The sequence below is a fragment of the Streptacidiphilus sp. BW17 genome, from assembly GCF_041262485.1.
GTDB lineage: Bacteria > Actinomycetota > Actinomycetes > Streptomycetales > Streptomycetaceae > Streptacidiphilus.
In genome coordinates, this window is sequence record NZ_JBGCCR010000016.1 from 57,672 (window position 1) to 168,873 (window position 111,202).

A 111,202-nucleotide genomic window follows, 5' to 3' on the forward strand; every position below is an offset into this window, starting at 1 on the left:
CCCGTTCCCGCGCGACCTGGCCCTGCTGCGCCTCGCGGAGGCGCACGCGGCGGACGGCGAGAAGGCGGCGGCAAGCGCGGTCGCCCGCGAGTCCGCGGCGCTGGCGCGCCGCCACGGCGACCAGCTGATGCAGCGCGAGCTGCGCAGCCTCGCGGAGCGGGCGCGGCTCAGCCTCTCGGAGGGTGACGCCGCCGCGCCGGACGACGGAGCGGACGAGACGTTCCAGGACGCGTTCCACCTGACTCCGCGCGAGCGTGACGTCCTGAAGCTGCTCGCCCTGGGACGGACGAACCGTCAGATCGCGGAGGAGCTGTTCATCTCACCGAAGACGGCGAGTGTGCACGTCTCGAACATTCTCGCCAAGCTGGAGGTCACGGGCCGAGGAGAGGCCGCGGCGGTCGCACACCGGCTTCGCCTGGTTTCGGCGGGATGAGTGCGGTTCCCTGAGCAGACTCATTTGCAAGGCGAGGTAGTTGCACCCTCAGGGGCGCGGGGCTCTGCTCATGTGCGGCTCCGCCGCGCGGGCGCGAGACACCACCCTGTGCAGATGGCCCTGCGCATCGAGGACCATCCGCATGTCGGCGGCTTGTCGCGCCCGTGCGGCGGAGCCGCACATGAGCAGAGCCCGCGCCCCTGGACAGTGCCAACGTCCCCGCCGGTCCGGAAGCGCTCCGCCGTCCCGCGTTAGGGTCACTGCATGAGCGCCCGCTACCTGCTTCCGTACGCCCCCGATGATCTCGGTCCGCTCCCGGACCGCCTCGCAGCGGACGTGCTGGTCTGGGACGGGGACAGCCCCGCGCCCGCCCCCGCGGAGCTGGAAGGCATCGAGTTCTTCTGCCTCCCGTACATGCGCCACCCCGTCGCCCTCCGGCTGTTCCCGAACCTCCCCGCGCTGCGGGTCGTCCAGACGCTCACCGCCGGGATGGACGACGTGCTGCCGCACGTGCCCGCCGGGGTCACCGCGTGCAACGCACGCGGGCTGCACGACGCGAGCACCGCCGAGCTCGCGGTGACGCTGATCCTCGCCTCGCTGCGCGGGATCCCGCGCTTCTCCCGGCTCCAGGCCGAAGGCCAGTGGCGGCAGGAGTTCCACCAGTCGCTCGCCGACAAGACCGTGCTGATCCTCGGGCACGGTTCCATCGGCCACGCCCTCGCCGCGCGCCTCGCGCCGTTCGAGTGCGAGGTCGTTCCCGTCGCCCGGACCGCCCGTCCGGACGAGGGCGTCCACTCCGTCTCCGAGTTGCCGACGCTCCTGCCGACCGCCGACGTCGTGGTGCTGCTGACGCCGCTCACGCCCGAGACGCGACACCTCGTCGACGCCTCGTTCCTGGCCCGGATGAAGGACGGCGCGTTGCTCGTCAACGTCGCGCGCGGTCCCGTCGTGGACACCGACGCACTGCTCAAGGAGCTGACCGCCAAGCGGCTGCGTGCCGCGCTGGACGTGACCGATCCCGAGCCGCTGCCCGCCGACCATCCGCTGTGGCACGCGCCGGGAACACTGATCACCCCTCATGTCGGCGGTCCCAGCTCGGCGTTCCTGCCGCGGGCGAAGCGCCTGCTCCGGGCGCAGGTGCTGCGCTACGAGGGCGGGGAGACCATGGCCAACGTCATTCCTATGGTCTGAACCACCTGAACGATCCCCTCGCGCAACCGTGCGCCCCCGGCGTGCGCCCACGACTTCTCCTTCTTTTGCGCACGCAGCGCCCGATTTCGTCCGAATCGGGTACAGCTACCCTGACACTCGCCATTACTCTGAGTTGAGTGTGCATGTCTCTGAGTGACGACTGTGGTGTAGGTTCCCGACCGGGAGATCCGGTAGGGAGTTGTCCGCCCCGCTGGTCCGAACGCACCCGGGGCCGGAGGGGGATTGCCCATGCTGAGCACTGACACGTTGCCGCCCGGCTCCTGGGCCGAGGAGCGCTGGACGACCGCCGGACGCTCCGGGTTCCCGGGGCCGCCGGGAGGGGAGGGCACGGCGACGGCCGCGCTCTCCCCGTTCGCCTACGGAGACCCCGCGCACCTGGAGTTCGACGACGTCCTGGCCGATCCCGCCACGGCGCACCCGCACGTCCAGGAGCCGCTGCGACTGTCCCAGGCCGCGGCGCGGCTGCCGCGGATACTCATCATGGTGGTCTGCCTGCTGTATCTGGCGGGTGCAGCCTACGGCTGGGGGTCCCAGGGCCTGGCCGACTTCATGGGCGACTTCGGCCTGGCCGGGGCCGCACTGGCCGCGTCGGTCTCCTGCTTCGCGTACGGGTCGGCCTCCGGCGGGCGGAGTCGGCCCGCCTGGTTCTGCTTCGGCCTCAGTTCGCTGATGGTCAGCCTCGGAAACGGCATCTGGGGGTGGTACGAGTGCGTCCTCGGGCAGACGCTGCCGTCGCCCTCGATCGCCGACGTCGTGTTCCTCTTCTTCGCCCCGCCGGCCATCGTCGGTCTGGTGAAGCTGTCCAACCGGCCCCGCAACGCCGCCGGTTGGCTCTGCCTCGCGCTGGACGGGTGGCTGATCGCCGGTTCGCTGCTGACCCTCAGCTGGAGCCTGGCACTCGGCCGCACCGCCGCGGGCGACCAGAGCAGTCCGCTGCGGCTGGCGATGGGCCTGGCCTATCCGCTGCTGGACATCCTGCTCATCAGCATGGTCCTCGGGCTGCGGTTCCGCCGTCCGGACAGCAACCGCGCGGCGGTGCACACGGCCATAGTGGCCCTCGCGCTGACCGTCCTCTGCGATGCCGTCTTCACCAGCCAGTCCTTCAAGGACGCCTACCACTCCGGCGAACTGCTCGACGCCGGCTGGTTCTGCGGCTCGATGCTGCTCGCCTGGGCGCCGTGGGCCAGCAGCAGCCGGTCGGCCCGGCAGATCGCCGGGGTCCCGCGCCGCCCCCGGGTGGCGTCCACCTTCAGCGCGCTCACCCCGTATGCGGCGACCGGCGTCTGCACCGTCGGCCTGCTCTACAACGCGCTCGACCGGCACCACCTGGACCGGTTCGTGCTCATCGTCAGCTGCACCGTGGTGATCGCGCTGATCCTGCGGCAGGGCGTCATGCTGCTCGACAACCTGTCCCTGGCGCAGAAGTTGAGCCACCAGGAGAACCACTTCCGCTCCCTGGTGCAGGGCTCCAGCGACGTCATCATGATCGCCGACCCGGACGGCGTGCTCCGCTACGTCAGCCCGGCCGCCACCGGCGTCTACGGGCGGCCCGCCGAGGAGTTGGTCGGCACCCGACTGCCGGAGATGGTCCATCCCGACGACCTCGGCCACGTGCTCTGGGAGGTGCAGCGCTACCTGGCCAAGTCCCCGGCCGAGCCCACCGCCCGGATCGAGTGCCGGGTGCGCTCGGGCGCGGGCGACTGGCTCGACGTCGAGTCGACCGTCAACCGCTACCGTGACGGGCTGATCTTCAACTGCCGCGACGTCTCCGAACGCGTCCGGCTCCAGGCGCAGTTGGAGCACAACGCGTTCCATGACGCGCTCACCGACCTGCCCAACCGCGCGCTGTTCCTGCAGCGCAGCCGCAGCGCGCTGGCGGGAACGCAGGAGCAGCGCCCCGAGGTGGCGGTGCTCTTCGTCGATCTGGACGGCTTCAAGGCGGTCAACGACACGGCCGGACACCAGGTCGGCGACGAGCTGCTGATCCAGGCCGCGCGCCGACTCGAGGAGTCGGTCCGCTCCGGCGACACGGTGGCCCGGCTCGGCGGTGACGAGTTCGCGGTGCTGCTGGTCGGCGAGGTCGACCGGGACCAGGCCTTCGCCGTCGCCGAACGGCTGCGCGTCGCCGTCTCCGCGCCGTACCAGGTCGGCAACGAGGAGCACGCGGTCGCCGCCAGCATCGGCATCGCCTTCGCCGACGCTGAGGCCACCCCGGAGGGCGCGGCCGACCTGCTGCGCAGCGCGGACCTGGCCATGTACCAGGCCAAGCGCCGTGGCAAGGACCGCGTCAGCGAGTACTCGCCGGAGCTCCGCACCGAGCTGCGCCGCCGCACCGAGCTGGACCAGCGGCTGCGGGTCGCGGTCCGCGAGGGCGAGTTCACCCTGCTCCACCAGCCCGTCGTCGACCTGGCCAGCGGCGCGGTCACCGGCCTCGCCGCGCAGGCGCGCTGGCGTTCGACGCAGGGGCTGGTGCTCACGCCCGCCGAGTTCCTGCACGCCTCCGGAGGGGGTGAGCGCGCGTCGCGGTTCGCCCACTGGACGGTCGACCACGCGCTGCGGCAGGCCGCGGAGCGCGAGGTCGACCTGCCGGTCTCGGTACGGCTGCCCACGCGTGTGGTCGCCGCGCCGGGGCTCTGCGAGGCCGTCGAGACGGCGCTGCACCGGACCGGCCTGCCGCCCGCCCGGCTGCTCGTCGAGCTGGCCGACGGCGGCGGGGGAGTGGCGGACGGGCGGTCGCACGGGTTCGACGACCTGGTGCAGCGGCTGGCCCAGCTCAAGCGCCTCGGCGTGGGTGTGGTGCTGGACGGGTTCGGTGGCGGCACCACGCCGCTCAGCGGGCTGCGCAGGCTGCCCGTGGACGCGCTCAAGCTGGAACGCGGCGTGGTCGACGGGCTGCTCGACTCGTCGTTCCAGCGCACCCTCGCCGCGTCCGTGCTGCGGGTCGGCCGGGAGCTCGGTCTGGACACGGTGGCCGAGGGCGTGGACACCTCCGCCCAGGCGCAGTTGCTCCGCGAGCTGGGCTGCGCACGCGGCCAGGGCCGGTGGTTCGCCGAGCCGCTGGACGAGTCCGACCTGGCGAAACTGCTCGCCGCTGAGCCGTTCGGGGGTGTTCCGGGCGCACGGGTGTCCGACGGAGGTTTCGCATGATGAGACACGATCCCGATCGGCTTGACACCCCACGGGCCGTCGGAGGAAGGTCGTCAGCATGCGCACCCGAATTCTCGTACTTGGCGGGCGCGTCGGCTGATTCGGGAGTGAATTCCCGAGCACGAAGAGCCGACGCGCTACCCCTCGCATGCCCACACTGGGCACGAGGGGTTTTTTGTTGCCGCAAGGCAGCGCGTGCAGCGCACCGCCGGCTAAATCCCTCCGAGAACTCCGAGCAGTCCCGATAGGAATCAGCAGATGACTGAGCAGGCAGCAACGCCCGTCCCGCCGCACGCGGGCCCAGAACCGATGACCGGTGCCCAGTCGCTCATCCGCTCCCTGGAAGCGGTCGGCGCGGAGACGGTGTTCGGGATCCCGGGTGGCGCGATCCTCCCGGCCTACGACCCGTTGATGGACTCGGTGAAGGTCCGCCACATCCTGGTCCGCCACGAGCAGGGCGCGGGACACGCGGCGACGGGTTACGCGCAGGCGACCGGCAAGGTCGGCGTCTGCATGGCGACGTCCGGTCCGGGCGCGACCAACCTGGTGACGCCGCTGGCGGACGCGTACATGGACTCCGTCCCGGTGGTCGCGATCACCGGTCAGGTGGCGTCGAAGGCGATCGGCACGGACGCCTTCCAGGAGGCGGACATCTGCGGCATCACGATGCCGATCACCAAGCACAACTTCCTGGTGACCGACCCCTCGGAGATCCCGCGCGTGATCGCGGAGGCCTTCCACATCGCCTCGACCGGGCGGCCGGGGCCGGTGCTGGTGGACATCTCCAAGGACGCGCTGCAGGCCCGGACGATCTTCCGCTGGCCGGTCGAGCAGCAGCTGCCGGGCTACCGTCCGGTGACCAAGCCGCACGCCAAGCAGATCCGCGAGGCGGCCCGGATGCTGGCCACCTCCAAGCGCCCGGTCCTCTACATCGGCGGCGGCGTGCTCAAGGCCCAGGCCACGGCGGAGCTGCGGATCCTGGCCGAGCTGACCGGCGCCCCGGTCGTCACCACGCTGATGGCGCTGGGCGCGTTCCCCGACAGCCACGACCAGCACCTGGGCATGCCGGGCATGCACGGCTCGGTCGCCGCGGTCACCGCGCTGCAGAAGGCGGACCTGCTCTTCGCGCTGGGCACCCGCTTCGACGACCGGGTCACCGGTCGCCTGGACACCTTCGCCCCGTTCGCCAAGATCGTCCACGCGGACATCGACCCGGCGGAGATCGGCAAGAACCGCACCGCAGACGTGCCGATCGTGGGCGACGCCCGCGAGATCATCGCCGACCTGATCGTCGCGGTCCAGCAGGAGCAGGCCGCGGCGAAGGAGGGCGAGGCCCGCTTCGAGTACGACGCCTGGTGGGAGCAGTTGAACACCTGGCGCAAGACCTACCCCGTCGGCTACGACCCGGCCCCCGAGGGCATGCTCAGCCCGCAGCAGGTGATCGAGCGGATCGGCCAGAAGGTCGGCTCCGACGCCATCTACGCGGCGGGCGTGGGCCAGCACCAGATGTGGGCCAGCCAGTTCATCACCTTCGAGAAGCCGGGCACCTGGCTCAACTCCGGCGGCGCGGGCACGATGGGCTACGCGGTCCCGGCGGCGATGGGCGCGAAGGCGGGCTGTCCGGAGTCGGCGGTCTGGGCGATCGACGGCGACGGCTGCTTCCAGATGACCAATCAGGAGCTGGTCACCTGCGCGCTGAACAACCTGCCGATCAAGGTCGCGATCATCAACAACGGCTCGCTGGGCATGGTCCGCCAGTGGCAGACGCTGTTCTACAACGAGCGCTACTCCAACACGGTCCTGCACGCGGGCCCGGAGCACGACGGCAAGGGCCCGTCGGCGGGCACCCGGCTGCCGGACTTCGTCAAGCTGTCCGAGGCGATGGGCTGCCACGCGCTGCGCTGCGAGCGCCCGGAGGACCTGGACGCGGTGATCGAGAAGGCGATGGAGCTGAACGACGCACCGGTCGTCATCGACTTCATCGTCCACCAGGACGCGATGGTCTGGCCGATGGTCGCCGCGGGCACCAGCAATGACGAGATCCTGGCCGCGCGCGACGTCCGTCCGGACTTCGGCGACGAGAACGACTGAGACGAAGACGAAGGGGCCACGAAAGCCATGTCCAAGCACACCCTCTCCGTCCTGGTCGAGAACAAGCCGGGCGTCCTCGCCCGGATCGCGGCACTGTTCTCCCGCCGCGGGTTCAACATCGACTCCCTGGCGGTCGGACCGACCGAGCACCCGGACGTCTCCCGGATGACCATCGTGGTCAACGTGGAGGACCTTCCGCTGGAGCAGGTCACCAAGCAGCTGAACAAGCTGATCAACGTGATAAAGATCGTCGAGCTGGACCCGACTGCGTCGGTGCGCCGCGAACTGATGCTGGTCAAGGTCCGCGCGGACGCGGAGACGCGCTCGCAGGTGACGGAGATCGTCCAGCTCTTCCGCGCCAAGACGGTCGACGTCTCCCCGGACGCCGTCACCATCGAGGCGACCGGCAGCGGCGACAAGCTCGAGGCGATGCTCAAGATGCTGGAGCCGTACGGGGTCAAGGAACTCGTGCAGTCCGGCATGGTCGCCATAGGTCGCGGCGCCAGGTCGATTACCGACCGTTCCCTGCGTTCGGTCGAGCGATCGGCGTAGCCGATAGGGGCGCGGGGAACTGCGCGACAAGCCACCGTGTGTGGTGAGTCGCCGAACGCGCAGGGCCGTCCTCACAGGGTGGTTGCTCGCGCAGTTCCCCGCGCCCCTGGACAGTGCAGCCGCGCCCCCGACCTGCATCTACGTGTGAGACGCTAATCTCACCCTCTGAGACTCCACCGTCCCGAAAATTCCTTCGGCGTACGGTGTTCCCAAGGAATCCATCCCGCAAGGAGAAGCCAGCGATGGCCGAGCTGTTCTACGACGACGACGCCGATCTGTCCATCATCCAGGGCCGCAAGGTCGCCATCCTGGGCTACGGCAGTCAGGGCCACGCGCACGCGCTCTCCCTGCGTGACTCCGGGGTCGACGTCCGCGTCGGGCTGCTGCCGGAGTCCAAGTCCCGTGCCAAGGCCGAGGAGCAGGGTCTGCGCGTGGTCACGCCGGCGGAGGCTGCGGCCGAGGCCGACGTGATCATGATCCTGGTGCCGGACCCGATCCAGGCCGACGTTTACAAGGAGGTCGTGGAGCCGAACCTGAAGGCGGGCGACGCCCTCTTCTTCGGCCACGGCCTGAACATCCGCTACGGCTTCATCGAGCCGCCGGCGAACGTCGACGTCTGCATGGTCGCCCCGAAGGGCCCGGGCCACCTGGTCCGTCGCCAGTACGAGGAGGGTCGCGGCGTCCCCTGCATCGTGGCTGTCGAGCAGGACGCCACGGGCAAGGCCCTGGAGCTCGCGCTCTCCTATGCGAAGGGCATCGGCGGCACCCGTGCCGGCGTCATCAAGACGACCTTCACCGAGGAGACCGAGACCGACCTCTTCGGCGAGCAGGCCGTCCTGTGCGGTGGCACCGCCGCGCTGGTCAAGGCCGGTTTCGAGACCCTGGTCGAGGCGGGCTACCAGCCCGAGATCGCCTACTTCGAGTGCCTCCACGAGCTGAAGCTCATCGTCGACCTCATGTACGAGGGCGGCCTGGAGAAGATGCGCTGGTCCGTCTCCGAGACGGCCGAGTGGGGCGACTACGTCACCGGCCCGCGCATCATCACGGACCAGACCAAGGCCGAGATGAAGAAGGTCCTCGGCGACATCCAGGACGGCACCTTCGCCAACACCTGGATCGCCGAGTACAAGGCCGGTCTGCCGAAGTACAACGAGTACAAGAAGGCCGACAGCGAGCACCTGCTGGAGACCACCGGCAAGAAGCTCCGCAAGCTCATGAGCTGGGTCGACGACGAGGCGTAAGTCGCCTCTTCCGCGGGGGCGGTCTTCGGACCGCCCCCGCGGCTTTGTACGGAACGTACGGTCCCGTGCGGGTGATTCTTCCGCTCGGGCGATCGGCGGATGCGCCTCCGCCGATAGACTCAATTCTGCGCGTCAGGCTCACAGCGTCGTGCGTCTCCAACGCGGCATGCCACCCTCCCCCTCCATGCCGTCACCGCAACGCGGGTGCCACCCCCATCGCACGGCTTCGGGGACACCGGACAGTAAGGACCACTGTCGTGAGCAGCAAGCCTGTAGTTCTCATCGCCGAAGAGCTCTCCCCCGCCACCGTCGACGCGCTCGGCCCGGACTTCGAGATCCGCCACTGTGACGGTGCCAACCGCTCCGAGCTGCTCCCCGCGATCGCGGACGCGGACGCGATCCTGATCCGCTCGGCCACCAAGGTGGACGCCGAGGCCATCGCCGCCGCCCGCAAGCTCAAGGTCGTCGCCCGCGCCGGTGTCGGCCTCGACAACGTGGACGTCCCGTCGGCCACCAAGGCCGGCGTCATGGTCGTCAACGCGCCGACGTCCAACATCGTCACCGCCGCCGAGCTGGCCTGTGGCCTGCTGATCTCGACGGCACGTCACATCCCGTCCGCCAACGCCGCGTTGAAGAACGGCGAGTGGAAGCGCAGCAAGTACACCGGCGTCGAGCTGGCCGAGAAGACCCTCGGCGTCGTCGGCCTCGGCCGGATCGGTGTGCTCGTCGCCCAGCGGATGTCCGCCTTCGGCATGAAGGTCGTCGCCTACGACCCCTACATCCAGGCCGCGCGCGCCGCGCAGATGGGCGTCAAGCTGCTCCCGCTGGACGAGCTGCTCGAGGTCGCCGACTTCATCACCGTGCACCTGCCCAAGACGCCGGAGACCATCGGTCTGATCGGTGACGAGGCGCTGCACAAGGTCAAGCCGAGCGTCCGCATCGTCAACGCCGCCCGTGGTGGCATCGTCGACGAGGAGGCGCTGGCCGCCGCGCTCAAGGAGGGCCGGGTCGCCGGCGCGGGCCTGGACGTCTTCGTGAAGGAGCCCTGCACCGACTCGCCGCTCTTCGGCTTCGACAACGTCGTGGCCACCCCGCACCTCGGCGCCTCCACCGACGAGGCGCAGGAGAAGGCGGGCATCTCGGTCGCGCGCAGCGTGCGGCTCGCCCTCGCGGGTGAGCTGGTACCGGACGCGGTCAACGTCCAGGGCGGCGTCATCGCCGAGGACGTCCGTCCGGGCCTGCCGCTGGCCGAGAAGCTCGGCCGTATCTTCACCGCGCTCGCGGGCGAGGTCGCGGTCCGTCTGGACGTCGAGGTGCGCGGCGAGATCACCCAGCACGACGTGAAGGTGCTGGAGCTGTCCGCCCTCAAGGGCGTGTTCGAGGATGTCGTCGCCGAGACGGTCTCCTATGTCAACGCCCCGCTGTTCGCGCAGGAGCGCGGCCTCGAGGTACGGCTGACGACCACCAGCGAGAGCCCCGAGTACCGCAACGTCATCACCGTCCGCGGCACGCTCACCGACGGCCGCGAGGTCTCGGTCGCGGGCACGCTGACCGGCCCGAAGCGCCAGCAGAAGATCGTCGGCGTCAACGACTTCGACGTGGACGTCGCCCTGACCGACTACATGGGCTTCTTCCGCTACGAGGACCGCCCGGGCGTCGTCGGCACGCTGGGCCGCCTGCTGGGTGACGCGGGCATCAACATCGCCGGCATGCAGGTCTCCCGCGAGGCGGAGGGCGGCGACGCGCTGGTCTCCCTGACGGTCGACAGCGAGATCCCGCAGGGGCTGCTCGGCGAGATCGCCGCCGAGATCGGCGCGCAGTTCGCGCGCAGCGTGAACCTGTCCGCGTAAGCGGAACCTTCGCTCCGCAGGTAGTTGCACTTTCAGGGGCGCGGGGAACTGCGCGACAAGCCACCGTGTGTGGTGAGTCGCCGAGCGCGCAGGGCCATCCACACAGGGTGGTTCTCGCGCAGTTCCCCGCGCCCCTGATGCGCTGCATGGTTCCTCGTCGCCGCAAAGGTCAGGCCGGCTCCCCGCCGACGTTGGCGTCCAGCCAGTCGTTCAGCGGCCTCGTCGCCTTGAGGAACTGCACCAGGCGCTTCTTCGCCTCCGCCGTGCCCAGCCACGGTTCGACCGGCCACTGGCGCCACGCAGCAACGCTCTTGTTGCGCAGCAGTTCGATGCGTGGGTGGTCCTTCGGGTAACCGCGCGGCGCACTCTTCAGGCGGTCGCGGGACATGAGCTCGATCTCGCCACCGCGCGTCAGCTTCGCGAGGACCGCCTCCAGCGCAGCGCCCCGCCGGTCGTCCGATACCGCCGCGCGGTAGCGCGCCAGCTGGTCGGGGGACATCACATAGCGGCCGCTCCCCGCGCCCAGGCCGTCGGCCGAGAGTTGGACGTAGCCGCCTCCCTCCAACACCGCGCCGATGTGGGTCTTGTACGGCGACTTGTCGGCCGAGAAGCGGACGTCGCGGTAGGGGCGGAAGATCTTGCCCTCGCCGTACGCGGGCGCCAGCTCCTCCAGGAGCTGTTCCAGCGGCTCGCGCACGCAGCGCTCGTACGCGTCCTTGTGGGACGTCCAGTAGGTCTTGGAGTTGTCGGCCTCCAAGCCCTCGAAGAACTCGAGGGCCTCCGCCGGCCAGCCTTGGAAGCTCATGATCACCCGTCCAGGGGACGCGCTGTCTCGGATAGTAGGAAATCCAAGTATCTCTGGAGACAGTTCGACGAGCTTGTCGTACCGTGAAATGCATGCAGTCGGACTGTCTGCCGTATCCACGGCCGGTTCCGACTCGGCCCCAGTACAGGTGACCCCTGTCCGGCCCGCTTTCCCCAGAACGGACCGCACACACCACAGGAGTCTCCCCATGAACGCTCCGAAGCCGCGTACCCGACGCACCCCGCACACCACCGCCGAGCGCGCCCAGGCAGCCGCTGCCCTGCAGCGGGCGCTGGACCGCCGGGACAACGGCGGCGTCACCGGACACCAGGACGGTTCCGCCCACTAGATCCGACGGGCCGTCCAGAGCCGATGCATCGTCAGTCGTCCGGATGGCGGACAGTACGGTGTCAGCCAATGGACCCGGGAGTATGGTCTCCGCATGTCTCGCACTCTCCGCCTTGCAGTGATCCCTGGTGACGGAATCGGCCAGGAGGTCGTTGCTGAAGGACTGAAGGTCCTCTCCTCGGCCCTCCCCGCCGACGTCAAGGTGGAGAGCGTCGAGTACGACCTCGGCGCCCGCCGCTACCACGCCACCGGTGAGACCCTGCCGGACAGCGTGCTCGACGAGCTCAAGGGCGCGGACGCCATCCTGCTGGGCGCCATCGGCGACCCGTCGGTGCCGTCCGGCGTGCTGGAGCGCGGGCTGCTGCTGAAGCTGCGCTTCGCCTTCGACCACCACGTCAACCTCCGTCCGGGCAAGCTCTTCCCGGGCGTGCAGTCGCCGCTCGCGGGCGACCACGACATCGACTTCGTCGTGATCCGCGAGGGCACCGAGGGCCCGTACGTGGGCAACGGCGGCTCGCTGCGTACCGGCACCGAGCAGGAGGTGGCCACCGAGGTCAGCCTCAACACGGCGTTCGGCATCGAGCGCGTCGTCCGCGACGCGTTCGCCCGGGCGCAGGCGCGTCCGCGCAAGAAGCTGACCCTGGTGCACAAGAACAACGTCCTGGTCCACGCCGGCCACCTGTGGAAGCGGATCTTCGACCGGGTCGGGACCGAGTTCCCCGAGGTCACCACCGACTACCTGCACGTCGACGCGGCGACGATCTTCTTCGTCACCCAGCCCGAGCGCTTCGACGTCATCGTCACCGACAACCTCTTCGGCGACATCATCACCGACCTGGCCGCGGCCGTCACCGGCGGCATCGGCCTGGCCGCCTCGGGCAACATCAACCCCTCCGGCGCGTTCCCGTCCATGTTCGAGCCGGTCCACGGCTCCGCCCCGGACATCGCCGGCCAGGGCAAGGCCGACCCGACCGCCACCGTGCTGTCGGTCGCCATGATGCTGAGCCACCTCGGCTACGCGGAGCAGGCCGCGGCGATCGAGTCCGCCGTCGCCGACGACCTGGCCGACCGCGCCTCGCTCACCGCTCCGCGCACCACCTCGGAGATCGGCGACGCGCTCGCCGCCCGAGTAGCCGGCTGACCCGCCGGCCCCTCACGTAGTACCCAGCACCGGGCCGGCGACGGCCCGGTGCTGCGCGTTTGTGCGTGTCATCCGATACACCGGCTGTCGCTGCCGCCCCCATTAGTGCGACCATCGACCGTGGGAACCGCCCTGGTCGAGGTTTCCGCAATGACGACACGGTGAAGGACAAACGTCGATGACCTCCCTCTCAATCGAGCTCAAGCCCTCGGCTCACCCGCTCTCCGCCGCCGAGCGCGAGGCCCGCCTGGCCTCTCCCGGCTTCGGTCGCTTCTTCACCGACAACATGGTGACCATCCGTTGGACCGAGGGCCGGGGTTGGCACGACGCGCAGCTGGTGCCCTACGGCCCGCTGGAGATCGACCCGGCCAACATGACGCTGCACTACGGCCAGTCGATCTTCGAGGGCCTCAAGGCCTACCGCACCGCGGACGGCCGGATCCAGACCTTCCGCCCGGAGGCCAACGCCCGCCGCTTCCAGGCCTCCGCCGCGCGTCTGGCCATGCCGGAGCTGCCCGAGGAGCTCTTCGTCGCCGCCGTCGAGGCGCTGGTCCAGCAGGACCAGGCGTGGGTGCCGGACCAGGACGAGGCCAGCCTCTACCTGCGTCCGTTCATGTTCGCGACCGAGGTCGGGCTGGGCGTCCGCCCGGCCAACGAGTACCTGTTCATGGTCATCGCCTCGCCGGCCGGCGCCTACTTCCCGGGCGGCATCAAGCCGGTCTCGGTCTGGATCTCCGAGGAGTACGTCCGCGCCGCGCCCGGCGGCACGGGCGCGGCCAAGTGCGCGGGCAACTACGCCGCCTCGCTGGTCGCCCAGGCCCAGGCCGCCGAGAAGGGCTGCGACCAGGTCGTCTGGCTGGACGCCGTGGAGCGCCGCTGGATCGAGGAGATGGGCGGCATGAACCTCTACTTCGTCTTCGGCGAGGGAGAGAACGCGAAGATCGTCACCCCGGAGCTGTCCGGTTCGCTGCTGCCGGGCATCACCCGCGACTCGCTGCTGAGCATCGCCGCCGACCTCGGCTACGCCACCGAGGAGCGGAAGATCTCCACCGACGAGTGGCGCGCCGGCAACGCCGACGGCACCCTGACTGAGGTCTTCGCCTGCGGCACCGCCGCCGTGATCACCCCGGTCGGCTCGGTCAAGTCCGCCAGCGGCGACTGGACGGTCGGCGACGGCAACCCGGGCCCGATCACCACCAAGCTGCGTGAGACCCTGCTGGCGCTGCAGACCGGCCGCCGTGAGGACACCCACGGCTGGATGCACCCGATCGTCTGACACCCCGGTCACCAGGGAAATCACCAGGTGAATCACCGGAGGTGACACCACTCGTCCGGGTGGCGGGCCGCGCATCTTGCCATGCGAGATGCGCGGCGCCTTTCGTTCCGCGCTGTGTCAGACTGCGATCGTGCCAACATTCGCACTGATTACCAGCTGCAGCGCGCCGGTCTGAGTTCGCAGGAACAGACCAGCGTGCAGACCTCTCGCATCCGCGGGGGGTCTTTTTCGTTGAACGGGCAGCCCCCGACAGGAGACCACCGGCCATGACCCCCCTCAGCGACGACTTCCACGTCTTCGACACCACGCTGCGCGACGGAGCCCAGCGCGAGGGCATCAACCTCACCGTCGCCGACAAGCTCGCCATCGCCCGGTACCTCGACGACTTCGGTGTGGGTTTCATCGAGGGCGGCTGGCCCGGGGCAAACCCGCGCGACACCGAGTTCTTCGCCCGTGCCGCGAACGAACTCCAGCTCGGCAACGCCCAGCTGGTCGCCTTCGGTGCCACCCGCCGGGCGGGCGGCAAGGCCGCCGAGGACCCGCAGTTGGCGGCCCTGGTCAACTCCGGTGCGCCCGTCGTCACCCTCGTCGCCAAGTCCCACGACCGCCACGTGGAACTGGCGCTGCGCACCACGCTGGAGGAGAACCTGGAGATGGTCCGCGACAGCGTCGCGTACCTGCGCGCCCAGGGACGCCGGGTCTTCATCGACTGCGAGCACTTCTTCGACGGCTACAAGGCCAACCGGGACTACGCGCTCTCCGTCGTCTCAGCCGCCCACGAGGCGGGCGCGGACGTGGTGGTGCTCTGCGACACCAACGGCGGCATGCTGCCGGGCGGCGTCCGCGAGATCGTCGCCGACGTGCTGGCCGCCACCGGCGCGCGTCTCGGCATCCACGCCCAGGACGACACCGGCTGCGCCGTCGCCAACACCCTTGCCGCGGTGGACGCGGGCGCGACCCACGTCCAGTGCACCGCCAACGGCTACGGCGAGCGGGTCGGCAACGCGAACCTCTTCCCGGTCGTCGGCGCGCTGGAGCTCAAGCACGACCTCCGGGTGCTGCCGGAGGGCCGCCTGGCCGAGATGACGCGCATCTCGCACGCCATCGCCGAGGTGGTCAACCTCGCGCCCTCCACCCACCAGCCGTACGTCGGCGTCTCCGCCTTCGCCCACAAGGCCGGCCTGCACGCCTCGGCGATCAAGGTCGACCCCGACCTCTACCAGCACACCGACCCGGCGCTGGTCGGCAACAGCATGCGGATGCTCGTCTCCGACATGGCCGGACGCGCCAGCGTCGAGCTCAAGGGCAAGGAGCTCGGCTACGACCTGTCCGCCGACCGCGAGTTGGTCGGCCGCATCGTCGACCGGGTCAAGGAGAAGGAGCTGGAGGGCTACACGTTCGAGGCCGCCGACGCCTCCTTCGAACTCCTGCTCCGCGCCGAGGCGCACGGCGGTGCGGACCGCTTCTTCACCCTCGAGTCCTGGCGGGCCATCGCCGAGCAGCGGACGGACGGCACCGTCGCGAACGAGGCCACGGTGAAGCTCTGGGCGAAGGGAGAGCGCATCGTCGCCACGGGGGAGGGCAACGGCCCCGTCGACGCGCTGGACGGGGCTCTGCGGGCCGCGGTGGGCCGCTTCTACCCGCAGCTCGCCAAGCTGGAACTGACGGACTACAAGGTCCGCATCCTGGAGGGCCAGCACGGCACCGGGTCGCAGACCCGCGTCCTGATCGAGACGACGGACGGCGAGGCGACGTGGTCCACGGTCGGTGTCGCGGAGAACGTCATCGTCGCCTCCTGGCAGGCCCTCGACGACGCCTACACCTTCGGCCTGCTCCGGTCCGGTCTGACGCCGTGAGGTAGCGAAGGGGCGCGGGGCAGAGCCCCGCGCCCCTGAAGAACGTGCAACTACCAGCGGCAGCGCGGCGGTTACCGCAGGCGCGCCAGCAGCGCGTGCTCGACGAGCGTGATCAGCGCGGACTTCGCGCTGTCGCGGCGGCGCGCGTCCGTCGAGATGATCGGCGTCTCGTGGTCGAGCTGCAGCGCCTCCCGCACCTCCTCGGGACTGTGCGTCTGGCTCCCGTCGAAGGTGTTGACCGCGACGATGAACGGCAGGCCGCTGTTCTCGAAGTAGTCGATCGCGGGGAAGCAGTCGGCCAGGCGGCGGGTGTCCACCAGGACGACGGCGCCGATGGCGCCGCGGACCAGGTCGTCCCACATGAACCAGAAGCGGTCCTGGCCCGGTGTGCCGAACAGGTAGAGGATCAGGTCCTCGTCCAGCGTGATGCGGCCGAAGTCCATGGCGACCGTGGTCGTCGTCTTGCCGCTCACGTGGCTGAGATCGTCGATCCCGGCGGAGGCCGAGGTCATCACGGCCTCGGTGCGGAGCGGGTTGATCTCGGACACCGCGCCGACGAGGGTCGTCTTGCCCACGCCGAAGCCGCCCGCCACCACGATCTTCGCGGAGGTCGTACTACGGCCCCCTGTCGCAGCGGGGGCAGTCGGCCTAGAGCTTGCGTAGTCCACTGAGCACCCTTTCGAGCAGTGTCACATCAGGCGTTCCGCCGGATTCGCCCCCGGCGGCGGGCTGGTGGATCGCGACCAGGCCGGACTCGGCCAGGTCGGCGACAAGGATTCGGGCCACCCCGAGCGGGATGGACAGCAGCGCCGAGATCTCGGCCACCGACTTGATCTCCGTGCACAGCCCGCAGATCCGCTGGTGTTCCGGCAGCAGCGTGCCGATCCGCTCCGGCGCGGCCGTCGTCGAGACCAGGGCCTCGATGGCGAGCTGGTAGCGCGGACGGGTCCGGCCGCCGGTCATGGCGTAGGGCCGGATCAGCGGCTCCTCGTCCTGGGGCTCCGGCTCGGGCGTCGGAACGCGCCCCATGCCGCGGTGCATCGAGCTCTGCTGCTGAGACGGCCAGTCCTGCTGCTGGTCCTGCCAGTAGCCGGACTGACCTCCGTGGCCGACGGGCTGGTCGTAGCCGGGATACCCAGGGGCGGCGCCGTAGCCGCCGACGGGACCGCCGAACGCGTCATGGCCTGTACCGGGGTAGGCAGCGCCGTACTGGCCGTTCTGGTCCTCTGGCGGTGTCACGGTTCCTCCTCACACTTAACGACGTGGCATTGCGGCTAACTGAGCAGCTGCGCCAGTGGAGTTGACGCCGCTTCACTGCGGATGCGGTGCTGTTCGAGTGCTGCGGTCGTGCGGGTGGTGCGGGGTGGTGCTGGCTCGTGCGCTCGTACGAGTCCTACGAGGCTTGTGTGATTGTTGCGCGTCTGTGCGGGTACTGCGAAGTAGTTCGGGAGATCAGTGCAGCAGGCTGCCCTGGAGTTCGGCGCGGAGCGCCGGCGTCAGCACCGTCCCCGCGCGGTCGACGAGGAGGGCCATCTCGTAGCCGACCAGGCCGATGTCGCTGTCGGGGGAGGAGAGGACGGCGAGGGAGGAGCCGTCGGAGACGGCCATGATGAAGAGGAAGCCGCGTTCCATCTCGACCACGGTCTGGGTGACCTTGCCGCCTTCGAAGATCCGGGAGGCGCCCTGGGTCAGCGAGGTGAGGCCGGAGGCGACGGCGGCGAGCTGGTCGGCGCGGTCACGCGGGAAGCCCTCGGACATGGCGAGCAGGAGGCCGTCGGCGGAGACCACCACGGTGTGCGACACCCCGGGGGTGTTGTCCACGAAGTTGGTGATCAACCAGTTGAGGTTCTGGGCCGCTTGGCTCATCTGGCTCATCTTTGATCAACGCTCCTGGGAGTTGGTGCCGTACGGGCCAGAGCCCGGTTGGGGGGTGTCGCCCGCATTGTGGCCCTGCTGGATGCCGCGGCGCAGGTTCGTCAGGCGACCGCGGACCTCCTCAGGGGATCGGGACAGCTGGGACGGCGGCTGGGGCGTCTCCTGCGCGCCCGCTCCGGCCGGGTCCTGGATCTGTCCGGGGAGCAGGTTCTGGCGCGGCACACGGCGCGGCAGACCCGCTCCGGTGGTGCCGCCGGTCCGCGTCTCGCGCGTCGGGAGACCAGGCGTCGGGGTGGCGGGCAGCGCCGGGGTCTCGCCCCGGTCGCCCGCGGAGACGGTCGAGCCGGTCGGGTGGGCCGACGGCATGACCGGCATGGATGCGGTCGACTGGCCGCTGACCTTGGCGCCGGTGAACCAGTTGGGACGCTCGTCGCCGCCCTGGCTGCTGGTCGGACCGCCCAGGGCCGCGCCCGGACGCCTGACCGGCAGTCCGGCGGAGCCGGGCAGGTCCAGGCCTCCGGCCCCGTGCATCGGCTCCGGCTCGAAGCCGCGGTCGCCTCGGCCGGTGCCGAAGCCGGCGTTCGCGTCGGCGCCCGCCGAGCCGCTCGCACCGTAGTGCTGCATGCCCGGAGTGCTGCCCGGGGTCAGGTAGCTGTCGTCGGCGGAGTCCGCGCCGTAGGGGCGGCGCTCGGCGGCGCCGGACTCGAAGCTCTGCGCCGTGTAGCGCCCGGCCTCGAAGCCGGAGTCAGGCGTCGGGTAGGACGGCCCGCCGGAGCGGTCGCCACCGAAGTCGCTGCCGCCGAAGTCGGAACCACCGAAGGCGTTGCCACCGAAGTCGGACTGGCCGCGGGCTGCGGCGCCGAAGTCGTTGCCGCCACCGAAGTTCGAGCCGCTGCCCGAACCGGAGGCGGAGCCGAACCGCGCGTCGAAGTCCCGGCCGTAGTCGTCGCGCTGATCAGCGCCGAACTCGTTGCCGTACTCGCTGCCGCCGTACTCCTGCTGGTAGCCGTTGTTCTGCGGGTACCCGCCGGAGTAGCCCGGGGCCGCGAACTCCTGCGTCTGCTGGTAGCCCTGGTCGCCGAAGCCCTGACCGGGCTGCGCCGGCTGACCGGGCTGACCGTTGAAGCCCTGGCCGCCCTGACCCTGACCGGGGAAGCCCTGCGGCGCAGGGGCCGGAGTGGGCGCCGCAGGAGGCACGGAAGCCGACGAGGGCGCGATCCCGGTCTCGGGACCGGACTCCAGAGCGGCCTGCTCACGGCGGTGGCCGAGCCGCAGCGACCGCTGCACCGGGTCCAGCGCCAGCGTCTGCTCGGCAGGCTGCTCGGCAGCCGGCGCGGCGCGGTTGTAGCGGCTGTCGTCGAAGCCGAGGTCGCTCGCGGTCCGCATCGGGTTGCCGTCGGGGGCGCCGAACGCGGCGTGCTGGCGGTCCTGCGGGCTCTCCGGGTAGATCCGGGAGACGGTGAACTGCTCCTCGGGCTGCAGCACGGGGCGCGCCACCTGGGTCAGCGCCTCGGTGAGCATCACCAGCGAGGTGGTCCCGGCCGACTCGCCCGAGGGGCGCAGCTGGACGCGGATGCTGTGGCGCTCGGCCAGGCGGCCCACCACGAAGAGGCCCATCTGCCGGGAGACCGAGGCGTCCACGGTCGGCGGCTCGGCCAGCTTGGCGTTGATCTCGGCGAAGTCGTCGGCCGTCAGGCCGATGCCCTTGTCGTGGATCTCCACCAGCACACGCTGATCGGGAAGTCGGGTCGCGGTGACCCGGACCCGGGTCTGCGGGCTGGAGAAGGTGGTGGCGTTCTCCAGCAGCTCGGCCAGCAGGTGCACGAGGTCGGTGACGGCGGGACCGACGACGTCGGTCTCGGGTATGCCGGCCAGCTCGATGCGCTCGTACTGCTCCACTTCGGACGCGGCGGCGCGGAGCACGTCGACCAGCGGGATCGGCTCACCCCAGGTGCGCCCGGCGTCCTCGCCCGCCAGAACGAGCAGGTTCTCGCCGTTGCGGCGCATGCGGGTGGCCAGGTGGTCCAGCTTGAAGAGGTTCTCCAGCTGGTCCGGGTCGGCCTCGTTGTTCTCCAGGTCCGTGATCAGGTCGAGCTGACGCTCGATCAGGCCGTGCGAGCGGCGGGACAGGTTGGTGAAGATCGCGTTGACGTTGCCCCGGAGCAGCGCCTGCTCGGCGGCGAGTCGGATCGCTTCGCGGTGGACGTCGTCGAAGGCGCGGGCGACCTCGGCGATCTCGTCCTTGCCGGAGACCGGGATCGGCTCCACGGAGAGGTCCACGCGGCCGGGATCGGTCTTCGACAGCTGGCGGACCAGCTCGGGCAGGCGCTCGCTGGCGATCGTCTGGGCACTGTCACGCAGGCGGCGCATGTTGCGGGTCATCGACCGGGAGACCAGCGTGGTCACGATGCTCGCCAGGATCAGCGCGGCCAGCGCGGCCGCACCGTTGATGATCATGTCGCTCTTGGCCTGGCCGGCCGCGGCCGTGGCCTGCTCGACGGAGGTCGAGGTGAGCTGCTTCTCGACGCCGCGGAAGGCGTTGAAGGAGAGCGTCATCACGGCGTCCCAGTTCTGGACCGTGACACCCTTCGCCGCCAGCTCGTGGTTGTCCAGCGAGCCGCTGGAGATGTAGTTCACCATCGTCTGGATGTCAGCCGGTGGCGGAACGTAGCTCTGGTGGGACTGTGCGGCCTGCTGGGCGGCCTGCGCGGCCATGGCCTTGGCCTGCTGGGCAGCCTGGGCCTCGTCCTGGGCGAGCAGCTGCTTGAACTGCGGGTCGGCCGCGTTGTCGAACTCGTTCTCGGCGACCTGCTCGAGGAACAGGAAGCTCCACAGGTGGATCATCTGGTTCTGGCGACCGGCGACGTCCTTGCTGCTGGACGGTGTCGGCTCCAGCAGCATGTGCAGGCCGATGGCGCGGTCGACCGAGATCGCGTCCTTGGTGAGCGTGATCGCGTAGATGGAGCGGGCGTCGGAGTTGATGGAGCTTCCGTTGCCGACGACGAGCTCGTTGTCGAGAGCCTGCAGAGCGGACAGAAGGTGGGAGTACCCCTCCTCCGTCGCGGTGTCGTAGGCCTGGTAACGACCCGCGCGGAGCTGCGCGAGGCCCTTCAGCTCGTCGTTCGCCGTCTTGACGCGCTCCTGGAGGTGGCCGACGTTCGGGGCGTTCGCGGCCAAGCCCTGGAAGTAGGCGATCGCGGAGTCGCTGGTCGCGCGCGCGTTGACGACCACCGGATTCTTGTCGTCGCCCTTGATCAGGTAAGGGAGTGAGCTGTCGCGTTCCTCGTCCAGGTCCTGTGCGACCTCGGTCGCCGCCTCGACGATCTGCGCGGTCTTCACCGCGTCCTGGGCCGCCCTCCACGTGGTGTACGAGCTCTGCACCCGCAGTCCCGCGAAGGTCAGTGCGGCGAGCACCGGGATCAGCAGGATCGTCACCAGCTTGAAGGATAGACGCCTGTTGCTCAGCGAGAGCCGACCCGCAGGCCGGACCTGGGGCGCGCTGCCGGCGCCTGGAGCTGCCTCGTTCTGGCTCACTCGACTCAACCTCTCGGCCGGGGCGGCCTTGTCGTGCATCCGGGGGTCAACCCGCAGTGGCAGGCATTCCAGCACGGGCCCGTGGCCTTGGCCAAACACCCGTGCCGGAATGGGTTCCTGGTGGTAAATCGGACATAAGGGGCCACTGGCGGCGAATGCCTACGCTCCATTCGGCGGAGCGTAGGCGTCCGCTCACCGGCGGTGAGATCTGGGGGGGAAATGCGTGTCGAACCGTTATGGAAAGTTCAACGCCCGCTCTTACCCCGGTTACCGCAGCCGAGCGAGCAGCGCGTGCTCGACGAGCGTGATCAGCGCGGACTTCGCGCTGTCGCGCCGACGGGCGTCGGTGCTGATGATCGGCGTGTCCGGACCCAACTGCAGTGCCTCGCGCACCTCTTCGGGATTGTGGGCCTGAAAGCCGTCGAAGTTGTTGAGTGCCACGACGAACGGCAGGCCGCTGTTCTCGAAGTAGTCGATCGCGGGGAAGCAGTCGGCCAGGCGGCGGGTGTCGACCAGGACGACGGCGCCGATGGCGCCGCGGACCAGGTCGTCCCACATGAACCAGAAGCGGTCCTGGCCCGGCGTACCGAACAGGTAGAGGATCAGGTCCTCGTCCAGCGTGATGCGGCCGAAGTCCATGGCGACCGTGGTCGTGGTCTTCCCGCTCACATGGGTCAGGTCGTCGATCCCCGCGGAGGCCGAGGTCATCACGGCCTCGGTGCGGAGCGGGTTGATCTCGGACACTGCTCCGACGAGGGTCGTCTTGCCCACGCCGAAGCCGCCCGCCACCACGATCTTCGCGGAGGTCGTGGCTCGGGACGCCATGGGCGGGCTAGAGCTTGCGTAGTCCACTGAGCACCCTTTCGAGCAGTGTGACGTCAGGCGCGCCGCCGCTGTCGGTTGCGGCGGCGGGCTGGTGGATGGCGACCAGGCCGGCTTCGGCCAGGTCGGCCACGAGGATGCGGGCGACGCCCAACGGCATCGGGACGAGGGCGGAGACCTCGGCGACCGACTTCACCTCACGGCACAGGTCCACGATCCGGGCGTGCTCGGGGAGCAGCACACCGGCCCGGTAGGCCTGTGGGGTTGCGGAGACCAGGGCCTCGATGGCGAGCTGGTAGCGCGGGCGGGTCCGGCCGCCGGTCATGGCGTACGGACGCACCAACGGCCGGCCGCCCTGGCCTCCGTGTGGTGAAGTCATCTGTCCTCCTTGGTGCTGCAGCGGCCGTCGTGCCTCTCCGCGGCGAGGTGGATCATGCTGGTCCTGACGGTCTTTGATCTGCCAGTGCTCGGTGGCGCAATCGGGACGGAGTGTACGGGGCCCCGGTGAGCGAATCCCCGGCGACCCCGGGGATTCGCTCACCGAGTGGCGCATCTCTCACCATGGGTGATGTCTCGTCAAGCTTCGTTACCACTGGTGGATCAGAGTCCGGCTCAGTGCAGCAGGCTGCCCTGGAGTTCGGCGCGGAGCGCCGGGGTCAGCACGTCGCCGGCGCGGTCGACGAGGAGGGCCATCTCGTAGCCGACCAGGCCGATGTCGCTGTCGGGGGAGGACAGGACGGCGAGGGAGGAGCCGTCGGAGACGGCCATGATGAAGAGGAAGCCGCGTTCCATCTCGACCACGGTCTGGGTGACCTTGCCGCCTTCGAAGATCCGGGAGGCGCCCTGGGTCAGCGAGGTGAGGCCGGAGGCGACGGCGGCGAGCTGGTCGGCGCGGTCACGCGGGAAGCCCTCGGACATGGCGAGCAGGAGGCCGTCGGCGGAGACCACCACGGTGTGCGACACCCCGGGGGTGTTGTCCACGAAGTTGGTGATCAACCAGTTCAAGTTGTGAGCTGCCTGGCTCATCTGAGTCATCTTGATCAACGCTCCTGGGGGTTGCTGCCGTACGCACCGTTGCCCTGGTCAGGACCGGCCGCCCCCGCGGCACGACCCTGCTGGATACCACGACGCAGGTTGGTGAGACGACCGCGGACCTCATCGGGGGACCGGGAGACCTGCGGGCCGGGAAGGGAGGACGCCTCGGCGGTGCCGGGGACCAGGTTGGCCTTCGGCACGCGGCGCGGCAGACCGGACGGCATCATGCCGCCCGCACTCGGCTCGCGGACCTGCTCGGCCCGCCGCCACGTCTCGTCGTTCGCGGAACTGCGCCACGGCGCCTGACTGTCGCCCATGCCGGACATGGCGCTGGCGCCGGCCGGCTGCCCCGGGTGTCCGGGCTGCTGCCCGTGACGCGGGTCCGGCTGCGGTGCCTGACGCGGATCCGGCTGCTGCGCGGTCAGTTCGTCGGCGGAGACCTGCACGCCGCGCATCCGCTCGGCGCGACCGGCGCGGAACCAGGTCGTCTCCATCTGCTCGAAGATCGGGGACGAGCTGCCCGCCCCGGCCTCGACGGCCGGAAGCGCACGGGTCAGCGGGTCCGAGCCGTGGTCCGGCTGCGGGCGCTGCGGGAAGGGCTGCGGCTCGGCCGGGGCCGGACGCGCGGGCGCCTCCTCCTCGAAGCGTGACCGGGCGAACTGCCCGGTGCTGTCGCCGCCCGACGGCTGTCCGGCGGCCGAACCGTGCTGCGGCTGCTCGGACCAGAGGCCGCCCTCGTAGGGCTGCGGCGGCTGCGGGACCGGCGGCAACGGAGCCTGCGGCTGCGCCGGTGCCGGGAAGCCCGAGTCGATCGGCAGGCCAAGGCCGTTGGTGTGGCTCGGGTCGAAACCGCCCGCTCCGGAGCCGGAGTCGGCGCCCTGGCCGGTGCCGGGGAGCGGAATGCCACGGCCGTCGGTACGGCTGGGGTCGAATCCGCCCGGCTGCTGGCCGGGTTGCTGACCGGACGGCTGACCGCCGCGCTGCGGCAGGCCGGAGCCGGTGCCGAAGTCGGCGTGGCCGTCCTGGCCCGCGCCCGGGATCGACAGGCCGCGGCCGTCGGTCTGGCCGGGGTTCCAGCCACCCTGCTGCTGGCCCGACAGGCCCGGCTGGCCGAACTGCCCCTGCTGACCGAACTGCCCCTGCTGGCCGGGCTGTCCGGACGGGCCGGACTGTCCCTGCGAGCCCGGCTGACCGCCGCGCTGCGGCAGGCCGGACTGCGCGGACGCAGCGGACGGCATGCCACGGCCGTCGGTCTGACCGCCGTCGAATCCGCCCGCCTGGCCGCCGCCCTGCGGCTGACCGCCGCGGCGCGGAAGGCCGGTCTGGGAGGAGCCGGAGGGCGCGCCGGCACCGGTGCCACCGGGACCCGCGGGCAGACCCGGCTGCGACTGCTGCGACTGCTGCGACTGCTGCGACTGCTGCGGCAGCGACGGGCGCGAACCCGGGCCGCCGAGACCGCCCAGGCCGCCGGAACCGCCTGGACCACCGGGGGAGGTCTGCGGGCCGGAGCCCAACGGGGTGCGCTGCGGACCGCTCGGCGCGGCCGGACGCTGCGTGGCGGCACCCGCCGCCGGAGCACCCGAACCGGCGCGACGCTCGGCCACGTTGGTGACGTCCACCGGCAGCATGACCAGCGCGGTGGTGCCGCCCGAGTCGCTCGGGCGCAGCTGGATCCGGATGCCGTGACGCAGCGAGAGTCGACCGACCACGAAGAGACCCATGCGGCGGGAGACGGAGACGTCCACCACCGGCGGGTTGGCCAGACGCTCGTTGATCTCCGCCAGGTCGTCGGGGGAGAGGCCGATGCCGGTGTCGTGGATCTCGACCAGCACCCGGCCGTCCGGCAGCGCGTGACCGGTGACCTTGACGCGCGTCTGCGGGCTGGAGAACGAGGTCGCGTTCTCCAGCAGCTCGGCCAGCAGGTGGACGAGGTCGTTGACGACGCGGCCGGCGACCTCGGCCGTCGGCACCGAGGCCAGCTCGATGCGCTCGTACTGCTCCACCTCGGACGCGGCGGCGCGGAGCACGTCCACCAGCGGCACCGGGCGGGTCCAACGACGACCCGGGTCCTCACCCGCGAGTACGAGGAGGTTCTCACCGTTACGACGCATACGCGTCGCCAGGTGGTCGAGCTTGAACAGCTGGGCCAGCTGGTCCGGGTCGGCCTCGCGCGACTCCAGCTCGGAGATCATCGACAGCTGGCGCTGGATCAGACCCTGCGAGCGGCGCGAGAGGTTGGTGAACATCGCGTTGATGTTGCCTCGGAGCAGGGCCTGCTCGGCGGCCAGTCGGACCGCCTGGCTGTGGACCTTGTCGAACGCGCGGGCCACGTGCCCGATCTCGTCCGTGGTGTCGATGCCGATCGGCTCGATCGTGACGTCCACGTCCTGCGGATCAGCCTCGGAGAGCTTGCGGACCATCTCCGGCAGCGTGTGCTCGGCGACGTCCTCGGCGGTCTCCTGCAGCTTGGCCAGCGTGCGGACCATCGAGCGGGCCACCAGACCGGCGCCGAGGATGGCGAAGAGGAGGACCAGGACGATCAGACCGGCGTTGACGTAGGCGTCCGTCGCGGCGTTGGAGCGCAGCGTGGCCGCGGTGTTGTCGAGCTCCTGGACCAGGAAGCTCTCGTCCAGGCCCATCTGCTGCATGATCGTGCCGGACTTGGAGAACCAGTCCTGGCCGTTCAGCAGGTTCGGCTGCGCGGAGAGCGGCTCGCCGCTGCTCAGCACCCGCTGCGCGAACTGCATGCTCTCCGTGTAGACGGAGTTGTTCTGCCAGGGGCCGATCAGCGAGTTGGACTGGTCGGCGCCGTAGAGCGCGGAGAACTCGTGCTGCTGGATGCCGGCGTCCTGGAACGCGCCCAGCGCGTAGATGCGGTCGCTCGCCTGCAGGGCGTTGGCGACCGGCACGCCGTTGGAGTCGGTGTTGACCAGTGCCGCGGTCAGCGTGGACCGGACGATGGCCATGTCCTCGTGCCACGCGGTGAACGCCTGGAGCGAACGGGTCGCCTGGACCAGCTGCAGGTTGGACGAGGCGAGGGCCAGGTCCTGGGTGATCTGGGTCAGCGGGGTGATCAGGCTGTCGAACCCGGCGACTGTCTTCTGCAGGTCGCCGCCCTGGCTCGCCTGGAACGCGGACTGCTCGATCGAGTGCAGCCCGTTCAGCCGGGTGAGGACGTTGGTGATGTCGACACCACCGCCGGGGAGCGTCGACTTGTCCAGCGAGTCGACCAGGCTCTCCAGCTTGGTCAGCTTGGTGCCGGTCTGCTTCATGTCGAACACGACCTGGTCGGCGGTCAGGGGATTGTTCCCCGGACTGCTGGAGAGGGCCATGTCGTCGCGCTCGGTCTCGAGCGAGATCGCGAGCAGCGTCGCCGCCTGGGCGACGTCACCGAGCTTCGACACGTTGTCCAGCTGCTGCTGGGTCTGGAGCGAGCCCTGGATACGCAGACCACCGAGGACGATGGCCGCGATCACCGGGAGGATCAGCAGCGCGGTCAGCCTGGTGCGGATCTTCCAGTTGTTGAGCGCGTAGCGGCGCATGCCGCTGACCTTCGGCGGCGTGATTCTGCCTATTCGGCTCGCGCTCGAACCGTCGCCACCGGAGCCGGTGGCCTTGCCGGAAGCCTTGCCGGATGTCTTACCGGCGGGCTTGGCAGTTGGCTTGGAACCCTTGGGATCGCCCTCGGGCCGGCTCTGCGTGGGCCCGGGGCGGGAGCCCTCGGCGGCATGGGGGGCATTCGGCGACGACTGCTGGCCTGCGGCTCCGCGGTCCGCCGGGTTGCCCGCGCCGCCACCCCTCTTGATACGTCCCTGCACTAGCGTCGCAACCTCTGGACCAGGCGCCCCTCGCGCGAAGCGGTCGGGACGGTGTCGAGTTCTCGGTGGGCGTGGGCCCCGGTCGGGCCCGAGTGGACGCCCGTATGCCTCCGTCGGATCGGCCCCGGCCGGTTCAGCGTGTGGAGGGGCGGACTCCGACGGTCCGAGGCATTCCAGCACAGTGCCCGATCTCCAACAAGGGGCGACGCTACGTGACGGTAGGAGTGACCCCATGTGGGGTCGAAGTGACGCTGCGTGCGGCTGGGCGCAGGGAAACCGTACCTTTCGGACACGCGGGTGGCCAGCAATACCGCGAAGGTCGTGACGCCGCGTCATGATTTTGTCCGATATGACTTTTATGGCCGGTTTATTGGGGTGGCCACAATCGCGTAACTGTGCTGCCTACCCATATGCAAAGTGAGCAAACTCACAGCTGATTCGGTAGTGCTCGGTGACCACGGTGTGGAATGAGATCCTGGATGTGCCACTGAACGATTCCGAGGTGAGGTTCCGCGTGACCTTCAAGACCACCATGAGCTTCCGGCCGACGGCCAACCCCCGCCGCACGAAGCTCGACGCCCTCCCCGCGGACGGCGGCCCCGCGCTGCGCGCCTCCGCCGCCGCTCCTGCGGAGCTCCCGCAGCACACGGCCAACCCGCGCCGCACCAACCTCATGATCGCCCCGGAACCGCGAACGGTCCAGTAGTCGTTCACCCGCGCGTCCCCCGAAGGCCCCGCCACGGTGGGGCCTTCGGCATGCCCGGGATCGGGGGCCTAGGCTGAAGTCGGTTCGATCACCGTCCAGCAAGAGTCCAGTAAGAGGAGACGTCCCCACCGTGCGTATCGCCAGGTTTTCCTTCGAGGGGGCGGTCACTTTCGGCGTGGTGGACGCCGAGGCCGAGACCGTCGCCGTGCTCGCCGGTCACCCGTTCGGCGAGCCGCAGCCGACCGGCCAGGTGCTGCCGTTGGCCGACGTCCGGCTGCTGCCGCCGATGCTGCCCAGCAAGATCGTCGCGGTGGGCCGCAACTACGCCGCCCACGCGGCCGAGCTGGGCAACGAGGTGCCCGAGGCGCCGCTCACCTTCTTCAAGCCGTCGACCTCGGTCGTCGGTCCGACCGAGAACATCGCCTACCCGCCGTTCTCCTCGGACGTGCAGTACGAGGCCGAACTCGCCGTCGTGATCGGGCGGATGTGCCGCGAGGTGCCCCACGCCCGCGTCAACGACGTGATCCTCGGCTACACCTGCGCCAACGACGTGACGGCGCGTGACATCCAGCAGCGCGAGGGCCAGTGGGCCCGGGCCAAGGGCTTCGACACGGCCTGCCCGCTCGGCCCGTGGATCGAGACCGATCTGGACCCGAACGACCTCGCCGTCACCTGCACCGTCAACGGCGAACTCCGCCAGGCCGGGCGCACCTCGCAGATGGTCCGCTCCATCGCCGACCTGATCGTGCACATCTCCGACGCGATGACCCTGCTGCCCGGCGACGTCATCCTCACCGGCACCCCGGCGGGCGTCGGGCCGCTGCAGATCGGCGACGAGGTCTCGGTCAACGTCGAGGGCATCGGCACGCTGACCAACCGCGTCGTCAAGCGTGGCTGAGATACGGACGACTGAGGTCGGCCAGGGCGTCCTCGGTGTCCTGTGGGACATCGACGACACCCTGGTCGACCACTCGGGGGCCGAACGCGCCGCGATCCTGGAGCATCTGGACGCGCAGGGCGTCCTCGACTCCTTCCCCTCTCCGGAGCGGGCCGCCGACTGGTGGAAGGACGAGGTGGAGCGGACCTACCCGCGCTACCTCTCCGGGGAGCTGACCTTTCCCGAGCAGCGGCGGCTGCGCGTGCACGACTTCCTCGGCCGCGCGGGCCTCTCGGTGGCGGACGCCGACGCCTGGTTCGCGGGCTACCGCGTGCGGCACATCGCCCACCGCCGCGTCTTCGACGACGCCCTGCCGGCCCTGGACGCGCTCTCCGGCTACCGGCACGGGCTGCTCTCCAACTCCTCGGTCGCCTACCAGCACGAGAAGTTGGCGGTGTTGGGCTTGCGGGACCGCTTTGCTTCACTGGTCTGCTCCGAGGAGCTCGGCCACGCCAAGCCGGCGCCGGAGGCGTTCCTGGCCGGCTGCAGCGCTCTCGGCCTCCCGCCCGACCGCGTCGTCTACGTGGGAGACCGGTTGACCACCGACGCGTTGGGGGCCCGGGCCGCCGGTCTGCACGCCGTCTGGCTGGACCGCTCCGGTGCCGGCGACGGCCTCCCCGAGGCCGCCGATATGCCCCGCGTCCACACCCTCGCTGACCTGCCGGAGCTGCTGCGGGTTATCGATTTTGGAGCGCCGCCCACCATCCGGTAGTGTTCTTCTTGTTGCGCCGCCCGGTAGGGACGGGGGAGGGCCGAGAGGCACTCACCAAGATCACCTGGACAGTGCGATGGGGTATGGTGTAATTGGCAGCACGACTGATTCTGGTTCAGTTAGTCTAGGTTCGAGTCCTGGTACCCCAGCCACAAATTCCATAGTTCTTGCCCCCGTTGTGTAGCGGCCTAGCACGCTGCCCTCTCACGGCAGTAGCGCCGGTTCGAATCCGGTCGGGGGTACTCGGTCCGCAAGGACCAACGCCCCCGTTGTGTAGCGGCCTAGCACGCTGCCCTCTCACGGCAGTAGCGCCGGTTCGAATCCGGTCGGGGGTACTCGGCTCGCAAGAGCCAACGCCCCCGTTGTGTAGCGGCCTAGCACGCTGCCCTCTCACGGCAGTAGCGCCGGTTCGAATCCGGTCGGGGGTACTTTTGGGGTATGGTGTAATTGGCAGCACGAGTGATTCTGGTTCATTTAGTCTAGGTTCGAGTCCTGGTACCCCAGCTCTGATTGCGTCACTGAAAAGCAGTGCAAAGACCCGCGAGGGTCTTTTTTGTTTTCCGGAACGAATACGAAAGGGCGGACCGCCGTGGCGGTCCGCCCTTTTTGCGAGCGGTTGTGAGGTGTTGCGAGGGGTCAGGCGCGACGGAGCGCCTCGCTGAGGCGTGCCGCCGCCTCGACGATGGCCTGGGCGTGCAGGCGGCCGGGGTGGCGGGTCAGCCGCTCGATCGGGCCGGAGACGGAGACCGCCGCCACCACGCGGTTGGACGGCCCGCGGACCGGAGCCGAGACGGACGCCACGCCGGGCTCGCGCTCGCCGATCGACTGCGCCCAGCCGCGACGGCGGACGCCGGAGAGCGCGGTCGCGGTGAACCGCGCGCCCTGCAGGCCGCGGTGCAGCCGCTCCGGCTCCTCCCAGGCGAGCAGCACCTGGGCCGCCGAACCCGCTTTCATCGGGAGCGTGCTGCCCACCGGGACGGTGTCTCGCAGGCCGGAGAGCCGCTCCGCCGCTGCCACACAGATGCGCAGATCGCCCTGTCTCCGGTACAGCTGCGCGCTCTCGCCCGTCACGTCGCGGAGGTGGGTGAGCACCGGGCCGGCCGTGGCCAGCAGCCGGTCCTCGCCCGCCGCGGCGGAGAGCTCGGAGAGGCGGGGCCCCAGGATGAAGCGGCCCTGCATGTCACGGGTGACCAGGCGGTGATGCTCCAGAGCGACCGCCAGCCGGTGCGCCGTGGGGCGCGCCAATCCGGTTGCCGAGACGAGCCCGGCCAGGGTCGCGGGGCCTGCCTCTAGCGCGCTCAGCACCAGAGCAGCCTTGTCGAGAACGCCGACGCCACTAGAGTTGTCCATGCCCTGATATTGCAGTCTCGGATCGCGAGACGCAAGTTCAATCTTCTGGGATCTGCGCCACTCTGGAAAACAGAGAGCAATCGACGGCTGTACCGGCGACGTCGCCGGTCGGAGGGATGGCGATGGGACGCACACTCGCGGAGAAGGTCTGGGACGACCACGTCGTTCGGCGCGCCGAGGGCGAGCCCGACCTCCTCTTCATCGATCTGCACCTCCTCCACGAGGTGACCAGCCCGCAGGCCTTCGACGGGCTGCGTCTCGCCGGGCGGAAGGTGCGTCGTACCGATCTCACGATCGCGACCGAGGACCACAACACGCCGACCCTGGACATCGACAAGCCCATCGCGGACCCGGTTTCCAAGGTGCAGCTGGAGACGCTGCGCAGCAACTGCGCGGAGTTCGGCGTACGCCTGCACTCGCTGGGCGACGTCGAGCAGGGCGTCGTCCACGTGGTGGGACCGCAGCTGGGACTGACCCAGCCCGGCACCACCGTGGTCTGCGGTGACTCGCACACCTCGACGCACGGCGCGTTCGGCGCACTGGCGTTCGGCATCGGCACCAGCCAGGTCGAACACGTGCTGGCCACCCAGACGCTGCCGATGGCGCCGTTCAAGACGATGGCCATCACCGTCGAGGGCGAACTGCCCGAGGGCGTCACGGCCAAGGACCTGATCCTGGCCGTGATCGCCAGGATCGGCACCGGCGGTGGCCAGGGCTACGTCCTGGAGTACCGCGGTTCGGCGATCCGCGCGCTGTCGATGGAAGCGCGGATGACCATCTGCAACATGTCGATCGAGGCCGGCGCCCGCGCCGGGATGATCGCCCCGGACGAGACCACCTTCGCGTATCTCGAAGGCCGTCCGCACGCCCCCAAGGCCGAGGACTGGGACGCCGCGGTGGCGTACTGGAAGACCCTGGGCACCGACGAGGACGCGGTCTTCGACGCCGAGGTCTTCATCGACGCGAACGAGCTGACGCCGTTCGTCACCTGGGGCACCAACCCGGGCCAGGGCGCCCCGCTGGGCGCCGACGTGCCGGACCCGGCCTCGTTCGAGGACCCGCAGGAGCGCACAGCGGCCGAGAACGCGCTGCGCTACATGGGCCTTACGGCCGGAACCCCGCTGCGCGAGGTGAAGGTCGACGCGGTCTTCGTCGGCTCCTGCACCAACGGCCGGATCGAGGATCTCCGTAACGCCGCTGCCGTCGTTGCGGGCCGCAGGGTCGCCGACGGGGTGCGGATGCTGGTCGTCCCCGGCTCCGTCCGGGTCGCGCTGCAGGCCGTCGAGGAGGGCCTGGACAAGGTCTTCACCGCGGCCGGTGCCGAGTGGCGTCACGCGGGTTGTTCGATGTGCCTGGGCATGAACCCGGACCAGCTGGCCCCGGGTGAGCGCTGCGCGTCCACCTCCAACCGCAACTTCGAGGGCCGCCAGGGCAAGGGCGGTCGCACGCACCTGGTCTCCCCGCAGGTGGCCGCCGCCACCGCGGTGCTGGGGCACCTGGCCTCGCCCTCCGACCTGTCCGACGCTCCGACGCTCGTGGAGGCCTGAACCGTCATGGAGAAGTTCACTTCGCACACCGGCCGGGCCGTTCCGCTGCGCCGCAGCAACGTCGACACCGACCAGATCATCCCGGCCCACTGGCTCAAGAAGGTCACCCGGAACGGCTTCGAGGACGGTCTGTTCGAGGCCTGGCGCAAGGACGACGCGTTCGTCCTCAACCAGCAGGAGTACCAGGGCTCGACGGTCCTGATCGCCGGTCCCGAGTTCGGCACCGGCTCCTCCCGCGAGCACGCGGTCTGGGCGCTGCAGAACTACGGCTTCAAGGCCGTCATCTCCTCCCGCTTCGCCGACATCTTCCGCGGCAACTCGCTCAAGAACGGCCTGCTGACGGTGATCCTGCCGCAGGAGACCGTCGAGCAGCTGTGGGCGCTCGTCGAGGCCGACCCGCAGGCGGAGGTGACCGTCGACCTGGAGGCCCGCGAGGTCCGCGCGGAGGGCGTCAACGCCCCCTTCGAGCTGGACGAGAACGTGCGTTGGCGTCTCCTGAACGGCCTGGACGACATCAGCATCACGCTGCAGCAGGAGGCCGACATCACGGCCTACGAGGTGACCCGTCCGAGCTTCAAGCCCGTGACGCAGCCTGCGGCCTGAGGCCTTCGCAGGAGCGATTTTCCGTCAGCCCCCCGGTCTTCACCGGGGGGCTGATTGCTGCTCTGCTCGTGACTGTGTGTAAGGTCGTTGTGAACTACGGCGGAGAACAACTGGCCTCGGATGGCACAATCTCCGCATGAGTCGGAGCGACCAGCCGTCGGGCGACGACGACGCGGAGTGGTTCGAGGAGGCTGCGGACGCCGAGCTCTACCGGCTGGTGGCGCTCCGACTCAAGGATGCACACGCCCGTGTGCGTGCTCTGGACGTGTCGGACGCGGAGAGGGCCGCGTTGACCCGTTCGTTGCTCATTGTGACGGAGGCGGCGAAGCGCGATCTCCCGGAAGCAGCACGGAGGTTGGCGCGTTTCGTAGCGGACCTGGACGCCGGTCGGCGACCCGGTCCGACGGCGGGCTGAAACCCGAATCCATTGCGACACAAGGGTGATGCGCCCGTTTGGTTATTGAAATGGCGTATATACATGCCTAACGTGCGAATTGCCCAGAAAGAATCTTCCGGGCAACCGTTTCCGAAGGGGAAGACGTGAACAAGGCGCAGCTTGTTGAAGCGGTGGCCGAGCAGCTTGGTGGCCGTCGCGCCGCCGCAGAGGCAGTGGATGCTGTGCTCGACACCATCGTGCGTGCGGTGACCGCGGGAGACCGCGTGTCCGTGACGGGTTTCGGCACTTTCGAGAAGGTGGACCGCGCAGCGCGGTTCGCCCGCAACCCGCAGACCGGCGACCGGGTCAAGGTCAAGAAGACCGCGGTTCCGCGGTTCCGTCCCGGCCAGGGCTTCAAGGACCTGGTCAGCGGCTCGAAGAAGCTGCCGAAGTCGGGCGTGGCGGTCAAGAAGGCCCCCAAGGGCTCGCTGACCCCGGGCAAGAGCGGCATGGCCGCGCCGGCCGGTTCGCCGGCGGCGAAGAAGGCTGCCGCGAAGAAGGTCACGGCGAAGAAGACCACCGCAACGGTCAAGAAGGCCGCCGCCAAGAAGGCTTCGGTCAGCCAGGCCGCTGCCAAGAAGACCACGGCCGCGAAGAAGACCACTGCCAAGAAGGCCACGACCGCGGCTGCGGTCAAGGCCCCCGCGAAGAAGACGGTCACCGCGTCCGCCACTCGCCCCGCCGCCAAGAAGGCGACGACGGCGAAGAAGGCGGTCGCGGCCAAGAAGACCACCGCAGCGGCGAAGAAGACCGCCGCCAAGAAGGCCCCGGCCCGCAAGGCCGCGGCCAAGAAGTAGCCCCTCCTGTTCAGGCTCCCTGCACTCCCGTGCGGGGAGCCTGTGCGTTTGCAGACGGGGAAGTTGCACTAGCCGTGGCGCAGGGCCCGTCCGCTCGTCAGCGGTTGTTCGCGCAGTTCCCCGCGCCCCTGGACAGTGCAGCTACCGGCGGGACCGCAGGTGCTGCTCAGAACGTCTGCAACGTAATGAGCGTGATGCGGCGTTCGCCGCCCTCGCCCTCGGTTTCGATACGGACGCGCTGCCCCGGGCGCAGCAGCCTCAAGCCGCCCGCGTCGAACGCTGCCGCGTCGAACTTCAGCGCCGTGCCGTCGTCGAGGAGCACCTGGCCGCTGCGGCTGTCGGGGGAGTACGTGTACGCGGTTGCCTGCATGCGTCCAAGCGTAGCCAGCGTGCGTGGGCCCACGCCCAGCGCCAGGGCCACGCCGAGGTCCGCGCCGGTGTCCACGTCCCGGCGAACGGTCGCCACGTCGACCGGCCGCAGCTCGACCGCCCCGGACGCCGCGTGCCGGGCACGCGACTCGCCGCCGAACGCCGGCGCCAGCCTGACGCCCGCGCCTGCGGCCAGCAGTACCGTGCCGACGCCCTGGGTGTCCGCCAGGAACGCCCGGGGAAACGTGTGGGCGGCCGTCAGGACGCGCGTCAGTTCCGCCGGAAGCAACGCCGGGAGGTCCGCCGACATCGCCGCCACCGCGCCCGCCCCCAGCGCGCTCCGCGCGTACTCCGCGCCGTGGTTGAGCGCCGCGTTGAGCCCGGCCGCCGGGGCGTCAGGGACCACGACCGCGCCCGCCAGGGCCAGCTCCGCACCTGCTGCCGGGTCGTCGCAGACGGCCACCACGCCTGCGACGCAGGCGCTCCGCAACGCCGCGTTCACCGTGTCGAGCGCGAAGGCCAGTGCCAGCTCCGGTCGCAGCGCGCCGACCGCAGGGGCCAGGCGTGACTTGGCCGCGGCCGGCGGCTTGAGCGGTATCACGAGGGTGTACTGCGGGGTGGTCATCGGGGGTCATTCTGCCCCGCACGGGACCTGTGCCTGCGCGGCGGCCGACCGGAACGGCCGGGGGTGCCTCGACAGTCGGTCGAGGCAGGGGCGACACTTGTGCGGTTGAACATCTGAGTTCCCCGGCGACACCGGCGAGGAAGCAAACGAGGAGGAGTGCTCGTGCCCGGCTCCAGCACCAGGGCGGCGCGTCGCAGATACGGCTTCTGGTACCGCCTGGCGGCGGCCATCGCCAAGCCGCCGCTGTTCGTGCTGACCAAGCGGGACTGGCGCGGATACGAGAACTTTCCGGCGGAGGGCGGATTCCTCACCGCGATCAACCACAACTCGTATTTGGACCCGCTGGTCTACGGCCACTATCAGTACGACTCCGGACGACCCGCACGATTTCTGGCGAAGGCCGGGCTCTTCAAGGTGCCCGGAGTGAAGCAGATTCTGCACGGTGCCGGAATGATCCCGGTCTACCGGGGATCCGCGGACGCGGCGCACGCATTCCGGGCCGCGATCGCAGCCGTCAACCAGGGCGAATGCGTCGCGTTCTACATCGAGGGAACTCTGACCCGCGACCCCGCTCTCTGGCCGATGACCGGCAAGACGGGCGCTGCCCGCATCGCGTTGGAGACCGGCGCGCAGGTCATCCCGGTGGCCCAGTGGGGCGCGCACGAGATCATGCCGCGCTATGCGAAGGGCGGTAGGGGCAACCGGCGTTTCAAGCCCTTCCCCCGACACACCGTCAAGGTCCTGGCGGGCCCGCCGGTCGACCTCGACCGCTGGCGCGGGCAGGAGCTCACCGGAACGGTTCTGCGCGAGGCGACGGACGCCATCATGAACGACATCACCGCGCTGCTGGAGCAGTTGCGCGGCGAGAAGGCCCCGGCCGAGCGCTTCGACATGGCCAAGGCCCGTGCCGGCGCCAAGCGGGAGAACGCCCGGGAGCACGAGCGGGAGAGCGCCCCGGAGCACGAGCGGGAGAACGCCCGGGAGATCGAGAAGGAGTCCGCCGAGTGACCACCCGTTGCGCCGTCTTCGGCACCGGCTCCTGGGGCACGGCCTTTGCGATGATCCTGGCGGACGCCGGCTGCGAGGTGAGTCTGTGGGGACGGCGACAGGAAGTCGTCGACGCCATCAACGGCACCCGGATGAACCCGTGGTACCACCCCGACATCGAGCTCCCGCCGGGCATCACCGCCACCACCGACCCTGCGAAGGCCGCGGCCGAGGCGGAGTTCACCGTCCTCACCGTCCCCTCCCAGACGCTGCGTGCGAACCTCACCGAGTGGGCGCCGCTGCTGGCCAAGGACACCGTGCTGGTCAGCCTGATGAAGGGCGTCGAGGTCGGCACGGCCAAGCTGATGAGCGAGGTCATCGGCGAGGTCGCCGGCGTGCCGGACGGGCGGATCGCGGTCGTCTCCGGTCCGAACCTGGCGCCCGAGATCGTCCGCAGGCAGCCTGCGGCGAGCGTGGTCGCCTGCACGGACACGGAGGTCGGTCGTCGGCTCCAGACGGCTTGCATGACGGGCTACTTCCGCCCGTACACCATCACCGACGTGGTGGGCGCGGAGCTCGGCGGCGCGGTCAAGAACGTCATCGGCCTGGCCGTCGGCATCGCGGACGGCATGGGTCTCGGCGACAACACCAAGGCCTCCCTGATCACCCGCGGGCTCGCCGAGACCACCCGCCTCGGCCTGGCGATGGGCGCCGACGCCCACACCTTCGCAGGCCTCGCGGGCATGGGCGACCTGGTGGCGACCTGCTCCTCCCCGCTCTCGCGCAACCACACCTTCGGCACCAACCTCGGCCGCGGCATGAGCCTGGACGAGGCGATCGCCGCCACCCGGCAGACGGCGGAGGGCGTCAAGTCCTGCGTCTCGGTCCTCGACCTGGCCCAACGCCACGGCGTCGACATGCCGATCACGGCGACGGTGGTCGACATCGTCCACGGCGGGAAGGCGCCCCAGACGGCGCTCAAGGAACTCATGGGCAGGTCGGCCAAGCCCGAACGCCGGTAGCGCTCTTTGGACGTGGCAGCCGGTCGCGCGGCATCCCGCAGAAGTCCTCACGCTCCCTGACAGCGCAACAGCACGCCGGGCGGGCCTTCGCTGGACAGGGCGGGTAATGTCCTACGGGATATGAGCACTCAGCCTTCCACTCCCAGCCCCCGCCCCGCCTCGGAAGGCCACCGCAAGCCACGCGTCGCCGTGGTCTTCGGCGGCCGGAGCTCCGAGCACGGCGTGTCCGTCGTCACCGCGGGAAGCGTCCTCCGCGCGCTCGACCGCAACGCGTACGAAGTGCTGCCGATCGGCATCACCCCGGACGGTCGCTTCGCGCTGACCACCGACGAGCCCGAGCGCATGGCCATCACCGACGGCAAGCTGCCCGACGTGGACCAGCTGGCCGAGTCCGCGGACGGGCAGGTGAACCTGCCCGCGAGCCCGCTCGCGCGTGAGGTCCTCTACACCGAGCCCGGCGCGGTGCCGAAGGCGCTCGGCGAGGTCGACGTCGTGCTGCCGCTGCTGCACGGTCCGTGGGGCGAGGACGGCACCCTGCAGGGGCTGCTGGAGCTGTCCGGTGTGCCGTACGTCGGCTCGGGCGTGCTCTCCAGCGCCGTGGGGATGGACAAGGAGTACACCAAGCGGGTGCTCCAGGCCTTCGGCCTGCCCGTCGGCCCGTACACGGTGATCCGTCCGCGCGAGTGGGAGAGCGAGGCCGGCCGTGAGGCCGCGATCGCCCGGATCAACGAGATGCGGTACCCGGTCTTCGTGAAGCCGACCCGCGCCGGTTCCAGCATCGGGATCACCAAGGTCGACGACCCGGCGGACCTGGTCCGTGCCGTCGAGTTCGCCCGGCAGCACGACCCGAAGGTGATCGTCGAGGAGGGCGTCCGCGGCCGTGAACTGGAGTGCGGCGTCCTGGAGTTCGAGGACGGCCCGCGCGCCAGCCTGCCGGCCGAGGTGATCGTCGGCGAGGGCTTCGACTTCTACGACTTCGACGCCAAGTACATCGACTCCAGCGACGTGAAGATCCCGGCCGAGCTGACCGCCGACGAGACCGCGCGGCTGCGCCGGCTCGCCGTGGAGGTCTTCGAGGCGCTCTCCTGCGAGGGCCTGGCCCGCGTCGACGTCTTCCTCAAGGAGGACGGTGAGTTCGTGGTCAACGAGGTCAACACCATGCCGGGCTTCACGCCGATCTCGGCGTTCCCGAAGATGTGGGAGGCCACCGGCCTCGACTACCCGCAGCTGGTCGACCACCTGCTCCAGGCCGCGCTCCGCCGCTCCACCGGCCTGCGCTGAGGCGTCCGTCAAAGGCGACGACGGCCCGCTCGCGGTGACGCAAGCGGGCCGTCGACGTCACGCGTCGGAGCAGTTGAACTTGTTGTCCGGCAGGACCGGGCTCACCTTGGCCACGGCCGGGGCGAGCTGGGTCATCGGGGACTGCTTGCCCGTGTACGCGGACGGGATGTTCACCTCGACGATCGCCTGCAGGTCGACGGAGGAGAACGTGAAGCTACGGTCGTTCTGGTTGTAGACCGAGGCCCAGCAGACCCCGCCGATCTCCGCCCCGCTGACGTTCTCGCTCTCGGGGTCGTAGTCGTGGGAGTGCGGGTCGAGGATGCCCGGCAGGCCCGCGCCGCAGCGCAGCGTCACCGCGGGGTCGCCCCAGGCGGCGGTGTTGGCGCTGGTCGGCGAGGTGTCGCGCTTGGACAGGCCCATCAGCGTGCTCGGCAGCTCCGTGGAGAGCGTGGTGCACTGCTGCGTGACGGCGCCCGTGGTCCGCGGGGCGGAGACGGGCACGCTGCCGCTCCCGCCACCGCCACAGGCGGTCAGCAGGAGGGCGGCTGTTGCTGGCAACGCGGAGGACGCGGCAAACCTGGCAAACCTTGTCACCCCGCGATGCTAACGGGCGCTACAGATGGACCACCGGGCAGGTAAGGGTCCTGGTGATGCCTTCGATCTTCTGGATCGACGCGACGACCAGGCGTCCCAGGTCGTCGACCGTGTCGGCCTCGGCCCGGACGATCACGTCATAGGGACCGGTCACGTCCTCGGCTTGGACCACTCCTTCGATCGCGGAGATGACCTCGGCCACATTGGACGCCTTGCCGACTTCTGTCTGGATGAGGATGTACGCCTGTACCACGTGGGACTCCCGGCGGCTCGAAACGGAGATCTTGCGGAAGTTGTGGTTCCCCGGCTGCGCCGAAGGAAACGGGGAACCGCAACGCTATCGCTCTGCGTGCCGCACAGCGAGACCGAAGACGCCCCCGTAGGGCGTACGCTGCGCGCGGGAGCGTGCGTGAGCGTCCGCACCAGTGACCAGAGTGACCAGAACGACGAGATGTTGACGAGATCCGGAAGGACACCCATGCAGGTCGGCGAGCTCGGTGAGTTCGGACTGATCCGGGAGCTCACCTCCCGGCTGCCGATGACGTCGGCCGTGGAACTCGGACCCGGCGACGACGCCGCTGTTGTCGCGGCGCCGGACGGCCGCGTGGTGGCCACCACCGACGTCCTGCTGGAGGGCCGCCACTTCCGCCGCGACTGGTCCACCGCCTACGACATCGGCCGCAAGAGCGCCGCGCAGAACCTCGCCGACGTGGCCGCGATGGGCGCGGTGCCGACCGCGCTGCTGCTGGGCCTGGTGGTCCCGACCGAACTGCCGGTGACCTGGGCCCTGGAGCTGATGGACGGCCTGCGGGACGAGTGCCAGGTCGCGGGCGCGGCCGTGGTCGGCGGCGACGTGGTGCGCGGCGACCTGATCACCATCTCCATCACCGCCCTGGGCGACCTGCAGGGACGCAAGGCGATCACCCGAACGGGAGCGAAGCCCGGCGACAAGGTCGCCGTGACCGGCTGGCTCGGCTGGTCGGCGGCGGGCTTCACCGTCCTCTCGCGCGGCTTCCGTTCGCCGCGCGCCTTCGTCGAGGCGCACCGGCGTCCGGAGCCGCCGTACCACGCGGGTCCGGCGGCGGCGGAGCTCGGCGCGACGTCGATGATCGACATCAGCGACGGTCTGGTGGCCGACCTGGGCCATGTCGCCGAGGCCAGCAACGTGGTCATCGACCTGCGCGCCGCGGACTTCGACATCCCCGCGCAGATGGCCGACATCGGCCAGGCCGTGGGCGTCGACCCGCTGACCTGGGTGTTGTCCGGGGGGGAGGACCACGCGTTGGTGGCGACCTTCCCGGCGGACACGCCACTGCCCTCGCGCTGGCGCGTGGTCGGCGAGGTGGTCCGCCCGGCGGGCCTGTCCCGCAAGGGCACCGTCACCGTCGACGGCGCACCGTGGGACCGTACGGGCGGCTGGGACCACTTCGGCAGCGTGCAGGCCTGACAGCCAGGGGCCTGACAGCGGCGGGCCCGACCTCGACGGACCTGATCTCGACAGGCCTGACGGCCCGCGGACGTCGGGGCGGGGCGCCCCTTTGTGCATAGTCTTCCCTTATGCGAATCGGCGTGCTGACGAGCGGGGGCGACTGTCCCGGCCTGAACGCGGTGATCCGCTCGGTGGTCCACCGGGCGGTCACCGAACACGGAGACACCGTCATCGGCATCGAGGACGGCTTCCTGGGCCTGATCGAGGGCCGCGGCAGGCCCCTCGGGCTGGACGCCGTCACGGGCATCCTGACACGGGGCGGCACCATCCTCGGCTCGGCCCGTGTCGCCCGTGACCGGATGCGCGACGCGGTCGGCCGCGCGGCGGAGTTGGCCTCCGCCCTGGGCATCGACGCGCTGATCACCATCGGCGGCGAGGGCACGCTCACCGCGGCCCGCCTGTTCAGCGAGGCCGGACTCCCGGTCGTCGCGGTGCCGAAGACCATCGACAACGACATCGACGCGACGGACGTGACCTTCGGCCACGACACCGCCGTCTGGGTCGCCACGGAGGCGATCGACCGTCTGAAGACCACCGCGGAATCCCACCAACGTGTGATGGTGCTGGAGCTGATGGGTCGCCACACCGGGTGGATCACCCTCCACGCGGGCATGGCGGGCGGCGCGCACGGCATCCTGATCCCGGAGCGGCCGTTCGACGTGGAGGCGGTCTGCTGCATGGTCGAGGAGCGGTTCTCGCGCGGCAAGAAGTTCGCCATCGTCGTGGTCGCGGAGGGCGCCCAGCCCGCACCCGGCACGATGCGGTTCCAGCACGGCGGTACGGACGCCTTCGGCCACCAGACGTTCGGCGGCATCGGCGCGCGGCTGGCCGGCGAGATCGCCCAGTGGATCAACAAGGAGTCCAAGCCGGTCATCCTCGGCCACGTCCAGCGCGGCGGCACGCCCACCGCCCAGGACCGCGTCCTGGCCACCCGCTTCGGCTGGCACGCGGTGGAGGCGGTCCACGACGGCGCCTTCGGTCACATGACCGCTCTGCGGGGGACGGAGATCCACCTCGTGCCGATCGCTGAGGCCGTCGCCCGGCTGAAGACCGTCCCGGAGTCCCGCTGGACGGAGGCAGAGGCGGTTCTCTAGACAAGCGGGTCACTAGAGTGAGGCCATGGCTTCCCCCCACTCCGCCCCGCCCCGCGTGCTCACCATCGCCGGATCCGACTCCGGCGGCGGCGCCGGGATCCAGGCAGACCTCAAGACGATGCTCGCCCTCGGGACGCACGGCATGAGCGTCATCGCGGCCGTCACGGCGCAGAACTCCGTGGGCGTGCAGGGGTACTGGGAGCTCCCGGTCGAGGCCGTCATCGCGCAGTACCGGAGCGTCGTGGACGACATCGGGGTCCAGGCCGTGAAGACGGGCATGCTCGCCAGCGCCGAACTCGTCGATGCCGTCGCCACGCTGCTCGCCGAGCGGCCCGCGCCCGTCGTCGTGGATCCGGTCGGGGTCTCCAAGCACGGGGACACGTTGCTCGCGCAGTCCGCCGTCTCGGTCCTCCGGGACCGCCTGTTGCCGCAGGCCACCCTCGCCACCCCCAACCTGCACGAAGTGGCGCAACTCACGGGCGTCGAGGTGACCGGAGAGGCCGGACTCCACGACGCGGCGAAGGCCGTGCAGGATCTCGGGCCCGAGTGGGTGCTGATCAAGGGCGGCCACCTGGAGGGCGACGCGGTCGACCTGCTGCGCGGACCGGACGGCGCCGAGCGGCTGTTCCGGGCGCCGCGTTACGACAACCGGCACACCCACGGCACCGGCTGCACGCTCGCCAGTGCCATCGCCTCACACCTGGCGCTGGGATTGGACGTCCCGGACGCGGTGGCCGCGTCGAAGGCGTACATCACCGGCGCGATCGCCGCGGGTTTCCCGCTCGGCTCGGGCATCGGTCCGGTCGACCACGCCTGGCGCTGGCGCAACGCCTGAGGAGTCCGGTCCGGCCCGTCAGCCGTCAGCCGTCAGCCGAAAGTCGGAACACAAGAGCAAGGGCCGGTCCACCTTTCGGTGGACCGGCCCTTGCGAAGCCGGAGGCGTGGCCGCGTCAGCGGGAAACCTTGCCGGCCTTGATGCACGAGGTGCAGACGTTGAGCCGCTTCGGCGTACGCCCGATCACAGCGCGGACCGTCTGGATGTTGGGGTTCCAACGACGGGGGGTCCGGCGGTGCGAGTGGGAGATACTGTTGCCGAAGCCCGGCCCCTTGCCGCAGACGTCGCAGTTGGCAGCCACGGGAGTCACTCCAAAGACTTCAGATGCACTAACGATTCCAACCCCGTCGGCGCGAGCGCCGCTGGCTAGCAGCTCGCACTGCTTTCCTGGGGGTGGCCCGGACGGAAGTCCAGGCAACCGGAGCAGCATACATCGGCTGACTCCGTACAACGAAACTACCATGACCCCGCTGCTGACCTCGCATCGCCGACCACGACTGCGCAGGCAACCGGGCGGTAGCCTGCGAGTGACGCCCCTGCCTGCGAGGAGACTTTCCGGTGCCGCACGCCCTCGACGCCCAGGCCGTCCGCAACTGGTGCCGGCTCTCCCTGGCCGCCCTGGGGCAGGCGCGCGAGGAGATCGACGCCATCAACGTCTACCCCGTGCCGGACGGGGACACCGGGACCAACCTCTATCTGACCGTCGAGTCCGCCACCCAACAGGTCGAGGCCCTCTTCGCGGACCGACCGGCCCGACCGGCCCGGCCCGCCGCAGCGACGCAAGCGGACGACGCGGAGGACCCGGACGACGCGGCCCGGCCGAGCACCGGGAGCGCGCTCCGCGCCCTCGCCCACGGCGCGCTGCTCGGCGCGCGGGGCAACTCCGGCGTGATCCTGTCGCAGCTGCTGCGCGGCATCGCGGCCTCCGTCGCGGACGGGCCCGCCGACGCCGACGCCCTGCGGACCGCCCTGCGACGCGCGGCCGAAGCGGGGTACGAGGCGGTGGCCAGGCCCGTCGAGGGGACGATGCTGACCGTGGCCGCCGCTGCTGCGGACGGGGTCGTGCACCTCCCGGCGGACTGCGGGCTCGACACCGTGGCGGAGGGCGCGTACGAGGCAGCTCGCGCCGCGCTCGCGCTGACACCGAGCCAGTTGGACGTCCTCGGCCGGGCCGGTGTCGTGGACGCAGGCGGCCGTGGACTGGTCGCGGTGCTGGGCGCGCTGGCGGATGCGGTCAGCGGCCAGTCACCGATGGGCCCGCTGGCCCTCGGTATGCGTCCGGCCGTCGATCCGGTCGCCGCCCACGCGGCCCATGCCGCCCATGCCGCTCTGGCCGCCGACCAGCACCTGCAGGCGACGCCACCCGTCGGGGTCGTGGGCGGGCCGGCCTACGAGGTCATCTACCTCCTGGACGCCGTCGACGGGAAGCTCCCCGCACTGCGCGCCCGGCTGGACGCGCTCGGCGAATCCCTGGTCGTGGTCGGCGGTGACGGGCTCTGGAACGTGCACGTCCATGTGGACGACCCGGGCGCCGCCGTGGAGGCCGGGATCGAGGCCGGGCGTCCGCACCGGCTCAGGATCACCCACTTCGCCTCCGCCGCCGCGTCCGCGTCCGCACTGGGTGCGGTCGGCGCGACCGGTGCGCAGGCGGGGGAGCTCGGCGACCAGCGCGCGGTCGTCAGCGTGGTCCAGGGCGAGGGCCTGGCCGAGCTCTGCCGTGGGTGCGGGGCGACCGTCCTGCACGCGGACCCCGACCACGCGCCCAGCAGCGCGGAGTTGGCCGGTGCGATCCGGCTGACCCGCGCCCGCGAGGTGGTGCTGCTGCTCAACGACGCGGAGTTGCGCGCCGCCGCCGGCGCCGCCGCGGACCAGCTGCGTGACGAGGGGGTCCGGGTGGCCGTCATCCCGACCCGCTCTCCGGTGCAGGGGCTGGCCGCGCTCGCCGTCCACGAGCCGGGCCGCCGGTTCGACGAGGACGTGGTCGCGATGACCTCCGCCGCCGGAGCCACCCGCTACGCGGAACTGGCCCTGGCGGAGGGCGAGTCGTGGACCATGGCGGGCGTCTGCCAGGCCGGGGACGTGCTCGGCCTGATCGATGGCGACGTCGCCGTGATCGGCAGCGCGAGCACGACGGCGGCCACGGCAGCCGTCGTCCTGGACCGGATGCTCGCGGCGGGCGGCGAGATGGTCACCCTGATCCTTGGCGACGGCACCGACGCGGCGCTGGCCGACGAGTTGGTGGCCCACGTGCGGCGGTCGAACCCGGTCGTCGACACCGTCGTCTACCGGGGTGGCCAGGGCTCCTCGCCACTGGTCATCGGCGTCGAGTAGCGCGCCGGGCACTCCGCCGGACCCCGCCGGGCACGGCACGTGTAAAGGGGGCCTGTCGGTCGGATGGTGCAAGGTAGACCTTGTGCCTGCTCAGTCCCCGCTCGACGAACCGCTCAAGAAGCACCTCGGCGCCGCCGCGAAGCACCTCGCCGAGGGTCTCGACCTGCACACGGTCGGAGACCTGCTCCACCACTTCCCGCGCCGCTACAGCGAGCGCGGCGAACTGACCAGCCTCGACTCGCTCGAGGTCGACGAGCACGTCACGGTGATCGCCCGGATCGAGAAGTGCACGGTGATCCCCTTCCGCGGACGCAAGGGCGACCGGCTGGAGGTCGTGGTCACCGACGGGCGCGGGCGGCTCTCGCTGACCTTCTTCAACCAGCGCTGGCGCGAGAAGGACCTGCGCCCCGGCCGCAACGGGATGTTCGCGGGCAAGGTCGGCGTCTTCAACCGCACCCGGCAGCTGACCAATCCGGACTACGAGCTCTTCGGCGGGGCCGAAGGCGACACCGAAGGGGATTCCGATGCGATCGGGCGCTTCGCCGGGCGGCTGATCCCGGTCTACCCGGCGTCGGCCAAGGTCCCGTCCTGGCGGCTGGCGCTCGCGGTCGAGACGATCCTCGACCAGATGGACTGGGACCAGGTCCCCGACCCGGTCCCTGCCGAGCTGCTCGCCGAACGCGGGTTGATCCCGCTGCGCGACGCGCTGGAGCAGATCCACCGTCCGCGCAACCACGCCGAACGCCTCGCCGCGCAGGCGCGACTCAAGTGGGACGAGGCGTTCGTGCTCCAGGTCGCGCTGGCCAAGCGGCGCGCCGAGGACACGGCACGCCCCGCCGTTCCGCGCGCGCCGCGCAAGGGCGGCCTGTTGGACGCGTTCGACGCAAAGCTGCCCTTCACGCTGACGGAGGGTCAGCAGCAAGTCTCCGCCGAGATCTTCGCGGACCTGTCCGTCGAGCACCCGATGCACCGCCTGCTCCAGGGCGAGGTCGGCTCCGGCAAGACCCTGGTCGCGCTCCGCGCCATGCTCGGCGTCGTCGACACCGGCGGTCAGGCCGCCATGCTGGCGCCCACCGAGGTGCTGGCGCAGCAACACCACCGCTCCGTGGTGGAGATGATGGGCGAGCTCGCCGAGGGAGGGATGCTGGGCGGCGCCGAGCACGGCACCAAGGTCGCCCTGCTGACCGGCTCGATGGGCGTCCCCGCGCGGCGTCAGGCGCTGCTGGACCTGGTCAGCGGCGAGGCCGGGATCGTCATCGGCACGCACGCGCTGATCGAGGACAAGGTCCAGTTCCTCGATCTCGGCCTGGTCGTGGTCGACGAGCAGCACCGCTTCGGCGTCGAGCAGCGCGACGCGCTCCGGGCCAAGGCCGAACGTCCGCCGCACCTGCTGGTGATGACGGCCACGCCGATCCCGCGCACGGTCGCCATGACGGTCTTCGGCGACCTGGAGACCTCCGTGCTGGACCAGCTCCCGGCCGGTCGCTCGCCGATCTCCTCCCATGTCGTCCCGGCCGTCGAGAAGCCCAACTTCCTGGCGCGCGCCTGGGAGCGGGTCCGTGAGGAGGTCGGCAAGGGCCACCAGGCCTACGTCGTCTGCCCGCGGATCGGCGACGAGGAGGACGAGAAGGCGCTGAAGAAGTCCGCCAAGGGCGGTGGTTCGGGGAGCGGCGGTTCGGGAAGTGGCGGGGCGGAGGGCGACGACCGGCGTCCGCCGTTGGCCGTGCTCGACGTGGCCGAGGAGCTGCGCGGCGGCCCGCTCGCCGGCCTGCGCGTCGAGGTGCTGCACGGGCGGATGGCGCCCGACGCCAAGGACGACGTGATGCGGCGCTTCGCGACGGGCGCGGTGGACGTCCTGGTCGCCACCACGGTCATCGAGGTCGGCGTGAACGTGCCCAACTCCACAGTGATGGTGATCATGGACGCCGACCGCTTCGGCGTCTCCCAACTCCACCAGCTGCGCGGCCGGGTGGGCCGTGGCTCGGCCCCCGGCCTCTGCCTGCTGGTCACCGACATGCCCGCGGCCTCGGCAGCACGCCAGCGGCTGGACTCGGTCGCGGGCACGCAGGACGGCTTCGAGCTCTCCCGGATCGACCTGGAGCAGCGTCGCGAGGGCGACGTGCTGGGCCAGGCCCAGTCCGGCGTCAAGTCCTCGCTGCGGGTGCTGGCCGTCCTGGAGGACGAGGAGATCATCGTCGCGGCCCGCGCCGAGGCCGTCCGGCTGATCGACGCCGACCCGGAACTGACGGACCATCCGGCGCTGCGCAGCGCGCTGGACTCGCTGCTGGGCGCCGAGCGCGCGGAGTACCTCGAAAAGGGCTGAGGAAGTTTCTCCGAAGGCCCGCTCCGGGCCCGGAATTGTCAGTGCCCCGCGAGAGGATAGGGGTGTTGAGAACGCGGCTGTCCGTGCAGGTCAGCGGCCAATTCACCAACACTCTCAGGGGGTACGTCCATGGCTTTCCGTCACCTCAACGAGCTTCCGCTCGGTGACAAGGTCTTCCGCATCGAACTCACCAGTGAGGATGACCGCGAGGTCACTCTCACCCTCACCGGCTGGCGGGAGGGCCACGCCGCCGAGCCGATCGCCTCCGGCAAGCTCCGGCTCCCGGTGGAGGACACCGCCTCCCTTCGCATCGCGCTCAACCGCGCGCTCCGTGCCCTGTCCATCGTCGCCGACGTCTCCGAGCCCATCCCCGACCGCGACGTGCTCCGCGAGCTCTACCCGGGCCACGGCGCGCCGTGGGTCCCGCAGCACGAGGAGGAACTGGTCCGTCGCTTCCACGACGGCGAGACGATAGCCCGGGTCGCGGCACGCTTCGGCCGTACGCCGGACTCCGTCCGCACGAAGCTCCGCGAGCTGGGCCACGACCCCCGCCGCCCCGAGTACTGCCCGCCCGACGGCTGCCTCTCCTGGTCCCGCTACGCCTCCCCGGCGCTGTTGGGATCCGTGAACGACGAGAGCTAGTTACACATGCCTCAAGGGGCGCGGGGATTCTGCACGCGAGGAACCAGGCAAGTGCTCAGGGGCGCGGGGAACTGCGCGGGTACCACTGATGTGGGGGTACCCCCGGCCGAAGGCTGGGGGAGGATGGCCCTGCTCGTTCGGGGTTCTAGCTCGCTGGGTGGCTTGTCACGCAGTTCCCCGCGCCCCTGGAGGTGCAACCGCGTGCGGCAGCGCACAGTCACTCGCCGTCTCTGCTGGCAGGGCGGAGCCCCGCGCCCCGGGATGGTGCAACTGCCCGAGCCTGCACGAAGTGCACTAGCGTGGAAGGTGCCCCGCCCCACCCCGCTCACCAGCAAGGACCCCGCATGACCCGCGTGATCGCCGGAGCCGCACGAGGTCGGCGGCTGGCCGTGCCGCCAGGCACCAGCACCCGTCCCACCTCCGACCGCGCGCGGGAGGCCCTCTTCTCCAGCTGGGAGGCGTTCCGGGGCAGCCTCGCCGGCGCGCGGGTGATCGACCTGTTCGCCGGATCCGGTGCGGTGGGGCTGGAGGCCCTCTCCCGGGGCGCGGCCCACGCGTTGCTCGTGGACGAGGATCCCTCCGCCGTGAAGACGATCCTGGCCAACGTCCGCACGCTCTCCCTCCCCGGCGCCGAGGTCCGTTCGGGGCGTGCCGAGCGCGTCATCGCGGGGGCGCCGCCGAGCGTGCCGTACGACCTGGTCTTCCTGGACCCGCCGTACGTCGTCACGGACGACGACCTGCGGGAGATCCTGATCACACTCGCCTCGGGGGGCTGGATCGACGGCGACGTGATCGTCACCGTGGAGCGCAGTACCCGGGGTGGCGAGTTCTCGTGGCCGGAGGGCTTCGAGGCGCTCCGGGAGCGCCGTTACGGCGAGGCGACCCTCTGGTACGGTCGCGCCGCCGTCAACGGAGCCGGGTAGTGAGCGAGGAGATGACGATGTTTCGCCGAGCGGTCTGTCCGGGGTCGTTCGACCCCATCCACAACGGGCACCTCGACATAATCGAGCGGGCCTCGCGCCTGTACGACGTGGTCCACGTCGCCGTGTTGATAAACAAGTCCAAGCGCGGCATGTTCACCGTCGACGAGCGGATCGCGATGATCGAGGAGATCACCGCGCAGTACGGCAACGTCAAGGTGGAGTCGCACCAGGGCCTGCTCGTGGACTACTGCAGGGAGCGCGAGATCCCGGCGATCGTCAAGGGTCTCCGTGCCGTCAGCGACTTCGACTACGAGCTGCAGATGGCCCAGATGAACCACGGCCTCTCCGGCGTCGAGACGCTCTTCGTGCCGACCGACCCGGCCTACAGCTTCATGTCGTCCTCGCTGGTCAAGGAGGTGGCCACGCTCGGGGGTGATGTGTCCCATCTCGTCCCGGAGTTGGTATTCCGTCGGCTGAGTGAGCGCGTCGCGGATATGCGCGCCGAACCCAAAGCGTCCTCCGACTGAGTACAGTTCGTTACTCAGTTCCTGCGTCGCTCCGACGCCTCCTCGTGGAAAGCGTGACCCCCGGTGGACGTGCAGCAGAAGCTCGACGAGATCACCCAGCTGGTAGAAGGCGCGAGGTCGATGCCGATGTCGGCGTCGATCGTCGTCAACAAGGCCGACCTGACCGTCATGCTCGCCGAACTGCGTGAGTCGCTTCCCAACGAGCTCGCCCAGGCGCAGCAGACGGTCGAGCGCGGCGACCAGGTCGTCGAGGACGCCCGGCGCGAGGCGGAGCGAGTGGTCGCCGCCGCGCACGAGGAGCGCCAGCAGCTGATCAACGGCACCGAGCTGATGATGCGCGCCCAGTCCGAGGCGGACCGCGTCCTCGCCGAGGCCCGCGCCGAGTCGGACGAGCAGCGCCGTGAGGCCGACGACTACGTCGACAGCAAGCTCGCCAACTTCGAGGTCGTGCTCACCAAGACACTGGGAGCGATCGGCCGTGGCCGCGCCAAGCTGCGCGTGGCCGGCGGTCCGGTCGAGGGCGAGGACGGCGAGGAGTTCACCCAGGACGAGTTCCGCTCGCCGAGCCCCGAGGTCGACGAGTACGTCGATGTGAAACTCGCCGCGCTGGAGACCGCGCTCAGCAAGACGCTGGAGGCCGTCGGCCGCGGCCGGGACAAGCTGCTCGGCAAGCGCCCGATCGACGAGCTCGGCGCGTACCTGGCCGCCGCCGACCAGGCGCAGGGCATCGAGCAGGGCGACGCCCGCCAGGCCGCCGTCGCCGCCGAGCTGGGCCGCCAGGGCCTGCTGTCCGGGTCCGACCAGTCGATGCACGAGATGCCTGAGCTGCACGATCCGCAGCAGGTGCAGCAGCCGCAGGTCGAGTACTGGCCGCCGCAGGACCCCTACGGCCAGCCGCAGCAGCCGGTCTACGACCCCTACACGGGCGGCTACGTCGACCCGCAGGTTGCCGCGCAGCAGCAGCCGGCGTACGACCCGTACACCGGTGGGTACCTCGACCCGCACGGCCAGCCGCAGCCCGCGTACGACGCCTACGGGCAGCCGGTTCAGGCCGTGCACGCGATTCAGCCGGTGCACCCGCAGCACGTGCAGATCCCGCAGCAGCAGCACTACGAGCAGCAGCCGCAGGAGGTCACGTCCTTCTTCGACACCGGATTCATCGACGTGACCAAGCTCCGCGAGTACGGTCAGGGTCACTGACCGCGCGCCCGGCGGAGCCTCGTCGGACCGGGCGAGTTGGGTCGGGGTTCCGGCGTCGGGTATCCTGACCTCTCCGGCTTGTTGTGCTGGACGATGTCTGCTGCCTCGAAGTGGCGGACGCGTCCAGGTGGGCCCCGTACACGGGCACCGACAGGCCAGGGCTCACGACCAGAGAAGGAAAGACGCTGAACCGCCTCGACCACCGCAACCCGCTCGTGTTCGACACACACGAGCTGGGCCGTCGGCCTGGGGCGATGCGGAAGGTCTCCCGCTCGGTCCCGGCCCCGGCCAACCTCGGAAACGAGGTGATCGGCGTCCGCGAGGGCGCCCCCATCGAGCTGGAGCTCCGACTGGAGTCGGTCATCGAGGGAGTGCTCGCTACGGGCACCGCCGAGGCCGAACTCAAGGGCGAGTGCGTACGCTGCCTGGAGCCGATCGAGCGCGAGCTCGACGCGGACTTCCAGGAGCTGTACTACTACCCCGAGGCGGCTGACCGCTTCGGGGGAGTGTCCGACTCCGACGAGGAGGAGGACGACCAGGATTCCCGTCTCGAGGGCGACTTGTTCGACCTCGAGCCGGTGCTGCGTGACGCGGTGGTGCTTGCACTGCCGTTGCAGCCGGTGTGCCAGGACGACTGCCTGGGCCTCTGCTCCGAGTGCGGAGCACGGCTCACGGACGACCCGGACCACCACCATGACGCCGTCGACCCCCGGTGGGCGGCATTGCAGGGACTCTCGGCCGCATCCAGCGCGACCGGTAGTGCAGAGGACAGCGTCACCCGGGAGGGTGCCGCCGAGAACCAGGAGAAGTAGCTGTGGCTGTTCCCAAGCGGAAGATGTCGCGCAGCAACACGCGCCACCGCCGTTCGCAGTGGAAGGCCACTGCTGCTGCGCTCGTGGCGTGCGACCGCTGCCAGCAGCCGAAGCTGGGGCACATCGCGTGCCCGAGCTGCGGCACCTACAACCGCCGTCAGGTCCTGTCGGTCTGACGGCTGGAGAGATACACGATGTCAGCGTCTGCGTCGCACGCCGACACCGGGTACAGCGTCCTGGAGGGGCGGCTCGGCTACACGCTTGAGCCGTCCCTTCTGACGCGTGCACTGACCCACCGCTCGTATGCGTACGAGAACGGCGGGCTGCCCACCAACGAGCGCCTGGAGTTCCTGGGCGACTCGGTGCTGGGTCTGGTGGTGACGGACACTCTTTACCGCGTTCATCCGGATCTCCCGGAGGGCCAGCTCGCGAAGCTGCGCGCCGCGGTGGTCAATTCGCGTGCGCTGGCGCAGGTGGCGCGGGGCCTTGAGCTCGGCACCTTCATCAGCCTCGGTCGTGGCGAGGAGGGCACCGGCGGGCGGGACAAATCGTCCATCCTGGCGGACACCCTCGAAGCCGTGATCGGCGCTGTCTACCTGGACCAGGGCCTGGACTCCGCCTCGGAGCTGGTGCACCGACTCTTCGACCCGCTGATCGAGAAGTCCTCGAACCTCGGCGCGGGCCTGGACTGGAAGACCAGCCTGCAGGAGCTCACCGCCGCCGTCGGTATCGGTGTGCCCGAGTACGTGGTCACCGAGTCCGGTCCGGACCACGAGAAGACCTTCATCGCCGCTGCCCGCGTGGCCGGCGAGGACTACGGCTCCGGTTCCGGTCGCTCCAAGAAGGAGGCCGAGCAGAAGGCCGCCGAGAGCGCCTGGAACGAGATCCGCGAGAAGTACGGCGACGGCGGCTCGTCGCAGACGGCCTCTTCCTGAGGCTGTCTGCCGGTCGGGCTCGGACGCACTAGGCTTTCGGAGTGCCTGAGCTTCCCGAAGTAGAGGTCGTCCGCCGCGGTCTGGACCGCTGGGTCAGCGGCCGTACCGTCGCGTCCGTCGAGGTGCTGCACCCGCGCGCGGTCCGTCGCCATGCGGCGGGCCCGGACGACTTCGCCGCGCAGTTGCGCGGTCGCGCCCTCGGCCCGGCGCTGCGCCGCGGCAAGTACCTGTGGGTGCCGCTGCCGGGCTCGGGCGCGTCGTTGCTCGGCCATCTCGGCATGAGCGGCCAGCTGCTGGTGCAGCCGGAGGGTTCGGCTGACGAGAAGCACCTGCGGGTCCGCGTCCGCTTCGACGACGCGGCCGGCACCGAGCTGCGCTTCGTCGACCAGCGCACCTTCGGCGGCTTGGCCGTCGAGGACGCCGACCCGAGCGACCCGGACGCGGCCCCGATGTCCCTGGCGCACATCGCGCGCGATCCCCTCGACCCGCGCTTCGACGACGCGGCCTTCATCGCCTCGCTCCGCCGCCGCAACAGCGGCGTCAAGCGCGCCCTGCTCGACCAGTCGCTGATCAGCGGCGTCGGCAACATCTACGCCGACGAGGCGCTGTGGCGCAGCAAGCTGCACTACGACCGCCCGGCCGACACCCTGACCCGCCCGGCGGCCGAGCTGCTGCTGGCCTCGGCCCGCGCGGTGATGACCGAGGCCCTGGCCCAGGGCGGCACCAGCTTCGACTCCCTCTACGTCAACGTCAACGGCGAGTCCGGCTACTTCTCCCGCTCCCTCGACGCCTACGGTCGCGAGGGCGAGGCCTGCAACCGCTGCGGCACGGCGATGCGCCGCGCGTCGTGGATGAACCGTTCCAGCTACTTCTGCCCCAAATGTCAGCGCTTGCCCCGACAAAGGTGATCCGGCGCACCTGTGGCAGGGTGTGCGCTGAAGATCACGCGTAAGACAACGGGGAGAGTGGCTTGAACGGGGACCAGTTCTTCGTCGGCAACGAGTATCTGACGGATCTCGCCAAGGAGTTCCAGGCGGCGTCCGACAACTTCGCTTCGATGACGCCGACGTTCCAGGGCAACGCGATCGTGGACGCCGAGGCCTTCGGTCTGCTGGGCGCGTGCACCGGCGCGTTCTCGCAGTACCAGGGCCTGGTGGAGCACACCGTCAACGGCCTGAACCAGATGATCCAGGCACTGGCCGCCGACGCGGCCGGACTGGCGAACACGGCGGACACGTACGGCCAGGTCGAGCACTACAACAAGCAGCTCCTCGGGGGGAACTGACCATGGGTCTCGACATCAACGGTGCGATCGCGGGCAAGGTCGCCCAGGTCCTCTCGCTGCTCGACCTCCCCTGGCCCGGCGGCGATCCCGCCGCGCTGCGCCGCCTGGCGGTCAACTGGAACGCCATGGCGGCCGAGCTGGACCAGACCGCCCAGCACCTCGACCTCCAGGTCGGCTCCGTGGTCGGCCCGCACTGGTCGGGCGTGGCGGCGGACGCGTTCCAGCAGCACTGGAAGCTGCAGCACGACGCCATGGTCAAGAGTGTCGGCAGCTTCCAGCAGGTCGCGAAGGAGCTGGACGCCTACGCCGACCAGGCCGAGTCGATCATCGAGGCGATCGTCGACATCGCGCTCCAGATCGCCGAGTTCGAACTGGCGGGGGCGCTGCTCACCGTCTTCACGGCGGGCATCTCGGACGCGGTCTCCGCCGCGGCCTCTGGCGAGCGGGCGCTGAAGATCGTCCAACTCATCGACAAGTTCATCAAGATGGCCGAGAAGGCGGAGAAGGTCATCACCGAGCTCATCGAGGACATCCGCAAGCTCGGCATGCTGCCGCGCATCGCGATGGACGCCCTGAAGAACACGGTCTCCAACCTGGGCAGCACCGAGCTCGGCAACGCGATGTCCGGCAAGAGCCTGGGGCTGAGCGGTTCGGACCTGGAAGGTGCTGCCCTGAGCGGTGCCGGCGCGGCCGGACTGTCCGGCGGCGCCGCGGCCCTGGGCACCAAGATCATGAAGGGGGCCGACGAGGACGGGGCCGCGAGCAAGATCGGCACCTTCCTGAACGGTGACTCCGCCTTCTCGAACGTCGCCATGGGCGGCCTCACCAATGCGGGCGGCGGCGCCATCGCCGACGGCCTGCAGGGCAAGGGCGGGCGGGACATCGCCGCCGACGCGGTCACCAACCTCGCCAGCGGCGCTGCGGCTTCGGACGCGACCGCCAACCACAAGGTCGACCCGCTGCCGAGCGAAGGCCGGCACGCCGCGCCCGGCGATCCCTATACGCCGATCGGCTTCGACCTGGGTGCCAACGCCGAGACGTCCTGGGCGGGTGGGGGGTTGGAGAACGCCGTGAACCAGAACCCCACCCTCCCGCAGCAGGGGAAGAACGCCGACGGCGCCATGCAGGAAGTCGGCTGATGAGTCGACCCGTGATGCTGGAAACCGCCACGGTGCTGTCGGGGACGGCGCACCGCTCCGTCTCGGCGCTGGACGTCGTGCTCCTCGTCGTCGTGGTGATCGGCGTCGCCCTCGTGTGGAGCGGCGGCGAGGCACTGGTCGTCATGCTCCGGGTGCGTGCCGCGTTGGCAGAGCGCCCGGGCTGGACGTGGAAGCGTGACGCCTCCGCGATGCGTTCGGGCTGGCCGCGGTTGACGGAAGGGCACGTCGGCCGGGCCCGGTGGCGGTGGCTGATGTCGGGTCAGGTGCCCGGAGCAGTCAGCGCCGACGTGTTCCGCATCGACAGTTCGAAGCCCACCGGGAAGAACAGCAACACGAGCGTCCACACGACGACCGCGATCGTCGTCTTCCCGTTCCCCCTGCCTCGGGTCTCGTTGGCCTATGACGCCAAGGCCGTTCACCCGGAGCAGCTCGCCTGGGACAAGCTCCGCGCCGAGGTCGACGATCCGGAGGCCGCCGCCGCGCTCTTCACCATGGACGTGCTGGACGCCGCGCGCGCCGAGCGCTACCGGTGGGAGATGGCGGGCGACGCCGTGGTGTTCACGGCCCGCCGTTCGCTCGCGCCCGCGCGGATGCTGCAGTTGGTGGACCACGCCGTGGCGCTCGTCCAGCGCCTGCCCGCGCCCGTCCTGGACCGCGCCAGGGCCGGGGCCGTGGCGGCCGGCGAAGCCTTCCCGATGGACAGGGCTGCCCCGCGCGACCACCGCAGACCGCACCAGGCCTGAGCACCGGCGCGATGAGAGACTGTCCGCCATGACTGAGGACGTCCGGATGACCGCCTGGGTGCGCGGTGCGGTGCAGCAGGTCGGCTTCCGTTGGTGGACCCGGTCGAGGGCGCTGGAGATCGGGCTGCTGGGCTACGCGTCCAACCTCGGCGACGGCCGCGTCCAGGTCGTCGCCGAGGGCAGCCGTGAGCAGTGCGAAGCGCTGCTGCAGCTGCTGCGCCACGGTGACACTCCCGGCCGCGTGGACGGTGTGACGGAAATCTGGGGCAAGCCGGAGGGCGGCTACGAGGGGTTCGCGATCCGCTGACCCCGCGTCGGCGACGGCCGCGGTCGACGCCGGGCGACCCATTGAACCGTCAACTGTGAGCCTCGCTCTATCGGTCAGCGTCATGACGCTGACCTGCAGCTCCAGGGAAACGACTGGTTGCGTTTCCGGGAAGTCCGTGGTTGACTGCGCACCAGCAATATCGCCGAGGAACGCAGCGTGACGACTCCGCTGCACGGGCCGCCCGGCGGTTGTAGCACGCTGTGATCGTGTTGACCGCCTGCGCGTTTGGTGAGACGCTGGAAACCCGCGCACCCGTACGTCCAATCAAGGCTTATCGGCCCCGTACAGCCTTGCGAGGGCGTCACTCAGGTGCGGCCCACTTCACACGACCCCACATCTGCGGTCGGTCACTCAGCGTGGAGGACCATCCATCATGGCAAAGGCGCTTCTCGGTTACGTCGGCGGACCCGACCCCCGACTGCTCGCCGAGATGCGACGTCTCCAGCAGCGTGTCCAGGACCTGGAATCCGAGCTTGTACGGATGCAGGCCGAGAACGACTCGCTGCAGGCCGTCGCGGACCACGAGCAGTTGCTCCGCATTGACGCAGCCCAGGCGGTACCGGCTTTCTCCTGACCTTTCCGCAAAGGTCAGCAGCGCGACGGCATCGTCAGCTGGATTGTGCAAGGGACGCCTACCCGGCGTCCCTTCGTCGTTCCCGGACACCGCCACCGACCGTCCCCGCTGTGTCACACCCCGTTGTCAATCCCTCGTGGGAGAGATGCCCCTTACACACTCGGATGAAACCGAGCCGTCACCCGGCTCGTGGCCTGGTGACGACTAGGGTGTCCCCGAAAGGGACGTAGGAGGTCGGCGCCGGTGCATCTGAAGAGCCTCACGCTGCGCGGTTTCAAGTCGTTCGCCTCCGCGACCACCCTGCGCTTCGAGCCCGGCATCACCTGCGTGGTCGGCCCCAACGGCTCCGGCAAGTCGAACGTGGTGGACGCGCTGAGCTGGGTGATGGGCGAGCAGGGCGCCAAGTCGCTGCGCGGCGGCAAGATGGAGGACGTCATCTTCGCCGGCACGACCGGCCGTCCGCCGCTGGGACGCGCCGAGGTCGCGCTCACCATCGACAACACCGACGGCGCGCTGCCGATCGAGTACTCCGAGGTCACCATCTCGCGGACGATGTTCCGGAACGGCGGCAGCGAGTACGCGATCAACGGCGACACCTGCCGGCTGCTCGACATCCAGGAGCTGCTCTCCGACTCCGGCATCGGCCGGGAGATGCACGTCATCGTCGGCCAGGGTCAGCTCGACTCGGTCCTGCACGCCGACCCGATGGGCCGCCGCGCGTTCATCGAGGAGGCTGCCGGCGTCCTCAAGCACCGCAAGCGCAAGGAGAAGGCGCTGCGGAAACTCGACGCGATGCAGGCCAATCTGACGCGCGTTCAGGACCTGGTCGGCGAACTGCGGCGGCAGCTCAAACCGCTGGGCCGCCAGGCGCAGATCGCCCGCCGCGCGGCCGTGATCCAGGCCGACCTGCGGGACGCGCGGCTGCGGCTGCTCGCCGACGACATGGTGACGCTGCGCAAGGCCGTCGAGGAGGAGATCGCCGACGAGATGGCGCTGCGGCTGCGACGCAGCGGCGTGGAGCAGGAGCTGGCGCAGCTGCAGCAACGCGAGGCGGTGCTGGAGGCGCAGGTCGCGCAGCTCGGCCCGGCCGTGGAGCAGGCGCAGCAGTCCTGGTTCGCCCTCTCGTCGCTGGCCGAGCGGGTGCGCGGGACGATCGGTCTGGCCGAGGCCAAGGTCCGCCACGCCCGCTCCCCGCAGGCGGAGGAGCGGCGCGGTCGCGACCCCGAGGACATGGAGCGCGAGGCCGCCCGGATCCGCGCCGAGGAGGCGGAGCTGGCCGAGGCGCTGGAGCAGGCCCAGTACGCGCTGGCCGAGACCGTCGAGCGCCGGGCCGAGCTGGAGCGCGAACTGGCGGCCGAGGAGCAGGCGCTGCGTGCGGCGGCCCGCGCCCTGGCCGACCGCCGCGAGGGGTTGGCCCGGCTCCAGGGCAAGGTGGCAGCGGCGCGCTCGCGTGCCGCGGGCGCGGGGGAGGAGATCGGTCGCCTGGCCGAGGCCCGCGACGCCGCGCTCGAACGCGCGGAAGCGGCACAAATCGAGTACGAAGCGCTGCAGGAGCAGGCCGACTCCCTCGACACGGCCGACGACGCCCGCGACGCCGAACTCGCCGAGCTGCGTGACGCCTTGTCAGCCGCTGAGGAGACCCAGTCGCGGGCCCGCGACGCGCTCTCCGCGGCCGATCGGGAGCATGCCGCGCTCACGGCAAGGCGCGACGCGCTGGCGCTCGCGCTCCGGCGCAAGGACGGCAGCGGCGCGCTGCTCGCCGCCACCGACCGGCTGACCGGCCTGCTCGGTCCGGCCGCCGGGCACCTCACCATCGCCCCGGGCGCGGAGACCGCCGTGGCCGCCGCGCTCGACCGCGCCGCCGATGCGATCGCCGTCACCACGGTCGCCGCTGCCGCGGACGCGCTCCGCCTCTTGCGCAAGGACGACGCGGGCCGCGCGGCGCTGCTCATCGGTGGAGCACCCGTTGAGGCCCCTGCACACGAGAGCCCTGCACACGAGAGCCCCGCGTACCAGAGCCCGGCGTCCGGGACTGCCGACCTGCCCGCCGGAGCGACCCGGGCCGCCACGCTGGTCTCCGGCCCGGACGAACTGCTGTCCGCCGTGCGGACGTTGCTGCACGGCTACGTCGTCGTCGAGACGCTCGACGAGGCCGAGGCACTGGTCGCGACTCGCCCCTCGCTGACGGCGGTCACCGGCGAGGGCGACGTGCTGGGCGCCGCCTACGCCTACGGCGGGTCCGCCGGCGCGCCGAGCGGGCTGGAGACGCAGGCCGCCGTCGACGAGGCCGAGACCGGGCTCACCGTGCTCGTCACCCGTCGGGAGACGCTGCGTGAGGAGGTCGACGCCGCCACCGCGCGCCGCAAGGAGCTGGCCGTGCAGGTCGAGGAGATCTCCGTGGTGCGCCGCGCCGCCGAGAAGGAGAAGGCGGCCATAGCGCAGCAGGTCGGCCGGCTGGCCGGGCAGGCGCGCGGCGCGGCGGGGGAGGCGGAGCGGCTCGCCGCCGCAGCCGCGAAGGCCACCGAGGCGCAGGAGCAGGCCGCGATGGACTTGGCCGAGCTGGAGGAGCGGCTGCTGGTCGCCGAGGAGCTCCCGGCCGACGAGGAGCCGGACACCGGCCGCCGGGAGCAGCTCGACGCTGAGGCCGCCCGCGCCCGTGCGGGCGAGATGGAGGCCCGGCTGGCCGTCCGCACGCACGAGGAGCGCGTCCGCGGGCTCGCCGGGCGCGCCGACTCGCTCGACCGGGGCGCACGCGCCGAGCGCGAGGCCAGGGCACGCGCCGCCGCCCGTGCTGCCCGCGCCCGGCACGAGGCGCAGGTCGCCACCGCGGTCGCCGAGGGTGCCCGTCAGCTGCTGGCCCACGTCGAGCACGCGCTCACCGCCGCAGCTGCCGACAAGGCCACCGCCGAGCAGCAGCGCGCCGCCCGCGACGCGGAGTTGGGCCGCGAACGCGTCCGCAGTCGCGAACTGAAGGCGGAGCTCGACAGGCTGACCGACACGGTCCACCGCGACGAGGTGCTCCGCGCCGAGAAGCGGCTGCGGATCGAGCAGTTGGAGGCCAAGGCGCTGGAGGAGCACGGCATCGAGTCCGCCGCGCTGCTCGCCGAGTACGGCCCGGACCAGCCGGTTCCGCCGTCCCTCCCCGCCGCGGATGAGGAGCCCGAGGGTGAGGAGCCCGAGGCGAGAACATCTGCGGCTGACGTCGCGGGCTCGCAGCCGCGTCCCTTCCGCCGCGCCGAGCAGGAGAAGCGGCTCAAGGCGGCGGAGAAGGCCTATGCCCAGCTCGGCAAGGTCAACCCGCTGGCGCTGGAGGAGTTCGCCGCGCTGGAGGAGCGCCACCAGTTCCTCTCCGAGCAGTTGGAGGACCTCAGGACCACCCGCCGTGACCTGCTGACCGTGGTCAAGGAGGTCGACGAGCGGGTCGAGCAGGTCTTCACCGCCGCGTACCACGACACGGCACGCGAGTTCGAGGGCGTCTTCTCCCGGCTCTTCCCGGGCGGCGAGGGACGGCTGGTGCTGACCGACCCGGACAACATGCTGACCACGGGCATCGAGGTCGAGGCCCGGCCGCCGGGCAAGAAGGTCAAGCGGCTCTCGCTGCTCTCCGGCGGCGAGCGCTCGCTGACCGCCGTCGCCCTGCTGGTCTCGATCTTCAAGGCGCGCCCCAGCCCGTTCTACGTGATGGACGAGGTCGAGGCGGCACTGGACGAGACCAACCTGCGCCGACTGATCGCGATCATGGAGGAGCTGCGGGACAACTCGCAGCTGATCGTGATCACCCACCAGAAGCTGACCATGGAGTGCGCCGACGCGCTCTACGGCGTCTCCATGCGCGGCGACGGCATCTCCCAGGTGATCAGCCAGCGCCTGCGCGACGAGCCTCGCAAGGCCCCGCGCCGGATCCGCCGCCCGGACGCCGAGCCGGAGGCCGATCCCGAAGCCGAGCCGACCGTGACTGAGCCGACTGCGACCGAGCCGGTCGGGGCGGCCGTCGAATAGCGCAAGCAGCGCGACAAACGGGTGACTTGTTGGACAAACGTCACACAGCGGCAAGTCGCCGATGGCTGTGCCCGATACTGGGGTGGCCATGGAATACGTCATTCTTGCTGTAGTCATCGCTGTGGTCGCCATCGGGGCGACCACCGGTCTCGTCGTCAACGGCCGACGGCGCAAGCAGCTGCCGCCCGCACCTCCGGCGCAGCCGCAGATCACCAAGCCCGCTCCCGCCGCCACGGCCGAGCCGACGGCGGAGCCACAGGTCGGCGAGGATGCCGCGGTCACGGCACCCGAGCAGGGCCGCACCGTCGAGGAGGTCGAGCTCCCGACCGAGGCCGCGCAGGCCCAGGCCGCCGAGGCTCCGGCCCTGGAGGTCCCGGAGCCGACCGCCGGTCGGCTCACCCGGCTGCGGTCGCGCCTGTCGCGCTCGCAGAACTCCCTGGGCAAGGGCCTGCTCACCCTGCTCTCCCGGGACCGCCTCGACGAGGACACCTGGGAGGAGATCGAGGAGCTGCTGCTCACCGCCGACGTCGGCGTCCAGCCGACCCAGGAGCTGGTCGAGCGGCTGCGTACCCGCGTCAAGGTGCTCGGCACCCGCACCCCGGAGGAGCTCCGCAACCTGTTGCGCGAGGAGCTGATCACCCTCATCGAACCGAGCCTCGACCGCACCCTGCACGTCGCCCGCCACGACGAGGAGACCCCGGCCCGCCCGGCCGTCCTCCTGGTCGTCGGCGTCAACGGCGTCGGCAAGACCACCACCAGCGGCAAGCTGGCCCGTGTGCTGGTCGCCGACGGCCACACGGTGGTCCTCGGCGCGGCCGACACCTTCCGCGCCGCCGCCGCCGACCAACTGCAGACCTGGGGCGAGCGCGTCGGTGCCCGCACGGTGCGCGGCCCGGAGGCAGGCGACCCGGCCTCGGTGGCCTTCGACGCGGTCAAGGAGGGCATCGCCGAGGGCGCGGACACCGTCCTGGTCGACACCGCCGGCCGTCTGCACACCAAGACCGGCCTGATGGACGAGCTCGGCAAGGTCAAGCGCGTCGTCGAGAAGCACGGCCCGGTCGACGAGGTGCTCCTGGTCCTGGACGCCACCACCGGTCAGAACGGCCTGGTCCAGGCGAAGGTCTTCGCCGAGGTGGTCGACATCACCGGCATCGTGCTGACCAAGCTGGACGGGACCGCCAAGGGTGGCATCGTCATCTCCGTCCAGCGCCAGCTGGGTGTCCCGGTCAAGCTGATCGGTCTCGGCGAGGGCGCCGACGACCTTGCTCCCTTCGACCCCGCGGCCTTCGTCGACGCACTCCTCGGCTGAGTCCACGTCGCCTTCCCCGGCCCGTGTCGTCCTCCCGGACGGCGCGGGCCGCCGTCTTTCGCGCGACGACCTCTCCCCGCGCCTTCTCGTGCGGTTGTCACACTCCCGGGCCGGTCGGGGTCATCGCTGTGTGAGCCATGGTGGAGAGATTCACGACCCTGGAGAGCGACATGACCTCACCCATCCTGGTCACCGGCGGCACCGGAACCCTGGGCAGCCTGGTCGTCCCGCAGCTGCGCGCCGCCGGGCGCGACGTGCGGATCGTCTCGCGTCATGCCCACCCGGACGAGCCGGGGATCGCCTTCGCGGTCGGCGACCTGCTGACCGGCGACGGCCTCGACGCCGCGCTGGCGGGCGTGGAGACCGTGGTGCACATCGCGGGCGCGGCCAAGGGGGACGAGACCGTGGCCCGCAACCTGGTCGCGGCGGCGAGGAAGGCCGGCGTCCGGCACCTCGTCCACGTCTCCGCGATCGGTGTGGACACCGTCCCGCTCGCCTGGTTCCGGATGAAGCTGGCGGCGGAGCGGGCGATCGTCGACTCGGGCATCCCGTACACGGTGCTGCGCCCGGCCCAGTTCCACAGCCTGACGCTGCTGGTGATGGAGAAGATGACGAAGATGCCGGGTGGTCCCGGCGCCCGGCGGGATGCGGTGGCAGCCGGTCGACCCGCGTGATGTCGCCGACCGTCTGGCCGAGTTGGCGCTCGGCGAGCCCGCCGGACTCGTCCCGGACCTGGCCGGTCCGACCGTCTACTCGATGGGGGAGCTGGCGCGCAGCTACCTCGCCGCGCGGGGGAAGCGCCGGCCGTTGCTCCCGCTCCACCTGCCGGGCAAGGTCGGCCGTGCCTACCGGGGCGGCGACAACCTCGCGCTGGGGGAGCGGACCACGGTCGGCCACCTCAGCTGGGAGGTCTACCTCGCCGAGCACACGGGCGCGCACACGGCGGGCTCGCGAACAGCCACCTGACGTATCGTCAGGTCAGCTCAGCGTCGCCCGACCAGCTCCGGCACGCCGCGGTGGCTGGCGTAGGCGAGCGTGCCGAGCAGCAGCTTGGCGTGCGGCGGGCGGGTGGCGTTCTCCGGGGTCGGCGGGCGCAGCCAGCGTGTGCCGGGGGAGGGCGGCGCGGGGACGGAGCCGCCGGGGCCGTGGCAGACGAGGTCGAGCTCGGCGTCGTCCCAGCCCGTGCGGTAGAGCAGCTCGGGCAGGTGCCGGGCGGTGTCGGGGCTGACCAGGAAGAGCGCGCGCGAGCCCGCGGCCAGCACCGGACCGGGGCGGACGCCGATCCGTTCGAGCCGGACCAGGGACTCGCGTCCGGCGGACTCCGGGACGTCGAGGACGTCGAAGCCGCGGCCGGTGAGCAGGCGGACCCACGGTCCGTCGAAGGCGACGGACCAGCCCCAGCGCGTGGCGTACTCCGCCGCGGCCTCGCCCTGGTGGGCACGGGCGCGACGGCGCTGACTCCGGAGCCGGACGTCGCCGAAGCGTTCGTTGAAGAGGGTGTCGGTGCTCATCAAGTCCACTCACCTCCAACCGATCGGGGGATGCCTTGGTTACGGCAGCCGGCGGAACTGCGGCGGAACTGCGGCGGATTCCTGGCGGAGCCCTGCCGGTGGGGCGCGCTGTCCGTGGAGCGGGAACCGGGGCGCGTCGGCGCCTGATGCACGCCGGGACAATTCGGACTGGACCGCGGGGGTGGCGGCCGGCCGTGCTATCCAGGAACCCTGCTGTGCTGCAGGGGTCCTGAACACCAGTGAAGCGTGGGACCAGCGCCGGAAGTTCACTCGTAGGGGTGGCGAAAGGTGGCGTTTTCGTGCACTCGCTCCCCCGGACGGCGCAAATCGCGCTACGTTCCTGCTGCAGGGTCGAGGACTCTCGCAGACATGAGCACGTCAGCGGGTATGCCAGTGGCATTGATGCCAACCTTTCGCGCTGACACGGAATCTGACGGCCAGACAGAGCCCGGGATGGGGGCGTTCCGGTGGGCGACAAGCAACCCAACGAGAAGCTGACGGCGTGGTTCGTCAGGAGTGGCTGGTCCAAGGGCGAGTTGGCCAGACAGGTCAACCGCAGGGCCCGGCAGATGGGCGCCGCGCACATCAGCACGGACACCTCGCGGGTGCGCCGTTGGCTGGACGGTGAACAGCCGCGTGAGCCGATCCCGAAGATCCTCTCCGAGCTCTTCTCCGATCGCTTCGGTTCGCCGGTCCCGATCGAGGACCTCGGCCTCAAGGCGGTCGCCCCGCTCACCGCCGGGTCGGGCATCGATTTGCCCTGGAACGGCGAGCAGACCGTCCAGTTGATCTCCGAGTACTCCCGCAGCGACCTGATGCTCAACCGCCGGGGCTTCCTCGGCACCTCCCTCGCCCTGACCGCGGGCTCCGCCCTGATCGAGCCGATGCAGCGCTGGCTGAGCCCCGCAGCCAACGGCATGCCGACCACCGCGCTGACCTCCGCCCGCGAGGGCGCCCCGGTGACCGGCCGCCTCTCCGCCCCCGAGCTGGACCTGCTCGAGTCCACCGTGGTGATGTTCCGTCAGTGGGACGCCCAGAACGGCGGCGGCCTGCGCCGCAAGGCCGTCGTCGGCCAGCTGCACGAGGTCTGCGACCTGCTCCAGGAGAGCTACAGCCCGCAGACCACCAAGCGCCTCTTCCAGACCACCGCCCAACTCGCCCATCTCGCGGGCTGGATGTCCTACGACGTGGGCATGCACCCGAGCGCCCAGAAGTACTACGTGCTCGCGCTGCACGCCGCCAAGGAGGCCGGTGACCGGCCCTTCGGCGGGCTGGTGCTGACCGACATGTGCCGGCAGATGATCCACCTCAACCGGCCCAACGACGCCCTGGAACTGATCCACCTGGCCCAGTACGGCTCCCGTGACACGGCGACTTCGCGCCAACTCGCGCTGATGCACGCCATGGAGGCGCGCGCCTACGCCAATCTCGGCGAGCCCAACAAGTGCTACCGGGCCGCCCGTCACGCCGAGGACGCCTTCGACGACGCCGGTGCCAAGGACGTCGCGCCCGACTGGCTGAACTTCTTCTCCGAGGCCGAACTCCACGCCGAGAACGGCCACTCGTACCGCGACCTCTGCTACCACACCGGCCGCAGCCAGGTGTACGCACTGCAGGCCGAGCCCGAGATCTCGCAGGCTGTCGAGCTCTTCGCGGAGGACGCGGACCACAAGCGCTCGTACGCGCTCAACCTGATCGGCATGGCCAGCGTCCACCTGCTCCAGCGGCAGCCGGACGCCGCGGCGGACTCTGCCGAGCAGGCCATGGAGATAGCCGCGCAGATCCGCTCCGAGCGTGTCAACACGCGCCTGCGCAAGACGACCGAGGCGGCCGTCCGCGAGTTCAAGGGCGTCGAGCGGGTGCGGGAGCTGCGCGAGCAGATCGACCAGACTCTCCCTGACTCCCTGGCCCAGCGGAATTCCGCCTGATCAGCGCGAACTCCGGAAAGTCTCCGGCCGTGAGGCCCGTCCCCCTTCACCCGACTCGGCACCCCCACGCCAGGTCATTCGGACGGTTCTCGCGGCCGGTTTTCGGTGAGCTGGGGTTCACCGGTGCGTAACACCGGCGTCAGCTTCGTCACGCCCGTGAAACATCTGCACGCATCGACGGAAACGGGCCTGCGTCAATCTCCTCGACATCAGCCGACGGCCCCGGGGGCACGGGACGGATACCCGGGGACGGAACGGCCCGACATATCGAGGAGACGCCGATGCCCAGCGGCTTCAGCGGTGGCGACACCGCCTTCGTACTCATAAGCGCAGCACTGGTCATGTTGATGACGCCCGGTCTCGCTTTCTTCTACGGCGGCATGGTCAGGGTGAAGAGCACCCTGAACATGCTGGTCATGAGCTTTATCGCGCTCGGCATCGTCACAGTGTTGTGGGTGCTCTACGGCTACTCGATCGCATTCGGGCCGGATGCCTTCCACGGCCTGATCGGAAATCTCTCGATGCTCGGCATGCGCCACATCGGGATGAACTCTCTGTCCGGAACCATTCCGGTGTTCGCCTTCTCCGCATTCCAGCTGATGTTCGCGGTGATCACACCGGCGCTGGTCTCCGGCGCGATCGCGGACCGGGCCAAGTTCTCCGCCTGGGCGCTCTTCGTCGCGCTCTGGGTGACCATCGTCTACTTCCCGGTCGCGCACTGGGTCTTCATGTTCGACGGCGGCAAGGGCGGCTGGCTGGGTGACCGCAACGGCGTCCTGGACTTCGCGGGCGGCACGGCGGTTCACCTCAACGCGGGGGTCGCGGGCCTCGCGCTGGCGTTGGTGCTGGGCAAGCGGATCGGCTTCAAGAAGGACCCGATGCGTCCGCACAGCCTGCCGCTGGTGATGCTCGGCTCCGGGCTGCTCTGGTTCGGCTGGTTCGGCTTCAACGCCGGTTCGGCGCTGGCCGCCAACGGTCTGGCCGGGCTCGCCTTCATCAACACCCAGATCGCCACCGCCGCGGCCATGATCGGCTGGCTGACCTACGAGAAGATCAAGCACGGCGCGTTCACCTCGCTGGGTGCGGCGTCCGGTGCGGTCACCGGCCTGGTCGCGATCACCCCGGCCTGTGCCTACATCAGCCCGCTCGGCTCGATCGGCCTCGGTCTGGCCTGCGGTGCGCTCTGCGCCTGGACCATCAGCCTCAAGTACAAGTTCGGCTTCGACGACTCGCTCGACGTGGTCGGCGTCCACGCGGTCGGCGGCGCGGCCGGTGCGCTGCTGATCGGCCTGCTGGCCACCGGCGGTGGCGGTTCGCCGGCCAAGGGTCTCTTCTACGGCGGCGGATTCACGCAGCTGGGCAAGCAGGCGATGGGCGTGGGCGTGGTCGCGGTCTACTCCTTCACGCTGGCCTGGCTGATCGGCAAGGCGATCGACAAGACCATCGGCTTCCGGGTCTCCGAGGACGTCGAGCTGGCCGGTATCGACCAGGCCGAGCACGCCGAGTCCGCCTACGACTTCAGCGCGGTCGGCGCGGCCCTGTCCAAGGCGCTGGCGCCGAAGCCCTCGGTGTCCACTACTGTCGCCGCCGACGCCGGTGCTGCTGACGACGCTGTCGGCGCGCCCGACGGCGCCGCGAGCCCCGCCGAGAAGAAGGTCGATGCCTGAGATGAAGCTCATCACCGCAGTGGTCAAGCCCCACCGGCTGGACGACATCAAGGAGGCGCTGCAGGCCTTCGGCGTCCACGGCCTGACCGTCACGGAGGCCAGCGGCTACGGCCGCCAGCGCGGGCACACCGAGGTCTACCGGGGCGCGGAGTACACCGTCGACCTGGTCCCGAAGGTGCGGATAGAGGTGCTGACGGAGGACGACGACGCGGACGGCGTCATAGAGGTCATCGTCAAGGCCGCCCGCACCGGCAGGATCGGCGACGGCAAGGTCTGGAGCATCCCGGTCGAGACGGCGGTGCGGGTCCGCACCGGCGAACGCGGCCCGGACGCGCTGTAAGCAGCGGGTAGCAGGTAACGGAGAGCAGGGGCGGCAGCGGATCCGAGGGCCGAGGAGGGCCGCGGATCCGCTCCGCCGTATCCGCACACCGGAGGAGCGACGTGACGGACCAGCAGGGCGAGGAGACCGGATACGCCGCCCAGCGGCTTGCGCTGCTGCGCGAGGAGGAGCGCGAGGACGGGAACGGGAACGGCCTGACCGGAGCCCAACGCCGGGCCGCACTGTCGGAACTGACGGATCGTTGGCTCTCCGGACTGCTCGCGGAAGCGCTGGGGGAGCGGTCGTACGAAGGCGTCGCCCTGGTCGCCGTCGGCGGCTACGGACGCGGCGAACTTTCCCCGCGCAGCGACCTCGACGTGCTGCTGCTCCACGACGGCGGCACGCGTGGCACCGGCCCCGGTTCCGTCGCCGCCCTCGCCGAACAGCTCTGGTACCCGATCTGGGACCTGGGTCTGGCGCTCGACCACTCCGTCCGTGACCTCGGCCAGGCCCGCAAGGTCGCCGCCGAGGACCTCAAGGCGCAGCTGGGCCTGCTCGATGCCCGACACATCGCGGGCGACGCGGAGCTCACCGCGCAACTGCGCTCCACCGTCCTCGCCGACTGGCGTGCCACCGCGCCCAAGCGGCTGCCCGAGCTGCACCGGCTCTGCCGCGAACGTGCGGAACGGCAGGGCGAGTTGGCCTTTCTGCTGGAGCCCGACCTGAAGGAGGCACGCGGCGGGCTGCGGGACGTCACCGCGCTGGGCGCCGTCGCCGCCTCCTGGATCGCCGACGCGCCGCGCGCCGGGCTGAGCGAGGCGGCCGGGCGGCTGCGTGACGTCCGTGACGCGTTGCACCTGGTCACCGGCCGCGCCACGGACCGGCTCACGCTGCAGGAACAGGACGCCGTCGCCGCCCGACTGGGCCTGCTCGACGCGGACATCCTGCTCCGCGAGGTGTACGAGGCGGCCCGCGTCGTCGCCTACGCCTCCGACGTCAGCTGGCGCGAGGTGGAGCGGGTGCTGCGGTCCCGCAGCGGACGCGGCCGTCGCGTCTTCGGTTTCGGCGGAGGCGGGGTCGGTGGCTTCGGCGCGGGCGGCGCAGCAGCGGGACGGGGCCCGGTGCCGCGTCGTCCGCTGGCCGAGGGCGTGGTGGAGATGGACGGCGAGGCGGTGCTCGCCGCGCCCGCGCGTCCGGGACGGGATCCGGTGCTGCCGCTGCGGGCCGCTGCCGCCGCGGCGCAGGCGGACCTGCCGCTGGCGCCGTCGACGGTGCGCCGCCTGGCCGCCGAGACCAAGCCGCTGCCGGTCCCGTGGCCACGCGAGGCGCGCGAGCAGCTGATCACGCTGCTCGGCGCGGGGGAGAGCGCGATCCCGGTCTGGGAGGCGCTGGAGGCGGAGGGCCTCGTCGCCAGGCTGCTGCCGGACTGGGAGCGGGTCCGCTGCCGCCCGCAGCGCAACGCCGTCCACCGCTGGACCGTGGACCGCCACCTGGTCGAGACGGCGGTCCGGGCCGCCGCGATGACCCGCCGCGTCGCCCGTCCCGACCTGCTGCTGGTCGCTGCCTTCCTGCACGACATCGGCAAGGGCTGGCCGGGCGACCACTCCGAGGCCGGTGAGGTGATCACCCGCGATGTCGCGGCCCGTCTCGGCTTCGACAAGGCGGACGTGGAGACGCTGGCGCTCCTGGTCCGCCACCATCTCCTGCTCGTCGAGACCGCGACCCGGCGCGACCCGGACGACCCGGCCACGATCGAGGCGATCACCTCCGTCGTCCGCAGCGCGGGCACGTTGGAGCTGCTGCACGCGCTCACCGAGGCCGACGCCCTGGCCACCGGTCCGGCGGCGTGGAGCACCTGGCGTGCCACGCTCGTCGCCGACCTGGTGCAGCGTGCCGCAGCGGTCCTGGCCGGGGAGCCGCCCGCGCCGGAGACCGGCCTGGAACCGACCACCGAGGAGGAGCGCCTCGCCGTCGAGGCCGCCCGCACCGGAGGCCCGGTCGTCTCCGTCCGCGCCGAGGCCGAGGGCCGCGTCGACCGAGGCGTCGACCGGGGCGTCGACAGCGCGGCAGACCGGGGCATCGTCTCGGGCGCCGACGGGCCGGAACCGATGGGCGTCGAGCTCACCCTGGCGCTGCCGGACCGCCCGTCCGTGCTGCCGACCGTGGCCGGGGTGCTGGCCCTGCACCGCCTCACCGTCCGCGCGGCGGCGATCCGTGAGCTCGACCCGGTCGGCGCGGGCGTGGTGCTGGTGCTGACCTGGAAGGTCTCGGCCGAGTTCGGCGAGGTACCCGAGGCGGCCCGGCTGCGCGCCGACATCCGCCGCGCCCTCGACGGCGGCCTGGACGTCACCCGTCGCCTCGCCGAGCGGGACGCTGCCGCGCCCCGGCGTCGCGGCAGCGTCGCCCCGCCGCCCCGGGTCACCGTGGCGCGGGGCAGCAGCGCGTCGGCGACCGTGCTGGAGGTCCGTGCCCACGACGCCCCCGGCCTGCTGCACCGGATCGGCGTCGCACTGGAGGGCACCGGCGTCCGCGTCCACCGGGCCCGGATCTCCACCCTGGGTGCGGACGCAGTCGACGCCTTCTACCTCACCGACCAGGCCGGTCAACCGCTCTCGGACGCGGCGGCGACGGAGCTGGCGCGGTCGGTGGAGCGCGCGTTGGTGGCCTGACCGTTGCTGGTCGCCTGAGCATGCGGTGCGGGCTCGTCGGAGCGGCCGGGCAGGGGTTCCCGGAAGCCGATCCGGCGGGCCGGCACCCCGGCCCAGATCTCGTTCGGGCCGGTGGACCGCGTCAGCACAGCGTTGGCGCCGACGATCGTCCCCCGGCCCACGGTCAGCACGCCCTCCTTGCAGACCACCCGTGCGCCCGTGCAGAGCACGGCCCCGTCCTCGACGACGACCCGCTCCATCCGGCTCAGCTCCTGCGGCACCCACGGGTCCGCGCGGCCGATGGTGACGTTGTTGTAGAGCACGACGTCCGCGCCCAGCGTGGTGTAGGGGTGCAGGACCAGCCCGAAGCCCCGGTGGAAGACGAGCAGCCCCGGCCCGATCTCGACGGCGGCGGGCACCTCCACCCCGTAGAGGGCGAGCACCTCCTGCACCAGACGTCTCAGCAGCGGATTCCGGCGGGCGTAGATCAGCTTGGCAACCAGCGACATAGGCCCATGCTGGTGACGGTGGGGCGGTCGGGGGCGCAGGCACGCGTGGGGTGTCCACAGGGTGCCTCCGTACGGGTGGCTTCCGGGTGCGTTCCAAGGACACGCGGCCGTCCGGATACCCTGGGGGTCGACAGCCTTACCCGCCCCCGAGTCACAAGGACCCGCGACCGACGTGTTCGACACACTTTCCGACCGCCTCGCAGCGACGTTCAAGAACCTTCGGGGCAAGGGCCGCCTGTCCGAGGCGGACATCGACGCCACCGCCCGCGAGATCCGGATCGCGCTGCTGGAGGCGGATGTCGCCCTCCCGGCGGTCCGTGCCTTCATCGCCCGGATCAAGGAGCGCGCGACCGGCGCGGAGGTCTCCGCCGCGCTGAACCCGGCCCAGCAGGTCATCAAGATCGTCAACGAGGAGCTGATCGGCATCCTCGGTGGCGAGACCCGCCGCCTCCGCTACGCCAAGACCGGCCCGACGGTCATCATGCTCGCCGGTCTCCAGGGCGCCGGTAAGACGACCCTGGCCGGAAAGCTGGCCAAGTGGCTCAAGGACCAGAAGCACACCCCCCTGCTGGTCGCCTGTGACCTCCAGCGCCCGAACGCGGTGACCCAGCTCGGCGTGATGGCCGAGCGCGCGGGCGTCGCGATCTACGCCCCCGAGCCGGGCAACGGCGTCGGCGACCCGGTCAAGGTCGCCAAGGACTCGATCGACTACGCGAAGACCAAGCAGTACGACGTGGTCATCGTCGACACCGCCGGTCGCCTCGGCATCGACGCCGAGATGATGCAGCAGGCGGCGGACATCCGCGCCGCGGTCAACCCGGACGAGGTCCTCTTCGTCGTCGACGCCATGGTCGGCCAGGACGCGGTCACCACCGCGCAGGCCTTCCTCGACGGCGTCGACTTCACCGGCGTGGTGCTGTCCAAGCTGGACGGCGACGCGCGCGGTGGCGCGGCCCTCTCGGTGGCCCACATCACCGGCCGCCAGATCATGTTCGCCTCCAACGGCGAGAAGCTGGACGACTTCGACGCGTTCCACCCGGACCGGATGGCCTCGCGCATCCTCGGCATGGGTGACGTCCTCTCGCTGATCGAGCAGGCCGAGAAGACCTTCTCCCAGGAGGAGGCCGCCAAGGTCCACGCCAAGCTCGCCAGCAAGGGCGGCAAGGAGTTCGGCCTCGGCGACTTCCTGGCCCAGCTGGAGCAGGTCTCCAAGATGGGCTCGATCACCAAGCTGCTCGGCATGCTCCCGGGCATGGCGCAGATGCGCGACCAGATCAACAACATCGACGACAAGGACGTCGCCCGCGTCGGCGCGATCATCAAGTCGATGACCCCGGCGGAGCGCGAAGACCCGAAGCTGGTCAACGGCTCGCGCCGGGCCCGTATCGCCAAGGGCTCCGGTGTCCACGTCTCCGAGGTCAGCAGCCTGATCGAGCGCTTCTTCGAGGCGCGCAAGATGATGTCGGCGATGGCGGGCGGCAAGGGCATCCCGGGCATGCCGGGGATGCCGGGTATGGGCGGCGGCGGTGCCCGCAAGGCCAAGCAGCAGAAGGCGGCCAAGGGCCGGCGCCAGAGCGGCAACCCGCTGAAGCGCCAGCAGGAGGCCCAGCAGGCCGCCCAGAAGAAGGACGACACCGCCGCCCAGCCCGGCGGCGCCTTCGGCCTCGGCCCGGGCCAGGGCCCGTCGGACTTCGAACTCCCCAAGGAGTTCAAGGACCTGCTGTAACCGACCTGATCAGGGACGTCGCACGCCCCAAGTTACGGTTTCTACCTCGCAGGGTGGCTTGTCGCGCAGTTCCCCGCGCCCCTAAAAGCTCCAACTGATCCGCTTGCACGCGCTAGCGTTCATGCATGCGTGTAGAGATCCGTCACCCCCGCCTCTCCGACGCCGTCGTGTACGCCGACGCGGTGAACCGGTCCGCCGAGCATGTCGGGCGGTGGAATCCGGTGGAGCCGGACGCGTTGCCGGACATGGTGCGGCGGCAGGGCGATGCGCTGCGTACGTTTCTGATCTTCGACGTCGAGGACCGCGGGCTCGTCGGGACCTGCAACGTCTCCAACATCGTGCGTGGCCGGTTCCGCAACGCGTCCCTCGGCTACAACTCGTACCTGCCCTACAACGGCACCGGTCGGATGACCGAGGGCATGCGGCTGGTGGTCGACACCTGCTTCACGCCCCAGACCGAGGGCGGTCTCGGCCTGCACCGGCTGGAGATCAACGTGCAGCCGGAGAACGGCCCGTCCATCGGGATGGCCAAGCGGCTCGGGTTCCGGCTGGAGGGCTACTCGCCGCGCATGCTCTTCCTCCAGGACGCCTGGCGGGACCACGAGCGCTACGCGTTGACCGTGGAGGAGTGGCCCGGCGAGGGCGCTGGATCAAGGTCCTGATTGTCCGTGTTGTCCTAAGGGTGACCAGCCCTGTGCCGCCCCGCGAGGATCCCGACAAGCTCTGGCGCTCGGAGGGGGCACCGCCCCCTCCGCCCGCACCGCACAAGCCCTCGCGCCGCAACTGGTTCAGCATGCTGCTCACCGCGCTGATCGTCTTCCTCCTGATCGACGCGCTGCTGAACCTCTTCGGCAACGGCGGCAGCATCAGCGTCCCGTACACCGAGTTCACCAAGCAGCTGAACGCCGGTCAGGTCTCCGAGATCTACGCCAAGGGCGACAGCATCCAGGGCAAGCTCAAGAGCGCCCAACCGCAGCCCGGGGACGGCAGGAAGACGTACCAGCAGTTCAGCACCCAGCGGCCCACGTTCGCCAGCGACCAGCTCTGGTCCGAGCTGACCGCGCAGAACGTCAAGGTCGACGCCGAGCCGGTGGTCAAGGAGCGCAGCTTCCTCGCCAACCTGCTGCTCTCCCTCGCGCCGATGCTGCTGCTGGTCCTGCTCTGGGTCTTCATCGCCCGCCGGATGAGCGCCGGCGGCGCGATGGGTGGGCTGGCCAGGAAGGCCCCGCCCAAGCCGATCGAGACGCCGCCGGACGGCAGGCGGACCACCTTCGACGACGTGGCCGGGATCGACGAGGTCAAGGGCGAGCTGACCGAGGTCGTCGACTTCCTGCGCCGCCCGGACGCGTACCGCAAGCTCGGTGCGAAGATGCCGCGCGGCGTGCTGCTCGCGGGTCCGCCCGGTACCGGCAAGACGCTGCTGGCGCGCGCGGTCGCCGAGGAGTACCTGCGCGGCCGGATCATCGGCGCGCTCGGCGGGATGGCGGCCGAGCAGGTCGTCTACGGCGTGATCACGACGGGCGCGGAGAGCGACCTGGAGCAGGTCACCAACCTGGCGCGCGGCACATGGCCGGGCGCTGGGGCATGAGCGACCGGGTGGGCCGCCTGACCGCGATCCCGGGCGACTCGCAGGGCGCCTACGGCCTGGCCGCCGCTCCGAGCACGCTGGACGCGGTCGACCAGGAGGCCCGCCGGATCGTCTCCGAGTGCTACGACGAGGCCTGCCGCAAGCTGGTCGAACACCGCGACAAGCTCGACGCGTTGGCGGAGGCGTTGTATGGAGCACGAGACGCTGGACGAGGAGGACGCCTACCGCATCGCCGGCATCGGCCGGTTGGTGGACGCGGAGCAGATCGGCTGAGAGGGACGGCGGGCGCGAGCAGCCACCCTCTGCGGATGGTCCTGCTCGTTCGGTGTGCCACGTGGCGCGTGGCTCGTCGCGCAGCTCCCCGGCCCCTGGGTGGGGCAACGAGCCGTGGGAGCGAATCCGGCCCTCCTACCCGACCCGCTCCGCGATCACGTAGCGGAAGACGTTCTCCATCCGCACCGTGTCGTCCTCCCGTATCCACGGGAAGAGCGCCTCGCGGAGCTCCTTCTCCACCAGCCGCTCGCCGGAGAACTCCACCGCCGGCTCGAAGACGCCCGTCGACATCAGCCCGCGCACCGCCGACTCCAGGTCGGGGTAGGCGTACGGGCAGCACACGCGCCCGCCCCCGGCGGGACGCAGGCCCGCCCGCGCGACTAGGTGTTCCACCGCGCCGGGCGCACTCAGCGCGAAGGGGGCGTAGCCGCCGCGCCGCAGCGGATCCGCGAGCCGGCGCGCGATGTCGAGGACGGGCGCGCTCTGGCAGCGCTCCTCCGGACCCCAGGTCGCCAGCGCGACATGGCCGCCGCGCAGGGTCAGCCGGGCGGCGTCGTGGACCAGCGCCTGCGGATCGGCGGTGCAGGTGAGGTGCTCGAACGCGGTGACCAGCGAGTGCCGGGAGGGGCCGTCGTTGCCGTCCCGGCCCACGTTCCCGTCCGCGTCCGCGCCCGGACCGACCTCGCGCCAGACCTCCGCGAGGACCCGTAGCTCACGGCCTTGCGCGAGGGCCCGCAGCTCCGCCTCGGGTTCCAGGCCCGCGACCTCCGCGCCGCGCGCGGCGGCCAGCAGCAGGGCCAGACCGGAGCGGCAGCCGAGACCGAGCACGGACGTCGCCGCGCAGACCTCCAGTCGGTCGTAGACCGCCTGGTAGAGGGGGACCAGCATGCGTTCCTGGATCTCCGCCCAGTCGCGCGCCCTCCGGCGGGCCCGCGCGCCCGACGAGCCCGTCAACGGAGTCACCTGCGGAGTCACCTGAGCCAAGGCCATACTGACGGCTCCTCACCTTCGGTCGCGCCCGGGGGAGGGCTCCGGCGTCGCCGCCCGGGGCCTGCCTCCAATCAAGCGCGGGAGCCGCCCGGCGTCCATAGGCCGGGCGGGCTCTTCCGAAGAAGCCGAGCTCGGCGCGGACTCGGCGACTCGTCGCGGAGTGGAACGGATTGGAGCCGACCCCGGAACGACCCGTACCATTCGCCCCATGGCAAAGGCTCCCGTTCTCACCCCCCAGGCGGACGACTTCCCGCGCTGGTACCAGGATCTGATCAACAAGGCCGAGCTGGCCGACAACGGTCCGGTGCGCGGCACCATGGTCATCCGACCGTACGGCTACGGCCTGTGGGAGCGGATGCAGCAGGAGATGGACGCGCGGATCAAGAAGGCTGGCGCGCAGAACGCCTACTTCCCGCTCTTCATCCCGCAGTCCTACCTGACCCGCGAGGCCGAGCACGTCGAGGGCTTCGCCCCCGAGCTCGCCGTGGTGACCCACGGTGGCGGCAAGGACCTGGAGGAGCCGATCGTCGTCCGGCCGACCTCCGAGACGATCATCAACGAGTACTTCTCGAAGTGGGTCCAGAGCCACCGCGACCTGCCGCTGCTCATCAACCAGTGGGCCAACGTGGTCCGCTGGGAGCTGCGCCCCCGTGTCTTCCTGCGCACCACCGAGTTCCTCTGGCAGGAGGGCCACACGGCCCACGCCACCTACGAGGACGCGCACGCGTACGCCTCGATGATCCACACGGACGTCTACGGCGACTTCATGACCAACGTCCTCGGCATCGACGTGGTCCTCGGCCGCAAGACGGCCAAGGAGCGCTTCGCCGGAGCGATCAACACCCTCACCCTCGAAGCCATGATGGGCGACGGCAAGGCCCTGCAGATGGGCACCAGCCACGAGCTCGGCCAGAACTTCGCCAAGGCCTTCAACACGACCTACCTCAAGGGTGAGGGCGAGCGCGAGCACGTCTGGCAGACCTCCTGGGGCGTCTCCACCCGCATGGTCGGCGGCCTGATCATGTCGCACGGCGACGACAACGGTCTGCGCGTCCCGCCGCGCCTCGCCGCGGTCCAGGCCGTGGTCCTGGCGATCAAGGGCGACGACGCCGTGCTGGCCAAGGTCCGCGAGATCGGCGCCGAGCTGGAGGCCGCCGGCGTCCGCGTGGTCGTCGACGACAGGACCGACACCCCGTTCGGTCGCCGCGCGGTGGACTGGGAGCTCAAGGGCGTTCCGGTCCGCATCGAGGTCGGCCCGCGCGACCTGGAGAGCGGCACCGCCATGCTGGTCCGCCGCATCGCCGGCGGCAAGGAGGCCGTGGCCGCCGACGCACTGGCGACGCTGGTGCCGACGATCCTGGAGGAGGACCAGGCGCTGCTGCTGCGCCAGTCCCGCGAGCGCCGCGAGTCCCGCACGGTCGACGTCACCACGCTGGACGAGGCCGTCGAGGCGGCCGCGACCGGCTGGGGCCGGATCTCCTGGGCCGAGCTCGGCCCGGAGGGCGAGGCCAAGCTGGCCGAGCAGGGCGTCTCGGTCCGTTGCATCGTCGCCGAGGACGGCTCCGTCCCGACCACGGACGACCAGCCGGGCAACATCGCGATCGTGGCCCGCGCCTACTGAGCCACACCTCACCCGTCCGGATCATCTCGAACGTTGAGATGACGGTCGGTCGAATGACGTAGTCGAGCCGGTTCGGCCTCCCTGCTGGGGGAGCGCCGGACCGGTTCGTCCATTTCCGTCAACTCTCCTCCCCTGAAGGGGAAATGACGGGAGGGTGACACCTTTGTGGTGGTTGACGGCGGGATGTGGCGCAGGTCACGATAAAATAAAGCCTTCAACAATCATGAATTCTGCGGAACATCGCGGAACCCTCCCTCGTTTGCGTTGCGTGAGCACGACACAACCATTGGTTCTCGCCGCCGAGCTGGCTGTCGCCTGGAGCGACATCCAGCGCTTCCACTCCGACCTGCCGAACCTCGCAGCCCCGGAGTCGCTGATCGGGGAGTCGTCCTCGGCATGCGGCACCGAGCTGGGCTTCGAGCGGCTGTTGCACGAGGCCGCCCACGGCCTCGCCGCCGCGCGCGGAATCCGGGACACCTCCCGGGCCGGGCGCTACCACAACCGGCGCTTCCTGGCCCTCGCCGACGAACTCGGTCTGGACCACAACGCCGACCCGCATCCGAGCTCCGGCTTCTCGCTGGTGACCATGCGTCCGGACACCCGTGATCGTTACGCGGAAACGATTGATCGCCTGCAGCAGGCGCTCGGCGACCACGCCGCGGCGACCAGCGGGACGCTCGACCGTTCGCGCACCTTCCGTGGTCCGGCCACGCGTCACGGCTCGTCCGGTGGCGGCGTCCGGGTCAAGGCGGTCTGCGGGTGCGGGCGCAACGTCCGCGTCGTCCCGTCCGTGCTGTCGCAGGCCCCGATCGTCTGCGGCAACTGCGGCGAGGTCTTCCAGATCGCCGAGCCGCGCACGCGCCGCTGAGGCTCGCCGCGTCGTCGTCCAACCGCGCCAATCCGCCCGTCGTGGGTCCTGCCCGACCCGCGACCGACGGCCCACGCAGTCGCCTCCCGTGCCGACTGTGCCGTTGTGATGCGCACGCGCCCGACCCTTCGTGGACGGCCCACGGGGTCGGGGGCGCCCCGGCGATATGGCAGAATGGACAGCTGAGTACTCGGCAGCCGAGCAGGACCCCTCTCTCCTCCGGCTGACGTGTCCGTAGAGCAGCCTGGCAGCCGCAACCCCACGTGGAACGCGTGGCTGCTCACCCACGTCAACACCAGGAGAACCACTCCCGTGGCAGTCAAGATCAAGCTGAAGCGTCTCGGCAAGATTCGCTCCCCGCACTACCGCATCGTCGTCGCCGACGCCCGCACCAAGCGTGACGGCCGTGCGATCGAGGAGATCGGCATCTACCAGCCGACCTACGACCCCTCGATCATCGAGGTCGACAGCGACCGTGCCCAGTACTGGCTCGGTGTCGGCGCCCAGCCGACCGAGGCCGTGCTCGCCATCCTGAAGCTGACCGGCGACTGGCAGAAGTTCAAGGGCCTCGAGGCCCCGGCGCCGCTGAAGGTCGCGGAGCCGAAGATCACGGACTTCTCCCACCTGTTCGCCAAGGCCGTTGCAGGCTTCGAGAGCGAGACCACTGGTGTGGCCATCACTCCGAAGTCCAAGAAGACGGAGAAGAAGGACGAGGACGCCGCCGCGGCCGAGTCCGACGCTTCCGCCGAGGCGTGATCATGCTGGAAGAGGCCCTTGAGCACCTGGTGAAGGGCATCGTCGAGAACCCGGACGACGTCCAGGTCCGCTCGCGCGAGCTGCGCCGGGGTCGGATCCTCGAGGTGCGTGTGCACCCGGAGGACCTCGGCAAGGTCATCGGCCGTGGCGGCCGGACCGCGCGTGCGCTGCGCACCGTGGTGACCGCGCTCGGCGGCCGCAGTGTCCGGGTCGACCTTGTCGACGTGGACAGCGTGCGCTGACGCGCTCGAGCTGAATCGCTTGGGGTTCGCCGAAAGGCGCCTCTCGGGGCCGGCTGGGATCCTTGATCCCAGTCGGCCCTTCTGCTTTGGGTCTGCCGAATGCCCCTTCGGACCCACTTCATCTCACCTCTCCTGAAGGAGACCAGGAACAGTGCAGCTCATCGTCGGCCGGATCGGCCGCGCCCACGGCATCAAGGGTGATGTCTCGGTGGAGGTGCGCACCGACGAGCCCGAGCTCCGGCTCGGCCCCGGCGCGGTGCTGATGACGGACCCGAGCTCCGCCGGTCCGCTGACCGTCGCGTCCGGCAAGGTGCACAGCGGCCGACTGCTGCTGCGCTTCGCCGGGGTCGACGACCGCAACGCGGCCGAGGCGCTGCGCGGCACCCTGCTGATCGCCGAGATCGACCCGGAGGACAGCCCGGAGGACCCGGACGAGTACTACGACCACCAGCTGGTCGGCCTGGACGTCTACCTCGCCGACGGCACGCCGGTCGGGGAGCTGACCGAGGTCCTCCACCTGCCCTACCAGGACCTGCTGAACATCGCCAGGCCGGACGGCACCGAAGTGCTGGTCCCGTTCGTCAGCGAGATCGTCCCGGAGATCGACCTCGAGCAGCAGCGGGTCGTGATCACCCCGCCGAAGGGCCTGCTGGACCCTGCCGACGCGGTCGTCGCCACCACCCGCCCGGAGGCGGAGGACGCCGTCGACACCGATGCGGAAGCGGAAGCTGACGTGAAGACCGGCGAGAAGGCCGATGAGCGGTCCGGCGAGCAGTCCGACGAGCAGTCCGACGAGCAGTCCCGCGAGGCCGACGCCTGATGCGGATCGACGTCGTCACGATCTTCCCTGAGTACCTCGCCCCGCTCGACCTCTCCCTGGTCGGCAAGGCCCGCGCCCGCGGCCAGTTGGACGTCCGCCTGCACGAGCTGCGCGAGTTCACCCACGACGTGCACCGCACCGTGGACGACACCCCGTACGGCGGCGGCCCCGGCATGGTGATGAAGCCGCAGCCCTGGGCCGAGGCCCTGGACGCGGTTGTCGCCTCCGGCCCGGGCGAGGGCGCCGTGCCGACCCTCGTGGTGCCGACCCCGAGCGGGCGTCCGTTCACCCAGGAGCTGGCTGGGCAGCTCGCGGCCGAGCCGTGGTTGGCCTTCGCGCCGGCCCGCTACGAGGGCATCGACCGGCGCGTGATCGAGGACGCGGCGGAGCGGATGCCGGTGGTCGAGGTGTCCATCGGCGACTACGTGCTGGCCGGTGGGGAGGTCGCCGTGCTGGTGATCGTCGAGGCCGTGGCCCGGCTGCTGCCCGGTGTGCTGGGCAACGCCGAGTCGCACCAGGACGACTCCTTCGCCCCCGGCAGGATGGCCGACCTGCTGGAGGGGCCCGTCTACACCAAGCCCGCCGAGTGGCGCGGCCACGAGGTGCCCGAGGTGCTGCTCAGCGGCAACCACGCCAAGATCGCGCGCTGGCGGCGCGACCGGGCCTTCGCCCGTACCCTCGCCAACCGGCCCGACCTGGTGGCCCGTTGGGAGCGCGGGATGATGGACAAGCACGACCTCAAGGCGCTGGCCGGGCTCGGGGTCTGGTGGGACGAGGCCGAAGGCCGATTTCTCCAGGCCACCGAGGGCATGGCAGAATAGTCCCTTGCTGCCTGTCCTCGGCCGAACGCGGTTCTCCTCCTCGGAGGGGCCGTGCAGGACCGCCGCCTCTGCCACAGGGGAGACGACGGAAACCGGGCGACACACAGCGGATCATCAAACACGATTCCGCGGGTGGCCTGTGGCGCCTGTGATGGAGAGATCATGACCAACCTGGTCAGCGAGGTCGACGCTGCGTCGGTCCGCTCCGACATCCCGACCTTCCGCCCCGGCGACACCGTGAACGTCCACGTTCGCGTCATCGAGGGCAACCGCTCCCGTATCCAGCAGTTCAAGGGCGTCGTCATCCGCCGCCAGGGCGCGGGCGTGCGCGAGACCTTCACGGTCCGCAAGGTCAGCTTCAACGTCGGCGTGGAGCGCACCTTCCCGGTGCACACCCCGATCGTCGAGAAGATCGAGGTCGTGACCCGCGGTGCCGTGCGTCGCGCCAAGCTGTACTACCTGCGTGACCTGCGCGGCAAGGCTGCGAAGATCAAGGAGAAGCGCGAGAGCTGAGCATCAGGCTCAGCTGCGCAGCAGCTCCTGTCCATGGCCGCCCAGCCTGATGGCTTAGGCTGACGCGGCAATGGAAACGCAGCAGCTTCCCGAGGACCGCGACAGCGTCCCGCCTTCCGTCGATGACGAGGGGGCGACGACGTCCTCGCGGTCCTCAGGCGTTTCCACGGACGGCACTGCCGAGGACGGCGCAGACGCCGAAGGCGTGCCCTTCTCGCCGCTGCGACTGCGTACCTGGCCGCACTGGGCCAGGGAGTTGGCCCTGCTGGTCGTCGTCTGCGGGGTGGTCCTGGTCCTGGTGAACCGTTTTGTCGCGCAGCCCTTCACCATCCCCTCCGGCTCGATGGAGAACAACCTCGCCGTCGGGGACCGGGTGTTGGTCAACAAGCTCTCCTACGCCCTCGGCGGCAGCCCGCAGCGCGGCGACGTGATCGTCTTCGACGGGCGCGGCTCGTTCATCGACACCTATTCCCAGGACACCGGCGACGGTTCGGGCAACGACTTCGTCAAGCGCGTGATCGGCATCGGCGGCGACACGGTGAAGTGCTGCGACGCCAAGGGCCGGGTCACCGTCGACGGGATTCCGCTCGACGAGAGTTCCTACCTCTACCCGGGGGCCAAGCCCTCCGCGTTCCCCTTCGTGGTCAAGGTGCCGCCGGGCACCTTGTTCGTGCTGGGCGACAACCGCGCCGTCTCCGCCGACTCCCGCGACCACATGGGCGACCCGGGCGGCGGCTTCGTCCCGGTCGACAAGGTGATCGGACGGGTCGAGTGGGTGATCCTTCCGGTCGGCCACTGGCGTTCGCTGGCCCGGTCGTCGGTCTTCGTCACCCTCGACCGTGAGATCAGCGAGAGCCGTGAGAGCCGTGCGGCCCGCACGAGTAGCCAGAACAAGGACAGTGCCGGCCACCGCGCCGGTACGGCGGGAGGCTGAGCCGGTGGGCAGCAGGGGCAGGTCGTCGCGCACCGACGTGACGGCGGACGCCGACCGGTTCGGAGGCGGCCCGGAGGGGGCTCGCGCCGACCGGGGCCGCGCCGAGCGGCGCCGCAGCGCCAAGCGCGCCAAGCGGCGCCGCCGTCGTTCCCTGGCTCGCGAGATCCCGCTGGTGATCGTGGTCGCCCTGGGGATCACGCTGCTGCTGCAGACCTTCCTGGTGCAGGTCTTCTCCATCCCGTCCGGGTCGATGCAGAACACCATCGCGATCGGTGACCGGGTCGCCGTCGACAAGCTCTCGCCGTGGTTCGGCTGGGAGCCGCAGCGCGGTGACGTCATCGTCTTCAACGACCCGAGCGACTGGCTGAAGAACGACCCGGTGCCGCAGTCCGGTGCGGTGGTCGGCGCGCTCAAGAGCACGTTCACCTTCCTCGGGCTGCTGCCCTCGGACCGCGACCTGATCAAGCGTGTGATCGGGGTGCCCGGCGACACCGTCGTCTGCTGCGACGGAACCGGCCGGATCACCGTCAACGGCAAGCCGATCGACGAGCCGTACCTCTACCCCGGCAACCCGCCGTCCCGGATCCCCTTCAAAGTGACCGTGCCGCCAGGGGAGTTGTGGGTGATGGGTGACCACCGCGACATCTCGGCGGACTCCCGCTATCACATGACCGAGCCCGGCGGCGGATTCGTGCCGGAGAAGGACGTGGTGGGAAGGGCGGTGGCGGTCGTCTGGCCGGTCTCGCACTGGCAGACGCTGTCGGGCGGCCAGCAAAGTGTTCGTCAAGTTTCTTCCCAGGGACCACCCGAGCCGGTTCCCGGGGAACTTCCGCTCGTTATGGGTGTGGTCGCGGCCACACCCGGAGCGAGACGCGCGTTGAGAGTTCGTCGAGAGTTGCCTTGAGACGCTCACGTCCTCCTTGCTGCTGACGGGCCGCATACGGGCCTGGTGGTAGAGATGTGCGTGGACGGGGTTCCGTCCGTTCAGCAGAGGAGGCGACGTGGGGGACTTGGTGATCGGTGCCCACTCTGGTGTCGGCGAGCCCGAGGACTCCGACGGCCGTACCGTAGGGTCCGTGGACGACAAGGGACGCGGGGAAGCCGCCCAAGGGAACAGCGAGGAAGCGGAGATGGGCGACCAGGTGGGCGGTGCCACCACGGGCAACACGGAGGGCGTGAGCGGAGGCTCCTATCCCGGGCCCGGACGACCCTTTTCCGACTCCCAGGGGCGGGGCGTTCCCGGAGCCGGCCCGGGTGCCTCCGACATCCTCGACAGTGAGATGCCCGACGGGGGCGTCGACGGTGGATTCGGCGGCGCGGGCGGCAGTGGTGGTCCGACGGGCCCCGGCGGTGGTGGCGCGGGCGACGACAACGGTCGTTCGCCGCGGTCGGACGACGACGCGAAGGGCGGCCCGCGCAAGGCTGCCAAGGAGGTGAAGAAGCCTCGCTCCTTCTGGAAGGAGCTGCCGATCCTGATCGTGGTCGCGCTGGTGCTGGCGCTGCTGATCAAGACCTTCCTGGTGCAGGCGTTCTCCATCCCCTCCGGCTCGATGGAGGACACGCTGCAGATCGGCGACCGCGTCCTCGTCGACAAGCTGACCCCCAACTTCGGCGACAAGCCGTCGCGTGGCCAGGTCGTCGTATTCCACGACCCGAGCGACTGGCTGGCCGGCGAGCCGGGCGAGCAGCCCAGCAGCAACCCGATCGTCCGCGGCCTCCAGGACGCGCTGTCGTTCATCGGCCTGATGCCCTCGGTCAACGAGAAGGACCTGATCAAGCGTGTCATCGCGGTCGGCGGCGACACCATCAGCTGCCACGGCAGCGGCCCGGTCTACGTCAACGGCAAGGCGCTGAGCGAGCCCTACCTCTTCCCCGGCAGCACGCCCTGCGGTGACAAGGGCTTCGGCCCGCTCACGGTCCCGGCCAACTCGATCTGGGTGATGGGTGACCACCGCCAGGACTCGCTCGACTCCCGGTACCACATGGACGAGCCCGGGGGCGGCGCGGTGCCGGACAGCAAGGTCGTCGGTCGCGCGATCGTCGTGGCCTGGCCGATCTCGCACTGGAAGACGCTGCCGATCCCGGACACCTTCTCCCAGCCCGGCATCGGCACCCAGACCGCGGCGCTGGCCGCGGGCTCGTCGCCGGCCCTGCTCGGCCTGGTCGGCGCGGTGCCGATCACGCTGCTCAACCGACGCCGGAAGCTGCGCCAGAAGTAGCCGGAAGTAGCCGGAAGCCGGTACTACCGGGTACTCCCTGGTAGTACCCGGTACTTCCCGGAAACGCCCAAAAGCGCCCGGAACCACTCCGGAGCGGCCGGTACACCGCGAAATCTCCACGTTCTTCTCTTGCGAGGGCCGTGGCATCGCCGAGTAACCTGCTCGGACATGCCACGGCCCTCGCCGTGTGCGCGCACAACGGCACGGGGAGCAAACGGGCAATGGCAGGACGTAGGCTCACGGCGGGCAGCGTGGTGCAGGCACTCGGCATCGGCATCGGGCTGGTCGCCATGATCGGCGGCTTCGCGCTGATCGCGCTGCAGTACCGGCCGTACTCCGTACCGACCGACTCCATGGAGCCGACGATCTCGCCGGGCGAGACGGTCCTGGCCCACACGGTCTCCGGCGGGACGCCGGGGGCGATCGGGCGCGGTGACGTCGTGGTCTTCAACGACCCGTCCTGGGGCACGTCCGACCTGGTCAAGCGCGTGATCGGGATCGGTGGCGACACCGTGAAGTGCTGCGACGCCAAGGGCCGGGTCACCGTCAACGGCGTCCCGCTGGACGAGCCCTACCTGGACCAGGCCGCCGGGCAGGCGGTCGGCCAGGTCCCGCAGCAGTTCAGCGCCGTCGTCCCGGCCGGTCGGCTCTGGCTGATGGGCGACAACCGCGCGATCTCCGCCGACTCCCGAGTCCACCTCGACCAGCTCGGCGGAACCGTCCCGACCTCGGACGTGGTCGCCCGGGTCGAGGGCGTGGCCTGGCCCTTCGGCTCGATCCACGCGATCGACCGCACCACCGCCTTCGACGCCGTCCCCGGTCAGGACGCGAGCCGGCACGGGCCGCTGGTCGCGGCGACCTGGGCGACGCTCGGCGGTGCGGCGCTGGTGTTGCTCACCGCCGCAGCGGGTAGCTTCGCAGGCATGGCGAACCGCTTCCGCTCCCGCAGGCCCGGCGGCCCCGGCGTGTCCGGACCGACCGGCGGTCCGCGCGAGTCGACGTCGGCGGCCTCCGCGGGAACGCCCTGATCCGGTTCACCACCCATCTCACCCATCTCACCACCCGATACACCTGACCGACCCCGTACTCCTGACCGACCGCTGAGGAGCGACTCCCGGATGCCACCCAAGCGTCGCCGCGCGGCGCGCGTGCTGCTGCTCGATCCGCAGGACCGGATCCTGCTGCTGCACGGCTTCGACCCGCAGGAGCGGGGACGGGAGTGGTGGTTCACCCCGGGCGGCGGGGTCGAGGAGGGCGAGGAGCTGGCCGACGCCGCGCACCGGGAGATCGCCGAGGAGACCGGCATCCGCGATGCGCAGCTCGGCGCGTTGCTGGCCACCCGCGCCACCGAGTTCCAGTTCGACGGACGGATGTACGCCCAGGACGAGTGGTACTACCTGGCCAGGACCGACACCGTCGACACGGACACCTCCGGCCAGACGGAGCTGGAACGCCGCACCACCGACGCACTGCGCTGGTGGACCGTGGCGGAGCTGCTGGCGACCAAGGAGACCGTCTATCCGAACGCGCTGGCGAAGCTGCTCCAGCGCGTGCTGAGGGAGGGCCCGCCTCCCCGCCCGGTCAGGCTCTCCGGGCCACGCCTGTGGTCCACAATGGTTGGACGTACGCACAGCTGAGGGGAACGTGGGGATGAGTGCCGAGGATCTCGAAAAGTACGAGACCGAGATGGAGCTCAAGCTCTACCGCGAGTATCGAGATGTCGTCGGGCTGTTCAAGTTCGTCATCGAGACCGAGCGGCGCTTCTACCTGACGAACGACTACGAGCTGAAGGTGCACTCGCTGCAGGGCGAGGTCTTCTTCGAGGTCACCATGGCCGACGCCTGGGTGTGGGACATGTACCGTCCGGCCCGCTTCGTCCGCCAGGTCAGGGTGCTCACCTTCAAGGACGTCAACGTCGAGGAGCTGGCCAAGAGCGAGCTGGAGCTGCCGCAGGACGACGCGGGCTTCGGCCGGTAGGTCGGTAGGCGCGGCGCGGGCTCGGTCGGGCCCGCGCAGGCGCCGGTCGGCGCGCGGGCGCGTGTCCCCCGCCGCGCATCGGTTTCACCTGGCAGGGTGGCGGCGTTTTCCACAGCCCGGGGTTGTCCACAGGTCGGCGACGACCCGCTGGCCCGGCACCTCCGCAACCGGGAGATTTCTCGGCGGAGGTGACCGACATGACCGCACGCACCCAGGCCCTCGGCCGCTACGGCGAGCAGGCCGCCGCCCGCCATCTCGAAGCCGCGGGCCTGCACGTCCTGGCCCGTAACTGGCGCTGCCGCGCCGGCGAGCTCGACATCGTCGCCCTGGACCCTCAGCCGGGCGGCCCGGCGCTCGCCGTCTGCGAGGTGAAGACCCGCAGCGAGCACGGCGCACAGAGCCCGGCCGAGGCCGTCGGCGAGGTCAAGGCGGAGCGGCTGCTCGCGCTGGCGGAGCGCTGGCTCGCCGAGTGCTGGTCCGGCCCGCCGCCACCGGGCGGCGTCCGGGTCGACGTGATCTGCGTCGTCCACGGCCGACGTGGTCCGGCCCGGATCACGCACCTGCGTGGGGCGGTGGGCTGAGATGGCCTTCGCCCGCACCGGAGCGGTGGCCCTGCTGGGCGTGGACGGCGTGGTGGTCGAGGTCCAGGCGGATCTGGAGCCGGGGCTGGCCGCGTTCACGATCGTGGGGCTGCCCGACAAGGCCGTCAACGAGTCGCGCGACCGGGTGCGCGCGGCCGTGGTCAACAGCGGCGAGAAGTGGCCGCTCAAGAAGCTGACCGTGGGTCTCTCGCCCGCCTCCGTCCCCAAGAGCGGTTCCGGTTTCGACCTCGCCATCGCCTGCGCGGTGCTCGCGGCTGCGGAGCGGCTCCGGCCCGAGACGATCGAGCGGCTGCTGCTCGTCGGTGAACTCGGTCTCGACGGCCGGGCCCGCCCGGTGCGCGGCGTGCTGCCCGCCGTGCTGGCGGCGGTCGACGCGGGATACGACCGCGTCGCGGTAGCCGAGGCGACTGCGGCCGAGGCGGCGCTGGTGCCCGGCGTGGAGGTGCTGCCGGTGCGCTCCCTGCGTCAGCTGATCGCTCTGCTCTGCGGGGAGCCGGAGCCGGAGGAGCCGCCCGAGCAGCTCGGCTCGACGGGGCCCGATCCCGCGCTGGCGGGTCTCTCGCTTCCGGGTCTGGGTGTCCGTCAGTTCGACGTGGGCGGCTGGAAGAAGGACCTCGCCGACGTCGCGGGTCAGTTCGAGGCGCGGCGCGCCCTGGAGTTGGCCGCGGCCGGGGCGCACCACCTCTTCCTGAAGGGCCCGCCGGGCGCGGGCAAGACGATGCTGGCCGAGCGGCTCCCCGGCATCCTCCCGCCGCTGGGCCGACGCGAGGCGCTGGAGGTCACCGCGATCCACTCGATCGCCGGCCTGCTCCCGGTGGGCCGCCCGCTCGTCCAGCAGGCCCCGTACTGCGCTCCGCACCACTCGACGACGATGCCCGCGATCGTCGGTGGCGGCAGCGGACTGCCCCGGCCGGGGGTGGCGTCCCTGGCTCACCGAGGCGTGCTGTTCCTGGACGAGGCACCGGAGTTCTCGGTCCGGGTCCTCGACGCGCTGCGCCAGCCGCTGGAGTCGGGCGAGGTCGTCGTCGCCCGGTCCGCAGGCTCGCTCCGACTCCCGGCACGGTTCCTGCTGCTGCTCGCGGCCAACCCGTGTCCGTGCGGCAGGTGGTCCCGTCGCGGCGATGCCTGCGAGTGCACGCCCACCATGGTCACCCGCTACCAAGCCCGGCTCAGCGGGCCGTTGTTGGACCGCGTCGACCTCCGGGTCGAGGTCGACGCGGTCAGCCGGGTCCAGTTGCTGCAGCAGGAGTCCTCGGCGGAGTCGACGGCGGTGGTGGCCGCCCGCGTCCTCGCCGCGCGCGAGCGGGCTGCGGCCCGCTACGCCGAGACCCCGTGGCGGGTCAACGGCGAGGTCCCCGGCCACGAGCTCCGCACCCGCTATCCGCTCGGCCCCGGCTCCCTCCAGGACGCGGAGCGCGAGATGGAGCGCGGCTTCCTCACCGCACGCGGCCTGGACCGCGTGGTCCGCGTCGCCTGGACGGCGGCCGACCTCGCGGGCGCGGACCGCCCCGACCGCAACCACGTCCGCACCGCCCTCGCCCTCCGTGGCGCGCACATCCGCGACGCGCCCCTGGCCGAGCCGCGTTTCTGACCCTTCGTCACCCCCCATAGACCGGCACCGTGCCGGGGTTCGTCCAGAAGCGAGCCTTCGGCACGGTGCCCACCCCCTCCGTCCCGCACCTCCGCCCAAGGAACCTCCATGACCCTCGTTCATCAGCCTGCGCTGCTCGACGAACCCCTCGACGAACCCCTGGCCGTGGCCACCCCCGAGGTCACCTCCAAGGCCACTCCCGAGGCTGCCGTCACCGACACGTCCGACCTCCCCGACAGCCCGGGGCGCGTCGCTCGGGCCGCGCTCGGGCGGATCGTCGAGCCGGGGGACGAGCGGGCCGGGCGGTTGATCGAGGAGCTCGGGCCGCAGGGCGCGCTCGCCCGCCTGGTCCGCGGGTTGCCCGTGGGCGTCGCTCCGCCCGACGGCGCACGGGAGTTGGCCCACGGCCGGCTGATCGGAGCGCGGCTGATCTGCCCCGGCGAGGCTGCCTGGCCGTCGCAGCTGGACGACCTCGGGCCGGTGCGACCGGTCGCCCTGTGGGCGCGCGGCAGCGCCGCGTTGCGGGTCCTGGCGGTGCGCTCGGTCGCCGTGGTCGGGGCCCGTGCCTGCACGGGCTACGGGCAGCGGATGGCCGCCGACCTCGCCGCCGCTCTGGCGGAGCGCGGCTGGACGGTCGTTTCGGGAGCCGCCTACGGCGTGGACGCCGCCGCCCACAGGGGCGCGCTCGCCGTGTCGGGACCGACCATCGGGGTGCTGGCCTGCGGCGTCGACCAGGCCTACCCGCGCTCCAACGACCAGTTGCTGCGCCGTATCAGTGAAAGCGGCCTGCTGCTCAGCGAGTTGCCACTCGGCGCGCACCCGAACCGGCCGAGGTTCCTCCAACGCAACCGCCTGATCGCCGCATTGACGCGCGGGACGGTCGTGGTCGAAGCCGCCCGACGCAGCGGGTCGCTCAACACGGCCCGCTGGGCGGGCGAGTTGGCCCGGCATGTGATGGCTGTCCCGGGTACGGCCACCAGTTCGCTCTCCGCAGGGACGCACGCGCTGATCCGCGAGGGCGCGGTCCTGGTCAGCGACCATGCCGAGATCGTCGAACAGATCGGCGAGATCGGCACCGACCTCGCCGCCACTCCGGAGGGGCGTGAACGCCTGCGGGACGCGCTGGCTCCCGAGACACTGCGCGTGCTCGAATCACTGCCCGCCTCGTCGCGCGGAACAACCGTGGAGTCGCTGGTCCAACGCTCGCTGCTGGCCCCCGACGTGGTGCTGCAGCGGCTCTACGAGTTGGTCTCGCTCGGCATGGTCGAACGTCTGGGGGCGCACTGGAGACTGAATCCGGCGTGCAAGGGGTCCTGATAGCGCTCGGAAACCATCCGGTGACGCTACGCTCACAACCGTTCCGTTGAATGGCCCAATGGATCGCCCAATGGATCGGTAGAACGGCTCACGACGAAGCATGCCCAGCTACGCCAGCTCCCCCACAGGGGAGCCCCGCAGCATCCCCGGCCCGCGCAACGCGCGGGTGCGCACGGTGGACGAGCTCTGGCATGCCTACAAGCAGTCGAGCGACCCGCGCCTGCGGGAGCAGCTGATCCTGCACTACTCGCCGCTGGTCAAGTACGTCGCCGGACGCGTCGGCGTCGGCCTGCCGGCCAATGTCGAGCAGGCGGACTTCGTCTCCTCCGGCGTCTTCGGGCTGATCGACGCGATCGAGAAGTTCGACCCGGACCGGGCCATCAAGTTCGAGACCTATGCGATCAGCCGGATCCGCGGCGCGATCATCGACGAACTGCGGGCGCTGGACTGGATCCCGCGCTCGATCCGGCAGAAGGCCCGTGCGGTCGAGCGGGCCTACGCCACCCTCGAGGTCAGCCTGCGGCGCACGCCGGGGGACTCCGAGGTGGCGGCGGCCATGGGCATCCAGGTCGAGGAGCTCCACGGCATCTTCAGCCAGCTGTCGCTGGCCAACGTGGTCGCCCTGGACGAGCTCCTGCACGGCTCGGGCGAGGGCGGCGACGCCCGCGGCAGCCTTGTCGACACGCTGGTCGACACCGCGGCCGACGACCCCGAGGAGGTCGCCGAGAGCCGCGAGGTGCGGCGGCTGCTGGCCGGCGCGATCAACACGCTGCCGGAGCGGGAGAAAACCGTGGTCAGCCTGTACTACTACGAGGGGCTGACCCTCGCGGAGATCGGCCAGGTCCTCGGGGTCACCGAGAGCCGGGTCTCCCAGATCCACACCAAGGCCGTGCTCCAGCTCCGCGCCAAGCTCTCCGACGCCCGCTGAACCGGATGCTCGCGGGCCCAGCGCCCGGAGGTGCGGCAGAACCGGTTCACAGAGTCCTTGGCTACCCTTGCCCCGTGCCGAAGATTCGAGCTGCCACCCTCGTGGAACACCGTCGGCTGCAGCGTGACGCCCTGCTCGCCGCCGCCCGCGAACTGCTGGCGGAGGGCGGCATGGAGGCGCTGACCTTCCCCAACCTCGCTGCCAGGACCGGCCTGGCGCGGTCCTCGGTCTACGAGTACTTCAAGTCCCGCGCGGGCGTCGTCGAGGAGCTCTGCGCGGTCGACTTCCCGGCATGGGCCGTCGAAGTGGCCGAGGCCGTGGCGGGTCAGCCGACCCCGGCGGCGCGCGTGGAAGCGTACGTCCGCGCCCAGCTCACCCTGGCCGGAGACCCGCGGCACCGCGCGATCGCTGCGATCTCCGCCATGGAGTTGGACGACGCCGCCCGCGAACGGATCCGTGCCGCGCACGGACAGCTGGTCGGCCCGATCGTCGTCGCGCTGACCGAGCTCGGCCATCCGAGCCCCGCACTCGCCGCGTCGCTGCTCCAGGGGACCGTCGAGGCCGCCGCCAAGCGTCTGGAGCTCGGCGACGCCGTCGAGAAGCCGGACGTGGTGATCGACGCAGCCGTGGCCCTGGTGCTGGACGGGGTCAGCGGCAGCAGTCGGGCCTGACCGACGGACACCAGCGCGAGCGGGTCGAGATAGTGGTGGCCGCGCAGCAATCCCCAGTGCAGGCAGCTGCCCGAGCAGTGACCGCCGTGGTCCGCGACCGTGCCCAGCTCCTGACCGGCGCCCACGGACTGCCCAACGGTGACCGTTGCCGTCACCGGTTCGAAGGTGGTCCGCAGCGGCGGTGAGCCGGTGCCCGAGAGCTCGACCGCGACGACCGGCTTGCCGGCGATCACGCCGACGAACGAGACCACCCCCGGCCGCACCGAGCGCACCGGCGTGCCCGGCGCCGCGGCCAGGTCGACCCCACGATGCCCCGCCGCCCACCGCACCGGCGGCGGATCGAAGCGGCGCAGCACGTCCGACAACGTGCCGCCCGTCGGCAACGGCCGCACCAACTGCCCGCCCGCAGCCCAGCCCCGCCGGCCGCTGCCCTGGTCATGAGCGTTCCCCGGCGTCCCGAGCGCAGCCATCGCGACCCAGAGCACCAGCCCGAGGACCAGCAGCAACCGCCGCCCCCGCGAACACGACTGCGACTGCGGAACGACGGAGGTGCAGGGACCACCGGTGCGAGTGCTGTGCGCCATGCCCGAACTCTGCTCTCCGGGCCCGACAACGCCCACCCGCGGCAGGCGTCCTGTGGACAACCGCCCGCTGTGGAAAACTCCGCCACCCGGACGAGTGAGCCCAGGCCTGGCCGCGAGTCGCTCCGCGTCCGGACCTTCCCGTACACTTCATTCGCGACCCGGCGTGCCGGGTCGACTTCGCACGCCCAGCGCCGGTCCTCCGGCGCAGTGCCGCTCGGTCCTCGGACAACCTCCTTGCGGGAAGCCGCGCAGGAGCCCCAGGAACCGGCACGAACCAGGGCGTCAGGCGCCTCGGCCACCGGCCTTGGCGGACAACCGAGCAATTTCAAGGAGTACGGCCATGGCCGTCGTCACGATGCGGGAGCTGCTGGAGAGCGGCGTCCACTTCGGTCACCAGACCCGTCGTTGGAACCCGAAGATGAAGCGCTTCATCTTCACGGAGCGCAACGGCATCTACATCATCGACCTGCTGCAGTCGCTGAACTACATCGACCGCGCCTACGAGTTCGTCAAGGAGACGGTCGCCCACGGCGGTTCCGTCCTCTTCGTCGGCACCAAGAAGCAGGCCCAGGAGGCCATCGCCGAGCAGGCCGCGCGCGTGGGCATGCCCTACGTCAACCAGCGCTGGCTCGGTGGCATGCTGACCAACTTCTCCACCGTCTACAAGCGTCTGCAGCGCCTCAAGGAGCTCGGCGAGATGGACTTCACGGATGTGCCCGGCTCCGGGCTCACCAAGAAGGAGCTCCTCGTCCTCCAGCGCGAGTACGAGAAGCTGGAGAAGACCCTCGGCGGTATCCGCGACATGCAGCGCGTGCCGTCCGCCGTGTGGATCGTCGACACCAAGAAGGAGCACATCGCCGTCGGCGAGGCTCGCAAGCTGCACATCCCGGTCGTCGCGATCCTCGACACCAACTGCGACCCCGACGAGGTCGACTACAAGATCCCGGGCAACGACGACGCCATCCGTTCGGTCACCCTGCTGACCCGCGTGGTTGCCGACGCCGTCGCCGAGGGCCTGATGGCCCGCTCCGGCGCTGCCAAGGGCGACGTCAAGCCGGCCGACGCCGGTGCGGCCGAGCCGCTGGCCGAGTGGGAGCTCGAGCAGCTCGCCGGTGCCGAGAAGAAGGCCGCCGAGGCCGAGACCCCCGCCGCCGAGGCTGCTGCGACCGAGGCGCCCGCCGCCGAGGCCGAGGCCCCCGCCGCTGAGGCCGCCGTCACCGAGGCGCCCGCCGCCGAGGCTGAGACTGCTGCGACCGAGGCGCCCGCCGCCGAGGCCGAGCAGGCCTGAAACGCCTGATCGGGAGGGGTACGGCGGCGAGCGCCGACGTACCCCTCCCGTGTGTCGAACGATCGCGACGCTGCCCACAAGGCAGCTGATCGCGAGCTTCGCTCACTTCCCAGACAACGCGACACGCGAGAAGAGATTCAGGAACCATGGCGAACTTCACCGCCGCGGACGTCAAGAAGCTCCGTGAGCTCACCGGCGCCGGGATGATGGACTGCAAGAAGGCGCTCGAGGAGGCCGAGGGCGACGTCGACAAGGCCGTCGAGCTGCTCCGCATCAAGGGCCAGAAGGGCGTTGCCAAGCGTGAGGGCCGCGACGCCTCCAACGGCGCCGTCGTCTCCCTGATCGAGGGCACCTCCGGCGTCCTGGTCGAGCTGAACTGCGAGACCGACTTCGTCGCCAAGGGTGGCAAGTTCGTGGCCGTCGCCAACGAGCTGGCCGCCTTCGTCGCCAAGACCTCCCCGGCCGACATCGACGCCGCCCTGGCTGCCGAGATCGAGCCCGGCAAGACCGTCCAGCAGTTCGTGGACGAGGCCAACGCCAGCCTGGGCGAGAAGATCGTCTTCCGCCGCTTCGCCCAGTTCACCGGTGGCGCCTACGTCAACGTCTACATGCACCGCACCGACCCGGACCTGCCGCCGGCCATCGGTGTCCTGGTCGAGCTGGACGGCGAGAACGAGGAGGTGGCCAAGGGCGTCGCGCAGCACATCGCCGCCTTCGGCCCGACCTACCTGTCCCGTGAGGACATCCCGGCCGAGGTGCTCGACAACGAGCGCCGCATCGCCGAGGCCACCGCTCGCGAGGAGGGCAAGCCCGAGGCCGCCCTGCCGAAGATCGTCGAGGGTCGCGTGACCGGCTTCGTCAAGGAGAACGCGGTCCTGGACCAGGCCTACGCCAAGGACAACAAGAAGACCGTCCAGAAGATCCTGGACGAGGCCGGCGTCAAGCTGGTCCGCTTCGCCCGCTTCCGCGTCGGCGCCTGATCCCTGCGATCGAGCGACGGGGCAGGCCCCGGCCAGCCCCTACGATGTGAGTCGTGAGAACGACGAGGAGGCCACTGCCGTGCAGGTAACCGAACCGGTGCCCGCGGCAGTGGCCTCTTCTTGTGTACCTGTGCTTCAAGGAGGGTCCGATGCAGAAGTCCGCTGACGAGGGGGGTACGCGACGCCGCGTGCTGCTCAAGCTTTCCGGCGAGGCGTTCGCCGGCGGAGGCGGCCTGGGCGTCGACCCCGACGTGGTCCACGCCATCGCGCGCGAGATCGCGACCGTGGTCCGAGGCGGCACCGAGGTGGCCGTCGTCATCGGCGGCGGCAACTTCTTCCGCGGCGCCGAGCTGCAGCTGCGTGGTATGGACCGGGCCCGGTCCGACTACATGGGCATGCTCGGCACCGTGATGAACAGCCTGGCGCTCCAGGACTTCCTCAACAAGGAAGGCGTGGAGACCCGGGTCCAGACGGCGATCACCATGGGCCAGGTCGCCGAGCCCTACCTGCCGCTGCGCGCCGTGCGGCACCTGGAGAAGGGCCGCGTCGTGATCTTCGGCGCCGGTATGGGCATGCCCTACTTCTCCACCGACACCACCGCCGTCCAGCGGGCGCTGGAGATCCACGCCTCGGTCCTGCTGATGGGCAAGAACGGCGTCGACGGTGTCTACGACTCCGACCCGCGGACCAACCCGGACGCCGTCAAGTTCGACTCCCTGGAATACTCCGAGGTGATCGCCAGGGACCTCAAGGTCGCCGACCTGACCGCGATCACCCTGTGCAAGGACAACAATCTGCCGATCCGGGTCTTCGAACTGCTGAAGGAGGGCAATATCGCCCGCGCCGTCCGCAGTGAGAAGATCGGCACACTGATCAGCAGCGACGCTCCGTCGGCCTGAGACGCCCGCAGGGGCGGACTGCCGCAGGGGATGGACACGTCCCGGCCGGAGCAGTAGCACTACCAGCAACGCGCAGCACCATCCGAACAGCACGACCAGCAGGTTCGAGACCGGGCCGCCCGGACAGGAGCAGATTGTGATCGAAGAGACCCTCCTCGAGGCCGAGGAGAAGATGGAGAAGACCGTCACGGTTGCCAAGGACGACTTCGCCGCGATCCGCACCGGCCGTGCGCACCCCGCGATGTTCGCCAAGATCGTGGCGGAGTACTACGGCACGATGACCCCGATCAACCAGCTGGCGTCCTTCTCGGTGCCGGAGCCGCGGATGGCGGTCGTCTCGCCGTTCGACAAGAGCTCGCTGCGCGTCATCGAGGAGGCGATCCGCAACTCGGACCTCGGCGTCAACCCGAGCAACGACGGGTCGATCATCCGCGTGAACTTCCCGCAGCTCACCGAGGAGCGGCGCAAGGAGTACATCAAGGTGGCCCGTAACAAGGCCGAGGACGCCAAGATCTCCATCCGCGCCGTCCGCCGTAAGGCCAAGGACACGCTCGACAAGCTGGTCAAGGACGGCGAGGCGGGCGAGGACGAGGTCCGCCGCGCCGAGAAGGAGCTCGACGACGTCACCGGGCGGTACGTCGCCCAGGTGGACGAGCTGCTCAAGCACAAGGAAGCCGAGCTGCTCGAAGTCTGATGAACGACGACTCCTTCTGGGGGCCCACTCTTGGAGACACGAGTGCCGGGGCCCACGCACAGGGCCACGGAACGCCGTCGGAGGGATCGACGCCGCTCGGCGACGACCAGGCGACCACGTGGCTGCCGCCGGTGACCGACCCGCCGCTGACCGACCTGCACCCGCAGGTCGGTCCGGCCGGTCACCCGGCCCACCAGCAGCAGCCCTTCGTTTCGCACAGCGATGACGGCATGGCGCACACTCAGTACATGCCCCCCGTGCCCGAGCAGCCGCTCGCCGCGTCCACCGGGCAGCCCTCGGGGCCGACCGGGCAGCCGACGCCGCCCGGCCACGGCCAGTACGGGCAGTACGACGCGTACGGCCAGTACGGGCAGTACGACCAGGGCAGCCAGGCCAACCAGGGCAACCCGGGCGGGCAGTACAACCAGTCCGGCCAGTACGCGCAGCAGGGACCTCAAGGACCGCAGGGGTCTCCGGGGCCGCACGGTAAGCCCGGCCAGCCCGGCCAGCCCGGCCAGCCCGGCCAGCCCGGCCAGCCCGGCCAGCCCGGCCAGCCCGGCCAGCCCGGCCAGCCCGGCCAGCCCGGCCAGCCGGGTCAGCAGCCCGGTCGGCCCGGTGGCCCGGCGGAGCCCGCGCAGCCGAAGCCTGCCGGCAAGGCCGGTCGCGACCTGCGTGCCGCGATCGGGGTCGGTCTCGGCCTTGGCGTGGTCATCGTGGCCTCGCTGTTCGTGGTCAAGTGGCTCTTCGTCGGTGTGGTGGTCGCCGCGGCCAGTGTCGGCATGTGGGAGCTGACCACCCGGCTCACGGAGGCCAAGGGCATCCGCGTGCCCTTGATCCCGTTGCTGGTCGGCGGCGCCGCGATGGAGGTCGCCGCGTACCTCGGCGGGCCCGAGGCGGCGGTGGTGGCGCTCGCGCTGACCAGCCTCGCGGTGCTGGTCTGGCGGATGACCGAGCCGCCGGAGAACTACCTGCGGGACGTGACGGCGGGCATCTTCACCGCCTTCTACGTGCCGTTCCTGGCCACCTTCGTGATGCTGATGCTCGCGGCGGACGACGGGCCGCAGCGCGTGGCGCTCTTCCTGGTGCTGACCATCTGCAGCGACACCGGCGCCTACGCGGCCGGCTCCCGCTTCGGCCGCCACAAGCTCGCCCCGAGGATCAGCCCCGGCAAGACCCGTGAGGGCCTGGTCGGCGGCGTCCTGCTCTGCATGGCCGCCGGTGCGGTGGGCATGCAGTTCTTCATCACCCACGGCACCTGGTGGCAGGGCCTCGTCCTCGGCGCGTGCGTCGCGGTCAGCGCCACCCTGGGCGACCTGGGCGAGTCGATGATCAAGCGCGATCTCGGCATCAAGGACATGGGCACGCTGCTGCCCGGCCACGGCGGCATCATGGACCGGCTCGACTCGCTGCTGCCGACGGCACCGGTCGTCTGGCTGGTCCTGGTCGGCTTCGTCGGCGCGGGCTGAGCCCCACCCGTTCCCCTGCGCAGGCCCCGCCCCTCCCGGGCAGGGCCTGCGGCATTTCCGACTGGGACATTTCCGGAGACCGTCTCCGACCTGAGACACTGGGGAAATCATGCCTAAGCCACTCCCCGGTGAACTCACCTTCGTCGCGCCCCGCGGTGCCAAGCCCCCGCGTCACCTTGCCGACCTCTCCGCCGCCGAGCGGAAGGAGGCGATCGTCGCGTTGGGCGAGAAGCCCTTCCGCGCCGACCAGTTGTCGCGCCAGTACTTCGGCCGTCTTTCCGGGCGCCCGGAGGAGTGGACCGACATCCCCGCCGCGTCCCGCGAGAAGCTGGCTGAGGCGCTGCTGCCGGAGCTGATGACCGAGGTGCGGCACGTCTCCTGCGACGACGACACCACCCGCAAGACGCTCTGGAAGCTCTTCGACGGCGTGCTGGTCGAGTCGGTGCTGATGCGCTACCCGGACCGGGTGACCATGTGCATCAGCTCGCAGGCCGGCTGTGGCATGAACTGCCCCTTCTGCGCGACCGGTCAGGCGGGTCTCACCCGCAACCTGTCGACCGCCGAGATCGTCGAGCAGATCGCCGCGGGCATGCGCGCGATCAAGGCGGGCGACTTCGGCGGCGTGAAGGACGGCGAGGACGGCGAGGCGCGCGCGGTCCGGCTCTCCAACGTGGTCTTCATGGGCATGGGCGAGCCGCTGGCCAACTACAAGCGGGTCATCGCCGCGATCCACCGCCTCTGCGACCCGGCTCCTTCCGGCTTCGGTCTGTCGCAGCGCGGCATCACCGTCTCCACGGTCGGCCTGGTCCCCGCGATCAACCGGATGGCGGAGGAGAACCTGAGCGTGCGCCTCGCCGTCTCCCTGCACGCGCCGGACGACGAGCTCCGTGACGAGCTGGTGCCGGTCAACACGCGCTGGAAGGTCGGCGACGTCCTGGACGCGGCATGGGACTACGCGGCGAAGTCCGGGCGTCGGGTCTCCATCGAGTACGCGCTGATCAAGGACATCAACGACCAGGCCTGGCGTGCGGACCTGCTGGGCCGGCTGTTGAAGAACCACAACGTCCACGTCAACCTGATCCCGCTGAACCCGACCCCGGGCAGCAAGTGGACCGCCTCCCGGCCCGAGGACGAGCGCGAGTTCGTGCGTCGCCTCCAGTCCCACGGTGTCCCCGTCACCGTCCGCGACACCCGCGGCCAGGAGATTGACGGCGCCTGCGGCCAGCTGGCCGCCGCAGGCTGACCTCGGACCGCACGCGAGAAGGCAGCCCGGAGCATCCACGCTCCCGGGGGCCTCTCGCGTGCGGATGATGCGGCGTCAGTTGCCCGGCGGCAGGGTTCAGGCACCCAGCGCAGCTGCCGCGAGCACACCCGCGCCCGCGCCCGCTGCCAGGACCACCACGCTGGCCGCGGCGGTCCGCAGCGCGACCGACGCCTGCAGCGTCGAGGTCGGCGCGCCCATGCGGCGGAGTGGCAGGTAGGCGGCGCGGTGGGCACCCGCGAGCTCGGCGAGACGGGTCAGCAGCGCGCCGAGGACGCAGAGGGCGACCAGGCCGGCCTCGATCGCCGGCAGCGGCCCGACCGCCTTGTGGCCGCCGGACGTGTAGTGCACCGCCGCGGCCGTGCCGACCGAGCCCGCGACCGCGAGCACGGCGAGCGGGGTGCCCAGACGCCACGCCTGCGCCTGCAGTCCGCGGCCCGCCAGCAGCCGCGGGGCCCGCGGCCGGTGCCAGGCCAGAGCCTGGCCCGCGCCGTAGAGGAGGACCGGGACGGCGATCGCGATGCCGACCACCGCGATCACCCAGCCGATCGCTGCTGCCTGGGCGGCGTTCACCCGCACGGCGGTCACCACGATGAGCGTCCCCAGTGCCGGAAGACCGGCTGCCAGGGCGATGTGCCGTGGTGTCGGCCGCCGCTGCGGCTGGTCGGAGCCGTCGACCGGAACCACGTCCGACGGCCGCACCGCAGCGGCCGCGGCCACCCCGCCGAGCAGCGGGATGAGCGCCAGCAGCGTCAGCGTTCCCGCGATCGGCAGGCTGCCGTCCACGCCCAGTGCGGCGTTGAGCCTGCCCTCGGGCATCAGCTGCACCACGTTGCCGCGCAGCAGCAGGAAGCCGCCCAGCGCGAGCAGTGCACCGAAGGCGCAGGCCAACGCCATCTCCCCGGCCAGCAGCAAGCGCAGCCGCACCGGGCCGACGCCCGCCGCGACCAGCCCGGCGACGCGCTCGGGCTGCTGCAAAGGGAGGGCCCGCGCCCAGGCGGCGGCCAGATACGCGACGCCCGCCAGCGGCGGCAGGCACCACAGCAGCCGGTCCAGCGCCGGACCGGCGGGGGTCGGTGCGCTCTCCGAGAGCGCGCGTCCGAGTGCACGCAGCAGCAGCGCGGCGACGACGGCCGAGGCCACGCTGGTGAGGAACCAGCGCAGCAGGTCGAGCGCGCGATAGCCGCGCGCTACACGGAGGTAGAACACGTGCGGGCGTCCTCTTCCAGCTCGCTCAGCGCGACGGCGTCCCGGGCGTCGACAGGTTGGGCGAGCCGTCCGTCGGCCATCACCGCCACCCGGTTGGCGTACCTGGCCACGCTCGCGTCGTGTGTGGCCAGAATAAGGGTGATCTTGTGCGACCGCGACGCGGCAAGCAGTATCCGCAGCACCTGGTCCTGTGACTCGCGGTGCAGCGGTGCGGTCGGCTCGTCGGCGAAGACCACGGCGGGCGCGGGAGCGAGGGCGCGGGCCACCGCGATCCGCTGGCGCTGGTCCTGCAGCAGTTCGGCGGGGCGGCGCTTGGCGCAGTCGGCGACGTCGAGGCGCTCCAGCCACTCGCTCGCGGCGGTGGCCGCGACCTTGCGGGGCTGCCCGGCCAGCAGCATGGGCAGGGCGACGTTCTCCCGCGCGTTCAGCTCGGGGACCAGCTGCGGCTCGGGACCGACCCAGCCGAAGCGCTCCCGGCGCAGCCGCTCGCGTCCGGCGCGGCCCAGGGTGTGCACGGGGGAGCTGTTGAACCAGATCTCACCCTCGTCGACCGGCTGCATCCCGCTCAGGCAGTCGAGCAGCGTGGACTTGCCGCTGCCGCGCGGGCCGGCCACGGCCAGCACCTCGGCCTCGCGCACGCCGAGGGAGACGCTGCGCAGGGCGGGCGTGCCGTGGTGCGACTTGACCAGCGCCCGTGCCCACAGCACGTCGTTGTCCGGTGGGGCGACGCTCACGTCTTCCTCCGCTGCGAGTTGGTGGCTCACAGACTAGAACGAGACAGGCCGACGCCGGTTGCGTGGCGTTTCTGACGTCGTGTCGCGATGATCACTCGATCGAGCGCCCGCACGTCGGGCAAACGCCGCAGGGCGGCTCCGACCGGAGTGGTCGGAGCCGCCCTGGGCGGAGGGTGTCACAGGAAGTCCCACACTGCTGGGCCGAAAGGCTTACGGCGCAAGGGCCTGCAGCGCGAAGGCCGACAGCGGGAAGGCCTACAGCTTGGTCCACGCCTCGGTGAGCACGCCGCGGAGGATCTGCTCGATCTCGTCGAAGGTCGACTGGTCCGCGGTCAGCGGCGGCGAGAGCTGGATGACCGGGTCGCCACGGTCGTCGGCGCGGCAGTACAGGCCGGCGTCGAAGAGCGCCTTCGACAGGAAGCCGTAGAGCACGCGCTCGCACTGCTCGTCGGTGAACGAGGCCTTGGTGGCCTTGTCGGTCACCAGCTCGATGCCGTAGAAGAAGCCGTTGCCGCGGACGTCGCCGACGATCGGCAGGTCGTGCAGCTTCTGCAGCGTCGTGAGGAACGCGTTCTCGTTCTCCAGGACGTGCTTGTTCAGGCCCTCGCGCTCGAACAGGTCGAGGTTGGCCAGCGCCACCGCGGAGGAGACCGGGTGGCCACCGAAGGTGTAGCCGTGCAGGAAGGTGTTGTCCTGCTTGTAGAACGGCTCCGCCAGACGGTCGGAGATGATCGCCGCACCGATGGGGGAGTAGCCCGAGGTCATGCCCTTGGCGCAGGTGATGATGTCGGGGATGTAGTCGAACTTGTCACAGGCGAACATGGTGCCGAGACGGCCGAAGGCGCAGATCGTCTCGTCCGAGACCAGCAGCACGTTGTACTGGTCGCAGATCTCGCGCACGCGCTGGAAGTATCCGGGCGGCGGCGGGAAGCAGCCACCGGCGTTCTGGACCGGCTCGAGGAAGACGGCGGCGACGGTCTCCGGGCCCTCGAACAGGATCTCCTGCTCGATCTGGTCGGCACACCAGCGGCCGTAGGCCACCGGGTCGTCGCCGAAGAGCGGGGCGCGGTAGATGTTGGTGTTGGGGACCTTGTGGGTGCCCGGGACCAGCGGTTCGAAGGGGGCCTTCAGGGCCGGCAGACCGGTGATCGACAGGGCGCCCTGCGGGGTGCCGTGGTAGGCCACCGCGCGGGAGATCACCTTGTACTTGGTGGGCTCACCGGTGAGCTTGAAGTACTGCTTGGCCAGCTTCCACGCCGTCTCGACGGCCTCGCCACCACCGGTGGTGAAGAAGACCTTGTTCAGGTCACCGGGGGCGTAGTTCGCCAGACGCTCGGCCAGCTCGATGGCGGCCGGGTGGGCGTAGCTCCAGATCGGGAAGAAGGCCAGCTGCTCGGCCTGCTTCCGGGCGACCTCGGCCAGCTCCTTGCGGCCGTGACCGGCCTGGACCACGAACAGGCCGGCGAGGCCGTCGAGGTACTTGCGACCGTTGGAGTCGAAGATGTACTCGCCCTCGCCGCGCACGATGGTCGGCACAGGGTTGTTCTCGTACGACGACATGCGGGTGAAGTGCATCCACAGGTGGTCGTAGGCGGACTTGGACAGGTCCTTGGCGACCGGGTCGGCGCTCATCGGGTACCCCAGGTGTAGGTCTGTTTCCGGAGTTTCAGGTAAACGAAGCTCTCGGTTCTCCGCACGCCGGGAAGCGAGCGGATGCGCTTGTTGATGAGGTCGAGGAGGTGTTCGTCGTCCTCGCAGATCAGTTCGGCCATCAGGTCGAACGAGCCTGCGGTGACCACGACGTAGTCCACCTCGTCCATGGCGGCCAACGCGTCGGCGACGGGCTCGATGTCACCCTCCACGGTGATGCCGAGCATCGCCTGGCGGGAGAAACCGACAGTCAGCGGATCCGTCACCGCGACGATCTGCATGACACCCTGGTCGAGCAGCTTCTGGACGCGCTGCCGCACGGCCGCCTCCGACAGGCCGACGGCCTTGCCGATGGTCGCGTACGCGCGGCGGCCGTCCTCCTGCAGCTGTTCGATGATCGCCTTGGAGACGGAGTCGAGTGGAACGCTGCCGTTCCGGTCACGGTTGGCCACAACGCTCACCTTGCCTGATCGATCGCGCGTTCGCAAGTGATTCCGTCGCGAAAGCTTGAAATCGATACCGAATCCATCGTTGTCATCGCCCAGGCCTGTCGATAACCGCAGCACAGAGCTACTCTTGGCCGCACGGCGATGCCAAGGACGATGTCGCCCCCGTCAGAAGTCGAGGAGAGTCCGAAGTGAGCGAGCTTCTGAAGCTGCGCAACTACATCAACGGCGCGTTCACGGATGCGGCCGACGGCCGTACCACCGAGGTCATCGACCCGACGACGGGTGAGGTCTACGCCACCGCCCCGCTGTCGGCCCAGGCCGACGTCGACGCGGCGATGGCCGCCGCGGCCACGGCGTTCGAGGCCTGGCGCGACACGACCCCTTCGCAGCGCCAGCTCGCCCTGCTGAAGATCGCCGACGCGATCGAGGCGCGGGCCGAGGAGCTCATCGCCGTCGAGTCCAAGAACACCGGTAAGCCGCTCGCGCTGACCGCCTCGGAGGAGATTCCCCCGATGGTGGACCAGATCCGCTTCTTCGCGGGTGCCGCGCGGATGTTGGAGGGCAAGTCGGCCGGCGAGTACATGGAGGGGATGACCTCGATCATCCGCCGTGAGCCGGTCGGCGTCTGCGCCCAGGTCGCGCCGTGGAACTACCCGATGATGATGGCCGTGTGGAAGTTCGCCCCGGCGATCGCCGCGGGCAACACCGTCGTGCTGAAGCCGTCCGACACCACCCCGGCCTCCACCGTGCTGCTCGCCGAGATCATCGGCGAGATCCTCCCCGCGGGTGTCTTCAACGTCATCTGCGGTGACCGCGAGACCGGCCGCGCGATGGTCGAGCACGAGACCCCGGCGATGGCCTCCATCACCGGTTCGGTCCGCGCCGGCATCCAGGTCGCCGCCTCCGCGGCCAAGGACGTCAAGCGGGTCCACCTGGAGCTGGGCGGCAAGGCCCCGGTCGTGGTCTTCGAGGACGCCGACATCCCGGCCGCCGTCGAGGGCATCTCCGTCGCGGGCTACTTCAACGCCGGCCAGGACTGCACCGCCGCGACCCGCGTGCTGGTGCACGAGTCGATCCACGACGAGTTCGTGGCCCAGCTGGCCAAGGCCGCCGCTGAGACGAAGACCGGGCAGCCGGACGACGAGGACGTGCTCTACGGCCCGCTGAACAACGCCAACCAGCTGGCCCAGGTGACCGGCTTCATCGACCGCCTCCCGGCCCACGCCAGGGTCGAGGCCGGTGGCCACCGCGTCGGCGACAAGGGCTACTTCTACGCCCCGACCGTCGTCTCCGGCCTCAAGCAGGACGACGAGATCATCCAGAACGAGGTCTTCGGCCCGGTCATCACCGTGCAGAAGTTCTCCGACGAGGCCGAGGCCGTCCGCAACGCCAACGGCGTCGAGTTCGCGCTCGCGTCCTCGGTGTGGACCAAGGACCACGCCCGCGCGATGCGCATGTCCAAGCGCCTGGACTTCGGCGCGGTGTGGATCAACACCCACATCCCGCTGGTCGCCGAGATGCCCCACGGCGGCTTCAAGAAGTCCGGCTACGGCAAGGACCTCTCCGCCTACGGCTTCGAGGACTACACCCGCATCAAGCACGTGATGACGTCCATCGAGGGCTGATCATCTGACGCTCCGTGAGGGGGTGCGGGGCTTGGGCCCCGCGCCCCCTCACGCGTCATCGTCGGACCGCGTCGAGTGCCAGCAGCGCGACGTGGAGGGAGAGGCAGGACTCGACCTGGTCGAGGTCGACGCCGAGGACCTTCTCGACCTTGTGCAGCCGGTCGTAGAACGAGGGCCGGGAGAGGTGGGCGGCGTCCGCGGCGGCGGACTTGTTGCGGCCCTGTTCGAGGTAGATGCGGAGCATCGCGATCAACTGGCTGTTGTGCTCCGCGTCGTAGGCCAGCAGCGGGCCCAACTCGCGTTCCACGTAGGTCTGCAGGCGGGCGTCGTCGCGGAGCAGGTGGAGCAGGCCGCGGAGGCGGACGTCCGGGAGGCGGTAGTAGGAGGCGGAGCGGGCGCCCGAGGTGCCGGGGGAGTCGTGCAGGGCGGCGTCGGCGACCTGGGTCGCCTCGACCAGGGTGCGGCGGGCGTCGCGGACCGAGCCCACCGAGGAGCCGACGGCGATCACCGGCTCGGCGCCGTCCTCCTGCTCCTTGACCAGGCGGCGCAGCGAGCCCGCGAAGCCTTCCAGCGCGGTGTGCTCGTCGTCCTTGGAGCCGAGCGAGACCAGCAGGCCGACCGCCTCGTCGTCCAGCGCGCCGACCAACGCCACAAGGCGGCGCTCGCGGACGGCCGCAGCGGCCGTCTCGGTGAAGTCGCGCAGCCGTGCCTGCGCCTCCAGCGCGGCGGCCAGCGGCCCGCGTCGTTGCCGCAGCACCACGCCCACCAGCCGTCGGCCTTCCAGCTGGACGCCCAGCGCGGAGGCGCGCAGCGCCACGTCGGAGACGGTGAGCGCGTGCGTCAGGATGCCGGAGAGGAGCGTGCGGTGGGTCTGCCGCTCCAGGGTCTCCCGGTCGCGGACCATCAGCCGGTTCAGGGCCAGCGTCGCCGCCGCGCGCTCCAGCAGCATGGTGTGCCGGTGCGAAGCCGCCTCCGGAACCGCGTCCTCCGCCGCCGAGCCGGGGGAGCCGATCAGCACCAACCGGCCCCAGTCGTGGCCGCGCGCGCCGACCGAGGTGACCAGCCAGCCCGTTCGCGGGTCGTGGCCGGTGCGCCCGTTCGTGCGGACCCCGCGTGAGCGCGACTCCCAGCCGGCGAGCACCACTTGGGCGCTCTGCCCGGCGGTGTCGTAGGTGAGGACCTGGTGCGAGAGGTTCTCCAGCACCACCGGCTCACCCGCCATCCGGGCCACCTCGCGGACCACCTCGACGGGCTCCGCGCCTTCCACCGCAAGCTCGTTGAAGGTCTGGTGGATCTCCTCGGACGCCCGCAGCTCCTCCAACTGCGCGTTGACGACCAGCGCGTGGACCGCCTCGGTGACCGCGACGAAGCGCAGTTCGCGCCGGAGCACGATCAGCGGCAGGCCGCGCTGCTCGGCGGCGTGGACCAGGGCGCGCGGCAGGTTGTCGAAGTAGCGGCGCCCGAACTCGACGACCAGACCCGCCGCGCCGATGTCGGCGAGCTCGCGGACGTAGCGGGCCAGACCCTCGCGGTCCTCGGGCAGCGCGATGCCGGTGGTCAGGATCAGCTCGCCGCCCTGCAGCACCCCGGCCACGTCGGCGAGCTCGCTGACGTGCACCCAGCGCACCGGGCGTTCCAGATGCTCCCGCCCGGCCACGACCTCGGGCAGACCGCGGCTGACCACGTCCAGTTCCAGGACCCGGGCGACGGTGGGGAACATGCGCATCCTTCGAGGTGGAGAGCCTGGGCGACCCTGGAAGGGTCGGCGGGCAGGCGGCGGGAAAAGGGTGGCGGGGACGCCTTCATAGTGTCAGGCGAGGACAGGATTCCGGCAACGAGGTGTCATTGCCAGGCTTTCGCCCACGGGCTTGTCATCATGTCATTCCGGAGGCGATCCGCCTTGCACACTGTCGCTTGCCCGGCCCCTTGCGAACGGGGCATCGTCGCAGGATGGGCACGCCGCCCCTGCATGCTCCCGAGGAGAGATACCCATGGACCGGACCATCGTCGGCGATCGCTTCGACGCCGGAGCCCAGTACATCGACGGAGCCCTGCGCCGGGGCACCTCGGAGACGACCTTCGAGGTCACCAGCCCCGCCGACGGCGGCCTGGTGCAGCGGGTCGACCTCGCCTCGGACGCCGACGTCGACGAGGCTGTCGCCGCCGCCAAGCGCGCCTTCCCCGAGTGGTCCGGTGCTACGCCGGGCTCCCGCAGCGAGGCGCTGACCAGGCTCGCCGCGATCCTGACGGAGCGCGCCGACGACTTCGCCGGGGTCGAGTCCGCGCAGTCCGGCAAGCCGATCAAGCTCACCACCGAGTTCGACGTGCCGGGCACGATCGACAACACGGCCTTCTTCGCCGGCGCCGCCCGCAACCTGGAGGGCAAGGCCTCCGGCGAGTGGTCCGGCCTGCACACCTCCTCGATCCGCCGCGAGGCGATCGGCGTCGTCGGCTCCATCGCGCCGTGGAACTACCCGCTGCAGATGGCCGCCTGGAAGGTCCTCCCGGCCATCGCCGCGGGCAACACCATCGTGCTCAAGCCGGCCGAGCTGACGCCGCTCACCTCACTGATGTTCGCCCAGGCCTGCAGCGACGCGGGCATCCCCGAGGGCGTGGTCAACGTGATCACCGGCAAGGGCCGCAGCGCGGGCGAGCGCCTGATCGGCCACGCCGACGTCTCGATGGTCTCCTTCACCGGCTCGACCGGCGTCGGCAAGCGGGTCGGCGAGATCGCGATGCAGACCGTCAAGCGCACCCACCTGGAGCTCGGCGGCAAGGCCCCCTTCGTGGTCTTCGACGACGCCGACCTGGAAGCCGCCGTCCACGGCGCGGTCGCCGCCTCGCTGATCAACACCGGCCAGGACTGCACCGCCGCCACCCGCGCCTACGTGCAGCGCGCGCTCTTCGACGACTTCGTCGCGGGCGTGGCCGAGCTCTTCGAGGCGGTCCGCCTCGGCGACCCGTTCAACCCGCAGACCGACCTCGGCCCGCTCGTCTCGCTGCGCCAGCGCGACTCGGTCGCCGGGTTCGTCGACCGCGCCCGTGGCTACGGCGCGAACATCGTCGCCGGTGGCTTCACCCCCGAGAAGGGCCACGACGGCACCGACCTCACCCTCGGCGCGTACTACCGCCCGACGCTGATCACCGGCGTCGGCCAGGACGCCGAGGTGGTCCAGCAGGAGATCTTCGGCCCGGTCCTGGTCGTGCTGCCCTTCGACAGCGACGAGGAGGGTCTGCGGCTCGCCAACGACACCCCCTACGGGCTGGCCGCCTCTGCGTGGACCCGCGACACCTACCGGGCCCTGCGCGCCACCCGCGAGATCCAGGCCGGGTGCGTGTGGGTCAACGACCACATCCCCATCATCAGCGAGATGCCCCACGGCGGTTACAAGGCCTCTGGCTACGGCAAGGACATGTCGCAGTACTCGCTCGACGAGTACACGCAGGTCAAGCACGTGATGCAGGACATCACCGCGCTCGCGCGCAAGGACTGGCACCGCACCATCTTCGGTGACCGGTAGTCAGTTCGGAACTCTCCAACCCGCTACGTCCCGGTGGCAGCAAAGCCGCCGGGGCAAAGAAAGCAGTGAGAACATGGATCCGGCCCATTCGCTCGCCGACGTCCAGTACACCCCCTTCTGGCTCGCGGACCCCGCGAAGCCCGAGCACCTGCCGGCCCTGGTCGGCGACACCCACTGCGACCTGCTGGTTGTCGGCGGTGGCTACACCGGCCTCTGGACCGCGCTGATCGCCAAGGAGCGCGACCCCTCCCTGGACGTGGTCCTGGTGGAGGGCAAGGAGATCGGCTGGGCCGCCTCCGGCCGCAACGGCGGCTTCTGCGCGGCCAGCCTCACCCACGGCTTCTTCAACGGCCTGGAGCGCTGGCCGAACGAACTCCGCACGCTGGAGCGCCTGGGCGGCGAGAACCTCGACGCCATCGAGGCGGCCGTCAAGCGCTACGGCATCGACTGCGACTTCGAGCGCACCGGCGAACTGGACGTGGCCACCGAGCCGCACCAGGTCGAGGAGCTGCGCGAGGGCGTGGAGCAGATGCGCGAGTACGGCGTCGAGGCCGAGTTCCTCGACGCGGACGCGGTCCGCGCGGAGGTGAACTCGCCGACCTTCCTGGCCGGCGTCTGGCACCGCGACGACGTGGCCATGGTCCACCCGGCCAAGCTGGCCTGGGGGTTGAAGAAGGCCTGCACCGATCTCGGCGTGCGGATCTTCGAGCACACCCCGGCCACCGACCTCGCCCCGCAGGGCGCGGGCATGGCCGCCCGCACCCCTTACGGCCGCGTCTTCGCCCGGCACGTGGCACTGGGCACCAACATCTTCCCGAACCTGGTCAAGCGACTGCGCACGTTCCTCGCGCCGGTCTACGACTACGCGTTGATGACCGAGCCGCTCTCGGCCGAGCAGCTCGACGCGATCGGCTGGAAGAACCGTCAGGGCCTGGGCGACTCCAACAACCAGTTCCACTACTTCCGGATCTCCGCCGACAACCGCATCCTCTGGGGCGGCTACGACGCGGTCTACCACTACGGCAGCAAGGTGCGGGACGAGTACGACCACCGCCCCGAGACCTACCGCAAGCTGGCCGGTCACTTCTTCACCGCCTTCCCGCAGTTGGAGGGCCTGAGGTTCAGCCACGCCTGGGGCGGCGCGATCGACACCTGCAGCCGGTTCTCGGCCTTCTTCGGGACCGCGCACAAGGGCCGAGTCTCCTACGCGCTCGGCTACACCGGCCTGGGCGTCGGCGCGACCCGGTTCGGCGCGGAGGTGATGCTCGACCTGCTCGCCGGTGAGCGGACCGAGCGCACCGAGCTGGAGATGGTCAAGAGCAAGCCGCTTCCGTTCCCGCCCGAACCGGTGAAGTGGCTCGGCATCGAGATGACCCGCTGGTCGCTCGACCGCGCCGACCACAACGAGGGCAAGCGGAACCTGTGGCTGAAGACGATGGACGCGGTCGGTCTGGGGTTCGACAGCTGACGAACTTCGAGGACTTCGACAGCTGAGTCCGTTTCTGACTTTCGATAGGCATGTCCATGGCGGCGCACACCTTATAGCGGGTGTGCGCCGCTTTCGCGCTCTTACGCGCCTTCTCGTCCCTGTGAGCCGGTCGCCCTCAACGATTGTGCGAAACCGCTGTAAGAGCCGGACCACGACCCGCTCTCTCAAGGTGGCACCGGGACAGCCACGTCCGGGTGCCAGCCGGCGGACGTGGAGGGCGAGGGTGATGGGAAGTCTCGAAGCCAGAGGCGCGGTCGAATGGTTGGCCGCCGCCGCACCGGATCCGGAGGCAACCCGCTGGGAGTGGGAACGCAGCGCCCTCGGCATCGCGCTGCTCCCGGCCGGGCGGTTCTGGGACGTACTGATCGTGCCCGGCGAACTCGGGCGGCTGACCGTCGACGTGCTGCTCCGCCTGGACAGCGATCCCGGACCGGTGCTCGTCGACTTCGGCGACTACCGGTTCGGATTCTTCGTCCCGCCGGGCACCGCCGCCCGCTGGGTCGGCACGGGCGTGCGCAGCGCAGGGCCCGGCACCTGGCTCGCCGTCCCGCACCCCTCCCGAGCTGGCCGAGGCCTGCGCTGGCTGGTGCCCCCGGACGGCAGCGGCCTGCTCAACGATCCGGTGCTGCTGGAGCTCGCCATGCACGAGGCGGCGGCGCTGCTGGTCGTCGGTGAGGCCGATCGGGGGAACGGCGGCGACGGGGTGTAAGGCAGTCCGGGGATTGTCCGACAACGTGCCGATTGAGGGCCCGAGAAGGGGAAAACAGAATGGAGAGAGAGCGGGACCGACACCGCACGGAGCAAGTCTTCTGTGTGCCTTCTGTGTGCCCCGCCTGAACTCGGAGGCAGACGTTGAGCAAGCACATCACCCACTGGATCGGCGGCGAGGCCGTGGCCACGGCCGGCGCTGCCCCGCGCCGCGGTGACATCTACGACCCCGCGACCGGCAGGGTCACCGGCCAGGTCGACTTCGCCACCATCGCCGAGGTGGACGCGGCGGTCAGTGCTGCCGTCTCGGCGTTCTCCGAATGGCGTCAGGCCTCGCTCGCCAAGCGCACCACCGTGCTGTTCAAGTTCCGCGAGCTGCTCAACGAGCGCAAGGACGAGCTCGCCTCGATCATCGTCTCCGAGCACGGCAAGGTGCACTCGGACGCGCTCGGCGAGATCGCGCGCGGCCAGGAGGTCGTGGAGCTGGCCTGCGGCATCTCCCACCTGCTCAAGGGCGGCTTCAGCGAGCAGGTCTCCACCGGCATCGACGTCTACTCGATCCGCCAGCCGCTCGGCCCGGTCGCGATCATCTCGCCGTTCAACTTCCCTGCCATGGTGCCGATGTGGTTCTTCCCCATCGCCATCGCCGCGGGCAACACCGTCATCCTCAAGCCCTCGGAGAAGGACCCGTCCGCCGCGCAGTTCCTCGCGGAGCTGTGGAAGGAGGCCGGTCTGCCCGACGGTGTCTTCAACGTCGTCCACGGCGACAAGGTCGCGGTCGACCGCCTGCTGGAGCACCCCGACATCAAGTCGGTCTCGTTCGTCGGCTCCACGCCGATCGCCCGCTACGTCTATGAGAACGGCACGCGCTACGGCAAGCGCGTCCAGGCGCTGGGCGGCGCCAAGAACCACATGCTGGTCCTGCCGGACTCGGATCTGGACCTGGCCGCCGACGCCGCGATCAACGCCGGCTTCGGCGCGGCGGGTGAGCGCTGCATGGCGATCTCCGTCCTGGTCGCGGTCGAGCCGATCGCGGACGAGCTGATCGAGAAGATCAAGTCCCGGATGGCCACCCTCAAGGTCGGCCCCGGCTGCAACGGCGACTCCGACATGGGCCCGCTGGTCACCGGCGTCCACCGGGACAAGGTCACCTCCTACCTGGAGTCCGGCGTGGCCGACGGCGCCGAGCTGGTCGTCGACGGCCGCAAGCACCCGATCAACGGCGAGGACATCAACGGCGAGGACACCGTCGACGGCTTCTGGCTGGGCCCGACGCTGTTCGACCACGTCAAGCCCGGCATGTCCGTCTACAACGACGAGATCTTCGGCCCGGTGCTGTCGGTCGTGCGGGTCGACTCCTACGAGGACGGCCTGCAGCTGATCAACAACAGCCCGTACGGCAACGGCACGGCCATCTTCACCAACGACGGCGGCGCGGCCCGGCGCTTCCAGAACGAGGTCGAGGTCGGCATGATCGGCATCAATGTGCCGATCCCGGTGCCGGTCGCCTACTACTCCTTCGGCGGCTGGAAGGCCTCGCTCTTCGGCGACCTGCACGCCTACGGCCCGGACGGCATCAACTTCTTCACCCGCAGCAAGGCCGTGACCCAGCGCTGGCTCGACCCGAGCCACGGCGGCATCAACCTGGGCTTCCCGACCAACGCCTGATCGGGCGACCCCCCTTCGGGGGATCTTCGGCCTCCAGGGTCCGGAACGTGGACTTGCATCTGCGTTCCGGGCCCTGTAGTGTTCTCCGAGTTGTCTCGTCCACAGCGTGCATCGCGTGGGCCTGGAGACAGCGAACCCCCTGAAGCCGATGATCGTACGAATTCATTTTCGTGCTGCCATTTTTCGGGACCGGCTGGTGGATTTGGTTAACGCCGGAGAAACCAGCTAGAGTTTCACTCGTCGGAACGGGCCGGAGCGAAAAGCGAAGGCCGAAACGTTCTGATAGAGTAGAAAACGAAGGAAGCGCCCGGAGGGCCCGGTGAAACGGGGCTGAAGGAAGCGTCCGTTCCTTGAGAACTCAACAGCGTGCCAAAAGTCAACGCCAGTTACTTTTGAGAACAAATTTTCAGCGAGGACGCTGTGCACG

At 70.6% G+C, this 111,202-nt stretch carries 99 protein-coding genes, 5 tRNA genes and 3 pseudogenes (1 of these 107 running past the window's edge); 84 read left to right on the forward strand and 23 right to left on the reverse strand.

The genetic code is table 11. From position 1 onward, the window contains the following. The 7 genes from ABH940_RS20560 to serA all read left to right on the forward strand — a co-directional run. Nucleotides 1-433, forward strand: the final stretch of a protein-coding gene (locus tag ABH940_RS20560; protein WP_370105917.1) for an AAA family ATPase. The gene continues 2,606 nt to the left of window position 1, outside the view; only the last 433 of its 3,039 coding nucleotides appear in the window; the start codon falls outside the window, past its left edge; its stop codon occupies nt 431-433. 264 nt (nt 434-697) lie between these two features. After that, nucleotides 698-1,624: a 2-hydroxyacid dehydrogenase gene (locus ABH940_RS20565; protein WP_370060779.1), complete on the forward strand. Its 927-nt coding sequence runs from the start codon at nt 698-700 to the stop codon at nt 1,622-1,624. Nucleotides 1,625-1,873: 249 nt separating this feature from the next. Continuing rightward, nucleotides 1,874-4,792, forward strand: a complete 2,919-nt coding sequence (locus tag ABH940_RS20570; protein ID WP_370060778.1) for a putative bifunctional diguanylate cyclase/phosphodiesterase — start codon at nt 1,874-1,876, stop codon at nt 4,790-4,792. Nucleotides 4,793-5,050: 258 nt separating this feature from the next. Then, nucleotides 5,051-6,883, forward strand: a complete 1,833-nt coding sequence (locus ABH940_RS20575; RefSeq protein ID WP_370060777.1) for an acetolactate synthase large subunit — start codon at nt 5,051-5,053, stop codon at nt 6,881-6,883. A gap of 27 nt (nt 6,884-6,910) precedes the next feature. Then, a complete protein-coding gene (ilvN, locus tag ABH940_RS20580; RefSeq protein WP_370060776.1) occupies nt 6,911-7,435 on the forward strand; it encodes an acetolactate synthase small subunit in 525 nt (174 codons plus the stop codon). Between the two features lie 242 nt (nt 7,436-7,677). Next, on the forward strand, nt 7,678-8,676 hold the full coding sequence (gene ilvC / locus ABH940_RS20585; protein ID WP_370060775.1) for a ketol-acid reductoisomerase: 999 nt from the start codon (nt 7,678-7,680) through the stop codon (nt 8,674-8,676). Nucleotides 8,677-8,933: 257 nt separating this feature from the next. Further along, the gene (serA, locus tag ABH940_RS20590; RefSeq protein WP_370060774.1) at nt 8,934-10,526 is read left to right on the forward strand and encodes a phosphoglycerate dehydrogenase; all 1,593 of its coding nucleotides are present in this window, start codon (nt 8,934-8,936) and stop codon (nt 10,524-10,526) included. Between the two features lie 169 nt (nt 10,527-10,695). On the opposite strand, the gene ABH940_RS20595 is transcribed toward serA, so the two are convergent. Continuing rightward, nucleotides 10,696-11,331: a DUF2461 domain-containing protein gene (locus ABH940_RS20595; RefSeq protein WP_370060773.1), complete on the reverse strand. Its 636-nt coding sequence runs from the start codon at nt 11,329-11,331 to the stop codon at nt 10,696-10,698. 208 nt (nt 11,332-11,539) lie between these two features. On the opposite strand from ABH940_RS20595, the gene ABH940_RS20600 reads away from it, so the two are divergent. The 4 genes from ABH940_RS20600 to cimA all read left to right on the forward strand — a co-directional run bounded on the left by ABH940_RS20600 (nt 11,540) and on the right by cimA (nt 15,952). Further along, a complete protein-coding gene (locus tag ABH940_RS20600; protein ID WP_370060772.1) occupies nt 11,540-11,680 on the forward strand; it encodes a hypothetical protein in 141 nt (46 codons plus the stop codon). A gap of 93 nt (nt 11,681-11,773) precedes the next feature. Continuing rightward, a complete protein-coding gene (locus ABH940_RS20605; RefSeq protein WP_370060771.1) occupies nt 11,774-12,820 on the forward strand; it encodes a 3-isopropylmalate dehydrogenase in 1,047 nt (348 codons plus the stop codon). A gap of 178 nt (nt 12,821-12,998) precedes the next feature. Beyond that, complete coding sequence (locus tag ABH940_RS20610) at nt 12,999-14,096, forward strand: branched-chain amino acid aminotransferase (RefSeq protein ID WP_370105918.1); 1,098 nt, start codon at nt 12,999-13,001, stop codon at nt 14,094-14,096. A 266-nt stretch (nt 14,097-14,362) separates the two neighbouring features. Continuing rightward, nucleotides 14,363-15,952, forward strand: coding sequence for a citramalate synthase (cimA, locus tag ABH940_RS20615; protein WP_370060769.1), 1,590 nt, complete (start codon nt 14,363-14,365; stop codon nt 15,950-15,952). Nucleotides 15,953-16,023: 71 nt separating this feature from the next. Here the strand turns inward: cimA and ABH940_RS20620 are convergent, their stop codons facing one another. The 8 genes from ABH940_RS20620 to ABH940_RS20655 all read right to left on the reverse strand — a co-directional run bounded on the left by ABH940_RS20620 (nt 16,024) and on the right by ABH940_RS20655 (nt 27,036). Next, nucleotides 16,024-16,620, reverse strand: a complete 597-nt coding sequence (locus ABH940_RS20620) for an ATP/GTP-binding protein (protein WP_370060768.1) — start codon at nt 16,618-16,620, stop codon at nt 16,024-16,026. Beyond that, nucleotides 16,601-17,191: a DUF742 domain-containing protein gene (locus ABH940_RS20625; protein WP_370060767.1), complete on the reverse strand. Its 591-nt coding sequence runs from the start codon at nt 17,189-17,191 to the stop codon at nt 16,601-16,603. The genes ABH940_RS20620 and ABH940_RS20625 overlap by 20 nt, the downstream gene beginning before the upstream one ends. Nucleotides 17,192-17,404: 213 nt before the next feature. Beyond that, nucleotides 17,405-17,818, reverse strand: a complete 414-nt coding sequence (locus tag ABH940_RS20630; protein ID WP_370060766.1) for a roadblock/LC7 domain-containing protein — start codon at nt 17,816-17,818, stop codon at nt 17,405-17,407. A 15-nt stretch (nt 17,819-17,833) separates the two neighbouring features. Continuing rightward, on the reverse strand, nt 17,834-21,262 hold the full coding sequence (locus ABH940_RS20635; protein WP_370105919.1) for an ATP-binding protein: 3,429 nt from the start codon (nt 21,260-21,262) through the stop codon (nt 17,834-17,836). 366 nt (nt 21,263-21,628) lie between these two features. After that, nucleotides 21,629-22,213 (reverse strand): ATP/GTP-binding protein, encoded by a 585-nt coding sequence (locus ABH940_RS20640; RefSeq protein ID WP_370060764.1) that lies wholly within the window; start codon nt 22,211-22,213, stop codon nt 21,629-21,631. Further along, the gene (locus ABH940_RS20645) at nt 22,194-22,562 is read right to left on the reverse strand and encodes a DUF742 domain-containing protein (protein ID WP_196192550.1); all 369 of its coding nucleotides are present in this window, start codon (nt 22,560-22,562) and stop codon (nt 22,194-22,196) included. Before ABH940_RS20645 ends, ABH940_RS20640 begins: the two co-directional genes overlap by 20 nt. Before the next feature lie 233 nt (nt 22,563-22,795). Continuing rightward, nucleotides 22,796-23,209 (reverse strand): roadblock/LC7 domain-containing protein, encoded by a 414-nt coding sequence (locus tag ABH940_RS20650; RefSeq protein ID WP_196192549.1) that lies wholly within the window; start codon nt 23,207-23,209, stop codon nt 22,796-22,798. Nucleotides 23,210-23,223: 14 nt separating this feature from the next. Continuing rightward, nucleotides 23,224-27,036: an ATP-binding protein gene (locus ABH940_RS20655; RefSeq protein ID WP_370105920.1), complete on the reverse strand. Its 3,813-nt coding sequence runs from the start codon at nt 27,034-27,036 to the stop codon at nt 23,224-23,226. 514 nt (nt 27,037-27,550) lie between these two features. Here ABH940_RS20655 and ABH940_RS20660 point away from each other — a divergent pair. The 8 genes from ABH940_RS20660 to ABH940_RS20695 all read left to right on the forward strand — a co-directional run bounded on the left by ABH940_RS20660 (nt 27,551) and on the right by ABH940_RS20695 (nt 29,895). Then, the gene (locus ABH940_RS20660; RefSeq protein ID WP_370060762.1) at nt 27,551-27,742 is read left to right on the forward strand and encodes a hypothetical protein; all 192 of its coding nucleotides are present in this window, start codon (nt 27,551-27,553) and stop codon (nt 27,740-27,742) included. A gap of 130 nt (nt 27,743-27,872) precedes the next feature. Next, nucleotides 27,873-28,640, forward strand: a complete 768-nt coding sequence (locus ABH940_RS20665; RefSeq protein WP_370060761.1) for a fumarylacetoacetate hydrolase family protein — start codon at nt 27,873-27,875, stop codon at nt 28,638-28,640. Next, entirely contained in the window at nt 28,633-29,391 is a 759-nt protein-coding gene (locus ABH940_RS20670; RefSeq protein WP_370105921.1) for an HAD family hydrolase, read from the forward strand. Before ABH940_RS20665 ends, ABH940_RS20670 begins: the two co-directional genes overlap by 8 nt. Nucleotides 29,392-29,468: 77 nt before the next feature. Beyond that, nucleotides 29,469-29,543, forward strand: a tRNA-Gln gene (locus tag ABH940_RS20675). A 17-nt stretch (nt 29,544-29,560) separates the two neighbouring features. Continuing rightward, a tRNA-Glu gene (locus ABH940_RS20680) sits at nt 29,561-29,633 on the forward strand. Nucleotides 29,634-29,653: 20 nt separating this feature from the next. Beyond that, nucleotides 29,654-29,726 (forward strand) — tRNA-Glu (locus ABH940_RS20685). Between the two features lie 20 nt (nt 29,727-29,746). Further along, nucleotides 29,747-29,819: transfer RNA gene (locus ABH940_RS20690), tRNA-Glu, on the forward strand. 4 nt (nt 29,820-29,823) lie between these two features. Beyond that, nucleotides 29,824-29,895: transfer RNA gene (locus ABH940_RS20695), tRNA-Gln, on the forward strand. A gap of 132 nt (nt 29,896-30,027) precedes the next feature. Here the strand turns inward: ABH940_RS20695 and ABH940_RS20700 are convergent. Then, a complete protein-coding gene (locus ABH940_RS20700; protein WP_370060759.1) occupies nt 30,028-30,741 on the reverse strand; it encodes an IclR family transcriptional regulator in 714 nt (237 codons plus the stop codon). A gap of 122 nt (nt 30,742-30,863) precedes the next feature. On the opposite strand from ABH940_RS20700, the gene leuC reads away from it, so the two are divergent. The 4 genes from leuC (at nt 30,864) to ABH940_RS20720 (ending at nt 34,124) form a co-directional block, all read left to right on the forward strand. Further along, nucleotides 30,864-32,288, forward strand: coding sequence for a 3-isopropylmalate dehydratase large subunit (gene leuC / locus ABH940_RS20705; protein ID WP_370060758.1), 1,425 nt, complete (start codon nt 30,864-30,866; stop codon nt 32,286-32,288). Between the two features lie 6 nt (nt 32,289-32,294). Beyond that, nucleotides 32,295-32,891: a 3-isopropylmalate dehydratase small subunit gene (gene leuD, locus ABH940_RS20710; protein WP_370060757.1), complete on the forward strand. Its 597-nt coding sequence runs from the start codon at nt 32,295-32,297 to the stop codon at nt 32,889-32,891. A gap of 136 nt (nt 32,892-33,027) precedes the next feature. Then, the gene (locus tag ABH940_RS20715) at nt 33,028-33,306 is read left to right on the forward strand and encodes a hypothetical protein (protein ID WP_370060756.1); all 279 of its coding nucleotides are present in this window, start codon (nt 33,028-33,030) and stop codon (nt 33,304-33,306) included. A gap of 125 nt (nt 33,307-33,431) precedes the next feature. Continuing rightward, complete coding sequence (locus ABH940_RS20720) at nt 33,432-34,124, forward strand: HU family DNA-binding protein (RefSeq protein WP_370060755.1); 693 nt, start codon at nt 33,432-33,434, stop codon at nt 34,122-34,124. 367 nt (nt 34,125-34,491) lie between these two features. On the opposite strand, the pseudogene cofC reads toward ABH940_RS20720, so the two are convergent. After that, a pseudogene (gene cofC, locus ABH940_RS20725) lies at nt 34,492-35,118 on the reverse strand (2-phospho-L-lactate guanylyltransferase); the annotation flags it as partial. A gap of 162 nt (nt 35,119-35,280) precedes the next feature. Between cofC and ABH940_RS20730 the strand changes: the two are divergent. From ABH940_RS20730 to ABH940_RS20740, 3 genes are all read left to right on the forward strand, one after another. After that, complete coding sequence (locus ABH940_RS20730; protein ID WP_370105922.1) at nt 35,281-36,126, forward strand: lysophospholipid acyltransferase family protein; 846 nt, start codon at nt 35,281-35,283, stop codon at nt 36,124-36,126. Beyond that, nucleotides 36,123-37,127 (forward strand): NAD(P)H-dependent glycerol-3-phosphate dehydrogenase, encoded by a 1,005-nt coding sequence (locus ABH940_RS20735; protein ID WP_370060753.1) that lies wholly within the window; start codon nt 36,123-36,125, stop codon nt 37,125-37,127. The genes ABH940_RS20730 and ABH940_RS20735 overlap by 4 nt, the downstream gene beginning before the upstream one ends. A gap of 120 nt (nt 37,128-37,247) precedes the next feature. Beyond that, the gene (locus ABH940_RS20740; protein ID WP_370105923.1) at nt 37,248-38,408 is read left to right on the forward strand and encodes a D-alanine--D-alanine ligase family protein; all 1,161 of its coding nucleotides are present in this window, start codon (nt 37,248-37,250) and stop codon (nt 38,406-38,408) included. A gap of 57 nt (nt 38,409-38,465) precedes the next feature. On the opposite strand, the gene ABH940_RS20745 is transcribed toward ABH940_RS20740, so the two are convergent. Together ABH940_RS20745 and ABH940_RS20750 are read right to left on the reverse strand one after the other, a co-directional pair. Continuing rightward, nucleotides 38,466-38,909 (reverse strand): DUF3515 family protein, encoded by a 444-nt coding sequence (locus tag ABH940_RS20745; protein WP_370105924.1) that lies wholly within the window; start codon nt 38,907-38,909, stop codon nt 38,466-38,468. Nucleotides 38,910-39,021: 112 nt separating this feature from the next. After that, nucleotides 39,022-39,255, reverse strand: a complete 234-nt coding sequence (locus tag ABH940_RS20750; RefSeq protein ID WP_370060750.1) for an Lrp/AsnC family transcriptional regulator — start codon at nt 39,253-39,255, stop codon at nt 39,022-39,024. Between the two features lie 225 nt (nt 39,256-39,480). Here ABH940_RS20750 and ABH940_RS20755 point away from each other — a divergent pair, with 225 nt between their 5' ends. From ABH940_RS20755 to thiD, 3 genes are all read left to right on the forward strand, one after another. Beyond that, a complete protein-coding gene (locus tag ABH940_RS20755) occupies nt 39,481-40,449 on the forward strand; it encodes a thiamine-phosphate kinase (protein WP_370060749.1) in 969 nt (322 codons plus the stop codon). Between the two features lie 110 nt (nt 40,450-40,559). After that, nucleotides 40,560-41,585, forward strand: a complete 1,026-nt coding sequence (locus ABH940_RS20760; RefSeq protein ID WP_370060748.1) for an ATP-dependent 6-phosphofructokinase — start codon at nt 40,560-40,562, stop codon at nt 41,583-41,585. A 25-nt stretch (nt 41,586-41,610) separates the two neighbouring features. Next, on the forward strand, nt 41,611-42,420 hold the full coding sequence (thiD, locus tag ABH940_RS20765; protein WP_370105926.1) for a bifunctional hydroxymethylpyrimidine kinase/phosphomethylpyrimidine kinase: 810 nt from the start codon (nt 41,611-41,613) through the stop codon (nt 42,418-42,420). Nucleotides 42,421-42,535: 115 nt separating this feature from the next. On the opposite strand, the gene rpmB is transcribed toward thiD, so the two are convergent. Beyond that, nucleotides 42,536-42,721 carry a 50S ribosomal protein L28 gene (rpmB, locus tag ABH940_RS20770; RefSeq protein ID WP_014138233.1) on the reverse strand — a complete coding sequence of 62 codons (186 nt, stop codon included), beginning with the start codon at nt 42,719-42,721 and terminating at the stop codon, nt 42,536-42,538. A 257-nt stretch (nt 42,722-42,978) separates the two neighbouring features. On the opposite strand from rpmB, the gene ABH940_RS20775 reads away from it, so the two are divergent. From ABH940_RS20775 to ABH940_RS20865, 19 genes are all read left to right on the forward strand, one after another. Continuing rightward, entirely contained in the window at nt 42,979-44,751 is a 1,773-nt protein-coding gene (locus ABH940_RS20775) for a DAK2 domain-containing protein (RefSeq protein ID WP_370105927.1), read from the forward strand. 82 nt (nt 44,752-44,833) lie between these two features. Beyond that, complete coding sequence (gene recG, locus ABH940_RS20780) at nt 44,834-47,074, forward strand: ATP-dependent DNA helicase RecG (RefSeq protein WP_370060745.1); 2,241 nt, start codon at nt 44,834-44,836, stop codon at nt 47,072-47,074. A 129-nt stretch (nt 47,075-47,203) separates the two neighbouring features. Further along, nucleotides 47,204-47,716, forward strand: a complete 513-nt coding sequence (locus tag ABH940_RS20785; RefSeq protein WP_370060744.1) for a hypothetical protein — start codon at nt 47,204-47,206, stop codon at nt 47,714-47,716. A 344-nt stretch (nt 47,717-48,060) separates the two neighbouring features. Beyond that, nucleotides 48,061-48,639 (forward strand): 16S rRNA (guanine(966)-N(2))-methyltransferase RsmD, encoded by a 579-nt coding sequence (gene rsmD / locus ABH940_RS20790; RefSeq protein WP_370060743.1) that lies wholly within the window; start codon nt 48,061-48,063, stop codon nt 48,637-48,639. 17 nt (nt 48,640-48,656) lie between these two features. Then, a complete protein-coding gene (gene coaD / locus ABH940_RS20795; protein WP_370060742.1) occupies nt 48,657-49,166 on the forward strand; it encodes a pantetheine-phosphate adenylyltransferase in 510 nt (169 codons plus the stop codon). Between the two features lie 63 nt (nt 49,167-49,229). Next, complete coding sequence (locus tag ABH940_RS20800; RefSeq protein WP_370060741.1) at nt 49,230-50,366, forward strand: cell division initiation protein; 1,137 nt, start codon at nt 49,230-49,232, stop codon at nt 50,364-50,366. A 254-nt stretch (nt 50,367-50,620) separates the two neighbouring features. Next, a complete protein-coding gene (locus ABH940_RS20805; RefSeq protein WP_370105928.1) occupies nt 50,621-51,178 on the forward strand; it encodes a DUF177 domain-containing protein in 558 nt (185 codons plus the stop codon). Between the two features lie 2 nt (nt 51,179-51,180). Further along, entirely contained in the window at nt 51,181-51,354 is a 174-nt protein-coding gene (gene rpmF / locus ABH940_RS20810; RefSeq protein WP_196192528.1) for a 50S ribosomal protein L32, read from the forward strand. A gap of 18 nt (nt 51,355-51,372) precedes the next feature. Next, complete coding sequence (gene rnc / locus ABH940_RS20815; RefSeq protein ID WP_370060739.1) at nt 51,373-52,113, forward strand: ribonuclease III; 741 nt, start codon at nt 51,373-51,375, stop codon at nt 52,111-52,113. Nucleotides 52,114-52,154: 41 nt separating this feature from the next. Next, the gene (gene mutM, locus ABH940_RS20820; RefSeq protein WP_370060738.1) at nt 52,155-53,021 is read left to right on the forward strand and encodes a bifunctional DNA-formamidopyrimidine glycosylase/DNA-(apurinic or apyrimidinic site) lyase; all 867 of its coding nucleotides are present in this window, start codon (nt 52,155-52,157) and stop codon (nt 53,019-53,021) included. A gap of 62 nt (nt 53,022-53,083) precedes the next feature. Next, entirely contained in the window at nt 53,084-53,398 is a 315-nt protein-coding gene (locus tag ABH940_RS20825) for a hypothetical protein (protein WP_370060737.1), read from the forward strand. A gap of 2 nt (nt 53,399-53,400) precedes the next feature. Then, complete coding sequence (locus ABH940_RS20830) at nt 53,401-54,537, forward strand: WXG100 family type VII secretion target (protein ID WP_370105929.1); 1,137 nt, start codon at nt 53,401-53,403, stop codon at nt 54,535-54,537. Then, nucleotides 54,537-55,301: a hypothetical protein gene (locus ABH940_RS20835; protein ID WP_370060735.1), complete on the forward strand. Its 765-nt coding sequence runs from the start codon at nt 54,537-54,539 to the stop codon at nt 55,299-55,301. The genes ABH940_RS20830 and ABH940_RS20835 overlap by 1 nt, the downstream gene beginning before the upstream one ends. 28 nt (nt 55,302-55,329) lie before the next feature. After that, entirely contained in the window at nt 55,330-55,608 is a 279-nt protein-coding gene (locus ABH940_RS20840) for an acylphosphatase (RefSeq protein WP_370060734.1), read from the forward strand. Between the two features lie 394 nt (nt 55,609-56,002). Next, the gene (locus tag ABH940_RS20845; protein WP_370060733.1) at nt 56,003-56,203 is read left to right on the forward strand and encodes a hypothetical protein; all 201 of its coding nucleotides are present in this window, start codon (nt 56,003-56,005) and stop codon (nt 56,201-56,203) included. Between the two features lie 243 nt (nt 56,204-56,446). Next, entirely contained in the window at nt 56,447-60,202 is a 3,756-nt protein-coding gene (gene smc / locus ABH940_RS20850; protein ID WP_370105930.1) for a chromosome segregation protein SMC, read from the forward strand. Between the two features lie 88 nt (nt 60,203-60,290). Continuing rightward, entirely contained in the window at nt 60,291-61,511 is a 1,221-nt protein-coding gene (gene ftsY / locus ABH940_RS20855) for a signal recognition particle-docking protein FtsY (protein ID WP_370060731.1), read from the forward strand. A 170-nt stretch (nt 61,512-61,681) separates the two neighbouring features. Further along, nucleotides 61,682-62,185 carry an SDR family oxidoreductase gene (locus ABH940_RS20860; RefSeq protein ID WP_370105931.1) on the forward strand — a complete coding sequence of 168 codons (504 nt, stop codon included), beginning with the start codon at nt 61,682-61,684 and terminating at the stop codon, nt 62,183-62,185. Continuing rightward, entirely contained in the window at nt 62,157-62,477 is a 321-nt protein-coding gene (locus ABH940_RS20865; protein ID WP_370105932.1) for a hypothetical protein, read from the forward strand. The genes ABH940_RS20860 and ABH940_RS20865 overlap by 29 nt, the downstream gene beginning before the upstream one ends. A 17-nt stretch (nt 62,478-62,494) precedes the next feature. On the opposite strand, the gene ABH940_RS20870 is transcribed toward ABH940_RS20865, so the two are convergent. Then, entirely contained in the window at nt 62,495-63,022 is a 528-nt protein-coding gene (locus ABH940_RS20870; protein ID WP_370060729.1) for a hypothetical protein, read from the reverse strand. Between the two features lie 467 nt (nt 63,023-63,489). On the opposite strand from ABH940_RS20870, the gene ABH940_RS20875 reads away from it, so the two are divergent. The 4 genes from ABH940_RS20875 to ABH940_RS20890 all read left to right on the forward strand — a co-directional run bounded on the left by ABH940_RS20875 (nt 63,490) and on the right by ABH940_RS20890 (nt 69,605). Beyond that, nucleotides 63,490-64,950: a hypothetical protein gene (locus tag ABH940_RS20875; RefSeq protein ID WP_370105933.1), complete on the forward strand. Its 1,461-nt coding sequence runs from the start codon at nt 63,490-63,492 to the stop codon at nt 64,948-64,950. Between the two features lie 281 nt (nt 64,951-65,231). Further along, the gene (locus tag ABH940_RS20880; RefSeq protein WP_370060727.1) at nt 65,232-66,617 is read left to right on the forward strand and encodes an ammonium transporter; all 1,386 of its coding nucleotides are present in this window, start codon (nt 65,232-65,234) and stop codon (nt 66,615-66,617) included. Between the two features lies 1 nt (nt 66,618). Beyond that, nucleotides 66,619-66,957: a P-II family nitrogen regulator gene (locus tag ABH940_RS20885; protein WP_370061833.1), complete on the forward strand. Its 339-nt coding sequence runs from the start codon at nt 66,619-66,621 to the stop codon at nt 66,955-66,957. A 101-nt stretch (nt 66,958-67,058) separates the two neighbouring features. Further along, on the forward strand, nt 67,059-69,605 hold the full coding sequence (locus ABH940_RS20890; protein WP_370105934.1) for a [protein-PII] uridylyltransferase: 2,547 nt from the start codon (nt 67,059-67,061) through the stop codon (nt 69,603-69,605). Here the strand turns inward: ABH940_RS20890 and ABH940_RS20895 are convergent. Beyond that, nucleotides 69,539-70,093 (reverse strand): hypothetical protein, encoded by a 555-nt coding sequence (locus ABH940_RS20895; RefSeq protein WP_370060725.1) that lies wholly within the window; start codon nt 70,091-70,093, stop codon nt 69,539-69,541. The two genes, ABH940_RS20890 and ABH940_RS20895, sit on opposite strands and share 67 nt — an antisense overlap. Nucleotides 70,094-70,265: 172 nt before the next feature. Between ABH940_RS20895 and ffh the strand changes: the two genes are divergently transcribed. The 3 genes and pseudogenes from ffh to ABH940_RS20910 all read left to right on the forward strand — a co-directional run bounded on the left by ffh (nt 70,266) and on the right by ABH940_RS20910 (nt 73,680). Beyond that, nucleotides 70,266-71,819, forward strand: coding sequence for a signal recognition particle protein (gene ffh, locus ABH940_RS20900; RefSeq protein ID WP_370105935.1), 1,554 nt, complete (start codon nt 70,266-70,268; stop codon nt 71,817-71,819). 125 nt (nt 71,820-71,944) lie between these two features. Then, nucleotides 71,945-72,481: a GNAT family N-acetyltransferase gene (locus ABH940_RS20905; RefSeq protein ID WP_370060723.1), complete on the forward strand. Its 537-nt coding sequence runs from the start codon at nt 71,945-71,947 to the stop codon at nt 72,479-72,481. Nucleotides 72,482-72,501: 20 nt separating this feature from the next. Continuing rightward, nucleotides 72,502-73,680 (forward strand): annotated as a pseudogene (locus ABH940_RS20910) (ATP-dependent metallopeptidase FtsH/Yme1/Tma family protein). Between the two features lie 135 nt (nt 73,681-73,815). Here ABH940_RS20910 and ABH940_RS20915 read toward each other — a convergent pair. Then, complete coding sequence (locus ABH940_RS20915) at nt 73,816-74,670, reverse strand: SAM-dependent methyltransferase (RefSeq protein WP_370105936.1); 855 nt, start codon at nt 74,668-74,670, stop codon at nt 73,816-73,818. Nucleotides 74,671-74,878: 208 nt separating this feature from the next. Between ABH940_RS20915 and proS the strand changes: the two genes are divergently transcribed. The 18 genes from proS to ABH940_RS21005 all read left to right on the forward strand — a co-directional run bounded on the left by proS (nt 74,879) and on the right by ABH940_RS21005 (nt 90,550). Continuing rightward, complete coding sequence (gene proS / locus ABH940_RS20920; protein WP_370105937.1) at nt 74,879-76,291, forward strand: proline--tRNA ligase; 1,413 nt, start codon at nt 74,879-74,881, stop codon at nt 76,289-76,291. Nucleotides 76,292-76,559: 268 nt separating this feature from the next. Further along, nucleotides 76,560-77,159 (forward strand): hypothetical protein, encoded by a 600-nt coding sequence (locus tag ABH940_RS20925; protein WP_196192508.1) that lies wholly within the window; start codon nt 76,560-76,562, stop codon nt 77,157-77,159. Between the two features lie 312 nt (nt 77,160-77,471). Beyond that, a complete protein-coding gene (rpsP, locus tag ABH940_RS20930; protein ID WP_370060720.1) occupies nt 77,472-77,915 on the forward strand; it encodes a 30S ribosomal protein S16 in 444 nt (147 codons plus the stop codon). Nucleotides 77,916-77,917: 2 nt separating this feature from the next. After that, nucleotides 77,918-78,157 carry an RNA-binding protein gene (locus ABH940_RS20935; RefSeq protein ID WP_196192506.1) on the forward strand — a complete coding sequence of 80 codons (240 nt, stop codon included), beginning with the start codon at nt 77,918-77,920 and terminating at the stop codon, nt 78,155-78,157. A 151-nt stretch (nt 78,158-78,308) separates the two neighbouring features. After that, entirely contained in the window at nt 78,309-78,977 is a 669-nt protein-coding gene (rimM, locus tag ABH940_RS20940; protein WP_370105938.1) for a ribosome maturation factor RimM, read from the forward strand. Further along, on the forward strand, nt 78,977-79,798 hold the full coding sequence (gene trmD, locus ABH940_RS20945) for a tRNA (guanosine(37)-N1)-methyltransferase TrmD (RefSeq protein ID WP_370060718.1): 822 nt from the start codon (nt 78,977-78,979) through the stop codon (nt 79,796-79,798). Before rimM ends, trmD begins: the two co-directional genes overlap by 1 nt. 162 nt (nt 79,799-79,960) lie before the next feature. Further along, the gene (gene rplS, locus ABH940_RS20950; RefSeq protein WP_370060717.1) at nt 79,961-80,311 is read left to right on the forward strand and encodes a 50S ribosomal protein L19; all 351 of its coding nucleotides are present in this window, start codon (nt 79,961-79,963) and stop codon (nt 80,309-80,311) included. A 70-nt stretch (nt 80,312-80,381) separates the two neighbouring features. Beyond that, entirely contained in the window at nt 80,382-81,245 is an 864-nt protein-coding gene (gene lepB, locus ABH940_RS20955) for a signal peptidase I (protein WP_370105939.1), read from the forward strand. Nucleotides 81,246-81,249: 4 nt separating this feature from the next. Then, on the forward strand, nt 81,250-82,149 hold the full coding sequence (lepB, locus tag ABH940_RS20960; protein ID WP_370105940.1) for a signal peptidase I: 900 nt from the start codon (nt 81,250-81,252) through the stop codon (nt 82,147-82,149). Between the two features lie 376 nt (nt 82,150-82,525). Next, nucleotides 82,526-83,464 (forward strand): signal peptidase I, encoded by a 939-nt coding sequence (lepB, locus tag ABH940_RS20965; protein WP_370061831.1) that lies wholly within the window; start codon nt 82,526-82,528, stop codon nt 83,462-83,464. Between the two features lie 221 nt (nt 83,465-83,685). Then, nucleotides 83,686-84,492 carry a signal peptidase I gene (gene lepB, locus ABH940_RS20970; RefSeq protein ID WP_370060714.1) on the forward strand — a complete coding sequence of 269 codons (807 nt, stop codon included), beginning with the start codon at nt 83,686-83,688 and terminating at the stop codon, nt 84,490-84,492. A gap of 90 nt (nt 84,493-84,582) precedes the next feature. After that, nucleotides 84,583-85,101: an NUDIX hydrolase gene (locus ABH940_RS20975; RefSeq protein ID WP_370060713.1), complete on the forward strand. Its 519-nt coding sequence runs from the start codon at nt 84,583-84,585 to the stop codon at nt 85,099-85,101. A gap of 13 nt (nt 85,102-85,114) precedes the next feature. Then, on the forward strand, nt 85,115-85,441 hold the full coding sequence (locus ABH940_RS20980; RefSeq protein WP_196192498.1) for a DUF2469 domain-containing protein: 327 nt from the start codon (nt 85,115-85,117) through the stop codon (nt 85,439-85,441). 197 nt (nt 85,442-85,638) lie between these two features. After that, on the forward strand, nt 85,639-86,022 hold the full coding sequence (locus tag ABH940_RS20985; RefSeq protein ID WP_370060712.1) for a YraN family protein: 384 nt from the start codon (nt 85,639-85,641) through the stop codon (nt 86,020-86,022). 1 nt (nt 86,023) lies between these two features. Continuing rightward, nucleotides 86,024-87,634, forward strand: coding sequence for a YifB family Mg chelatase-like AAA ATPase (locus ABH940_RS20990; RefSeq protein ID WP_370105941.1), 1,611 nt, complete (start codon nt 86,024-86,026; stop codon nt 87,632-87,634). A 108-nt stretch (nt 87,635-87,742) separates the two neighbouring features. Continuing rightward, the gene (dprA, locus tag ABH940_RS20995) at nt 87,743-88,951 is read left to right on the forward strand and encodes a DNA-processing protein DprA (RefSeq protein WP_370105942.1); all 1,209 of its coding nucleotides are present in this window, start codon (nt 87,743-87,745) and stop codon (nt 88,949-88,951) included. A gap of 100 nt (nt 88,952-89,051) precedes the next feature. After that, nucleotides 89,052-89,879, forward strand: a complete 828-nt coding sequence (gene whiG, locus ABH940_RS21000) for an RNA polymerase sigma factor WhiG (RefSeq protein WP_370060709.1) — start codon at nt 89,052-89,054, stop codon at nt 89,877-89,879. Nucleotides 89,880-89,953: 74 nt separating this feature from the next. Continuing rightward, nucleotides 89,954-90,550 (forward strand): TetR/AcrR family transcriptional regulator, encoded by a 597-nt coding sequence (locus tag ABH940_RS21005; protein WP_370060708.1) that lies wholly within the window; start codon nt 89,954-89,956, stop codon nt 90,548-90,550. An 80-nt stretch (nt 90,551-90,630) separates the two neighbouring features. On the opposite strand, the pseudogene ABH940_RS21010 reads toward ABH940_RS21005, so the two are convergent. Continuing rightward, nucleotides 90,631-91,134, reverse strand: a pseudogene (locus ABH940_RS21010) (peptidoglycan DD-metalloendopeptidase family protein); the annotation flags it as partial. Nucleotides 91,135-91,474: 340 nt separating this feature from the next. Here ABH940_RS21010 and rpsB point away from each other — a divergent pair. The 6 genes from rpsB to rlmN all read left to right on the forward strand — a co-directional run bounded on the left by rpsB (nt 91,475) and on the right by rlmN (nt 97,704). Beyond that, on the forward strand, nt 91,475-92,422 hold the full coding sequence (rpsB, locus tag ABH940_RS21015; RefSeq protein ID WP_370060707.1) for a 30S ribosomal protein S2: 948 nt from the start codon (nt 91,475-91,477) through the stop codon (nt 92,420-92,422). A gap of 146 nt (nt 92,423-92,568) precedes the next feature. Further along, the gene (gene tsf / locus ABH940_RS21020) at nt 92,569-93,402 is read left to right on the forward strand and encodes a translation elongation factor Ts (protein WP_370060706.1); all 834 of its coding nucleotides are present in this window, start codon (nt 92,569-92,571) and stop codon (nt 93,400-93,402) included. Nucleotides 93,403-93,551: 149 nt separating this feature from the next. Next, nucleotides 93,552-94,301 (forward strand): UMP kinase, encoded by a 750-nt coding sequence (pyrH, locus tag ABH940_RS21025; protein WP_370060705.1) that lies wholly within the window; start codon nt 93,552-93,554, stop codon nt 94,299-94,301. Between the two features lie 136 nt (nt 94,302-94,437). Then, the gene (gene frr, locus ABH940_RS21030; protein WP_196192489.1) at nt 94,438-94,995 is read left to right on the forward strand and encodes a ribosome recycling factor; all 558 of its coding nucleotides are present in this window, start codon (nt 94,438-94,440) and stop codon (nt 94,993-94,995) included. A gap of 248 nt (nt 94,996-95,243) precedes the next feature. After that, nucleotides 95,244-96,461, forward strand: coding sequence for a phosphatidate cytidylyltransferase (locus tag ABH940_RS21035; protein ID WP_370105946.1), 1,218 nt, complete (start codon nt 95,244-95,246; stop codon nt 96,459-96,461). Between the two features lie 109 nt (nt 96,462-96,570). Then, entirely contained in the window at nt 96,571-97,704 is a 1,134-nt protein-coding gene (gene rlmN, locus ABH940_RS21040) for a 23S rRNA (adenine(2503)-C(2))-methyltransferase RlmN (protein WP_370060704.1), read from the forward strand. A 96-nt stretch (nt 97,705-97,800) separates the two neighbouring features. Here rlmN and ABH940_RS21045 read toward each other — a convergent pair whose 3' ends face one another. From ABH940_RS21045 to ABH940_RS21060, 4 genes are all read right to left on the reverse strand, one after another. Then, complete coding sequence (locus ABH940_RS21045) at nt 97,801-98,931, reverse strand: hypothetical protein (protein WP_370105943.1); 1,131 nt, start codon at nt 98,929-98,931, stop codon at nt 97,801-97,803. Next, complete coding sequence (locus ABH940_RS21050; RefSeq protein WP_370060702.1) at nt 98,913-99,665, reverse strand: ABC transporter ATP-binding protein; 753 nt, start codon at nt 99,663-99,665, stop codon at nt 98,913-98,915. The genes ABH940_RS21045 and ABH940_RS21050 overlap by 19 nt, the downstream gene beginning before the upstream one ends. Before the next feature lie 255 nt (nt 99,666-99,920). Further along, nucleotides 99,921-101,297 carry an aspartate aminotransferase family protein gene (locus tag ABH940_RS21055; RefSeq protein ID WP_370060701.1) on the reverse strand — a complete coding sequence of 459 codons (1,377 nt, stop codon included), beginning with the start codon at nt 101,295-101,297 and terminating at the stop codon, nt 99,921-99,923. Then, nucleotides 101,294-101,767, reverse strand: a complete 474-nt coding sequence (locus ABH940_RS21060) for an Lrp/AsnC family transcriptional regulator (protein WP_370060700.1) — start codon at nt 101,765-101,767, stop codon at nt 101,294-101,296. The genes ABH940_RS21055 and ABH940_RS21060 overlap by 4 nt, the downstream gene beginning before the upstream one ends. A gap of 185 nt (nt 101,768-101,952) precedes the next feature. On the opposite strand from ABH940_RS21060, the gene ABH940_RS21065 reads away from it, so the two are divergent. After that, nucleotides 101,953-103,389 (forward strand): gamma-aminobutyraldehyde dehydrogenase, encoded by a 1,437-nt coding sequence (locus tag ABH940_RS21065; protein WP_370060699.1) that lies wholly within the window; start codon nt 101,953-101,955, stop codon nt 103,387-103,389. Nucleotides 103,390-103,444: 55 nt separating this feature from the next. Here the strand turns inward: ABH940_RS21065 and ABH940_RS21070 are convergent, their stop codons facing one another. Continuing rightward, a complete protein-coding gene (locus ABH940_RS21070) occupies nt 103,445-105,109 on the reverse strand; it encodes a PucR family transcriptional regulator (RefSeq protein WP_370060698.1) in 1,665 nt (554 codons plus the stop codon). Between the two features lie 271 nt (nt 105,110-105,380). On the opposite strand from ABH940_RS21070, the gene ABH940_RS21075 reads away from it, so the two are divergent. The 4 genes from ABH940_RS21075 to ABH940_RS21090 all read left to right on the forward strand — a co-directional run bounded on the left by ABH940_RS21075 (nt 105,381) and on the right by ABH940_RS21090 (nt 110,775). Continuing rightward, complete coding sequence (locus tag ABH940_RS21075; protein WP_370105944.1) at nt 105,381-106,910, forward strand: gamma-aminobutyraldehyde dehydrogenase; 1,530 nt, start codon at nt 105,381-105,383, stop codon at nt 106,908-106,910. Between the two features lie 73 nt (nt 106,911-106,983). Beyond that, the gene (locus ABH940_RS21080) at nt 106,984-108,378 is read left to right on the forward strand and encodes an NAD(P)/FAD-dependent oxidoreductase (protein ID WP_370060696.1); all 1,395 of its coding nucleotides are present in this window, start codon (nt 106,984-106,986) and stop codon (nt 108,376-108,378) included. 247 nt (nt 108,379-108,625) lie between these two features. Then, nucleotides 108,626-109,108, forward strand: coding sequence for a hypothetical protein (locus tag ABH940_RS21085; protein ID WP_370060695.1), 483 nt, complete (start codon nt 108,626-108,628; stop codon nt 109,106-109,108). A gap of 143 nt (nt 109,109-109,251) precedes the next feature. Next, nucleotides 109,252-110,775 (forward strand): CoA-acylating methylmalonate-semialdehyde dehydrogenase, encoded by a 1,524-nt coding sequence (locus tag ABH940_RS21090; protein ID WP_370105945.1) that lies wholly within the window; start codon nt 109,252-109,254, stop codon nt 110,773-110,775. Nucleotides 110,776-111,202 lie beyond the last annotated feature (427 nt).

Coding starts and splice junctions, on each gene's coding strand:
- ABH940_RS20565 (WP_370060779.1), top strand. CDS start 698: ATGAGCGCCCGCTACCTGCTTCCGTACGCCCCCGATGATCTCGGTCCG.
- ABH940_RS20570 (WP_370060778.1), top strand. CDS start 1,874: ATGCTGAGCACTGACACGTTGCCGCCCGGCTCCTGGGCCGAGGAGCGC.
- ABH940_RS20575 (WP_370060777.1), top strand. CDS start 5,051: ATGACTGAGCAGGCAGCAACGCCCGTCCCGCCGCACGCGGGCCCAGAA.
- ilvN (WP_370060776.1), top strand. CDS start 6,911: ATGTCCAAGCACACCCTCTCCGTCCTGGTCGAGAACAAGCCGGGCGTC.
- ilvC (WP_370060775.1), top strand. CDS start 7,678: ATGGCCGAGCTGTTCTACGACGACGACGCCGATCTGTCCATCATCCAG.
- ABH940_RS20595 (WP_370060773.1), bottom strand. CDS start 11,331: ATGAGCTTCCAAGGCTGGCCGGCGGAGGCCCTCGAGTTCTTCGAGGGC.
- ABH940_RS20600 (WP_370060772.1), top strand. CDS start 11,540: ATGAACGCTCCGAAGCCGCGTACCCGACGCACCCCGCACACCACCGCC.
- ABH940_RS20605 (WP_370060771.1), top strand. CDS start 11,774: ATGTCTCGCACTCTCCGCCTTGCAGTGATCCCTGGTGACGGAATCGGC.
- ABH940_RS20610 (WP_370105918.1), top strand. CDS start 12,999: ATGACCTCCCTCTCAATCGAGCTCAAGCCCTCGGCTCACCCGCTCTCC.
- cimA (WP_370060769.1), top strand. CDS start 14,363: ATGACCCCCCTCAGCGACGACTTCCACGTCTTCGACACCACGCTGCGC.
- ABH940_RS20630 (WP_370060766.1), bottom strand. CDS start 17,818: ATGAGCCAAGCGGCCCAGAACCTCAACTGGTTGATCACCAACTTCGTG.
- ABH940_RS20645 (WP_196192550.1), bottom strand. CDS start 22,562: ATGACTTCACCACACGGAGGCCAGGGCGGCCGGCCGTTGGTGCGTCCG.
- ABH940_RS20650 (WP_196192549.1), bottom strand. CDS start 23,209: ATGAGCCAGGCAGCTCACAACTTGAACTGGTTGATCACCAACTTCGTG.
- ABH940_RS20700 (WP_370060759.1), bottom strand. CDS start 30,741: ATGGACAACTCTAGTGGCGTCGGCGTTCTCGACAAGGCTGCTCTGGTG.
- leuC (WP_370060758.1), top strand. CDS start 30,864: ATGGGACGCACACTCGCGGAGAAGGTCTGGGACGACCACGTCGTTCGG.
- leuD (WP_370060757.1), top strand. CDS start 32,295: ATGGAGAAGTTCACTTCGCACACCGGCCGGGCCGTTCCGCTGCGCCGC.
- ABH940_RS20715 (WP_370060756.1), top strand. CDS start 33,028: ATGAGTCGGAGCGACCAGCCGTCGGGCGACGACGACGCGGAGTGGTTC.
- ABH940_RS20740 (WP_370105923.1), top strand. CDS start 37,248: ATGAGCACTCAGCCTTCCACTCCCAGCCCCCGCCCCGCCTCGGAAGGC.
- ABH940_RS20755 (WP_370060749.1), top strand. CDS start 39,481: ATGCAGGTCGGCGAGCTCGGTGAGTTCGGACTGATCCGGGAGCTCACC.
- ABH940_RS20760 (WP_370060748.1), top strand. CDS start 40,560: ATGCGAATCGGCGTGCTGACGAGCGGGGGCGACTGTCCCGGCCTGAAC.
- thiD (WP_370105926.1), top strand. CDS start 41,611: ATGGCTTCCCCCCACTCCGCCCCGCCCCGCGTGCTCACCATCGCCGGA.
- ABH940_RS20785 (WP_370060744.1), top strand. CDS start 47,204: ATGGCTTTCCGTCACCTCAACGAGCTTCCGCTCGGTGACAAGGTCTTC.
- rsmD (WP_370060743.1), top strand. CDS start 48,061: ATGACCCGCGTGATCGCCGGAGCCGCACGAGGTCGGCGGCTGGCCGTG.
- coaD (WP_370060742.1), top strand. CDS start 48,657: ATGTTTCGCCGAGCGGTCTGTCCGGGGTCGTTCGACCCCATCCACAAC.
- ABH940_RS20805 (WP_370105928.1), top strand. CDS start 50,621: ATGCGGAAGGTCTCCCGCTCGGTCCCGGCCCCGGCCAACCTCGGAAAC.
- rnc (WP_370060739.1), top strand. CDS start 51,373: ATGTCAGCGTCTGCGTCGCACGCCGACACCGGGTACAGCGTCCTGGAG.
- ABH940_RS20830 (WP_370105929.1), top strand. CDS start 53,401: ATGGGTCTCGACATCAACGGTGCGATCGCGGGCAAGGTCGCCCAGGTC.
- ABH940_RS20835 (WP_370060735.1), top strand. CDS start 54,537: ATGAGTCGACCCGTGATGCTGGAAACCGCCACGGTGCTGTCGGGGACG.
- ABH940_RS20840 (WP_370060734.1), top strand. CDS start 55,330: ATGACTGAGGACGTCCGGATGACCGCCTGGGTGCGCGGTGCGGTGCAG.
- ABH940_RS20845 (WP_370060733.1), top strand. CDS start 56,003: ATGGCAAAGGCGCTTCTCGGTTACGTCGGCGGACCCGACCCCCGACTG.
- ftsY (WP_370060731.1), top strand. CDS start 60,291: ATGGAATACGTCATTCTTGCTGTAGTCATCGCTGTGGTCGCCATCGGG.
- ABH940_RS20860 (WP_370105931.1), top strand. CDS start 61,682: ATGACCTCACCCATCCTGGTCACCGGCGGCACCGGAACCCTGGGCAGC.
- ABH940_RS20865 (WP_370105932.1), top strand. CDS start 62,157: ATGCGGTGGCAGCCGGTCGACCCGCGTGATGTCGCCGACCGTCTGGCC.
- ABH940_RS20870 (WP_370060729.1), bottom strand. CDS start 63,022: ATGAGCACCGACACCCTCTTCAACGAACGCTTCGGCGACGTCCGGCTC.
- ABH940_RS20880 (WP_370060727.1), top strand. CDS start 65,232: ATGCCCAGCGGCTTCAGCGGTGGCGACACCGCCTTCGTACTCATAAGC.
- ABH940_RS20885 (WP_370061833.1), top strand. CDS start 66,619: ATGAAGCTCATCACCGCAGTGGTCAAGCCCCACCGGCTGGACGACATC.
- ABH940_RS20895 (WP_370060725.1), bottom strand. CDS start 70,093: ATGTCGCTGGTTGCCAAGCTGATCTACGCCCGCCGGAATCCGCTGCTG.
- ABH940_RS20905 (WP_370060723.1), top strand. CDS start 71,945: ATGCGTGTAGAGATCCGTCACCCCCGCCTCTCCGACGCCGTCGTGTAC.
- ABH940_RS20915 (WP_370105936.1), bottom strand. CDS start 74,670: ATGGCCTTGGCTCAGGTGACTCCGCAGGTGACTCCGTTGACGGGCTCG.
- proS (WP_370105937.1), top strand. CDS start 74,879: ATGGCAAAGGCTCCCGTTCTCACCCCCCAGGCGGACGACTTCCCGCGC.
- ABH940_RS20935 (WP_196192506.1), top strand. CDS start 77,918: ATGCTGGAAGAGGCCCTTGAGCACCTGGTGAAGGGCATCGTCGAGAAC.
- trmD (WP_370060718.1), top strand. CDS start 78,977: ATGCGGATCGACGTCGTCACGATCTTCCCTGAGTACCTCGCCCCGCTC.
- rplS (WP_370060717.1), top strand. CDS start 79,961: ATGACCAACCTGGTCAGCGAGGTCGACGCTGCGTCGGTCCGCTCCGAC.
- lepB (WP_370105939.1), top strand. CDS start 80,382: ATGGAAACGCAGCAGCTTCCCGAGGACCGCGACAGCGTCCCGCCTTCC.
- lepB (WP_370061831.1), top strand. CDS start 82,526: ATGCCCGACGGGGGCGTCGACGGTGGATTCGGCGGCGCGGGCGGCAGT.
- lepB (WP_370060714.1), top strand. CDS start 83,686: ATGGCAGGACGTAGGCTCACGGCGGGCAGCGTGGTGCAGGCACTCGGC.
- ABH940_RS20975 (WP_370060713.1), top strand. CDS start 84,583: ATGCCACCCAAGCGTCGCCGCGCGGCGCGCGTGCTGCTGCTCGATCCG.
- ABH940_RS20980 (WP_196192498.1), top strand. CDS start 85,115: ATGAGTGCCGAGGATCTCGAAAAGTACGAGACCGAGATGGAGCTCAAG.
- ABH940_RS20985 (WP_370060712.1), top strand. CDS start 85,639: ATGACCGCACGCACCCAGGCCCTCGGCCGCTACGGCGAGCAGGCCGCC.
- ABH940_RS20990 (WP_370105941.1), top strand. CDS start 86,024: ATGGCCTTCGCCCGCACCGGAGCGGTGGCCCTGCTGGGCGTGGACGGC.
- dprA (WP_370105942.1), top strand. CDS start 87,743: ATGACCCTCGTTCATCAGCCTGCGCTGCTCGACGAACCCCTCGACGAA.
- whiG (WP_370060709.1), top strand. CDS start 89,052: ATGCCCAGCTACGCCAGCTCCCCCACAGGGGAGCCCCGCAGCATCCCC.
- rpsB (WP_370060707.1), top strand. CDS start 91,475: ATGGCCGTCGTCACGATGCGGGAGCTGCTGGAGAGCGGCGTCCACTTC.
- tsf (WP_370060706.1), top strand. CDS start 92,569: ATGGCGAACTTCACCGCCGCGGACGTCAAGAAGCTCCGTGAGCTCACC.
- pyrH (WP_370060705.1), top strand. CDS start 93,552: ATGCAGAAGTCCGCTGACGAGGGGGGTACGCGACGCCGCGTGCTGCTC.
- ABH940_RS21035 (WP_370105946.1), top strand. CDS start 95,244: ATGCCCCCCGTGCCCGAGCAGCCGCTCGCCGCGTCCACCGGGCAGCCC.
- rlmN (WP_370060704.1), top strand. CDS start 96,571: ATGCCTAAGCCACTCCCCGGTGAACTCACCTTCGTCGCGCCCCGCGGT.
- ABH940_RS21055 (WP_370060701.1), bottom strand. CDS start 101,297: ATGAGCGCCGACCCGGTCGCCAAGGACCTGTCCAAGTCCGCCTACGAC.
- ABH940_RS21070 (WP_370060698.1), bottom strand. CDS start 105,109: ATGTTCCCCACCGTCGCCCGGGTCCTGGAACTGGACGTGGTCAGCCGC.
- ABH940_RS21075 (WP_370105944.1), top strand. CDS start 105,381: ATGGACCGGACCATCGTCGGCGATCGCTTCGACGCCGGAGCCCAGTAC.
- ABH940_RS21080 (WP_370060696.1), top strand. CDS start 106,984: ATGGATCCGGCCCATTCGCTCGCCGACGTCCAGTACACCCCCTTCTGG.
- ABH940_RS21085 (WP_370060695.1), top strand. CDS start 108,626: ATGGGAAGTCTCGAAGCCAGAGGCGCGGTCGAATGGTTGGCCGCCGCC.